This window comes from Pseudomonas sp. FYR_7 (assembly GCF_043106155.1).
In the GTDB taxonomy this organism is placed as follows: domain Bacteria; phylum Pseudomonadota; class Gammaproteobacteria; order Pseudomonadales; family Pseudomonadaceae; genus Aquipseudomonas; species Aquipseudomonas parafulva_B.
Map to the genome: position 1 here is coordinate 1 of NZ_JBICMI010000072.1, position 112,707 is coordinate 112,707.

At 62.3% G+C, this 112,707-nt stretch carries 100 protein-coding genes, 1 tRNA gene and 3 pseudogenes (1 of these 104 only partly in view); 51 read left to right on the forward strand and 53 right to left on the reverse strand.

Translation table 11 applies throughout. The features are described 5' to 3' along the window. From ACF8R3_RS17430 to pdxB, 3 genes are all read left to right on the forward strand, one after another. Positions 1–288 (forward strand): hypothetical protein (locus ACF8R3_RS17430; protein WP_392515945.1); only part of this gene is annotated, 288 nt, incomplete at its 5' end. 79 nt (positions 289–367) lie between these two features. Further along, positions 368–610 (forward strand): sulfurtransferase TusA, encoded by a 243-nt coding sequence (tusA, locus tag ACF8R3_RS17435; protein WP_058605718.1) that lies wholly within the window; start codon positions 368–370, stop codon positions 608–610. A 60-nt stretch (positions 611–670) separates the two neighbouring features. Next, positions 671–1,813: a 4-phosphoerythronate dehydrogenase PdxB gene (gene pdxB, locus ACF8R3_RS17440; protein WP_196141568.1), complete on the forward strand. Its 1,143-nt coding sequence runs from the start codon at positions 671–673 to the stop codon at positions 1,811–1,813. Between the two features lie 74 nt (positions 1,814–1,887). On the opposite strand, the gene ACF8R3_RS17445 is transcribed toward pdxB, so the two are convergent. Beyond that, on the reverse strand, positions 1,888–2,061 hold the full coding sequence (locus ACF8R3_RS17445; protein WP_165919263.1) for a PA1571 family protein: 174 nt from the start codon (positions 2,059–2,061) through the stop codon (positions 1,888–1,890). A 214-nt stretch (positions 2,062–2,275) separates the two neighbouring features. Between ACF8R3_RS17445 and ACF8R3_RS17450 the strand changes: the two genes are divergently transcribed. Beyond that, positions 2,276–4,036, forward strand: a complete 1,761-nt coding sequence (locus ACF8R3_RS17450) for an ABC transporter transmembrane domain-containing protein (RefSeq protein WP_392515946.1) — start codon at positions 2,276–2,278, stop codon at positions 4,034–4,036. Between the two features lie 87 nt (positions 4,037–4,123). Here the strand turns inward: ACF8R3_RS17450 and ACF8R3_RS17455 are convergent. Continuing rightward, a tRNA-Pro gene (locus tag ACF8R3_RS17455) sits at positions 4,124–4,200 on the reverse strand. 81 nt (positions 4,201–4,281) lie between these two features. Continuing rightward, positions 4,282–4,503 carry a YgdI/YgdR family lipoprotein gene (locus ACF8R3_RS17460; protein WP_058639670.1) on the reverse strand — a complete coding sequence of 74 codons (222 nt, stop codon included), beginning with the start codon at positions 4,501–4,503 and terminating at the stop codon, positions 4,282–4,284. A 183-nt stretch (positions 4,504–4,686) separates the two neighbouring features. Between ACF8R3_RS17460 and moaB the strand changes: the two genes are divergently transcribed. The 3 genes from moaB (at position 4,687) to yegS (ending at position 7,448) form a co-directional block, all read left to right on the forward strand. Next, complete coding sequence (gene moaB / locus ACF8R3_RS17465) at positions 4,687–5,226, forward strand: molybdenum cofactor biosynthesis protein B (protein ID WP_058639669.1); 540 nt, start codon at positions 4,687–4,689, stop codon at positions 5,224–5,226. Further along, entirely contained in the window at positions 5,210–6,436 is a 1,227-nt protein-coding gene (glp, locus tag ACF8R3_RS17470) for a gephyrin-like molybdotransferase Glp (protein ID WP_058639668.1), read from the forward strand. Before moaB ends, glp begins: the two co-directional genes overlap by 17 nt. Before the next feature lie 124 nt (positions 6,437–6,560). Continuing rightward, positions 6,561–7,448: a lipid kinase YegS gene (yegS, locus tag ACF8R3_RS17475; RefSeq protein ID WP_058606173.1), complete on the forward strand. Its 888-nt coding sequence runs from the start codon at positions 6,561–6,563 to the stop codon at positions 7,446–7,448. Here the strand turns inward: yegS and ACF8R3_RS17480 are convergent. The 3 genes and pseudogenes from ACF8R3_RS17480 to ACF8R3_RS17490 form a co-directional block, all read right to left on the reverse strand. Next, positions 7,432–8,091, reverse strand: coding sequence for a response regulator transcription factor (locus ACF8R3_RS17480; protein ID WP_058639667.1), 660 nt, complete (start codon positions 8,089–8,091; stop codon positions 7,432–7,434). The two genes, yegS and ACF8R3_RS17480, sit on opposite strands and share 17 nt — an antisense overlap. Further along, a complete protein-coding gene (locus tag ACF8R3_RS17485) occupies positions 8,081–8,977 on the reverse strand; it encodes a sensor histidine kinase (protein WP_392515947.1) in 897 nt (298 codons plus the stop codon). The genes ACF8R3_RS17480 and ACF8R3_RS17485 overlap by 11 nt, the downstream gene beginning before the upstream one ends. A 404-nt stretch (positions 8,978–9,381) precedes the next feature. Further along, a pseudogene (locus ACF8R3_RS17490) lies at positions 9,382–9,789 on the reverse strand (histidine kinase); the annotation flags it as partial. A gap of 345 nt (positions 9,790–10,134) precedes the next feature. Between ACF8R3_RS17490 and ACF8R3_RS17495 the strand changes: the two are divergent. Both ACF8R3_RS17495 and ACF8R3_RS17500 read left to right on the forward strand, forming a co-directional pair. Continuing rightward, entirely contained in the window at positions 10,135–11,070 is a 936-nt protein-coding gene (locus tag ACF8R3_RS17495) for a chemotaxis protein CheV (RefSeq protein ID WP_058639664.1), read from the forward strand. A gap of 55 nt (positions 11,071–11,125) precedes the next feature. After that, positions 11,126–11,923: an MOSC domain-containing protein gene (locus ACF8R3_RS17500; protein WP_392515948.1), complete on the forward strand. Its 798-nt coding sequence runs from the start codon at positions 11,126–11,128 to the stop codon at positions 11,921–11,923. A gap of 62 nt (positions 11,924–11,985) precedes the next feature. On the opposite strand, the gene ACF8R3_RS17505 is transcribed toward ACF8R3_RS17500, so the two are convergent. Continuing rightward, positions 11,986–13,911, reverse strand: coding sequence for a transglycosylase SLT domain-containing protein (locus ACF8R3_RS17505; RefSeq protein ID WP_058639662.1), 1,926 nt, complete (start codon positions 13,909–13,911; stop codon positions 11,986–11,988). Positions 13,912–14,134: 223 nt separating this feature from the next. Between ACF8R3_RS17505 and ACF8R3_RS17510 the strand changes: the two genes are divergently transcribed. Beyond that, positions 14,135–16,060 (forward strand): ATP-binding cassette domain-containing protein, encoded by a 1,926-nt coding sequence (locus ACF8R3_RS17510; RefSeq protein WP_196185729.1) that lies wholly within the window; start codon positions 14,135–14,137, stop codon positions 16,058–16,060. Positions 16,061–16,176: 116 nt separating this feature from the next. Here the strand turns inward: ACF8R3_RS17510 and ACF8R3_RS17515 are convergent, their stop codons facing one another. After that, positions 16,177–16,617: a universal stress protein gene (locus ACF8R3_RS17515; protein ID WP_058606178.1), complete on the reverse strand. Its 441-nt coding sequence runs from the start codon at positions 16,615–16,617 to the stop codon at positions 16,177–16,179. A gap of 110 nt (positions 16,618–16,727) precedes the next feature. Here ACF8R3_RS17515 and ACF8R3_RS17520 point away from each other — a divergent pair, with 110 nt between their 5' ends. From ACF8R3_RS17520 to ACF8R3_RS17550, 7 genes are all read left to right on the forward strand, one after another. Further along, positions 16,728–17,165 carry a hypothetical protein gene (locus tag ACF8R3_RS17520; protein ID WP_058639660.1) on the forward strand — a complete coding sequence of 146 codons (438 nt, stop codon included), beginning with the start codon at positions 16,728–16,730 and terminating at the stop codon, positions 17,163–17,165. 524 nt (positions 17,166–17,689) lie between these two features. Then, a complete protein-coding gene (fadB, locus tag ACF8R3_RS17525) occupies positions 17,690–19,837 on the forward strand; it encodes a fatty acid oxidation complex subunit alpha FadB (RefSeq protein ID WP_392515949.1) in 2,148 nt (715 codons plus the stop codon). 31 nt (positions 19,838–19,868) lie between these two features. Continuing rightward, complete coding sequence (fadA, locus tag ACF8R3_RS17530) at positions 19,869–21,044, forward strand: acetyl-CoA C-acyltransferase FadA (RefSeq protein WP_058639658.1); 1,176 nt, start codon at positions 19,869–19,871, stop codon at positions 21,042–21,044. An 81-nt stretch (positions 21,045–21,125) separates the two neighbouring features. Further along, positions 21,126–21,377, forward strand: coding sequence for a DUF1653 domain-containing protein (locus tag ACF8R3_RS17535; protein ID WP_058606157.1), 252 nt, complete (start codon positions 21,126–21,128; stop codon positions 21,375–21,377). Between the two features lie 100 nt (positions 21,378–21,477). After that, positions 21,478–24,087: a type I DNA topoisomerase gene (topA, locus tag ACF8R3_RS17540; protein WP_058606158.1), complete on the forward strand. Its 2,610-nt coding sequence runs from the start codon at positions 21,478–21,480 to the stop codon at positions 24,085–24,087. Positions 24,088–24,213: 126 nt separating this feature from the next. After that, on the forward strand, positions 24,214–24,729 hold the full coding sequence (locus ACF8R3_RS17545; RefSeq protein ID WP_392515950.1) for a DUF6586 family protein: 516 nt from the start codon (positions 24,214–24,216) through the stop codon (positions 24,727–24,729). Between the two features lie 50 nt (positions 24,730–24,779). Further along, complete coding sequence (locus tag ACF8R3_RS17550) at positions 24,780–25,013, forward strand: hypothetical protein (protein ID WP_023534164.1); 234 nt, start codon at positions 24,780–24,782, stop codon at positions 25,011–25,013. 170 nt (positions 25,014–25,183) lie between these two features. On the opposite strand, the gene sulA is transcribed toward ACF8R3_RS17550, so the two are convergent. Together sulA and lexA are read right to left on the reverse strand one after the other, a co-directional pair. Beyond that, complete coding sequence (gene sulA, locus ACF8R3_RS17555) at positions 25,184–25,660, reverse strand: SOS-induced cell division inhibitor SulA (RefSeq protein WP_058639656.1); 477 nt, start codon at positions 25,658–25,660, stop codon at positions 25,184–25,186. Positions 25,661–25,673: 13 nt separating this feature from the next. Further along, complete coding sequence (gene lexA, locus ACF8R3_RS17560) at positions 25,674–26,282, reverse strand: transcriptional repressor LexA (protein WP_023534260.1); 609 nt, start codon at positions 26,280–26,282, stop codon at positions 25,674–25,676. Between the two features lie 229 nt (positions 26,283–26,511). Here lexA and ACF8R3_RS17565 point away from each other — a divergent pair, with 229 nt between their 5' ends. Both ACF8R3_RS17565 and nagZ read left to right on the forward strand, forming a co-directional pair. Continuing rightward, complete coding sequence (locus tag ACF8R3_RS17565) at positions 26,512–27,225, forward strand: TetR/AcrR family transcriptional regulator (protein WP_058639655.1); 714 nt, start codon at positions 26,512–26,514, stop codon at positions 27,223–27,225. A gap of 69 nt (positions 27,226–27,294) precedes the next feature. Next, complete coding sequence (gene nagZ, locus ACF8R3_RS17570) at positions 27,295–28,293, forward strand: beta-N-acetylhexosaminidase (RefSeq protein ID WP_392515977.1); 999 nt, start codon at positions 27,295–27,297, stop codon at positions 28,291–28,293. A 62-nt stretch (positions 28,294–28,355) separates the two neighbouring features. Here nagZ and ACF8R3_RS17575 read toward each other — a convergent pair whose 3' ends face one another. From ACF8R3_RS17575 to mfd, 3 genes are read right to left on the reverse strand one after another with little or no spacing between them, the layout of a single operon-like run. Continuing rightward, positions 28,356–31,682 carry an SNF2-related protein gene (locus ACF8R3_RS17575; RefSeq protein ID WP_392515951.1) on the reverse strand — a complete coding sequence of 1,109 codons (3,327 nt, stop codon included), beginning with the start codon at positions 31,680–31,682 and terminating at the stop codon, positions 28,356–28,358. A gap of 3 nt (positions 31,683–31,685) precedes the next feature. Further along, positions 31,686–32,252, reverse strand: a complete 567-nt coding sequence (locus tag ACF8R3_RS17580) for a peptidoglycan binding protein CsiV (RefSeq protein ID WP_392475346.1) — start codon at positions 32,250–32,252, stop codon at positions 31,686–31,688. Between the two features lie 9 nt (positions 32,253–32,261). After that, on the reverse strand, positions 32,262–35,711 hold the full coding sequence (gene mfd, locus ACF8R3_RS17585; protein WP_392515978.1) for a transcription-repair coupling factor: 3,450 nt from the start codon (positions 35,709–35,711) through the stop codon (positions 32,262–32,264). Positions 35,712–35,879: 168 nt separating this feature from the next. On the opposite strand from mfd, the gene ACF8R3_RS17590 reads away from it, so the two are divergent. Next, the gene (locus ACF8R3_RS17590) at positions 35,880–37,343 is read left to right on the forward strand and encodes a glyceraldehyde-3-phosphate dehydrogenase (protein WP_027915082.1); all 1,464 of its coding nucleotides are present in this window, start codon (positions 35,880–35,882) and stop codon (positions 37,341–37,343) included. 397 nt (positions 37,344–37,740) lie between these two features. Then, positions 37,741–39,135, forward strand: a complete 1,395-nt coding sequence (gene sthA, locus ACF8R3_RS17595; RefSeq protein WP_023534167.1) for a Si-specific NAD(P)(+) transhydrogenase — start codon at positions 37,741–37,743, stop codon at positions 39,133–39,135. Positions 39,136–39,177: 42 nt separating this feature from the next. Here sthA and ACF8R3_RS17600 read toward each other — a convergent pair whose 3' ends face one another. Both ACF8R3_RS17600 and ACF8R3_RS17605 read right to left on the reverse strand, forming a co-directional pair. Continuing rightward, positions 39,178–39,900, reverse strand: a complete 723-nt coding sequence (locus ACF8R3_RS17600; RefSeq protein ID WP_392515952.1) for a glycerophosphodiester phosphodiesterase — start codon at positions 39,898–39,900, stop codon at positions 39,178–39,180. Positions 39,901–39,926: 26 nt separating this feature from the next. Beyond that, positions 39,927–40,511: a PilZ domain-containing protein gene (locus tag ACF8R3_RS17605; protein WP_058605715.1), complete on the reverse strand. Its 585-nt coding sequence runs from the start codon at positions 40,509–40,511 to the stop codon at positions 39,927–39,929. Positions 40,512–40,604: 93 nt separating this feature from the next. Here ACF8R3_RS17605 and ACF8R3_RS17610 point away from each other — a divergent pair, with 93 nt between their 5' ends. The 3 genes from ACF8R3_RS17610 to ACF8R3_RS17620 are packed head-to-tail and all read left to right on the forward strand — an operon-like array spanning position 40,605 to position 43,847. Beyond that, positions 40,605–41,855, forward strand: a complete 1,251-nt coding sequence (locus tag ACF8R3_RS17610; protein WP_058605705.1) for a lipoprotein-releasing ABC transporter permease subunit — start codon at positions 40,605–40,607, stop codon at positions 41,853–41,855. 7 nt (positions 41,856–41,862) lie between these two features. Continuing rightward, positions 41,863–42,546, forward strand: a complete 684-nt coding sequence (gene lolD, locus ACF8R3_RS17615; protein ID WP_174435400.1) for a lipoprotein-releasing ABC transporter ATP-binding protein LolD — start codon at positions 41,863–41,865, stop codon at positions 42,544–42,546. Between the two features lie 59 nt (positions 42,547–42,605). Next, on the forward strand, positions 42,606–43,847 hold the full coding sequence (locus ACF8R3_RS17620; RefSeq protein ID WP_058639650.1) for a lipoprotein-releasing ABC transporter permease subunit: 1,242 nt from the start codon (positions 42,606–42,608) through the stop codon (positions 43,845–43,847). 8 nt (positions 43,848–43,855) lie between these two features. Here ACF8R3_RS17620 and ACF8R3_RS17625 read toward each other — a convergent pair whose 3' ends face one another. Then, positions 43,856–45,205: a heavy metal sensor histidine kinase gene (locus ACF8R3_RS17625; protein ID WP_392515953.1), complete on the reverse strand. Its 1,350-nt coding sequence runs from the start codon at positions 45,203–45,205 to the stop codon at positions 43,856–43,858. Then, positions 45,202–45,882, reverse strand: a complete 681-nt coding sequence (locus tag ACF8R3_RS17630) for a heavy metal response regulator transcription factor (protein WP_058639676.1) — start codon at positions 45,880–45,882, stop codon at positions 45,202–45,204. The genes ACF8R3_RS17625 and ACF8R3_RS17630 overlap by 4 nt, the downstream gene beginning before the upstream one ends. Before the next feature lie 183 nt (positions 45,883–46,065). Between ACF8R3_RS17630 and ACF8R3_RS17635 the strand changes: the two genes are divergently transcribed. Further along, the gene (locus tag ACF8R3_RS17635; protein WP_392515954.1) at positions 46,066–46,581 is read left to right on the forward strand and encodes a plastocyanin/azurin family copper-binding protein; all 516 of its coding nucleotides are present in this window, start codon (positions 46,066–46,068) and stop codon (positions 46,579–46,581) included. A gap of 137 nt (positions 46,582–46,718) precedes the next feature. Continuing rightward, positions 46,719–47,549, forward strand: coding sequence for an NADPH-dependent 7-cyano-7-deazaguanine reductase QueF (gene queF, locus ACF8R3_RS17640; protein WP_392515955.1), 831 nt, complete (start codon positions 46,719–46,721; stop codon positions 47,547–47,549). Positions 47,550–47,685: 136 nt separating this feature from the next. Here queF and ACF8R3_RS17645 read toward each other — a convergent pair whose 3' ends face one another. After that, entirely contained in the window at positions 47,686–47,949 is a 264-nt protein-coding gene (locus tag ACF8R3_RS17645) for a DUF4404 family protein (RefSeq protein ID WP_023534264.1), read from the reverse strand. Between the two features lie 356 nt (positions 47,950–48,305). Here ACF8R3_RS17645 and ACF8R3_RS17650 point away from each other — a divergent pair, with 356 nt between their 5' ends. Then, positions 48,306–49,013 carry a VacJ family lipoprotein gene (locus ACF8R3_RS17650; protein ID WP_058605700.1) on the forward strand — a complete coding sequence of 236 codons (708 nt, stop codon included), beginning with the start codon at positions 48,306–48,308 and terminating at the stop codon, positions 49,011–49,013. Positions 49,014–49,015: 2 nt separating this feature from the next. Here the strand turns inward: ACF8R3_RS17650 and ACF8R3_RS17655 are convergent, their stop codons facing one another. Next, entirely contained in the window at positions 49,016–49,315 is a 300-nt protein-coding gene (locus ACF8R3_RS17655) for a PilZ domain-containing protein (protein ID WP_078478271.1), read from the reverse strand. A 270-nt stretch (positions 49,316–49,585) separates the two neighbouring features. Here ACF8R3_RS17655 and rssB point away from each other — a divergent pair, with 270 nt between their 5' ends. Beyond that, entirely contained in the window at positions 49,586–50,770 is a 1,185-nt protein-coding gene (gene rssB, locus ACF8R3_RS17660; protein ID WP_144967467.1) for a two-component system response regulator RssB, read from the forward strand. Further along, a complete protein-coding gene (rssC, locus tag ACF8R3_RS17665; RefSeq protein ID WP_058639645.1) occupies positions 50,767–51,249 on the forward strand; it encodes an anti-sigma factor antagonist RssC in 483 nt (160 codons plus the stop codon). Before rssB ends, rssC begins: the two co-directional genes overlap by 4 nt. A 227-nt stretch (positions 51,250–51,476) precedes the next feature. On the opposite strand, the gene ACF8R3_RS17670 is transcribed toward rssC, so the two are convergent. Then, positions 51,477–53,060, reverse strand: coding sequence for a rhodanese-related sulfurtransferase (locus ACF8R3_RS17670; RefSeq protein WP_392515956.1), 1,584 nt, complete (start codon positions 53,058–53,060; stop codon positions 51,477–51,479). Then, a complete protein-coding gene (locus ACF8R3_RS17675; protein ID WP_392515957.1) occupies positions 53,057–53,665 on the reverse strand; it encodes a cysteine dioxygenase in 609 nt (202 codons plus the stop codon). Before ACF8R3_RS17675 ends, ACF8R3_RS17670 begins: the two co-directional genes overlap by 4 nt. Positions 53,666–53,962: 297 nt before the next feature. Here ACF8R3_RS17675 and ACF8R3_RS17680 point away from each other — a divergent pair, with 297 nt between their 5' ends. Further along, positions 53,963–54,919: an ABC transporter substrate-binding protein gene (locus tag ACF8R3_RS17680; RefSeq protein WP_197844232.1), complete on the forward strand. Its 957-nt coding sequence runs from the start codon at positions 53,963–53,965 to the stop codon at positions 54,917–54,919. A gap of 9 nt (positions 54,920–54,928) precedes the next feature. Then, positions 54,929–56,248: an LLM class flavin-dependent oxidoreductase gene (locus ACF8R3_RS17685; RefSeq protein ID WP_078478273.1), complete on the forward strand. Its 1,320-nt coding sequence runs from the start codon at positions 54,929–54,931 to the stop codon at positions 56,246–56,248. Between the two features lie 82 nt (positions 56,249–56,330). Here ACF8R3_RS17685 and ACF8R3_RS17690 read toward each other — a convergent pair whose 3' ends face one another. From ACF8R3_RS17690 to ACF8R3_RS17730, 9 genes are all read right to left on the reverse strand, one after another. Continuing rightward, the gene (locus tag ACF8R3_RS17690; RefSeq protein WP_058605692.1) at positions 56,331–57,431 is read right to left on the reverse strand and encodes an LLM class flavin-dependent oxidoreductase; all 1,101 of its coding nucleotides are present in this window, start codon (positions 57,429–57,431) and stop codon (positions 56,331–56,333) included. Between the two features lie 91 nt (positions 57,432–57,522). After that, on the reverse strand, positions 57,523–59,142 hold the full coding sequence (locus ACF8R3_RS17695) for a dipeptide ABC transporter ATP-binding protein (protein ID WP_392515958.1): 1,620 nt from the start codon (positions 59,140–59,142) through the stop codon (positions 57,523–57,525). Continuing rightward, entirely contained in the window at positions 59,139–60,053 is a 915-nt protein-coding gene (locus ACF8R3_RS17700; RefSeq protein ID WP_058639639.1) for an ABC transporter permease, read from the reverse strand. The genes ACF8R3_RS17695 and ACF8R3_RS17700 overlap by 4 nt, the downstream gene beginning before the upstream one ends. A 1-nt stretch (position 60,054) precedes the next feature. Further along, positions 60,055–61,005 carry an ABC transporter permease gene (locus ACF8R3_RS17705; RefSeq protein WP_078478275.1) on the reverse strand — a complete coding sequence of 317 codons (951 nt, stop codon included), beginning with the start codon at positions 61,003–61,005 and terminating at the stop codon, positions 60,055–60,057. Continuing rightward, positions 61,002–62,621 carry an ABC transporter substrate-binding protein gene (locus ACF8R3_RS17710; protein ID WP_196126725.1) on the reverse strand — a complete coding sequence of 540 codons (1,620 nt, stop codon included), beginning with the start codon at positions 62,619–62,621 and terminating at the stop codon, positions 61,002–61,004. The genes ACF8R3_RS17705 and ACF8R3_RS17710 overlap by 4 nt, the downstream gene beginning before the upstream one ends. A 149-nt stretch (positions 62,622–62,770) precedes the next feature. Continuing rightward, positions 62,771–63,565 carry a class II aldolase/adducin family protein gene (locus ACF8R3_RS17715; RefSeq protein ID WP_058605687.1) on the reverse strand — a complete coding sequence of 265 codons (795 nt, stop codon included), beginning with the start codon at positions 63,563–63,565 and terminating at the stop codon, positions 62,771–62,773. A gap of 18 nt (positions 63,566–63,583) precedes the next feature. Continuing rightward, complete coding sequence (locus ACF8R3_RS17720; protein ID WP_392515959.1) at positions 63,584–64,528, reverse strand: D-isomer specific 2-hydroxyacid dehydrogenase family protein; 945 nt, start codon at positions 64,526–64,528, stop codon at positions 63,584–63,586. Further along, on the reverse strand, positions 64,525–65,658 hold the full coding sequence (locus tag ACF8R3_RS17725; protein ID WP_392515960.1) for an acyl-CoA dehydrogenase family protein: 1,134 nt from the start codon (positions 65,656–65,658) through the stop codon (positions 64,525–64,527). The genes ACF8R3_RS17720 and ACF8R3_RS17725 overlap by 4 nt, the downstream gene beginning before the upstream one ends. A 177-nt stretch (positions 65,659–65,835) precedes the next feature. After that, a complete protein-coding gene (locus ACF8R3_RS17730) occupies positions 65,836–66,741 on the reverse strand; it encodes a LysR family transcriptional regulator (RefSeq protein ID WP_196127851.1) in 906 nt (301 codons plus the stop codon). A gap of 198 nt (positions 66,742–66,939) precedes the next feature. On the opposite strand from ACF8R3_RS17730, the gene ACF8R3_RS17735 reads away from it, so the two are divergent. Continuing rightward, a complete protein-coding gene (locus ACF8R3_RS17735; protein ID WP_392515961.1) occupies positions 66,940–67,905 on the forward strand; it encodes an ABC transporter substrate-binding protein in 966 nt (321 codons plus the stop codon). Positions 67,906–67,920: 15 nt separating this feature from the next. Further along, entirely contained in the window at positions 67,921–68,877 is a 957-nt protein-coding gene (locus ACF8R3_RS17740) for an aliphatic sulfonate ABC transporter substrate-binding protein (protein WP_058639633.1), read from the forward strand. 301 nt (positions 68,878–69,178) lie between these two features. On the opposite strand, the gene tal is transcribed toward ACF8R3_RS17740, so the two are convergent. Then, complete coding sequence (gene tal / locus ACF8R3_RS17745) at positions 69,179–70,105, reverse strand: transaldolase (RefSeq protein WP_058639632.1); 927 nt, start codon at positions 70,103–70,105, stop codon at positions 69,179–69,181. 177 nt (positions 70,106–70,282) lie between these two features. Then, on the reverse strand, positions 70,283–71,293 hold the full coding sequence (gene dusA / locus ACF8R3_RS17750) for a tRNA dihydrouridine(20/20a) synthase DusA (protein WP_392515962.1): 1,011 nt from the start codon (positions 71,291–71,293) through the stop codon (positions 70,283–70,285). A 300-nt stretch (positions 71,294–71,593) separates the two neighbouring features. Here dusA and ACF8R3_RS17755 point away from each other — a divergent pair, with 300 nt between their 5' ends. After that, a complete protein-coding gene (locus ACF8R3_RS17755; protein ID WP_392515963.1) occupies positions 71,594–72,472 on the forward strand; it encodes an EthD domain-containing protein in 879 nt (292 codons plus the stop codon). A 134-nt stretch (positions 72,473–72,606) separates the two neighbouring features. Here ACF8R3_RS17755 and ACF8R3_RS17760 read toward each other — a convergent pair whose 3' ends face one another. The 6 genes from ACF8R3_RS17760 to ACF8R3_RS17785 form a co-directional block, all read right to left on the reverse strand. Next, positions 72,607–73,377 (reverse strand): amino acid ABC transporter ATP-binding protein, encoded by a 771-nt coding sequence (locus ACF8R3_RS17760; protein WP_058639629.1) that lies wholly within the window; start codon positions 73,375–73,377, stop codon positions 72,607–72,609. Positions 73,378–73,466: 89 nt separating this feature from the next. After that, positions 73,467–74,207, reverse strand: a complete 741-nt coding sequence (locus ACF8R3_RS17765) for an amino acid ABC transporter ATP-binding protein (protein ID WP_392515964.1) — start codon at positions 74,205–74,207, stop codon at positions 73,467–73,469. Further along, positions 74,204–75,706 (reverse strand): argininosuccinate lyase, encoded by a 1,503-nt coding sequence (gene argH / locus ACF8R3_RS17770; protein ID WP_392515965.1) that lies wholly within the window; start codon positions 75,704–75,706, stop codon positions 74,204–74,206. The genes ACF8R3_RS17765 and argH overlap by 4 nt, the downstream gene beginning before the upstream one ends. Further along, entirely contained in the window at positions 75,676–76,395 is a 720-nt protein-coding gene (locus ACF8R3_RS17775; RefSeq protein WP_392515966.1) for an amino acid ABC transporter permease, read from the reverse strand. Before ACF8R3_RS17775 ends, argH begins: the two co-directional genes overlap by 31 nt. 7 nt (positions 76,396–76,402) lie before the next feature. Next, on the reverse strand, positions 76,403–77,065 hold the full coding sequence (locus tag ACF8R3_RS17780) for an amino acid ABC transporter permease (protein ID WP_023534227.1): 663 nt from the start codon (positions 77,063–77,065) through the stop codon (positions 76,403–76,405). 12 nt (positions 77,066–77,077) lie between these two features. Then, positions 77,078–77,923 (reverse strand): transporter substrate-binding domain-containing protein, encoded by an 846-nt coding sequence (locus tag ACF8R3_RS17785; RefSeq protein WP_392475333.1) that lies wholly within the window; start codon positions 77,921–77,923, stop codon positions 77,078–77,080. A 227-nt stretch (positions 77,924–78,150) separates the two neighbouring features. Here ACF8R3_RS17785 and ACF8R3_RS17790 point away from each other — a divergent pair, with 227 nt between their 5' ends. Then, positions 78,151–79,071, forward strand: coding sequence for a LysR substrate-binding domain-containing protein (locus ACF8R3_RS17790; protein WP_230376709.1), 921 nt, complete (start codon positions 78,151–78,153; stop codon positions 79,069–79,071). Between the two features lie 15 nt (positions 79,072–79,086). On the opposite strand, the gene ACF8R3_RS17795 is transcribed toward ACF8R3_RS17790, so the two are convergent. From ACF8R3_RS17795 to ACF8R3_RS17825, 7 genes are read right to left on the reverse strand one after another with little or no spacing between them, the layout of a single operon-like run. Next, positions 79,087–80,451, reverse strand: coding sequence for an ATP-binding protein (locus ACF8R3_RS17795; RefSeq protein WP_392515967.1), 1,365 nt, complete (start codon positions 80,449–80,451; stop codon positions 79,087–79,089). Then, positions 80,448–81,110, reverse strand: a complete 663-nt coding sequence (locus tag ACF8R3_RS17800) for a response regulator (protein WP_058639377.1) — start codon at positions 81,108–81,110, stop codon at positions 80,448–80,450. Before ACF8R3_RS17800 ends, ACF8R3_RS17795 begins: the two co-directional genes overlap by 4 nt. 2 nt (positions 81,111–81,112) lie before the next feature. Then, on the reverse strand, positions 81,113–81,754 hold the full coding sequence (locus tag ACF8R3_RS17805; protein ID WP_058639378.1) for a hypothetical protein: 642 nt from the start codon (positions 81,752–81,754) through the stop codon (positions 81,113–81,115). Beyond that, positions 81,751–82,557 (reverse strand): SDR family oxidoreductase, encoded by an 807-nt coding sequence (locus ACF8R3_RS17810; RefSeq protein WP_145257476.1) that lies wholly within the window; start codon positions 82,555–82,557, stop codon positions 81,751–81,753. The genes ACF8R3_RS17805 and ACF8R3_RS17810 overlap by 4 nt, the downstream gene beginning before the upstream one ends. After that, the gene (locus tag ACF8R3_RS17815; RefSeq protein WP_058639380.1) at positions 82,544–83,224 is read right to left on the reverse strand and encodes a TenA family transcriptional regulator; all 681 of its coding nucleotides are present in this window, start codon (positions 83,222–83,224) and stop codon (positions 82,544–82,546) included. Before ACF8R3_RS17815 ends, ACF8R3_RS17810 begins: the two co-directional genes overlap by 14 nt. A 7-nt stretch (positions 83,225–83,231) precedes the next feature. Then, positions 83,232–84,701 (reverse strand): AMP-binding protein, encoded by a 1,470-nt coding sequence (locus ACF8R3_RS17820; protein WP_078478287.1) that lies wholly within the window; start codon positions 84,699–84,701, stop codon positions 83,232–83,234. Then, on the reverse strand, positions 84,691–85,368 hold the full coding sequence (locus ACF8R3_RS17825; RefSeq protein WP_058639382.1) for a thermostable hemolysin: 678 nt from the start codon (positions 85,366–85,368) through the stop codon (positions 84,691–84,693). The genes ACF8R3_RS17820 and ACF8R3_RS17825 overlap by 11 nt, the downstream gene beginning before the upstream one ends. Positions 85,369–86,043: 675 nt before the next feature. Between ACF8R3_RS17825 and ACF8R3_RS17830 the strand changes: the two are divergent. The 3 genes and pseudogenes from ACF8R3_RS17830 to ACF8R3_RS17840 form a co-directional block, all read left to right on the forward strand. Further along, positions 86,044–86,646: pseudogene (locus ACF8R3_RS17830) on the forward strand (PAS domain-containing protein); the annotation flags it as partial. Positions 86,647–86,775: 129 nt separating this feature from the next. Then, positions 86,776–86,964: pseudogene (locus tag ACF8R3_RS17835) on the forward strand (methyl-accepting chemotaxis protein); the annotation flags it as partial. A 63-nt stretch (positions 86,965–87,027) separates the two neighbouring features. Then, positions 87,028–88,668, forward strand: coding sequence for a methyl-accepting chemotaxis protein (locus ACF8R3_RS17840; protein ID WP_058639384.1), 1,641 nt, complete (start codon positions 87,028–87,030; stop codon positions 88,666–88,668). Between the two features lie 82 nt (positions 88,669–88,750). Here the strand turns inward: ACF8R3_RS17840 and ACF8R3_RS17845 are convergent, their stop codons facing one another. Next, positions 88,751–89,080, reverse strand: coding sequence for a hypothetical protein (locus ACF8R3_RS17845; RefSeq protein WP_058605671.1), 330 nt, complete (start codon positions 89,078–89,080; stop codon positions 88,751–88,753). Next, positions 89,073–89,498 carry a GFA family protein gene (locus tag ACF8R3_RS17850; RefSeq protein ID WP_197844273.1) on the reverse strand — a complete coding sequence of 142 codons (426 nt, stop codon included), beginning with the start codon at positions 89,496–89,498 and terminating at the stop codon, positions 89,073–89,075. Before ACF8R3_RS17850 ends, ACF8R3_RS17845 begins: the two co-directional genes overlap by 8 nt. A gap of 403 nt (positions 89,499–89,901) precedes the next feature. Here ACF8R3_RS17850 and ACF8R3_RS17855 point away from each other — a divergent pair, with 403 nt between their 5' ends. Genes ACF8R3_RS17855 through ACF8R3_RS17870 form a run of 4 tightly spaced genes read left to right on the forward strand, consistent with a single transcriptional unit; the run spans position 89,902 to position 95,004 of the window. Next, entirely contained in the window at positions 89,902–90,384 is a 483-nt protein-coding gene (locus tag ACF8R3_RS17855; RefSeq protein WP_058639385.1) for a formate dehydrogenase subunit gamma, read from the forward strand. After that, positions 90,378–91,937 (forward strand): formate dehydrogenase beta subunit, encoded by a 1,560-nt coding sequence (locus ACF8R3_RS17860; protein WP_392515968.1) that lies wholly within the window; start codon positions 90,378–90,380, stop codon positions 91,935–91,937. The genes ACF8R3_RS17855 and ACF8R3_RS17860 overlap by 7 nt, the downstream gene beginning before the upstream one ends. Beyond that, on the forward strand, positions 91,934–94,804 hold the full coding sequence (gene fdhF / locus ACF8R3_RS17865) for a formate dehydrogenase subunit alpha (RefSeq protein WP_197844274.1): 2,871 nt from the start codon (positions 91,934–91,936) through the stop codon (positions 94,802–94,804). Before ACF8R3_RS17860 ends, fdhF begins: the two co-directional genes overlap by 4 nt. Next, positions 94,801–95,004, forward strand: coding sequence for a formate dehydrogenase subunit delta (locus tag ACF8R3_RS17870; protein WP_058639388.1), 204 nt, complete (start codon positions 94,801–94,803; stop codon positions 95,002–95,004). The genes fdhF and ACF8R3_RS17870 overlap by 4 nt, the downstream gene beginning before the upstream one ends. A 188-nt stretch (positions 95,005–95,192) precedes the next feature. On the opposite strand, the gene ACF8R3_RS17875 is transcribed toward ACF8R3_RS17870, so the two are convergent. Beyond that, entirely contained in the window at positions 95,193–96,053 is an 861-nt protein-coding gene (locus ACF8R3_RS17875) for a universal stress protein (RefSeq protein WP_392515969.1), read from the reverse strand. Positions 96,054–96,209: 156 nt separating this feature from the next. Between ACF8R3_RS17875 and ACF8R3_RS17880 the strand changes: the two genes are divergently transcribed. Then, positions 96,210–96,827 carry a tRNA-(ms[2]io[6]A)-hydroxylase gene (locus ACF8R3_RS17880; protein WP_058639390.1) on the forward strand — a complete coding sequence of 206 codons (618 nt, stop codon included), beginning with the start codon at positions 96,210–96,212 and terminating at the stop codon, positions 96,825–96,827. A 24-nt stretch (positions 96,828–96,851) separates the two neighbouring features. Here the strand turns inward: ACF8R3_RS17880 and ACF8R3_RS17885 are convergent, their stop codons facing one another. Beyond that, positions 96,852–97,172: a YqjD family protein gene (locus tag ACF8R3_RS17885; protein WP_027914998.1), complete on the reverse strand. Its 321-nt coding sequence runs from the start codon at positions 97,170–97,172 to the stop codon at positions 96,852–96,854. Positions 97,173–97,294: 122 nt separating this feature from the next. Here ACF8R3_RS17885 and ACF8R3_RS17890 point away from each other — a divergent pair, with 122 nt between their 5' ends. Then, the gene (locus tag ACF8R3_RS17890) at positions 97,295–97,558 is read left to right on the forward strand and encodes a hypothetical protein (protein ID WP_058605664.1); all 264 of its coding nucleotides are present in this window, start codon (positions 97,295–97,297) and stop codon (positions 97,556–97,558) included. A gap of 18 nt (positions 97,559–97,576) precedes the next feature. Here ACF8R3_RS17890 and ACF8R3_RS17895 read toward each other — a convergent pair whose 3' ends face one another. Next, on the reverse strand, positions 97,577–98,059 hold the full coding sequence (locus ACF8R3_RS17895; RefSeq protein ID WP_392515970.1) for an LEA type 2 family protein: 483 nt from the start codon (positions 98,057–98,059) through the stop codon (positions 97,577–97,579). A 132-nt stretch (positions 98,060–98,191) separates the two neighbouring features. Between ACF8R3_RS17895 and ACF8R3_RS17900 the strand changes: the two genes are divergently transcribed. From ACF8R3_RS17900 to zapE, 5 genes are all read left to right on the forward strand, one after another. Continuing rightward, the gene (locus ACF8R3_RS17900) at positions 98,192–99,316 is read left to right on the forward strand and encodes a sigma-70 family RNA polymerase sigma factor (protein WP_058639393.1); all 1,125 of its coding nucleotides are present in this window, start codon (positions 98,192–98,194) and stop codon (positions 99,314–99,316) included. Positions 99,317–99,457: 141 nt separating this feature from the next. After that, a complete protein-coding gene (locus ACF8R3_RS17905; RefSeq protein WP_392515971.1) occupies positions 99,458–101,884 on the forward strand; it encodes a TonB-dependent receptor in 2,427 nt (808 codons plus the stop codon). 161 nt (positions 101,885–102,045) lie between these two features. Then, positions 102,046–102,363 carry a hypothetical protein gene (locus ACF8R3_RS17910; protein WP_196136473.1) on the forward strand — a complete coding sequence of 106 codons (318 nt, stop codon included), beginning with the start codon at positions 102,046–102,048 and terminating at the stop codon, positions 102,361–102,363. Positions 102,364–102,397: 34 nt separating this feature from the next. Then, the gene (locus ACF8R3_RS17915) at positions 102,398–103,549 is read left to right on the forward strand and encodes a PQQ-dependent sugar dehydrogenase (RefSeq protein ID WP_196141527.1); all 1,152 of its coding nucleotides are present in this window, start codon (positions 102,398–102,400) and stop codon (positions 103,547–103,549) included. 43 nt (positions 103,550–103,592) lie between these two features. Continuing rightward, positions 103,593–104,696, forward strand: a complete 1,104-nt coding sequence (zapE, locus tag ACF8R3_RS17920; RefSeq protein WP_392515972.1) for a cell division protein ZapE — start codon at positions 103,593–103,595, stop codon at positions 104,694–104,696. 15 nt (positions 104,697–104,711) lie between these two features. On the opposite strand, the gene ACF8R3_RS17925 is transcribed toward zapE, so the two are convergent. From ACF8R3_RS17925 to yegQ, 3 genes are all read right to left on the reverse strand, one after another. After that, positions 104,712–105,710: an alpha/beta fold hydrolase gene (locus tag ACF8R3_RS17925; protein ID WP_196141525.1), complete on the reverse strand. Its 999-nt coding sequence runs from the start codon at positions 105,708–105,710 to the stop codon at positions 104,712–104,714. A gap of 100 nt (positions 105,711–105,810) precedes the next feature. Next, positions 105,811–106,239 carry a DUF411 domain-containing protein gene (locus tag ACF8R3_RS17930; protein WP_058639398.1) on the reverse strand — a complete coding sequence of 143 codons (429 nt, stop codon included), beginning with the start codon at positions 106,237–106,239 and terminating at the stop codon, positions 105,811–105,813. 123 nt (positions 106,240–106,362) lie between these two features. Continuing rightward, positions 106,363–107,697: a tRNA 5-hydroxyuridine modification protein YegQ gene (gene yegQ / locus ACF8R3_RS17935; RefSeq protein ID WP_392475323.1), complete on the reverse strand. Its 1,335-nt coding sequence runs from the start codon at positions 107,695–107,697 to the stop codon at positions 106,363–106,365. A gap of 132 nt (positions 107,698–107,829) precedes the next feature. On the opposite strand from yegQ, the gene ACF8R3_RS17940 reads away from it, so the two are divergent. Continuing rightward, on the forward strand, positions 107,830–108,894 hold the full coding sequence (locus ACF8R3_RS17940) for an AI-2E family transporter (protein WP_058639400.1): 1,065 nt from the start codon (positions 107,830–107,832) through the stop codon (positions 108,892–108,894). A gap of 167 nt (positions 108,895–109,061) precedes the next feature. Continuing rightward, positions 109,062–112,707, forward strand: partial view of an NEL-type E3 ubiquitin ligase domain-containing protein gene (locus ACF8R3_RS17945; protein ID WP_392515973.1) — the 5' portion only. 827 nt of this gene lie beyond the right edge of the window; the window shows 3,646 of its 4,473 coding nt (coding positions 1–3,646); it begins with the start codon at positions 109,062–109,064; its stop codon lies off the right edge, out of view.

Below are 112,707 nucleotides of genomic sequence, written 5' to 3' on the forward strand. Positions count from 1 at the left end.
TCAAGATCAACAGCAACAGCAACAGCAACAGCAACAGCAACAGCAACAGCAATAGCAATAGCAACAGTAATAGGCATCGAGCATCTTATCCTGGCCGATACCACGAGCTGGAATGTCATGGTTATGTATTATAAAAAGAAAGGATGGTATGAACTAGCAATGCCACACAACTTGCATCTTATGGAGATTGGCAACCTGTCTCATTTGTATGCGGAAATTTGCCTTGCACCGCACTCAAAAGCCAACGGATTCCGGGTAGAGACGGTCTTGCCGGTACGGCGCCCCTGAACCAGCGGGCCCCACAACAGCCCCACTTGGCCCGCATCCCTCGAATGCGCCACAATACCCATCATTTGCGGAGCCCTTCATGACCGACCTCACCCCTGATGCCACCCTCGACGCCACCGGCCTCAATTGCCCAGAGCCGGTGATGATGCTGCACCAACACGTGCGCGCCCTCGCCGCCGGCGGCCTGCTGAAAGTCATCGCCACCGACCCCTCGACCCAACGCGACATCCCCAAGTTCTGTACCTTCCTGGGCCACCAACTGCTGGAACAACAGGAAGCCGCCGGCACCTTCCTCTACTGGATCCGCAAGAAAGCCGACTGAGCCGCTCTGGAACACGCTCCGCGTTGAGCCTACACTGCGTTCCCCAGACAGGAGAGCGCCATGCTGATAGTTGCCGACGAAAACATCCCTTTGCTCGATGCCTTCTTCCAAGGGTTTGGCGAGATTCGTCGCTATCCTGGGCGTAGCCTCGACGCCGCCAGCGTCCGGGAGGCCGACATCCTGCTGGTCCGCTCCGTGACCAAGGTCGATCGGCAACTGCTAGAAGGCAGTCGCGTGCGGTTCGTGGGTACCTGCACCATCGGCACCGATCACCTCGATCTCGACTACTTCGAACAAGCGGGTATCCGCTGGAGCAGTGCACCCGGTTGCAACGCCCGGGGTGTGGTCGACTATGTGCTGGGCAGCCTGCTGACCCTCGCTGACCTTGAGGGTGCATCACTGCCCGAGCGCGTCTACGGCGTGGTGGGTGCAGGCGAAGTAGGTGGGCGGCTGGTGGGCGTGCTACGCGCCCTGGGGTGGAAGGTCATGGTCTGCGATCCATTGCGCCAGGCCGCCGAAGGCGGTGACTACGTCGAGCTCGATACCCTGCTGCAAGCCTGCGATGTCATCAGCCTGCACACACCCCTCGAACGCGGTGGCCAGTACCCGACCTGGCACCTGCTAGGCCCTACAGAACTGGCGAAACTGCGCCCCGGCGCCTGGCTGATCAACGCCAGTCGAGGGGCAGTGGTGGATAATGGCGCATTACGCACGCTCCTGCAGCAGCGCGATGACCTGCACGCGGTGCTGGACGTGTGGGAAGGCGAGCCCCAGGTCGATCTGCGGTTGGCCGACCTGTGTACCGTCGCCACCCCCCACATCGCCGGCTATAGCCTTGATGGCCGTCAGCGTGGCACCGCCCAGATCTATCGCGCCTTGTGTCGACACCTGGGCGTGGAGGAGCGCATTCAACTGGCCGACCTGTTGCCGCGCCCGCCAGTCGCGCAGATTGAGTTGGACGCTGAGGCCGATCTGCAATGGGCACTGGCCATGCTATGCCGCGCTGTCTACGATCCGCGCCGCGATGATGCCGATTTGCGCCGCAGCCTGAGCGAAGACGCGCAGCAGCAACGTGCGGCTTTCGACCTATTGCGCAAACACTATCCGCCACGCCGTGAAATCGAAGGGCTATCCGTGCGCATCCGTGGTAACTCGCCCCAGCTTGCGCAGCTGATTGACGCCATCGGAGCAAAAAGGGCCTGACGCTCGGGGTTGCCCCAGGGCAAAGCAGCGCGCACAAAAAACCCGGCGCTTGCGCCGGGTCAGGAATAAGGTGATCAGTTTTTCTGCGAGCGCTCGACCCGGCTTTCTTCCAAGGCCTTGCAGGCCTGCTGGATCATCTGCTCGGTGATCGGTACCTCCCGCCCTTGGGCGTCGATCAGCGCGCCGCTTGCCTGGGGGGACGGTGCGTGACGGGGCGTGTGGTGTTCGCGGTCATGGTGCAAGCTCATGCAGGGTCTCCTCTTCAGATGACGTCTGGTATCAACCTTGCGCCTGGCAGATCGTCGACGCGGGTGCGGCGCAACCTGAGGCTGGGCCATAGTCCACCAGAGATGGCGAACAAGTGCCAGAGCGCGGTTAGAACAATAGGCTATAGCCGCGCCAGACAGTTCCGTGCTGCGGCATGAATGGTAGGCTGCATGTTCCGCCTTCGAGAGCAGATCCATGGCCTCTACAACTCCGCGCCCCAGCCGCGCTTTGCGCCTCGGTTGGCATTTTCTTCGCCCATATCGGCGGCGCCTGGTGCTGGCCTTGCTGGCACTGGTGGTGACTGCCGGCATCACCCTGTCCATGGGACAAGGCATCCGCCTGCTGGTGGATCAGGGGTTCATGACCGGTTCCGTCCATCAGCTCAACCAGACCCTTGGCCTCTTCCTGCTGCTGGTGCTGGCCCTGGCGGTAGGGACCTTCAGCCGGTTCTACCTCGTCTCCTGGATAGGTGAGCGGTGCGTGGCGGACATTCGTCGCGCCGTTTTTGACCATCTGCTCGAGCTTCATCCGGGTTTTTTCGAAGACAACCGCAGCTCGGAAATACAGTCTCGGTTGACGGCCGACACTACGTTGCTGCAATCGGTGATTGGCTCGTCCCTGTCCATGTGCCTGCGTAATGCGCTGATGGTGGTGGGGGGTGTGGTCTTGCTGTTCATCACCAACCCGAAGCTGACCAGCATCGTGGTCGTGGCATTGCCGGTGGTGCTGGCCCCGATCCTGCTGTTCGGTCGTCGTGTGCGCAGCCTCTCCCGCCAGAGCCAGGACCGGTTGGCAGATGTGGGTAGCTATGTGGCCGAAACCCTGGGCCAGATCAAGACCGTGCAGGCCTACACTCATCAAGCCCATGACCGGGCACTGTTCGCCGATACGGTGGAGTCGGCATTTGCAGTGGCCCGCCAGCGCATTGCGCAGCGGGCCTGGCTGATTACCGTGGTGATCGTGTTGGTGCTGGGCGCTATCGGCGCAATGCTGTGGGTCGGCGGCTTGGACGTTATCGCCGGGCGTATGTCGGGGGGTGAGTTGGCGGCGTTCGTGTTCTACAGCCTGGTAGTGGGCAGTGCGTTCGGCACACTCAGCGAGGTGATTAGCGAGCTCCAGCGTGCTGCTGGAGCAGCAGAGCGCATAGCCGAATTACTGGCTGCGCAAAGCCAGATTCTGGCGCCGTCCAGTGCGCGGCTGCTGACGGGAGGTCGTGCACGGGGCTGCCTGACGTTGCAGCGCGTGGTGTTTGCCTATCCCTCGCGACCCGAGCACAAGGCTATCGATGACCTGAGCCTGGCCATCCAGGCAGGCCAGACGCTTGCATTGGTCGGTCCCTCCGGTGCGGGTAAATCCACCTTGTTCGACCTGCTTCTGCGCTTCAATGATCCTCAGCACGGGCAGATTCTGCTCGATGACCACCCCATCGACCAACTCGACCCCAACCACCTTCGCCAGCAGTTTGCATGGGTAGCACAGCAACCGGCACTATTCCGAGGTACGGTGGCGGACAACATTGCCTATGGACGCCCTGGTGCTTGCCTGGCCGACATCGAAGCAGCCGCGCGCGCAGCCCATGCCGACGGGTTCATACGCCAGTTGCCGCAGGGCTACCAGACTCGCCTGGGGGAGGGCGGGGTGGGTTTATCCGGTGGGCAGCGCCAACGGTTGGCGATTGCCCGTGCGTTGCTGGTGGATGCCCCAATCCTGCTGCTTGACGAGGCGACCAGCGCGCTAGACGCTCACAGTGAGCACCTGATCCAGCAAGCTTTGCCGCGCCTGATGGCGGGGCGGACAACGGTGGTGATCGCGCACCGTTTGGCCACGGTACAACACGCCGACCGCATTGCCGTGGTCGACCAAGGCAAAGTGGTCGCCACTGGGACCCACAGTGAGCTGATTGAAGCCAGCCCGTTGTATGCACGGCTGGCAGCGCTGCAATTTACGTCCGCTTGAAAGGCTGGCCCGCTGGTGCGCGATGCAGGTATGAGCCTGAGTCGTGAACAACAAAAAACCCGCACAAGGCGGGTTTTTTGAAGGACTTGGTCGGAGAGACAGGATTCGAACCTGCGGCCTTCTCGTCCCGAACGAGACGCGCTACCTGGCTGCGCTACACTCCGATGAACAAAATCCTACTGCATCCGAAATTTGCCCGCAAGTCCTTGTAAAAGAACGAAGCTTTGGCCAACTCGGATGGGCTATCAGAGTTCTTTGACGGTGCGAATCTGGTCTTTATTCAGACGCATGCGCTTGCCATCGAGCTGCTCGAACTCGTAGAAGCCGGAATCTTCATCATAGGACGGCTTGTCCACCGCCTGGATTTCGCGACCGTCGTTCAAGGTGATGACGGTTGGGGTCGAGCAACCGGCCAGGGTAGCCAGGCCCAGGGCGAGCATAAAGGCGGGAAGGGTCCGTTTGATCATCGTGTTTCTCCAGTGCGATGGTGCAAGATGACTGTTAAGACGCGGGACGTTAGTGCAAGTTCCTTGCGTGTGCAGCATAACGGCATTCGCTCGGCGCGATCCAGTGAAGACAGCGCTCCTCACGCCGGCGGGGGTGCCCTGTGATATAACTGCCGTCATTGCCATTACCAGTGACCGATACCTATGAAAGCCTCGGCAGACACCCCGTTCGTTCCTCTCAATATCGCCGTGCTCACGGTCAGCGACACCCGCACGTTCGACAACGATACATCGGGCCAGGTCTTCGTAGACCGGCTGACAGCGGCGGGCCACCGGCTCGCCCAACGCGTACTGCTCAAGGATGATCTCTACAAGATCCGCGCCCAGGTCGCGACCTGGATCGCCGATGACACCGTGCAGGTGGTGCTCATTACTGGCGGTACCGGTTTTACCGGACGTGACAGTACGCCTGAGGCGGTTACTTGCCTGCTCGACAAGCAGGTCGACGGCTTTGGCGAGCTGTTCAGGCAGATCTCCGTGGCGGATATCGGTACCTCGACCGTGCAATCGCGGGCACTGGCAGGGTTGGCCAACGGTACCCTGGTGTGTTGCCTGCCCGGCTCGACCAATGCGGTGCGCACCGGTTGGGACGGTATCCTGGCCGAACAGCTCGATGCACGGCACCGTCCCTGCAATTTCGTCGCCCATCTGAAGCAGGCGGCGGCCTGTGAAAGCCGTGGCTGAGGCCGTGCAGCCCAGGCCACTGATGCCGGTGGAACAGGCCCTCGAGCAATTGCTGGCCTTGGCAGATGCTGCGCCGATTCGCGACATCGAGCGCGTGGCGTTGGCCGAGGCACAAGGCCGAGTGCTGGCCACTGCCCTGGTGGCTTCGCTCGATCTGCCGCCTTGGCCCAACAGCGCAATGGACGGCTATGCCCTGCGCCGGGCCGACTGGCAGGGGGCGCCGCTGCCGGTCAGCCAGAGAATCTTTGCCGGCCACGCACCTGGCCCACTGCAGCCTGGCACCTGTGCGCGGATCTTCACGGGTGCACCGGTTCCCGAAGGCGCCGACTGCGTGGAGATGCAGGAAAACACCCAGGTTCAGGCCAATGGCCATGTGCAGTTTCTGCACCCCCTCAAGGCGCTGCAGAACATTCGCCCGCAAGGACAGGAAACCCGCAAGGGTGAGCAGGTGCTCGACGCCGGCACGCGTCTTGGGCCAATCGAGTTGGGCTTGGCCGCCACCCTGGGTCATGGTCAGCTCGATGTGGTACGCAGGGTGCGGGTGGCAGTGCTGTCGACTGGGGATGAACTGGTCGAGCCAGGGCTGCCGCTGGGGCCTGGGCAAATCTACAACAGCAATCGTCGCTTGCTGGTGAGTTGGTTGCAGCGCCTGGGATGCGACGTCACCGACGCCGGTATCCTGCCTGATGACTTGGCCCGTACCCGCGCGAGCCTGGCTCAGTTGCAAGGGGTGGACCTGATCCTCTCGACAGGTGGCGTCTCGGTGGGCGAGGCCGATTATCTGGGCGCGGCCCTGCGCGAGGCCGGTGAGCTGGCCTTGTGGAAACTGGCGATCAAACCCGGCAAACCGTTGACCTTCGGCCACTTCCAGGGCGTGCCAGTGATCGGCCTGCCCGGTAACCCGGCCTCTACCCTGGTGACCTTCGGCCTGCTGGCGCGCCCCTACTTGTTGCGTCGTCAGGGTGTGATCGATGTCGCCCCGCTGCGTGTGTGCCTGCCCGCCGGTTTCGATTGGCCCAAAGCTGGGTCACGGCGTGAGTATCTGCGTGCGCGCATCGAGCAGGGCAAGGTATGCCTTTACCCTAACCAGAGCTCTGGCGTGTTGCGCAGCGCAGTGTGGGCCGATGGGCTGGTCGAGGTGCAGGAGGGCACTACGCCTGGTCAAGGTGACCTCGTACCCTTCATTCCCTTCAGTGACCTACTCGGTTGACGCACGCCAGCGGCGCAGGCTCGCTCCAGTGCGCGAGCCCTGCGCCGCAATATTTGAACGACCGTGCAACAATTGGTAACGGCTAAGAGTCAAGATGCAGGTGGTCAATTATGGAGGCACCTACATGCAAGCGCGCAAGGCAATGCTGATTCTGCACGGCAAGCAAGCCATGAACGAAGACGTACGCACCGCCGTGCATGATCTGCGCGACACTGGCTGGGCATTGGACGTGCGCGTAACCTGGGAGGGCGGTGATGCCCAGCGCCTGGTCAAGGAGGCACTTGCCGCCGGTTACAGTCACATTGTCGCCGGCGGTGGTGACGGCACCTTGCGGGATGTGGCCGAAGCCATGGGCCTGGCGGGCACCGAAGCCAGCCTGGTGTTGCTGCCGCTTGGAACCGCCAACGACTTTGCCAAGGCGGCCGGTATTGCGCTGGAGCCTGCCCAGGCACTGGCGCTGCTCAATGAACCGGCGCAGGCAGTTGATCTTGGGCAAGTGGGCGAGCAACTGTTCCTTAACATGGCGACCGGCGGCTTTGGCAGCCAGGTCACAGCCAGTACGTCCGAAGACCTGAAGAAGTTGATGGGGGCCGCCGCCTACGTATTCACCGGCTTGTCACGCTTCAGTGAACTGGAGGCAGCCTCGGTCGAGTTGAAAGGCCCGGATTTCCATTGGCAGGGTGAGTTGCTGGCGCTAGGGATCGGCAACGGTCGCCAAGCCGGGGGAGGGCAGGAGTTGTGTCCGGATGCGGTGGTAGATGACGGGTTGCTGGATGTTGCGATCCTGCCCAAGCCGCAGGAAGTGGTCGGCGCATTACGCGATTTGCTGGCAGGCGATGGGCTGTTCATTCGCACACGGTTGCCGTGGGTAGAGATCAACAGTCAACAGGGCCTTGATATCAACCTCGATGGCGAACCGCTCAAGGCGGACAGCTTGCGTTTCGAAGCGCGGCCCCAGGCGTTGCGCCTGCACCTGCCGCAAGGCTGTCCATTGCTCAGTCATCGAGGCTGATGATCTTTTCGCGCACCGCGAACAGCACCAGCCCGGCGACGTCGTGAATTTGCAGACGTTTCATCACTTGCGAGCGATGGGTTTCGACTGTCTTGATCGACAGCCCCAGACCGTTGGCGATTTCGCGGGTGGACTTGCCGCGCACGATCAGGCGCAGAATTTCCAGCTGCCTGGCAGTCAGGTTGTGTCGCTCGCACGCCGGACGTCTGGCGGGTCTAGTATGACGCAAGGCCTGATTGATGACGGTGTGGGCAATGGCCGGGCTTAGGTAGCGCTCCCCGTTGCGCACCGCGCTAAGCGCCTGCTCAAGTTCAGAGGCGCTGGTGTCCTTGAGCAGATACCCATGGGCACCGCCCTCAAGGGCGCGCATGATCAACTCCGGGTCCGTGTGCATGGAGAGGATCAGCACCTTGCAGGCGCTGCCGCTGGCATTGAGCTGGGTCAAGGCGTCCAGCCCGCTGGTTGATCGCATGGAGAGGTCCAGCAGGATGATATCGGGCATCAACGTCCGCGCCTGATCCAGCAACTGCCCGCCATCGTCGGCCTCGCCGACTACCTCGTACCCGGGTATGTCACTGACCAGGGCGCGGACCCCCGCCCTGATCAACGAATGGTCATCCACCAGCAACAATCTACAGGTCATGGGTATCCACTCGGTCAGCGCGTTGCCGGCTACGGGGCGGCCAGGGGAACACGGCATCGATGCGGGTGCCCTGGCCAACATCGCTGGTAATCTTCAAGCTGCCGTCAAGGGCAGTGACCCGCTCGAGCATGCCAGCCAGCCCACGCTGACTGGCAAGGTGCGGTTCTCGGGCAGGCTTGAAGCCGCAGCCATCGTCCTCGATCGACAATGCCAGGCCCAGCTCCGTACGCCGTAGGTGGATGACGAGATTGCGCGCCCCAGCGTGGCGCAACATGTTGGTCACCGCCTCCTGGGTGATGCGAAACACTGCCATTGCGACATTTTCGGCAATGCCCCCAAGGCGTTGCTTGCAAGACAGGCTCCATTGCACGCCGCTACCGTCCAAGGTGCGCAGCAAGTGCGCGCGCAGGCTGGCCTCAAGACCAAGGCTGGCCAGCTGACGGGGGTTGAGCAGGGCAGAAACGTCGCGCACAGCGCTCAACGTATCGTCCAGCGTGGCATGCAAGGCATCGCAATGCCCCTGCACATCCCCGGACGTTCGTCGCTGCAGCCATTGCAGCTGCAATTTCGCAGCGGTCAGCAGCTGGCCGATGTCGTCATGAAGCTCTCGGCTCAGGTGCTGGCGTTCATCTTCTTGCACTTTTAGCAAGCGCTCGGCAAGTTCCGCAGGGCGCAAGCTGATCGAGCGCGCTCCCATACGCAGTTGCACAGCAGCGACCAGTACACCGGTCAGCTGCAGGAACACCAGGCTGATGGGGACGGGGCGCTCAGCCAGGTGCAATACCAGGCAGGCGATGCAGGAAACCACACTGATGCCTGCCGTGGCCCAGCACAGCCTGGTGTACGGGGGGCTACAACGAAAAGAGGTCATCAAGCGTGGGAACATAGGTAGGGGAGCCGCTGAAGTATTGCTGATGGGGGCCTTGCACATTACTGCTCAGAAGCTTTTGCGCCGTACTTTCGATGTTTTTTCGACCACGTTTCATTCAACCTTGTGTCAAGTTGAAGCGTTTCGGTGGGGCATACTACCACCTCGAATACCCGAGGTCGCCGCCGAAGACGACTTCACCTAGATAATTCTTATTGTTGTGAATTGCCCCATAGCGGCGCCTGACTTGCTTGTCTGAGGCTATTTCCTACAACTTTGTAAATTAAAGCTACAACTTTCCAGTTTCGCCAAAGTTGTACTTCTGGCATGCAACTGCAGGGTGGCAAATTGCCCTACGGTTTGTCGCCAAGGTCGGGCTCTTGGCGGTCATGCGCTCCACCGTCACCTGTTAACCAGGCTTATGCCAGAGAAGATCGAACCGCCCTGGCCAGTTCGCCCAGCAACACAAATTGTTCTCCAGCGTCCAGGTCCAGCCGCCCCGTGTGTGCGTCCAGTAGCTCGAGCTGCCAGGCCAGCAGCCTCAGGCATGCGGCAGTAGTACGCAGCGTGTCAAGATGCAGGCATGCGCCTTGGCAGCAGGGTGCCAGTATCTGCTGAAGGGAAGTAGTGAAGTGGGCCACTTCAAGCAGCCCCAAACGCTGTGCGTCATGTGCCAAGTCGCTTAACGCAGCGTCCAGACACCTGCAGGCATCAGGGTCATTTTCGATGAGCTCAAGATGCTGCAAGCAGTCCTCTGCTCTGTGGAGGCGCTTCTGAGCCTTCTCGCGAAAACCTTCAAGCGCCTCCGAGAAGGGTAAGGCACTGTCCATCATGGCGCCTCCATGGGCAGGACAGGCGATAGAGACGGGCACGCCGTTACGATAGCTAGCAAAGCCTGACTCCATTCATGCAGTGAGAATGGCGTCACATTAATGGCTAAAAGATAGAGCGAACATCAGGTTGTACCTGAGTGCCGCTAGGGGTTTCCCTGATAGGCAAGAAAAAAACGGAACTTTTCAGCCCGTGGGAGTGGTATTAGGAAACCCGTTAAGCATGCTGTTAAAGTGACATCAAATAAGGGGGGGTGTAGCGTTTACTAGGGGTCAAGATGCTACGCCAACTGCCGATACACACACAATCGCGCATATTTTCGACATGAGCCTGGGGGCTTACCAATGGCTGGCATTCTCGACACGGTAGACCAACGCACACAACTGGTAGGTGAGAACCGGCTGGAAATCCTGATGTTCCGGCTGGCTGGGCGTCAGCTTTTCGCAATCAACGTCTTCAAGGTGCAGGAGGTGTTACAGCTGCCCAAGCTGACCCTGATGCCGCAGCGCCACGCGTTCGTCTGCGGTGTGGTCAACCTGCGAGGCCAGACCCTCCCGGTCATCGACCTGTCCCAGGCAATCGGCATGCGCCCCATTCAGCCAGGCCCTGACAGCACCATCATCGTCACTGAATACAACCGCTCGGTGCAGGCGTTTCTGGTGGGCGGGGTCGACCGCATCGTCAACCTCAACTGGGAGTCCATCATGCCGCCACCGACCAGTGCCGGCCGTCAGCATTACCTGACCGCCATCACCAAGGTGGACGACAAGCTGGTAGAGGTGATCGATGTGGAAAAGGTGCTCGCCGAAATCGTGCCTTACAACGCTCGCGTTTCGGGCGAGAAGTTGGCCGATCCGGTTCTGGCAAGGGCACGTGGTCGCGAGGTGCTGCTGGTGGACGATTCCAGCGTGGCCCTGGCCCAGTTGCGCGACACGCTCTCGCAGTTGGGGATGAAACTGCACGTTGCCAGTGATGGCCTCAAGGCGTTGCGCATGCTCAAGGCTTGGGCCGATGCCGGGGAGGACATGTGCGAAAAGCTATTGATGATCTTTACCGATGCTGAAATGCCGGAAATGGACGGTTATCGCCTGACCACCGAGATCCGCGAGGATGCGCGCCTGCGTAAGCTGTACGTCGTACTGCACACGTCGTTGTCGGGCAGCTTCAACGAATCCATGGTCAAGAAGGTGGGTTGCGACAATTTTCTGTCCAAGTTTCAGCCTGATCGCCTGGTCGATGTGGTCAAGCAGCGCCTGTTGCTGGACAACACCAACGCGTGATCGCGCGCCCTGCCGGGTATAAGCTGACGTTTTTGTGAATTATGAGGCGGCAGGGATGTTTCTCAGCAAGCTCTATCGGTATCCAGTCAAGTCAGGGCGGGCACAATGCCTGCAAGCCTCTCCCGTGGGTCTGCTTGGACTGGAAGGAGACCGTCGCTGGATGCTGGTGGAGGAAGAAAACGGGCGCTTCCTGACCCAGCGTGCCTGGCCGCAGCTCGGGCAGCTCGAAGCAGTGGAGTCACGCGGGGCACTGTTGCTGCGGGCGCCTGGGCAAGTGCCGCTGAATGTGGTGGCCCCAGCCGAGGATGCCCCGCTGCGAGGGGTGACCTTGTGGCGCGACACCTTGCGCGTGCCGGATGCCGGCGATGAGGTCGCCGCCTGGCTCAGTGGCTGGCTAGGCAAACCGGTGAGGTTGGTCTACTGCCCGCAGCAGCGGGCCAGGTACCTGCCCAATGGCTATGGCACCGACCGTGACCGTGCCGCCTTTCCCGACGGTTTCCCGTTGTTGCTCATTGGCCAGGGGTCGCTCGATGAGCTCGATCGCCGTATCGGCCGGCCCATGGACATGCTGCGGTTCAGGCCCAACCTGGTGGTTCAAGGGGCCGAGGCTTCTGCAGAGGATGGCTGGAAACGCATTCGCATCGGCACGGTGGAGTTCCGTGTTCTAAAGCCAAGCGTGCGCTGTATTTTCACCACCATCGACCCTGCTACAGGGGAGCGCAGCCCTGACCGTGAGCCCATGACCACGCTTCGCACGTTCCGGGAAAAGGAAGGGGACATACTGTTTGGGCAAAACCTGGCCGCCGATGGCAGCGGGCACCTGGAAGTTGGCATGAAGGTGCAGGTGCTCTGAGTCGCCGGGCAGCTGGACGCCGGTGTGGCCGGCGCCCAGGCTTGATCAGCCGGCAGTGGCCCTTACATGTCGTCGAAGTAGCGCTCGTGCCAGTCCACCAGAGGTTGTGGCATGTTGAGCTTCTGCCCGTAGATCACCGAGTAGGACAGCACGTTCTGTACGTACTGACGGGTTTCATCGAACGGAATGGACTCGACCCACACGTCGAAGCTCAGGTGCTTGGCACCTTTGAGCCATTGCCGCACGCGGCCTGGGCCTGCGTTGTAAGCCGCTGACGCCAGTACTCGGTTGCCGTTGAACTGGCTGTGCACTTGGCTGAGGTAGGCGGCCCCCAGCTGGATGTTCTTGTCCGGGTTCAGGACCTGTGCGGGCGATGCCAGTGGGATGCTGAACTTGCGCGCCGTTTCTTTGGCTGTAGCAGGCATCAACTGCATGAGCCCGCTGGCGCCCACGGGGGAGCGAGCATCTTCCATGAAGGCGCTTTCCTGACGGGTGATTGCGAACACCCAGCTTGAATGCAGGCCGCGCACCTTGGCTTCGCGTACCAGGGTGTCGCGGTGCGCCATGGGGAAGCGCACATCCAGGTCATCCCAGTACTTGGCCTGGCTGATGGTGCGAATGGCCGGGAAATACCAGCGCAACTCGTAACCCAGGCGCGCCTGGGCAACCATTTCGTCGCGGTTGAAGTGACGGCTAACGTGATACCACTCGCGGCGACCTTCGACGATCTGACCGCGAGCATGGAATTCAAGGGCGCGTTGGATGCCAGGGGTGTTGCGCACTTTCTTGACCAGCTGTGGGCTGAGCACCAGGGGCTTGTTGTTCAGCTGGTAAGGGGCTTGCGCACGGTCCGCAGCCAGGAAGCCATAGAAATCACGCTCGCGGGCAACGGCCTTGTACAGCTGCGGGACTTGCGGATTCTTCGGCTGTGCCAGCTCCAGGCTGCGCGCCTGCCAGTACTTCCAGCGACTGCTCTGGGCCAGGTCGCCGCTCAGGCGCTTGGTGAGCGCGTAGGCGTCTTCCCAGCGGCCCAGGCGCAGCAACAGGCGCAAGCGCCATTCACTGACGGTGTCGTCCCGCAGCTCCGGGTCGTAGCGGGTCATCAGGTCAAGCGCGCGCGGGTCATAGCGCCGGGCCAGGGTCAGGCCGATCTCGCGGGCAATGGCCACTTTTTCATCGCGGGAAAAGTGCATGCGCTGGGCGTAGTCGTCAAGCAGCCCCATGGCGCGCTCCGGGTCCTGCCGTGCAAGGCGGCGCAGGCCGAGGCTGACGACGTCCGAGGTGGCCTCGTCGGCCTGGGTGAAGCGTGATGGCTGGTTGAGCAGTTCGGGTTTCTGCGCCACATCGATCAGCAGGCGGCCTTGTGGCGCCAGCGTGGTCAGGGTCTTGACCAAGTTCTCGGCCAGGCCGTAGTTGCGCGCCTGGGCAGCAAGCTTGGCCCGTTCCCAGCGTTTGCCCTCCGTGAGTTGCCCCTCTGCGGCCCACATGGCGAACAACGGGTCGCAGGCAGCAGGCTGGGACTTGCCCACCGACCACAGCTTGTCTGCCGTGGCAAAGCCTTCGGTGCGCATCCCGTGGCTAAGCTGGTACTGGCCGTTCAGGCAATCGAGCTCGGTGAAGTTGAGCTTGGGATCGTAGTAGTTGGCGAAGGTCTGCCACTCGCCGCGTTCGGCCAGCCAGCGCAACCAGCGCAGTTTCATCCAGTTGGCTTGCGGCAGATCGCCATGCTTGGCCAGGAAACCCTCGATCTCCTCGTTGCTGGCAGATTTCAGGCGCGCGGTCAGTTCGTCATAGGCCAGGTAAGGTGTCAGCGGATAGTCGCTCAACGCCTGGGCATAGCGCAGGTACGGGCCCTTGTCGCCCTTGGCCAGCGCACGCTTGGCTTCATCGTAGTATTGACGTTGCACGGTGATGTCGGTGGCCTGGGCCGCGCCGGTGGCAGCGGTGAGCAACAGGCATGAAGCAATTTGTAACAGGCGGCTGCGCATGATACGTCCGGGCAGTTGAACCATGGGAAAGTGGCGGCTGGGCCAGCACTGTTGGGAACGATGGCCCTAGCTTAGCCGTTTGCGGATGGCAGGTGAAAGCACTGTGCTTGTATCGGGATATTAAGTTCGACCGGATGTCGCCGTGGGTGGCAGGCGCTGGCCTTGCGGATGTCGGCGCAGGGCCAACTCAGGTAGAATGCGCGCCCGATTTATGGAGACGAACATGACCCTGCTCAAATTCAGCGATGTGTCCCTCGCATTCGGCGCCATGCCGCTGCTGGACAAGGTGTCCTGGCAGATCGCTCGTGGCGAGCGGGTGTGCATCATCGGCCGCAACGGCACCGGCAAGTCGAGCATGCTGCGCCTGGTCAAGGGCGAGCAGAAAGGCGATGACGGCGACATCTGGCGCGCCCCTGGGCTGAAGATCGGCGAGTTGCCCCAGGAACTGCCATTGGCCGACGAGCGCACGGTGTTCGACGTGGTGGCGGCAGGCCTGGATGGCGTTGGCGAGCTGTTGGCACAGTTTCATCACCTGAGTCAGAACATCCAGGGCGATGAAGACCTGGAAAAGCTGATGCACGTGCAGCACGAGCTGGAGGCCCGCGATGGCTGGCGCCTGCAGCAGGTGGTTGAAAGCACCCTGAGCCGCCTGCAGTTGCCGGCGGACAAGACCTTGGCGGAGTTGTCCGGCGGCTGGCGCCGTCGTGTATTGCTGGCCCAGGCACTGGTGTCCGAGCCCGACCTGTTGCTGCTCGACGAACCGACCAACCACCTGGACATCGGTGCCATCGCCTGGCTTGAGGAAGCACTGCGCGGGTTCAACGGCGCTGTGTTGTTCATCACCCACGACCGATCCTTCCTGCAGAACCTGGCCACCCGCATCCTCGAGCTCGACCGAGGCGGCCTGATCGACTGGAACGGCGACTACGCCAGTTTCCTGGTGCACAAGGAGGCCGCGCTGGCCGCCGAGGAAACCGCCAACGCCCTGTTCGACAAACGCCTGGCCCAGGAAGAGGTGTGGATCCGCCAAGGCATCAAGGCCCGTCGCACCCGTAACGAGGGCCGCGTGCGGGCACTCAAGGCGCTGCGCGTTGAGCGCGGCGAGCGCCGGGAGCGGCAGGGCAAGGCCAACATCCAGATCGAGGCGGCCGACAAGTCGGGCAAACAGGTCATGGTGCTCGAGCACGTCAGCTTCTCGCACCCGGACGGGCCGATGCTGGTCAAGGATTTTTCCATGGTGCTGCAGCGCCAGGACCGTATCGGTCTGCTGGGGGCCAACGGCACCGGCAAGACCACCTTGCTCAAGCTGATGCTGGGTGATCTGGAGCCCACGTCGGGCAAGATCGAACGCGGCACCAAGCTTGAAGTCGCCTATTTCGACCAGATGCGCCATCAGCTGGACCTGGAAAAGACCGTCATCGACAACCTCGCCGAAGGCCGTGACTTCATCGAGATCGAGGGGCAGAGCCGGCATGTGCTGAGCTACCTGGGTGACTTCCTGTTCAGCCCGCAGCGGGCCCGCACCCCGGTCAAGGCATTGTCCGGCGGCGAGCGTGCGCGTCTGCTGCTGGCCAAGCTGTTCAGTAAGCCGGCCAACCTCTTGGTGCTCGACGAACCCACCAACGACCTGGACGTGGAAACCCTCGAGTTGCTCGAAGAGGTGCTCTCCAACTACAAGGGTACCGTGCTGATGGTCAGCCACGACCGAGCGTTTCTCGACAACGTCGTGACCAGCACCCTGGTGTTCGAAGGCGATGGCCTGGTCCGCGAGTACGTGGGCGGTTACGAAGACTGGATTCGTCAGGGCGGTTCGCCAAAGCTGCTTGGGGTCACCGAGAGCAAGGGCGGCAAGTCGGCGCTCAACAGTGCGGTGGTGGAGAAGGTCGAGGCCAAGCCGCAAGCCGTCGCTGCGCCAGTGGTCGAGGAGTCGAAGAAAAAGCTCAGCTACAAGCTGCAGCGTGAGCTGGAGATGCTGCCAGGTCAGATCGACGCGCTGGAACAGCGCATGGCCCAGGCTCAGGAGGAGGTGAGCGCGGCCGGTTTCTATCAACGTCCGATCGCGGAGACGTCAGCGGTGCTGGCGAACATCGAGAAGCTGCAAGGTGAGCTCGATGCCCTGGTGGAACGCTGGGCCGAGTTGGAAGGCTAAGCAGACAGTGCGCTTAGGGCCTGCGCGTGGCGGGCGAGCCCGCTACCAGGTGCCGGAGGGAGGAGACAAACCCGAGGCACCTGGCGTTGCGGCTTGACGTGCCGCGATGGACAGGTTCAGTCCTTTTTCTGCAGTCGCACTGCCAGCACATCGCAGGGTGCGCCATGCAAAACGTCATTGGCCGTGGAGCCCAGTAGCAGCGCCAGGCCGTGGCGACCGTGGCTGCCCACGACGATCAGGTCGCATTTCTGGTCTTTGGCCAATTGATGAATTTCCTGACGGGGCTGTCCGTAAGTCAAGTGCGAGTCGCCGCGCTGAATGTCCGGATATTTGTTGAACAGGCGATCCATGCGTTCCTTGGCCTGGTCGAACTGCTGCTGTTGCAATTGCGACAGATCCATCGGCACGTCCCCGCCAAACGCCATGGCCATGGGTTCGACGATGTGCACCAGTGAGACCTTGGCGTTGGTTGGCTGGGCCAGCGCCATGGCGCGCTTGATCACAGGGTCGCATTCTTCCGTCAGGTCGACGGCGACCAGCAGATGTTGGTAGGTCATGAGCTCTACTCCAGGCAATCGCTATAGAAGAAGTATGGTCGCTTTCGGGCGGGTCATGCGTGAAAAATGGCTAACCAGCTCATTTGCAACGGTTTATGGGAACTACTGATATGACGGTATTGCTGGTGGTGTCAATCCTTGCGCTGATTCTCAGCCCGCTCTCCTGGCTGCGCAACTCGCGCAATCAGAGCGAGCAGATGCGCTTGCGCCTGGAGGCGCGGCGCATGGGTCTGGCCATGCAGCTGGCGCCTCAGCAGTGGCCGTACTGGTTGGAAAAGCAGCCGCCGAGCCCATGCCCGCAATATCATCGGGCCCGCAAGCGGGGGCATGTCGACAGCTTCAGCTTCTGGCAGATCAGCCCTGGCGTATGGTGCAACCAGTGGCGAGAACCTTGCGAAGACCCACGCTTCATGCAAGCGCTGGCCCGTCTGCCGGCAAGCGCCTACAAGGTCGAGGCCGATGCGCGGATGATAGCGCTCTACTGGACGGAGCGCGGAGATACGGCTGTATTGCAGGACGTTGCCTATGTGCTGGAGACACTGGCCTGACCCCAAAGGCACTCGGCGGGCTGTCCAAGACACCCTGAGATGCGGTGCAACGACACAGCGGCGATTCGGCGGTCCCTGACAGGGGCCTGCTCAATCGCCGCTTTGTCATTCTGCCTCAAGCGAAGGCGGGGCAGGCCAGTGAATTCATCGCGTCATGTGGGGGCTGGCGCTTGTGCCCGGATCAGCCAGACTGCAGAGCACGCCAAGGCTGACAAGGTTTGAAAATTGCCAGCATGAATGGGCAGCGATCAGCCCCATGATCGGTCGTGCCCGGCCTGTGGAAAGTGACCGCAAAGTCGGCTTTTCTGCCGTGGGTGCAGCATTTGACAATGCAGATCTTTTCGGAGAATGTGTGCACACCCAAATCAAACGGGCGTATGAATTGAGCGTTTGCATTGCACGTCACTCATTCATGTGCTCGACTCGCGCGCTGACGGGTGTGCCTGGGGCAGGTGGCCATGATGGCTGCGATGCCGCAGCGATCGGCGTGTACAGTTCAGCTTCCATATCTTGGAGATCAGTTGATGATTTACGAAGGTAAAGCCATCACGGTTAAGGCTCTTGAAAGTGGCATCGTCGAGCTCAAGTTCGACCTCAAGGGTGAGTCCGTCAATAAGTTCAACCGCCTGACCCTGAGCGAGCTGCGCCAGGCTGTGGACGCCATCCAGGCCGATGCGTCGGTCAAGGGTGTCATCGTCAGCAGCGGCAAGGACGTGTTCATCGTTGGTGCCGACATCACCGAGTTCGTCGACAACTTCAAGTTGCCCGAGGCCGAATTGGTCGCCGGCAGCCTGGAAGCCAACCGTATCTTCAACGCATTCGAAGACCTTCAAATGCCCACGGTTGCGGCCATCAACGGTATCGCCCTGGGCGGTGGCCTGGAGATGTGTCTGGCAGCCGACTACCGCATCATGGCCACCACCGCGCGCATCGGCCTGCCCGAAGTGAAACTGGGCATCTACCCAGGCTTTGGTGGCACCGTGCGCCTGCCGCGCCTGATCGGCTCGGACAATGCCGTCGAGTGGATCGCCGCGGGCAAGGAAAACAGTGCCGAAGACGCCCTGAAAGTGGGTGCCGTCGATGCTGTGGTCGCGCCTGAGTTGCTCATGGCCGGCGCTCTGGACCTGATCAAACGCGCCATCAGCGGCGAGCTGGACTACAAGGCCAAGCGCCAACCCAAGCTTGAAAAACTCAAGCTCAATGCCATCGAACAGATGATGGCCTTCGAAACCGCCAAAGGCTTCGTCGCTGGGCAGGCAGGCCCGAATTACCCAGCGCCTGTGGAGGCGATCAAGTCCATTCAGAAAGCGGCTAACTTCGGTCGTGACAAGGCACTGGAAATCGAAGCGGCGGGCTTTGCCAAGCTGGCCAAGACATCGGTCGCACAGAGCTTGATCGGCTTGTTCCTGAACGATCAGGAACTCAAGCGCAAGGCCAAGGCCCATGACGAGATTGCCCGTGACGTCAAGCAGGCGGCCGTGCTGGGCGCCGGTATCATGGGCGGTGGCATCGCCTATCAGTCGGCGGTCAAGGGCACCCCGATCCTGATGAAGGATATCCGCGAAGAGGCCATCGAGCTTGGGTTGAACGAAGCGTCCAAACTGCTGGGCAATCGGGTCGAGAAAGGTCGGCTGACACCGGCCAAGATGGCCGAGGCGCTCAATGCGATTCGCCCGACGCTGTCCTACGGTGATTTCGCCCACGTAGACATCGTGGTCGAGGCAGTGGTCGAAAACCCGAAGGTCAAGCAGGCCGTGCTTGCCGAGGTGGAAGGGCAGGTGAGGGAGGATGCGATCCTGGCATCCAATACCTCGACCATTTCCATCAATCTGCTGGCAAAAGCGTTGAAGCGCCCGGAAAACTTCGTGGGCATGCACTTCTTCAACCCGGTGCACATGATGCCGCTGGTGGAAGTGATTCGTGGCGAAAAATCCAGTGAAGCGGCAGTCGCCACCACCGTCGCCTACGCCAAGAAAATGGGCAAGAACCCGATCGTGGTCAACGACTGTCCGGGGTTTTTGGTCAACCGCGTCCTGTTCCCGTACTTCGGCGGCTTCGCCAGGCTGGTCAGCGCGGGGGTGGACTTCGTGCGCATCGACAAGGTCATGGAAAAATTCGGCTGGCCCATGGGCCCAGCGTACCTGATGGACGTGGTGGGCATCGACACCGGGCATCATGGCCGTGACGTCATGGCCGAGGGGTTCCCCGATCGTATGAAGGATGAGCGCCGCTCTGCCATCGACGCCTTGTACGATGCCAACCGCCTGGGCCAGAAAAACGGCAAGGGCTTCTACGCCTATGAAACCGATAAGCGCGGCAAGCCGAAAAAGGTCGCCGATGCCAGCGTGCTCGAGGTGCTCAAGCCCATCGTGTACGAGCAGCGTGAAGTCAGTGACGAGGACATCGTCAACTGGATGATGATCCCGCTGTGCCTGGAAACCGTGCGCTGCCTTGAAGATGGCATCGTCGAGACCGCCGCCGAGGCGGACATGGGCCTGGTCTACGGCATTGGCTTCCCACCCTTCCGCGGCGGTGCGCTGCGCTACATCGATACCCTGGGTGTAGCCGAATTCGTCGCCCTGGCCGATCGCTATGCCGACCTGGGGCCGCTGTACCACCCGACCGCCAAGCTGCGTGAGATGGCCAAGACGGGCCAGCGCTTCTTCAACTGAGCGGTCAACGAGCTAGAGCGAGAGATTTGATATGAGCCTTAATCCAAGAGACGTGGTGATCGTCGACTTCGGTCGCACGCCAATGGGCCGCTCCAAGGGTGGCATGCACCGTAATACCCGCGCCGAAGACATGTCGGCGCACCTGATCAGCAAGTTGCTTGAGCGCAACGACAAGGTCGATCCCAAGGAAGTCGAGGACGTGATCTGGGGCTGTGTGAACCAGACCCTGGAGCAGGGCTGGAACATCGCCCGCATGGCATCGCTGATGACCCAGATTCCGCACACGTCCGCGGCACAGACCGTCAGCCGGTTGTGCGGCTCGTCGATGAGCGCGCTGCACACCGCCGCCCAAGCGATCATGACCGGCAACGGCGACGTGTTCGTGGTAGGCGGCGTCGAGCACATGGGGCACGTGAGCATGATGCATGGCGTAGACCCCAACCCGCATCTGGCGCTGCATGCGGCCAAGGCTTCGGGCATGATGGGCCTGACGGCCGAGATGCTAGGCAAGATGCACGGTATTACGCGTGAGCAGCAGGACCAGTTCGGCCTGCGCTCGCACCAGCTGGCGCACAAGGCCACCGTGGAGGGCAAGTTCAAGGATGAGATCATCCCTATGCAGGGGTATGACGAGAACGGTTTCCTGAAAGTGTTCGACTTCGACGAAACCATTCGTCCGGAAACCACCCTCGAGGGCCTGGCGTCGCTCAAGCCGGCCTTCAACCCCAAAGGCGGAACCGTGACCGCAGGCACTTCTTCCCAGATCACCGACGGCGCGTCGTGCATGATCGTGATGTCGGGGCAGCGTGCAATGGACCTGGGTATCGAGCCTCTGGCGGTCATTCGTGCCATGGCTGTGGCTGGCGTCGACCCCGCGATCATGGGCTATGGCCCAGTGCCGGCCACCCAGAAAGCCCTCAAGCGCGCGGGCTTGAGCATGGCCGACATTGACTTCATCGAACTCAACGAGGCGTTCGCCGCACAAGCACTGCCTGTGTTGAAAGACTTGAAAGTGCTCGACAAGATGAATGAGAAGGTTAACCTGCACGGCGGTGCGATCGCCTTGGGCCACCCGTTTGGTTGCTCCGGGGCGCGTATTTCCGGCACCCTGCTCAACGTCATGAAGCAAAATGGCGGCACGCTGGGGATTGCGACCATGTGTGTCGGCCTTGGCCAAGGTATTACCACTGTATTCGAACGCGTCTAAGGCGCAGTAGAAGGACAGCGACCGGGGCCTTGTGCCCCGGTTTTGTTTTTTCGGTTTCAATCGAACCAGGAGGTAGTCCACATGCAGATCCAGCCAGGTGTGTACCGGCATTACAAGGGCCCGGAGTACCGTGTTTTCAGTGTTGCGCGGCACTCTGAGAGCGAGGAGTGGATGGTGTTCTACCAATGCCTGTATGGTGATTACAGCTTCTGGGTGCGCCCGCTGTCGATGTTCCGCGAGTCGGTGGAAGTCGACGGCGAACAGGTGCCACGCTTTGCGTTGATCAAGGCCGAAGAGGGGTTGTGCGGGACGTCGGCCAAGTCGCAGGCGTGATGTTCTGAACTTGACCTCGCAGTTTCGCCACTATATATAGCGGTGCCGCGTCTGGTACCTGACGTGTTTTCAATCTTCAGATTCAGGAATACTCCGATCCATGGGCAAATCGCTGGTCATTGTGGAATCCCCGGCCAAGGCCAAGACCATCAACAAGTACCTGGGCAACCAGTACGTGGTGAAGTCGAGTATCGGCCATATCCGAGACCTTCCCACCAGCGGTTCGGCGAGCGCGAGCAAAGAGCCGGCCGCCAAGCGTGGCAAGGCGGCAGGTGAGGCACCGGCCCTTTCGCCCAAAGAGAAGGCGCGCCGCCAATTGGTTGCACGCATGGGCGTCGACCCGGACCAGGGCTGGAAAGCCAAGTACGAGATCCTTCCTGGCAAGGAAAAGGTGATCGACGAGCTGCGCCGCTTGGCCAAGGATGCCGACACCATCTACCTCGCGACCGACTTGGACCGCGAAGGGGAGGCAATCGCCTGGCACCTGCGTGAGGCCATCGGTGGCGACGATACCCGCTACAAGCGCGTGGTGTTCAACGAAATCACCAAGAAGGCCATTCAGGAAGCGTTTTCGCAGCCTGGTGAGCTCGACATTGATCGGGTCAACGCGCAGCAGGCGCGTCGTTTTCTCGACCGTGTGGTGGGCTACATGGTGTCCCCGCTGCTGTGGTCCAAGATTGCCCGCGGCCTGTCGGCCGGGCGGGTGCAGTCGGTAGCCGTCAAGCTGGTGGTCGAGCGTGAACGCGAGATTCGCGCCTTCATTCCTCAGGAATACTGGGAAATTCATGCCGATCTCGGCACCGCCAAGAACGCCAAGGTTCGCTTCGAAGTCGCCCGTGAAAATGGCGAGGCCTTCAAGCCGCTGAACGAAACCCAGGCCATGGCCGCGCTGGAGAAGCTCAAGGCATCGAGCTACAGCGTCGTCAAGCGTGAAGACCGACCGACTAGCAGCAAGCCATCGGCGCCCTTCATCACCTCGACCCTGCAACAGGCAGCGAGCAATCGTCTGGGGTTCGGCGTGAAGAAAACCATGATGATGGCCCAGCGTCTGTATGAAGCGGGTTACATCACCTACATGCGTACCGATTCGACCAACTTGTCGAGCGATGCGCTGGAAATGGCGCGCAGCTACATCGAGCGCGAATTCGGCAAGCAGTACCTGCCCGAAACGCCGCAGGTGTACGGCAGCAAGGAAGGGGCTCAGGAGGCGCACGAAGCCATCCGGCCGTCGGACGTGAGCACCCACCCGACCAAGCTCAGCGGTATGGAGCGCGATGCCGAGCGGTTGTACGAGCTAATCTGGCGTCAGTTCCTGGCCTGCCAGATGCCGCCGGCCCAGTACCTGTCCACCAGCGTGACCGTGGCCGCGGGCAGCTTCGAACTGCGTGCCAAGGGCCGCATCCTGAAGTTTGACGGTTACACCCGCGTGTTGCCGCAGCAGAGCAAGCCTGGCGAAGACGACGTGCTGCCTGAGATGGTGCAGGGTGAAGCGCTCAAGCTGATGCAGCTTGACCCTAGCCAGCACTTCACCAAGCCGCCTGCCCGGTTCACCGAGGCCAGCCTGGTCAAGGAAATGGAAAAACGCGGCATTGGCCGACCATCGACCTATGCGGCGATCATCTCGACCATTCAGGACCGTGGCTATGTGACGTTGCACAACCGTCGCTTCTATTCGGAAAAGATGGGCGACATCGTGACCGAGCGGCTCTCCGAGAGTTTCTCCAATTTGATGGACTACGGTTTCACCGCCGGCATGGAGGAAAACCTCGACGACGTCGCCCATGGCGAGCGCGACTGGAAGAACGTGCTGGACGAGTTTTACGGCGACTTCAGCAAGAAATTGCAGACGGCCGAATCCAGCGAACACGGCATGCGTGCCAATCAGCCGACGATGACCAACATTCCTTGCAAGGAGTGCGGTCGCCCGATGATGATTCGTACAGCGTCCACGGGCGTGTTCCTGGGCTGCTCCGGTTACAGCCTCCCACCTAAGGAGCGCTGCAAGTCCACGGTCAACCTCGTGCCTGGTGACGAGATCGCTGCTGACGATGAGGGCGAATCGGAGTCGCGCGTGCTGCTTGGCAAGCACCGCTGCCCAGTTTGCGCAACGGCGATGGACGCTTACCTGCTCGATGAAAAGCACAAGCTGCACATTTGCGGGAACAACCCTGATTGCCCGGGTTACGAGATCGAAGAGGGCAGCTATCGCATCAAGGGCTACGAAGGCCCAAGCCTTGAGTGCGACAAGTGCGGCAGCGAAATGCAGCTCAAGACCGGACGCTTCGGCAAGTTCTTCGGGTGCACCAACCCTGCGTGCAAGAACACCCGCAAGCTGCTCAAAAGCGGTGAAGCGGCGCCGCCGAAGATGGACAAAGTCGACATGCCCGAGCTTAAGTGCGAGAAGGTGGACGACACCTATGTGCTGCGCGATGGTGCTTCGGGGCTGTTCCTGGCTGCCAGCCAGTTCCCGAAGAACCGCGAAACACGTGCGCCCCTGGTGTGCGAGATTGTCCCGCACAAACATGAAATCGATCCGAAGTACCATTTCTTGTGCGAAGCGCCGCAGAAAGATCCCGAGGGTCGACCAACCGTAATTCGCTACAGCCGCAAGACCAAGGAGCAGTACGTCCAGTCGGAAGTGGACGGCAAGCCCACGGGTTGGAAAGCGTTTTACGATGGCAAGGCCTGGAAAGTCGAAGACAAGCGCTGAGTTCCAGCGTCCAGGGATGGGGCCGTGCTGCGGTCTTTCGTGAGCTGATATCACGAAAGGCCGCAGCACGGCCCCTTTCATTTATGATGCAGCAATCCGCTAAGCCACTTGATGGGAGGGCAGTACATGGCCCAGGAGCTCTATACCCGCACTAATCAAAAACTGTACTTTGCCGGGCTGGCACTGGAATCGATGGCCAGGGCTGAACAGAGCCAGGCCATGAACGCCCAGGGGCTGGTGCAGGCTGAGCGGGAGTCGGCCTTGTTTCATCTGCATGGTGCCTTGCTTGGCCTGTGTCACGAAATCAGTGGTTACTACCGCCTCCCTGCGCTGGCAAGCGTTGAGCAGGCTCTGGCGCAGGACGCCTTCAATGGCATCGCCATACCAGAAGTTGCCGAGCTCCTGGAGCTTGCCCGGCAACGGGAAACCTGGCTGGCGCAGATGCTGGCTGCCTATGCTGACTTGTTCCGAGCGCATGTGATGCGCAAACCACCCAAGACTGACGTCACCCAGCCGTTGATCCAGGCGGTCAGCCTCGATGAGCAGGTGCCTGCGTCGCTGTCCCGTGCCGAGCTTGAGGCGTGGCGCAGCGATCTCAAGGCACTCGTCAGGCGTTTTCGCGATGCGTTGAGTGAGTGCTGACAGCGTCGAGCGCTGGTACAATGCTCGCCTTTCGTGGAGAACCGCCCTTTATGTCTACGTCTTTTCTGGAAATTGTCGAGTTGCCTGATGGCCGCATCGAACTGCGTCGCGCCGAGGATGAAGGCTCACTGGTAACCCTGGATTTCTCAGAGGATGCCAAAGTATTCCTGCAGGGTCAGCACGTCGAGGTGGCCAAAGCCATGCTCAGCGTGGGTGTGCAGATGGCTGGACGGCTTGTGGATGGCGAGCTCGAACGTGACGAAGGGCCGCGCGTTCTGCACTGAAACGCGCAGTCGTGAGATGGCTGCCACCGGCCTGGCCGGTGTCGGCGGCAAACGTATCGAACAAATGAGTGTGGGAGTGTCGGAAAAGCGTTGCGCTTTTTGGGCGTTCTTTACTCGTCATGGCGAGCATGGCCTGGAGCGGTCAGGCCGGTAGTACGAATGCCGCAGTGTCAGCCGAAACGAATGTTCAGGCTTTGCGCGTTACCTACGCTTGCCGCACGCAACAGCAGCTGACGTGCGTTGGCATTGATGCTCCCCAACCAGCTGACCACGGTATGGCTACGGCCCAGGCGCAAGGCTTCGCACGCCAACTGCAAGGGAAGCTGGTTGCCCCGCGGATGAAGCAGCAGAATGCGTTCGCGGTTGAGCCCAGCCCTGCGCAGCCAGGCCTGTGTCAGGCTCGACGGTGGTGCAATGAGGGTCAACCAGCGAGTTTCGTCTTCTTCGCTGAGTTCGCGTAGCACAGGTGCCAGCAAGGTGTGACAGTGACTAGGGGCGCCGTGCAGTGACAATTCGCTGAACAGGTCGGGCATGTCGCTCTTGCGCGCCAGTTCGCTGGCCTTGAGGCCAGGCAGGACAGGCTGGGCGAGGAATGCTTCGAACAGCGGCAACTGGACTTGCTCGGTTGTATGGGTGAATGGCTGCATGACGCCTCCTGATTCAGCGGCGAATGACGCCGACGCTCAAGCCCTCGATCACCAGTTCCTGATCTTTCAGGTTGACTTCGATAGGGGCAAATTCCGGGTTTTCGGCCAGCAGCCAAACCTTGTTGCCTTCGCGCTTGAAGCGCTTGACGGTGACTTCGTCGCCGATGCGCGCCACGACGATCTGGCCGTTGCGGGCTTCGCGGCAGGTATGCACCGCCAATAGGTCGCCATCGAGGATGCCGACGTTCTTCATGCTCATGCCGTGCACACGCAATAGATAGTCGGCCTGGGGGTGGAAGAAGGCTGGGTTGATGTTGCAGGATTGCTCGATATGTTGCTCGGCAAGGATCGGGGCGCCGGCAGCAACGCGGCCGATGATCGGGAGCCCGGCTTCTTCGGCCTTGGCTTCGAGGCCGGGAATGCGAATGCCTCGGGAGGCGCCTGGCGTCATCTCGATAGCGCCTTTACGGGCCAGCGCCTTGAGATGCTCTTCGGCGGCATTGGGTGACTTGAAGCCCAGCTCCTGGGCAATCTCGGCACGAGTCGGCGGAAAGCCGTTATCCTCGAGGCTGCGCTTGATGAAGGCGAGGATTTCGGCTTGGCGTGGCGTCAGTTTCAACATGATCAGCGCTCTGTCTTTTTGTACAGTGACTGGGATTATATACAGTATTCGGCGCGCCGCAAGCTCTCCCACCGCCCAGGCCAGCTGATGGCCACGGATTACACCGGGTTCGCCGCCAAACGCCCTCGCAACGATATGGTTGACCGGCCGGTCACGAACGCTTGACAGAAGGGGGGTTGAAACGTATGTTTCAAACACCTGTTTGTATGGCGGAGTGCTTGGAGTAGTCATGGCCCAATCGGAAACCGTTGAACGCATCCTCGATGCTGCCGAGCAGCTGTTCGCCGAGCGCGGGTTCGCCGAAACCTCGTTGCGGCTGATCACCAGTAAGGCCGGCGTTAACCTGGCGGCGGTGAATTACCACTTCGGTTCCAAGAAAGCGCTGATCCAAGCGGTCTTCTCTCGTTTCCTGGGGCCATTCTGCGCCAGCCTTGAGCGCGAGCTGGAGCGGCGCCAGGCCCGCCCCGAGCACAAGCCTACCCTCGAAGAGTTACTGGAGATGCTGGTCGAGCAAGCCCTTGCCGTGCAGCCGCGCAGCAACAACGACCTGTCGATCTTCATGCGGCTGCTGGGCCTGGCGTTCAGCCAGAGCCAAGGCCATTTGCGCCGTTACCTCGAAGACATGTATGGCAAGGTGTTCCGCCGCTACATGTTGCTGGTCAACGAAGCCGCGCCACGCATTCCTCCGCTCGAATTGTTCTGGCGTGTGCATTTCATGCTCGGGGCTGCTGCGTTCAGCATGTCGGGCATCAAGGCGCTGCGAGCCATCGCCGAGACTGACTTTGGCATCAACACCTCCATCGAGCAGGTGATGCGCTTGATGGTGCCGTTCCTGGCTGCCGGCATGCGTGCCGATACCGGCGTCACCGATGCGGCCATGGCCAGCGCCCAGTTGCGCCCGCGCAGCAAGACTGTCAGCGGTGCAGCCCCCGCCAAGGCATGAACTCGCCAGTCGCCAGCCCTAAGCGGGCTTTCCCCTGTCTCTATTGAAGGATTTCTCATGACCGCCAGCCTGCAAGGCTCCTTGATGGTGGATATCGCCGGTACTTGGCTGACCGCCGAAGACCGGCAGCTGTTGCGCCAGCCCGAAGTGGGGGGGGTGATCATCTTCGCCCGCAACATCGACAGCCCGCGCCAGGTGCGTGCGTTGTGCGCGTCCATTCGTGCGCTGCGCCCGGACCTGATCCTGGCCGTCGACCAGGAGGGCGGTCGGGTACAGCGTCTGCGCCAGGGGTTCGTGCGCCTGCCGGCGATGCGTGCCCTGGCCGACACTGCCAATGCCGAGTACCTAGCCGAGCAATGTGGCTGGTTGATGGCGACCGAAGTCCTTGCCGTTGGCCTGGACCTGAGCTTCGCTCCGGTGCTGGACTTGGATCACCAGCGCAGCGCGGTGGTGGGCAGCCGCGCCTTCGAAGGTGATCCGCTGCGGGCTACGCAATTGGCCGGCGCGTTCATCCGCGGCATGAACGCGGCAGGCATGGCTGCCTGTGGCAAACATTTCCCAGGCCATGGTTGGGCAGAAGCCGATTCCCACGTGGCGATACCCACTGACGAGCGTAGCCTGGAGCAACTGCGTGGGGCAGACCTGGTGCCGTTCAGCCGCCTGAGTGGTCAATTGGCAGCAGTGATGCCTGCCCATGTGATCTACCCGCAGGTCGACAACCGTCCGGCAGGCTTTTCCCGCCGGTGGCTGCAAGATATTTTGCGCGGCGAGCTAGGTTTCGACGGGGTCATCTTCAGTGACGACCTGTCCATGGCCGGTGCTCATGTGGTCGGTGATGCGGCCAGCCGCATCGAGGCCGCGTTCAGTGCCGGGTGCGACATGGGGCTGGTTTGCAACGACCGTGCTGCGGCCGAACTGGCGCTTGGTGCTGCTCAGCGTATGCAGGTCACGCCGTCACCTCGGATCGCCAGCATGCGCGGCCAAGGCACCGCCTGCACCGATTATCGCCAGCATCCGCTTTGGCTGCAGGCGCTGTGTGCGCTCAAGGACGCGCAGTTGATCGACTAGCCGCTCATCGTCCAGCAGCTGTCGGAACGCGTATACCCAGCGGGTACGCGTTCCGACAGCTGCTACCGACCGCGCTTGCCCGGCAACGGGGCAAACAGCGCCTCTATTTCCTCGTCCCCCAGTCGCCATTGCCCGGCCTTGCCACCGTCTAGCAGGCTGGCAGCCAGCGCTGCTTTTTCCTGCTGTAACAGCTGAATCTTTTCCTCCACCGTGCCGCGGGTGATCAGCTTGAACACGAACACAGGCTTGTCCTGGCCAATGCGGTAGGCCCGGTCGGTCGCCTGGTTTTCGCTGGCTGGGTTCCACCACGGGTCGTAATGGATGACGGTGTCGGCTGCCGTCAGGTTCAAGCCCACCCCGCCTGCCTTGAGGCTGATCAGAAAGACCTGGCTGTCCCCCTCCTGGAACTGCTGGACAGGGGTGCGGCGGTCGCGAGTGTCGCCAGTCAACAGGCTGTAACGGATGCTGCGCTTTTTCAGTTCCTGCTCGATCAACGACAGCATCGAGGTGAACTGGGAGAACAGCAGCACGCGGCGGCCTTCGCCCATCAGCTCTTCGAGCATCTCCAGCAGCGCGCCCAGCTTGCCCTTGTCGCTCTGGTTGCCCTTGATGTCCACGCCCTTGACCAGGCGCAAGTCGCAACACACCTGTCGCAGCTTGAGCAGTGCATCGAGGATGACGATCTGGCTGCGTGCGGCACCGTTGCGGGCTACCTCGTCGCGAACCTTCTTGTCCATCGCCACCCGCACGGCCTCGTAGGTGTCACGCTGTGCGTCACTCAGTTCGACCCAGTGCACCAGCTCTGTCTTGGCTGGCAGCTCGGTGGCGACCTGCTCTTTCGTGCGGCGCAGCAGGAAGGGGCGAATGCGCGTGATCAGGTGGGTCAGGCGCTCGGTATTGCCCTGGCGCTCGATAGGCGTGCGGTAGTCCTGATTGAAGCGCTTGAGGTCACCCAGCCAGCCGGGCATCAGGAAGTGGAAGATCGACCACAGCTCGCCGAGATTGTTTTCCATCGGTGTACCGGTCAGGCACAGGCGCTGGGTAGCCTGCAGTTGGCACACGGCCATGGCTGCCTTGCTGGTGCTGCTCTTGATGTTCTGCGCCTCGTCGAGCAACAGCAGGTGCCATGGCTGTGCACGCAAATGCGCAAGATCGCGGGGTACCAGTGCATAGGTGGTCAGGATGAGGTCGTAATCGTGCAGGCGGGCGAAATGCTTGCTGCGGGCTGGCCCGTGCAGGGCCAGCACCCGAAGGCCGGGTGCGAAGCGCTGCGCCTCGTCCAGCCAGTTGGGTATCAGGCTGGTCGGCATGACAGCCAGTGCTGGCGCGCCTAAACGGCCCGCTTCTTTTTCCAGCAGCACATGGGCCAGGGCCTGCAAGGTCTTGCCCAGGCCCATGTCATCCCCAAGGATGCCACCGGTGCCCATTTCCCGCAGTGCTTGCAGCCAGTTGAGCCCTTGCTGCTGGTAGCCGCGCAGGTTGGCTTGCAAGCCGGCAGGGGGAGCGACCTGCAGATCCCTGGCATCGCGCAGGCGGCGACCCAGGTCGCGCACATGCTCACCGCCTTCCCAATGCAGGGGCAGCGCTTCGATCCCGTTCAGGCGCGCAGCGTCTGCTCGGCTCATGCGCAGTGCCGTTCCGGCCTCAGGTTCGCTCAGGTACAGCTCGCCCAAGGTCGCCATCACGGCCTTGACCCGGCCATAAGGCAGAGCCACGCGCAGGGCAGGGGCATCGATCCGGCCGCGGTTGAGATCGATCAGCAGGTGCTCCTCGTCGTTGCGCTTGGCCAGTTCGCTCGGGCGTAGCAGCTCAGGGCTGTTGCGCAACAGTTGCAGGACGATGGGCAGCAGGCTGTGCCGCTGCCCTTCGACGACGATACCCAACTCAAGGTCGAACCATTCACGGCCTGGCGTTTCATCGACCGTGGCGTACCAGTCTTCTACCTCCTGCAAGTCGAACGCGAAGTCGCGGTTGACGTCCACCTGCCAACCCGCTTCACGCAGCTGGGGCAGGTTGGTGCGCACGAATTGCAGCCAGGCCTCGTCGTCGGGAAGCAGGAACATTTCGCCGGCGCTGTCGGGCAGTGCCTTGCTCTGCCGGGTCGCGACCTTGAACCCCATGTCACGCAGGACATTGCGCAGGGCTTGCTCAGCCTTGGGCTGGCGGCTGATGCGCTGGCTCACGCTGCCCACCAGACGCGTCAGCGGCTTGTCGGTATTGCCGCTGGCCGACAGGCCGTCGTAGTCGAACGACAACGCGGCGCGGTGCTGCATCTGGCGCTGCATGCGACCGGTCTTGGGCATGTAGGCGGTGAACTCCAGGCTCCCAAGTACCAGGTGCGCGGTGGGCTGAATGTCATCGACGTGTTGCTCCTGGACCTCGGTCGGTGTCGGCACGGCATGGCTCAAGGCGTTGAGCTTGTGGCTGAGCGGCACGACCAGGTGCTCCGGCACCTCGGGCGCGAGGGTCAGTTGCATCGCAACGTGGGGGTTTAGCTCATGCTCCAGGACGCCGATCTCATGGGTGACCATGTCCAGGTAGTACAGCGGAAGCAATGGGATGACGCAGTTGGATTTATCCTCGCCAGTGAACCACAAGCCACGGTACGCACCATTGTCCAGGCGCACCCAGCGAAACTCGCCCTGGCGCACCGGCCCGGGCTGCAGTGGTGGTTGAGTGTCGAACAGGTACAGCCGGCCCGTGTCGATAATGCGCTGAAGCAACTCACCGCCTTCGCCCCCGGTCAGCCTGTAGCCCCGCTCCTGGCCGCCCCCCTGGTTGAGCGAGGAGAGTAGACGCAGGATGCGTGCGTCTTCTTCGGTCACGAATTTTGGCCGGTCGTACAGGAAGTCGTAGACCGATTGCACCCGGCTGAAGCGAATGCCGTCTTCGGTTTCGGTGCCTTTGCGCACGACCACCGAGCAACTGGCATCGTCCTGAAGGTGCAGGTTGTAGCAGACCGAGCGCCCGCGCTTGTCCTTGCCGGGTTTGACCGGTGCGGGCGCTTGCTCGAGATTGCTGAGCCAATACTGAAGCTCGGCTGACATCTGTGCAGAGGTGGGCTTGGCTATCAGTGGCTTGTCGAAGGGGTCGCTGATCAGCAGCAGCGCGGCTGCGCAATGCTTGCAGTTGTACCCCACAGGGCAACTGCAGTCGCCCTCGACGATGCAGCGCCCGGCATGCACGCTCACTTCGATGGTCTGCCTGTAGGTTTGTCCCGCACTGCCTTCGCACAGCGCAGAAAACCTTTGCCCGTCCAGGTACGCAAGCTCAGCCTTGCCCTCGCTCGCATAGACCTCGCCTCGCTTGAGAGCACCTGCATCGAAACATTCGATCCAGTTGGGGTACTCGTTCAGCAGCTCGAAGGCATCAGGTCCTTTACGTCTCATGGGTCACTGCTCCAGCATGTCCTGCGACGGCATCTTGGGTGTGCCGGGTGGGGTGATCTTCAACAGCATGGCCAGATGACCGCCGTCCAGGTAGGTCAGTTGTCCGCCTTTCACATTGCTGTTGGCCTGCCGAAATTGCTCGCTCTGCAGCACGCTGCCGTTGCCGTCGAGCTGGTTGACCCATAGGTTGGCTTCGACCTGGATGAAGCGACCCTGGGTGATGCTCAGGTTGCCCTCGATCGGGAAATGGCCGAACTGCTCGGTACCTTCACCGAATGCGATGCGACTGGGCCCATCGCCTACCTGCTGTTGCCAGGCCCGGTGCATGAGTACCGTGTAGTCGGCCGTGGCGCTCAAGCGTGTGGCCTCGTCTTCGAGCACCGGGCGCTGCTCTGCGCCTTTGTCCAGCCGTGGCGCGCCAGCGCTCCAGTCTTCAGGCGCGAACGGGCTGGTGAACGCGGGTACGTTGTTCTGCCTTACCAGGATCATTTCGACCTGATACGGGCCCTGGGCGAATGCCGCTGGGGCAAACGCCACCAGCAGCAGGGTCAGACAGCGAATGGCGCGCATGGATCTTCCTTAGGCAGGCTTTGGTGTCAGGCGCTCGAACAGCGCCTCAAGGGTGTTGAAACGCTCATCAGGCCGCTCCATCGGGACCATGAAGCGGAACTGGGTGGCGCCTTCGAACTTGTAGCGCTTGGGCTGGCTCTGGATCAGCTTGATCAGGGTCAGAGGATCGACCGGCGTTTCGGCCTCGAACTCGAGCTTGCCGCCATTGGGGCCAGCGTCGACTTTCTTGATGCCCAGTTTCTCCGCCTGCAACTTGAGCAGCGTCAGGCGCATGAGGTTCTTGGTGGGCTCTGGCAGAAGGCCGAAGCGGTCGATCATCTCGACCTGCAGGTCCTTGAGCCCTTCCTCATCGGCCGCCGAGGCGATGCGCTTGTACAGGATCAGCCGCGCATGCACGTCCGGCAGGTAGTCCTCGGGGATCAGGGCTGGCAGGCGCAGGTTAATTTCCGGGCCGCCGCCCAGCGGTTGTTCCAGGTTGGGCTGGGTGCCCTTGCGGATCGCCTTGACGGCGCGCTCGAGCATTTCCATGTACAGGGTAAAGCCCACCGCCTGGATCTGACCGCTCTGGCCGTCCCCGAGCAACTCGCCAGCCCCGCGGATTTCCAGGTCGTTGGTCGCGAGCACGAACCCGGCACCCAGGTCCTGGGTGTTGGCGATGGCTTCGAGGCGTTTTTCGGCGTCGCCGCTGACCTTCTGGCGCGTTGGCGTCAGCAGGTAGGCATAGGCCTGGTGGTGGCTGCGACCGACCCGGCCACGCAATTGGTGCAACTGGGCCAGACCGAACTTGTCGGCACGCTCGATGACGATGGTGTTGGCGCTGGGTACGTCGATGCCGGTTTCGATGATGGTCGAGGCCACCAGCACGTTGAAGCGCTTGTGATAGAAGTCGCTCATCACCTGCTCCAGCTCGCGCTCGCGCATCTGGCCGTGACCAATGCCGATACGCGCTTCTGGGACCAGTTCGGCCAGGTCGGCAGCGCATTTCTCGATGGTTTTCACATCGTTGTGCAGGTAGTACACCTGGCCACCGCGCAGCAGTTCGCGCAGCAGCGCTTCCTTGACGGTGCTGTTGTTCTGTTCCATGACGAAGGTGCGTACCGACAGGCGCCGGGCCGGCGGCGTGGCGATGATCGACAGATCGCGCATGCCCGCAACGGCCATGTTCAAGGTGCGCGGGATGGGCGTGGCGGTCAGGGTCAGGATGTCCACTTCGCTGCGCAGCGCCTTGAGCTGCTCTTTCTGACGCACCCCGAAACGATGCTCTTCGTCGATGATGGCCAGGCCCAGGTCCTTGAAGCGCACGTCGTCCTGGAGCAGCTTGTGGGTGCCGATCAGGATGTCGATCTTGCCCTCGGCCAGCTCGGCCGCGGCGTTGGCCACTTCCTTGGCCGACTTGAAGCGGCTCATCACCTCGACGGTGACCGGCCAGTCCGCAAAACGGTCGCGGAAACTGTTGTAATGCTGCTGGGCCAGCAGGGTGGTGGGCACCAGCACAGCCACCTGGCGACCGCTGTGCACGGCGATGAACGCTGCACGCATGGCCACCTCGGTCTTGCCGAAGCCTACGTCGCCGCACACCAGGCGATCCATGGGCTTGGGCGCCAGCATATCGGCGCGTACCGCTTCGATGGCCGCTTGCTGGTCGGGGGTTTCTTCGAACGGGAAGCCTGCGCTGAACGTGGCGTAGTCGGCGGCCGGGTCGGCGAACGCGTAACCCTTGCGCGCTGCACGGCGGGCATAGATGTCGAGCAGCTCGGCGGCGACGTCGCGTACCTGTTCGGCGGCCTTGCGCTTGGCTTTCTGCCAGGTTTCCGAGCCCAGGCGGTGCAGGGGCGCCAGCGCGTCATCGCTGCCGGTGTAGCGGGCGATCAGGTGCAGGTTGGCAACCGGTACGTAGAGCTTGGCGCCCTCGGCGTATTGGAGGGTCAGGAACTCGGCGGCCTGGCCGTCGATTTCCAGCGTCGCCAGGCCCAGGTAGCGGCCCACGCCATGATCGATATGCACCACCGGCGCGCCTTCACGCAGCTCGGTCAGGTTCTTGATGACGGCATCGTTGGCGGTTTCACCGCGCTTGTCGCGGCGGCGGCGCTGCATCACCCGCTGACCGAACAGCGGGCTTTCGGCGATCAGGGCCATGGCCGGGTCGTCGAGCAGCAGGCCTTCGTCGAGCGGTGCGATGGTGATGTTCAGGCGTTCGCTACCGGTGACGAAGTCGGTCCAGCCTTCGACCGTGTTCGGGCGCAGCTTGAGCCGTTCGAGCAGCTCCAGCAGCACTTCGCGGCGTCCGGCCGATTCTGCGGTGAACAACACGCGCCCATCGAACTGGTCGAGAAACCCTGCCAATGCCGCCAGCGGCTGGTTGGCCTTGGCTTCGATGGCAAGGTCAGGCAGGGGGCGGGCGGCGAAGCGCTGGCGCCCGGCGCCTGGGTCCAGGTCATCGCGGCTGACCACCACCCGTGGCCACTGCTTGAGGCGCGCGAAACAGTCTTCAACCGGCATGAACAGCTCGGCCGGCGGCAGCAAGGGCCGGCTCAGGTCGCCCCGGCGGTCCTCGTAGCGCCCGCGTACGTCGTTCCAGAAGTGTTCGGCCGCCTGCTCAACGCCCGGCAGCGAAAACACCTGGGTATCGGCCGGCAGGTAGTCGAACAGGGTCGAGGTTTCTTCGAAGAACAGCGGTAGGTAGTACTCGATACCGGACGGGATGATGCCGCTGGCCAGGTCCTGGAAGATCGCGCTGCGGCGAAAATCCACGTCGAAACGCTCGCGAAAGCGTGCCTTGAATCGGGTAACTTCCTCTTTTTGCATCGGAAATTCGCGTGCCGGCAGCAGGCGAATGGAGTCGACCTTGTCGATCGAGCGCTGGGTCTCGGGGTCGAACGTGCGCAGCGTTTCGATTTCGTCGTCGAACAGGTCGATGCGGTAGGGCAGCTTGCTGCCCATCGGGAACAGGTCGATCAAGGCCCCACGCACGGCGAACTCGCCATGCTCATAGACGGTGTCCACGCAGCGGTAACCATTGGCTTCCAGGCGGCTGCGCATCTGCTCCACATCGATGGTCTGGCCCACGTCCAGCACCAGGCTGCTGCCCAGCAGGAAGCGGGTAGGGGCCAGGCGATGCAAGGCCGTGGTGATGGGCACTACCAGGATGCCGTGGCTCAGCTCCGGCAGCCGGTACAGGCTGGCGATGCGCTGGGAGATGATGTCCTGGTGGGGCGAGAACAGGTCGTAGGGCAGGGTCTCCCAGTCGGGAAACGGCAGCACCGGCAACTCGGGCGCGAAGAACTTCAGTTCCTGCTCCAGGCGGTCGGCGGCCTGGCTGTCTGCCGTCAGCAGCAGGGTGAAGCGGCCAGCGCTGCTGGCGGCCTCGGCGATGGCAAGGCTGAGGGCGGCACCGGGCAGGTTGCCCCAGGTTTGTTTGCCGGCGGTAGCCGACAGTTGCGGTAGGCGCAGAACTGACACGGGAGATTGCACTCCAAGCGTTTCGGCAAAGAGACCGATTGTACCGGTGACGCTGGCGGCTGTCAGGCTCCAATGGGGCAGGATGATCGATGTGCGTGACCACGACAGGCGCTCATTGCCGGTTACGCATCGGGGCGTCATAATGTAGCCCCTTTTTTCTGTCCCTACATGTGGAAGGTTCCCGTGACTCAGAAGCCCGACCAGTGTCTTGGTGAGTGGATCGATCGTGAAGCCCTGGCTGAAGCGATGATCCCGCTTATCGGTCAGCTCTACCGCAACAACAATGTGGTGAGCTCGATCTATGGCCGCAGCCTGATCAACCGTTCGGTTATCTCGATCCTCAAGGCACACCGCTTTGCGCGTCATCGCCAGACCGACGAAACCGAACTGTCCGTTCACGAGACATTCCCCCTGCTCAAGGCCATGAGCGAGCTGAAACTGGGCGCCGCCTCGGTCGACCTGGGCAAGCTGGCCAACAAGTTCAAGCTCGAAGGCAACGGCCGCAGCGCCGAGCAGTTCGTGCGTGAAGAACTGGCTGACGTGGTGGGCCAGCAGAACGCCGCCGCGCGCAAAGGCACCGACGTCGTGCTGTATGGTTTCGGCCGTATCGGTCGCCTGCTGGCGCGTATCCTGATCGAGAAGACCGGTGGTGGCGACGGCCTGCGCCTGCGTGCCATCGTCGTGCGCAAAGGCGCCGAGAACGATCTGGTCAAGCGTGCCAGCCTGCTGCGTCGTGATTCGGTGCATGGGCCGTTCGATGGCACCATCACCATCGACGAAGCCAACAACACCTTGACGGCCAACGGCAACCTGATCCAGATCATCTACGCCAAGAACCCGAGCGAAGTCGACTACACCCAGTACGGCATCGACAACGCGCTGATCGTGGACAACACCGGCGTATGGCGTGATGCCGACGGCCTGGGCCAGCACCTGGCCTGCCCGGGTGCCAGCCGCGTGATCCTCACCGCACCTGGCAAGGGTGCCCTGAAGAACATCGTGCATGGCATCAACCACGGCGAGATCACGGCCGATGACAAGATCATCTCCGCCGCCTCCTGCACCACCAACGCCATCGTGCCGGTGCTCAAGGCCGTCAACGACCAGTACGGCATCGTCAACGGCCACGTCGAAACCGTTCACTCGTTCACCAACGACCAGAACCTGATCGACAACTTCCACAAGGGCAGCCGCCGTGGCCGCGCCGCGCCGCTGAACATGGTCATCACCGAAACCGGTGCTGCCACCGCCGCCGCCAAGGCCCTGCCTGTGCTCAAGGGCAAGTTGACCGGCAACGCCATTCGCGTGCCGACGCCGAACGTGTCGATGGCAATCCTCAACCTGAACCTGGAAAAGGCCACCAGCCGCGAGGAAATCAACGAGTACCTGCGCCAGACGGCCATGCACTCGGACCTGCACAAGCAGATCGACTATGTGAGCTCCCAGGAAGTGGTCTCCACCGACTTCGTGGGTTCGCGCCACGCCGGTGTGGTAGACGCCGAAGCCACCATCTGCAACGACAATCGCGTCGTGCTGTACGTGTGGTATGACAACGAGTTCGGCTACAGCTGCCAGGTCGTGCGCGTGATGGAAGACATGGCCGGGGTCAACCCACCTGCCTTTCCACGCTGATCGGCCAGTCAGACGCTGAACACACGGGAACCTTCGGGTTCCCGTTTTCGTTTGCGCTGCCGGGCAAGGGCGCTTGTCCTAGCAGGGCGCAGGGGGTCATCGAGTGACTCAGCGCAACATTTCAGGGACAATAACCGCCGTTTCGCAGGTGCCTGGGCGGTTTTTCCGTCTGAGCAGGCAGTGCAAGGTGGTCGAAAGCGTGGACAAGGATGATTGCCGCCAGGGAGACGGTGCTTTATGTAGTGCGGGCGAAATTGGCCTACGACGCGACCAAGGGTTAATGTGCGCGCCGTTCACGCTTGATTAGACTGCACCCGATTTTTCTCATGGCGCCGAGGCGGCATGATCGTGCGCCGCAAGCGACCGTGGCTTGCGGGCCAGTTCTGAAGGAGTACGCATGGCTGTCTACAACTACGACGTAGTGGTGCTGGGTTCCGGCCCGGCCGGGGAAGGTGCGGCAATGAACGCCGCCAAAGCAGGGCGCAAGGTGGCAATGGTCGACACCCGTCGCCAGGTCGGGGGTAACTGCACCCACCTGGGCACCATCCCGTCCAAGGCACTGCGTCACTCGGTGCGGCAGATCATGCAGTTCAACACCAACACCATGTTCCGCGCCATCGGCGAGCCGCGTTGGTTCTCTTTCCCGGACGTGCTCAAGAGCGCCGAAAAGGTCATCGCCAAGCAGGTGGCCTCGCGCACGGGCTACTACGCCCGCAACCGCGTCGACCTGTTCTTCGGCACCGGCAGCTTCGCTGACGAGCAGACCGTCGAAGTGGTCTGCCCCAATGGCGTGGTGGAAAAGCTCAACGCCAAGCACATCATCATCGCCACCGGTTCGCGCCCCTACCGACCAGCAGACATCGACTTCAACCACCCGCGTGTGTACGACAGCGACACCATCCTCAGCCTCAGCCACACCCCGCGCAAGCTGATTGTGTATGGCGCCGGCGTGATCGGGTGCGAGTACGCCTCGATCTTCAGCGGCCTGGGTGTGCTGGTCGAGCTGGTGGACAACCGAGGGCAACTGCTCAGTTTCCTGGATTCGGAAATCTCCCAGGCCCTGAGCTACCACTTCAGCAACAACAACATCACCGTGCGCCACAACGAAGATTATGAGCGGGTCGAGGGCCTGGACAACGGCGTCATCCTGCACCTGAAGTCGGGCAAGAAGATCAAGGCCGATGCCTTGCTCTGGTGCAACGGGCGGACCGGCAATACCGACAAGCTGGGGCTGGAGAACATCGGCATCAAGGTCAACAGCCGCGGTCAGATCGAAGTGGACGAGGCCTACCGCACCAGCGTGCCGAATATCTACGGCGCAGGCGACGTGATCGGCTGGCCGAGCCTGGCCAGTGCCGCGCACGACCAGGGCCGCTCGGCCGCAGGCAGCATCGTCGACAACGGCAGCTGGCGTTTCGTCAACGATGTGCCGACGGGCATCTATACCATTCCGGAGATCAGCTCGATCGGCAAGAACGAGCAGGAACTGACCCAGGCCAAGGTGCCCTATGAAGTGGGCAAGGCCTTCTTCAAGAGCATGGCCCGGGCGCAGATCGCCGGTGAGCCCCAGGGCATGCTGAAAATCCTGTTCCACCGCGAGACCCTGCAGGTGCTGGGTGTGCACTGCTTCGGCTACCAGGCATCCGAGATCGTGCATATCGGCCAGGCAGTGATGAACCAGCCAGGCGAGCTGAACAACCTCAAGTACTTTGTGAACACCACGTTCAACTACCCGACCATGGCAGAGGCCTATCGGGTAGCGGCCTATGACGGTCTGAACCGGCTTTTTTGAGCGGCTCCGACCGGTGGCCTGAGCCGGTCGGAGAGACCGAATTCAACCCTGCCCGAGGGTGGTCCTGGCCAAACCGGGAAAGTCTGTAATCAGGCTGTCCACGCCAAAATCAGCGAGCCTGCGCATCAGCGCCGGCTCGTTGACCGTCCATACCGATACGTGCAAACCCTGCTTCTGCGCCTTTTGCAGGCGTTCCGGGGTGCACAACGTCCAATTCAGTGCCAGCATCTGGCAACCATAATTCTGTGCAACCTTCAGCGGGTCGAGCCAGGCGTATTCGGCCACCAGGCCGCGTTGCACGTCCGGCACCAATTCTTGAGCGGCGCCCAGCACTTCGCGTGAACTTGAGGTGATCGTCACCTTGTCCAGCAAGCCGAACTGCTGGACCAGCTCGCGTATGGCCAGCACCGTAGTGGCTGCGCGGGTGCGCGAGGCGCTCTTGACTTCCAGCTGCCAGTGCTCGAACGGGCACTTCACGAACAGCTCTTCCAGGCGTGGGATGGGGCAGGGCTGGACCCAGCCCGGGCCACCCTGACGTGCGTCGAGCTTGACCAGGTCTTCGGCCGGGTGCTCGACCACCTTGCCGCGCTTGCCGGTGGTGCGCTTGAGGGTAGGGTCATGGATCACCATCAGCTGGTTGTCGGCCGATAGGTGCAGATCCAGCTCGCAGCGCATGATGCCGTGGGACAGGCACTGGCGGAAGCTGTTCAGGGTGTTCTCGGGTGCTTCGCCCTTGGCGCCGCGATGGCCGTAGATCAGGGTCACGTTCGTTCCTTCAGTGAGAAAATGAGTCAGGGTGATGGGGCGTTCTGTTCCAGTTGCTGGCGTCTTTGCTGTTGCTGGCGTTGCAGAATGTAGCGGGCAAGCAGTTGGCGCTGGGCATCGACCATGTCGATGAATTCGATGCCGACCTCGAAGCCGCCCTGGGGCCTGGCGTCGCAATGGGTGATCTTGCCGCGCAACAGCAGGCCGTGGGCGCGCGGCATCAGCACCATTTGTACCTTCACCTGGGTACCCTGTGCAAAGGGCTCTGGCTGGATGCACTCCAGGCCACCTTCGGACACCACGACTGCCTGCGGCTGGCCTACCTCGCCCAGCAGGGTATGGGCGACCACGGCGCTGAGCACGTCCAGGCGCTTGTTTTGTACCCGCAGAAACGCTGCAAGGGTGCGGTCCTTGTCGCTGAGCTGGCGCAGCAGGTGCTGGGCCTCGAAGTCGGCCAGGTGCAGCTCGCTGAGCAGATTGAACAGCGGGGAATCATCCTGCAACACATCTGGATCCAGGGCTTCGGCCGCGCTCAATGGGCTGATTTGAAGTGCGATCCGATCGGCGATGCGGTAGTATTCGCGGCGATCTTCTTCGTCTAATGTCGTCATGGCGAACCCATGGTAGCGGCGGTGGTCCGAGTGTAAAGCCGCCATAGGCGCCTCGCCACAAGGACGTTCCCTTCCATCCGAACAAGCCCCGACATGTTCAGACCTCTTTTCGCATTCATCGGCACGCGTTATACCCGTGCCAAACGTCGCAATCACTTCGTCTCGTTCATTTCCCTGACCTCGATGATCGGCCTCGCCCTGGGCGTGGTAGTCATGATCGTGGTGCTGTCGGTGATGAACGGGTTCGACCACGAGATGCGCACCCGCGTGTTGGGCATGATCCCTCACGCCACGCTCGAGAGCGGCCAGCCCATCGCCGACTGGCCTGCCCTTGCCGAACAAGTAAAGCAGAATCGGCAGGTGGTGGCGGTCGCGCCCTTCACCCAGATGCAGGGTCTGCTCACCCATGACGGCAAGGTGCAGAAGGTGCTGCTCAACGGCATCGATCCGGCCCGGGAACGGGAGGTGTCGATCATCGACAACTTCGTCCAGCAGGGCCGGCTGGACCAGTTGGCGCCCGGCGAGTGGGGCATCATGATCGGTGACAAGGCCGCGGCCAAGTTGGGTGTGGCCGTAGGCGACAAACTCACCTTCGTGGCCCCGGAGGTCAGCGTCACGCCGGCCGGCATGTTCCCGCGCATGAAGCGCTTCACCGTGGTGGGCACCTTCCATGTGGGGGCCGGCGAGATCGACGGTTACCTGGGGCTGACCAACATCGCCGACCTGTCGCGCCTGCACCGCTGGAAGCCCGACCAGGTGCAGGGCCTGCGCTTGAAGTTCGATGACCTGTTCCAGGCCCCGCGCGTGGCCTACGACATCGCCCAACAACTGGGTGACCAGGATTTCTATAGCCGCGACTGGACCCGTACCCATGGCAATCTCTACCAGGCCATTCGCATGGAAAAAGCCATGATCGGCCTGCTGTTGCTGCTGATCGTCGCGGTTGCCGCGTTCAACATCATTTCCACACTGGTGATGGTGGTCAACGACAAGCGGGGGGACATCGCCATCCTGCGCACGTTGGGCGCCACCCCTGGGCAAATCATGCTCATCTTCATGGTGCAGGGCACTGTGATCGGTGTGGTGGGCACGTTGATCGGGGCCGTGGTGGGCATCATTGCGGCGCTCAACGTCAGCACGGTCATCGCCGGTATCGAGCACCTGATCGGCCACAAATTCCTCAACGCCGACGTGTATTTCATCGATTACCTGCCCTCGCAGATCCAGGCCCAGGATGTGTACATGGTCTGTGGTGCGGCATTGGTCCTGAGTTTCTTCGCCACCCTGTACCCTGCCTGGCGTGCGGCACGCACCCAGCCGGCAGAGGCGTTACGTTATGAGTGAGTCGCGCATGAGTGATAAAGCCGTTCTGAGTTGCCGCAACCTGGGCAAGTCCTACGATGAGGGCCCCGAGTCGGTGCAGGTCTTGTCTGGCCTGAACCTTGAACTGCACGCCGGCGAGCGTATCGCCATTGTCGGCAGTTCGGGGTCGGGCAAAAGCACCTTGCTCAACCTGCTGGGGGGCCTGGATCGCCCCACCCAGGGCAGTGTCTGGCTGGCCGGCGAAGAGCTGTCGGCATTGGGCGAGCGCGCCCGGGGCCTGCTGCGCAACCGCGAGTTGGGCTTCGTGTACCAGTTTCATCACCTGCTGCCCGAATTCACGGCCCTCGAGAACGTGTGCATGCCACTGCTGATCGGCCGTACGGCTATTCCAGAGGCGCGTGAACGTGCCGAGGCGCTGCTCAAACGCGTTGGGCTGGGGCATCGCCTCAATCACAAGCCGGCCGAGCTGTCTGGCGGCGAGCGTCAGCGAGTGGCCATCGCACGTGCGCTGGTCAACCGCCCAGGCCTGGTGATGCTGGACGAACCCACCGGGAACCTCGATCACCATACTGCACAGGGCATCCAGGAGTTGATGCAGGAACTGTCCAGCGCTTCGCGCACGGCGTTCCTGGTGGTGACCCACGACCTGAGCCTTGCGCGTCAGATGGACCGTGTACTGAAACTCGACAATGGCCACCTGGTGGCGATCTGACCGACCGAGCGGGGTGACCCTTTCATCCCGCGACCTGTTTTGATTGGGTGTATCCGCACATGTTCAGACCCCTGCCCATCTTCATCGGCGCGCGCTATACCCGGGCCAAGCGTCGCAACCATTTCATCTCGTTCATCTCCATGACCTCGATGATCGGCCTGTCCCTGGGCGTGCTGGCCATGATCGTGGTGCTGTCGGTGATGAACGGCTTCCAGCGCGAAATGAGCTCGCGCATCCTGGGCCTGGTACCCCACGCGGCCATCCTGGGCCAGCAGCCGCTGGACAACTGGCAGCAGGTGGCCGATGCGGCCATGAAAAACCCTGCCGTGGTTGCCGCGGCCCCGATCACCGAAATGGAAGGCATGCTGTCCTACAAGGGCGCCATGCAGCCGATTCAGGTTGGCGGTATCGACCCGGCCGAGGAAAACAAGGTGTCGATCGTAGGGCGGCACATCGTTCAGGGCCGCCTGCAGGACTTGCAGCCGGGCGAGTTCGGCGTGGTGATCGGCGAGCTGACGGCCCGCCGCTTTCGGCTGAATACCGGGGACAAACTGACCTTGATCGTGCCGGAGATCAGCAGCGAGCCTGGCGGGATCACCCCACGCATGCAGCGCTTGACCGTGGTGGGCATCTTCAAGGTGGGCGCCGAACTCGATGGTTCCCAGGCCTACATTCACATGGCCGATGCCGCGAGCATGCAGCGTTGGGCGCCCGGCCAGGTGCAGGGTGTGCGGCTGAAACTGCATGACCTGTACGCCGCCCCGCAGGTGTCCAAGGCCATCGCAGCGCAGCTGGGTGAGGGCTATCGGGCAGATGACTGGTCCCATACCCAAGGTAGCCTGTTCAGCGCCATGAAGATGGAAAAGACCATGATCGGCCTGTTGCTGCTGATGATCATTGCCGTGGCCGCGTTCAACATCATCGCCACCTTGGTCATGGTGGTAAACGACAAAGGGCCGGATATCGCCATCCTGCGTACCCTCGGGGCAACGCCTGCGCAGATCATGGGTACGTTCATGGTCCAGGGCAGCTTGATTGGCGTGGTCGGCACGCTGATCGGCGGCGTGCTGGGGGTGATCGCCGCGCTCAACGTGAGCCAGATCGTGGGCTGGCTGGAGCGGATCAGCGGTCAGCATATCTTCACCTCCGACGTGTACTTCATCAGCAGCCTGCCATCGGAGCTGCAAAGCGGGGACGTGGTGATGATCTGCGCGGCGGGGCTGGTGATGAGCTTCTTGGCTACCCTCTACCCAGCCTACCGGGCTTCCCAGGTACAACCGGCCATTGGCTTGGCGGTTTGACGGAGCCTTTACCGGCCTGTGAAGTCCAGCGTGAAGCGGGTCCAGCCAGCCTCGCACGCCACCTGAATCCGCCCGCCATGGGCCTGCACGATCGACCGCGTGATCGCCAGGCCCAGGCCGGCATGTTCGCCGCCGCCGTCATGCCTGGAAGGGTCCACCCGGTAGAAACGATCGAACAGCCGTGGCAGTGCCGTCGCCTCGATGGCGCTGCCGGTGTTGGCCACGGTAATGCTCGGCCCTGCCGCCAGTGTGATCCGCACCTGTCCGCCCGCAGGCGTGAAGCGCAAGGCGTTGTCGAGCAAGTTGCAGAGCGCCCGGCGCAGCATGGTCCGGTCGCCGGGCAGCCACGCCTGCCCCTGGCGTGTCAGCTGCACGGCCGCTTCTTCAGCAGCCAGGGCGTAATACTCCAACAGCGAATCCACTTCATCATGCAGCGCCAGTGGAGTGTCACCGGGTGCCAATAGCCCCTGGTCGGCCTTGGCCAGAAAGAGCATGTCATTGATCATCTGCGCCATCGCTTGCAGCTCTTCGAGGTTGTCGTGCAATGCCTCCCGGTAGGCGTCGAGGCTGCGTGGGCGAGTCAGGGTGACCTGGGTGTGGGTCAGCAGATTGGACAGCGGCGTACGCAGTTCATGGGCGATATCGGCCGAAAACGCCGACAGGCGCTGAAACGCATCGTCCAGGCGCTGCAGCATGGCATTGAGGCTGTCAGCCAATTGGGCCAGTTCGGCAGGCATCTGCTCCACAGGTAGGCGAGTGGTGAGCGAGCGGGCAGAGACGCGTGCGGTGATGCGCCCCATCTGCCTCAAGGGGCGCAGGCCACTACGTGCTGCCCAGCCGCCCAGCAGGGCGGTGACCAGCGCCGACAGCCCGACTGTCAGCCAGACCAGACGCTGCATGCCTTGCAGAAAATGCTGGTGATGGGTGATGTCAAGGTACAGCACAAGGTGCGGTGAGGCCGCGCTGCCGGGCATCAGCGCCACAGCAAGGCTACGGTAGTCAGTGCCCTGCGCGTGCAGCGTGTTCAAACCCGTGGAGGAGGGCGCAGGGGGGAGGCCGGCGCGGCTCTCGAACCAAGTGGCGCCACTGCCTGAGGTGACCCGCACGGACAGGTCGGCCTGATGACTCAGCTCCTCGTGTAGGGCAGGCAGGCGGGTTTGCAGATCGGCTTGTGTGCCGACGTCAGTGAGGTGACGGCGCAACAATGACAGGCGCGACGCCAGCAACTGCTGGTCGAGTTCGATGAAATGCTGCTCGCTGGCCTGATTGAACACAAGGCCCGCCCCTAGCGAAACCGCAGCTGTGCAGGCGGCGAACAGCAGCGCCAGGCGGCTGGTCAGCGAAATGCGGCGCCTCACGATGAACGCACTTCCAGCACATAACCCATGCCGCGCACCGTGTGGATCAGCTTGTCGTCGTAGGCATCGTCCACCTTGGCCCGCAGTCGCCGAATGGCCACTTCGATCACGTTGGTGTCGCTGGCAAAGTTCATGTCCCATACCTGGGACGCGATAAGCGCCTTGGACAGCACTTCACCCTGACGGCGCAACAGCAGCTCGAGCAAACCGAATTCTTTCGCGGTCAGGTCGATGCGCTGGCCGCCGCGCTCGACACGCCGGCGAATCAGGTCAAGGCGCAGGTCCGCCACCGCCAGCGAGGTATCGGCACTGGGCGTGGCCCCGCGCCTGAGCAGGCTGCGCACACGCGCCAGCAGCTCCGAAAAGGCGAATGGCTTGATCAGGTAATCATCGGCGCCCAGTTCCAAGCCATGTACCCGGTCCTCGATGGCATCGCGGGCGGTCAGAAACAGCACAGGCGTATCGATACCGGCTTGTCGCACGGCCTTGAGGATCTGCCAGCCGTCGCGCCCTGGCAGCATCACATCCAGGATCAGCAGATCGTGATCGCCCGTCAGGGCCAGGAACTGGCCTGTCTCGCCATCGGTGGCCAGCTCTACCGTGAAGCCGGCCTCGCTCAGGCCCTGATGCAGGTACTGGCCAGTACGCACTTGGTCTTCGACGATCAACAGTTTCATTGAGGCAAGCTCCGGCTGGCGATGCGGCGCCGCGGTGGAGTCCAGCCGGCGCACAGGTGCCAGGATCATACGTGACCTGCGCGGCGTTCGGCCAAACTGACAGGCTTGTAATGCAGCGGTCAGGTTCATGGCAGTCGCATGGGCTTAACATCGCGCTGTTCAATCCAACGAATGGAAACCCCGATGTCTCGCTTTATCTTTGCCTGCGCACTGACGCTGGCCAGTAGTCTTGCTCAGGCAGGCACCGCCCATACACTGGCTTTCGGTGAGCCTGCGCCAGCCGAAAAAGCCACCCGCACGGTCGAGGTGAGGCTCAAGGACATCGCCTTCGAGCCCGCCAGCCTCACTGTCAAGGCGGGTGAGACGGTGCGCTTCGTGTTGATCAACGAAGGGCAATTGCCCCACGAGTTCAACCTGGGTGACAAGGCCATGCATGCCGAACACCAGAAGCAGATGATTGCCATGCAAGGCGAGCTGTCCACTGCGGCCGTAGGCGAACAGGGCATGGGGCATGGCGCCATGAGCGGACATGATCATGGCGCAGGCCATGGGCATGGCGGCGGTAACACGGTGCTGGTGATGCCTGGCCAGCGCGCCGAGTTGACCTGGACCTTCAAGGCCTCTGCACCCATCGAATTCGCCTGTAATGTGCCAGGCCATTACCAAGCGGGCATGGTGGGGCCGCTGATCATCGAATGAGTGGCGCTGCAAGGCGGCAAGCAAAAGGGTAGACTGGGCGCCCTACGCGTCATCCTGTACACGACACGATTGCCCCAGAATGGGGGCGCGCACCGTACGAACGCTAGCGTCCACTCCACACTTTCAGGTCAGTTCCAATGCACCCTGCCGCCGAACACTCCCCGCTGGGCAAGTCCAGTGAATACGTCGCCACCTATTCCCCGGAGCTGTTGTTCCCGATCCCACGCACCGCCAAGTGGGCGGAGCTGGGTGTCACCGCGCAGACGCTACCGTGGCAAGGTGTGGATTACTGGAATTGCTTCGAGCTGTCCTGGCTGCTGCCCTCGGGCAAGCCCGTGGTAGCCATAGGCGAGTTCGCCATCCCGGCTGATTCGCCCAACATCATCGAATCGAAGTCATTCAAGCTTTACCTGAACTCGTTGAACCAGACCGTTTTTGCGGGCATTGAGCCGTTGCAGGCGTGCCTTGAGAGGGAGCTCTCGGCGGCCGCCGGCAAGGCGGTAGGGGTCAAGGTCAAAACGCTGGAAGAGGTTGAGGCCCAAGGCGTGGTCGCTTTGCCAGGCACCTGCATCGATGGGCTGGACGTGGCTATTTCCAACTATGCGCAGCCGCAACCGGAGCTGTTGCAATGCGATGCCCATCAGGTGGTCGAAGAGACGCTGCACAGCCATTTGCTCAAGTCCAACTGCCCGGTCACCGGACAGCCTGACTGGGGGAGTGTGGTAGTGGCCTACAAAGGCAGCGCGCTTGATCATGCCAGCCTGCTGACCTACCTCATCAGCTTCCGCCAGCATGCGGACTTCCATGAGCAATGCGTGGAGCGCATCTATCTGGACCTGAAAAATCTGTTGCAGCCTGAGCACTTGACCGTTTATGCCCGGTATGTGCGCCGAGGTGGGCTGGACATCAACCCCTACCGCAGCATGGGGGAAATCGTCGTGAACAATGGGCGGCTGGCCAGGCAGTGACCGCCGCAGAGGTGCGCCTGCGTTGAACTGCAGCCGATCCTGACAGCAGGCCATGTGCTGTTCGCCTCTGGCCTGAGTGCGGGTCAAGACAGGCCACTGCGCTGCGCTGGGCGCGCAGCAGCCCGAGCGGTATGTTTCAGATACCCATGCTGTGCAGCGAGTTGGCAATGCTGCGCAGGGTGGCCGTCAGGTCAGGGTGGTCGGCTTCAAATCGCTCCACGGCGAGGTTCACACCGTCGGCCAGGTTGTTGTCAGGCGTGGCGTTTTCCAGCTTCAGTTGCGCTTCGATCTGGCGCGCTTCTTCGTGGAGCGCAGCCAGCTCTTCGTCCGAAAGTGGCACGTTGCGATCCAGTTGCTCGCGCAGGCTGTTGAGGCGCTCTTGCAATTCGCGGGCAGGCATTGGCAATTCTCCATCATGGGTTTGGCAAGCCATGGACCTCAGCGAGGCGGCAAAGGTTCTGGCCTGTATTGAGCGTAAACCCTTCGCCTTGGATTTGCATGACTGGCAGCCGCTGGGCTGTGTCTGTATTTCTCGCGTATCAACTGCCAAGCGATGATTTTCATCCACAAGGCAGGCGACCAATGGCTTTTCCGCTGAATCTTGCAGCCATCGCGTAGCACGACTGACGCAACACTTGGTCACATTAAACTTCATGGCTGCCGAAAGCTGTCTATCGGCCTGCAAAACTCTATACTGCCGCACTACAGCAGCGCGCCCGTTGCGCTTGCGGCCGATAATCCTGATGGAGAAACACTATGCGTAGGATCGGTGCCAGTGTGATCGAACGAGTCACCCAGGCCTGTGTATGCGCCAGCATGCTGCTGGCGCCGGTGGCGGCTACCCAGGCCGCGACCGAAGAAGACCCCTGGGAAGCGGTTAACCGCCCGATCTTCCGCTTCAACGATACCCTCGATACCTACGCGCTCAAGCCGCTCGCCAAGGGCTATGACACCGTCACGCCGCAGTTTCTCGAAGACGGCATTCACAATATGTTCCGCAACCTGGGCGATGTGACCAATCTGGCCAACAACGTCCTGCAGCTCAAGCCCCATGCGGCAGGGGTGGACACGGCGCGCCTGATCGTCAACACCACCTTCGGCCTGGCGGGGTTCTTCGATGTCGGCACCAAGATGGGCCTGCAACGCAGCGATGAAGACTTCGGTCAGACCCTGGGCTACTGGGGTGTACCCAGCGGCCCGTACGTGGTCATTCCGTTGCTCGGCCCCAGCACCGTGCGCGATGGTGTAGCCAAGTACCCGGACACCTTCACCCGGCCTTATCGCTACGTGGACCATGTCCCTACCCGCAACTCGGCCTTCGCCCTGGACGTGGTGGATACCCGTGCGAGCCTGCTGCCGGCCGAGAAGCTGATTCAGGGGGACAAATACATCTTCATTCGCAACGCCTACCTGCAGAACCGTGAGTTCAAGGTGCGCGACGGCGAAGTCGAGGACGATTTCTAACCCTACCGCATGGCCAGGATGCGCAGCCCGAACGTATGCTGCCCATCCGCCTGGGCCGCGATCCACACCACTTCCGCCGTGGCGTGCAAGCCTTCGAGCGACGGGTGATCAGACTCCAGGCGCACCTCCAGCCGATCCCCGACCTGGAACGGCTGAGGGGCTTTTACTTGCATCCCGCTACTGGACAGGTCGAGACACACGGCGGCGATGACGTTACCCTCGTGCACCAGGGTGACCGGCGTGTCGATGCGCATGCGGATGAAATCGCGTTTCTCGCTGTGGCTGGTGGCGGTATCGAGCATGCTGCATCCTTCCTGTGAGGTTACATCGTGAAGGTTTCTTATAAGTCTCGGTGATTTGCCCTGTAAAGCCGCTCAAGCGTACCGTTCGATGCTTGAAACCCCTGGCGGATGGGAGTACCGTCTGCGCCTTACACCGCATATCTCTCAGTTGCCGGGTAGGCTTTCTTGCCCTACAACTGCAAAGAGCCTGCGACCTGTTAAGAATTCCCGCAGCTGTTGGTCTGCCTTACCGGCTCGCTGCACAAACCCCAATCGGCGCCGTTCGCCCACATGCAGAAAACCAGTGCAACGCTGCTGATCATCGATGACGACGACGTGGTCCGTGCAAGCCTCGCCGCGTATCTTGAAGACAGTGGCTTCAGCGTTCTCCAGGCTGGCAATGGCCAGCAGGGGCTTCAGGTCTTCGAAGAACACCAGCCTGATCTTGTGATCTGCGATTTGCGCATGCCGCAAATGGGCGGGCTCGAACTAATTCGTCAGATCAGCGCGCGTGCACCGCAGTTACCCGTGATCGTGGTGTCGGGTGCCGGTGTCATGGCCGATGCGGTGGATGCATTGCGCCTGGGCGCTGCGGACTACCTGATCAAGCCACTCGAAGACCTGGCGGTGCTGGAGCACTCGGTGCGCCGTGCGCTGGATCGCGCCCACCTTGTGCTGGAAAACCAGCGCTACCGCGAGAAGCTCGAGGCTGCCAACCGCGAACTGGAGGCCAGTCTGCACCTGTTGCAGGAAGACCAGACCGCCGGTCGGCAAGTGCAGATGAACATGTTGCCCCAGAGCCCTTGGCATGCGGGTGATTTTGCCTTCGAGCACCAGATCATCCCGTCGCTGTATCTGTCAGGTGACTTCGCCGACTACTTCCGTGTGGATGAGCGGCGCATTGTTTTTTACTTGGCCGACGTGTCCGGGCACGGCGCTTCTTCGGCCTTTGTCACCGTGCTGCTGAAGTTCATGACCACCCGCCTTCTGTTCGAATTCAAGCGTGGCAAAAACATGCGCGAGTTCCAGCCTTCTGAAGTACTCAGCCACATCAACCGTGGGTTGATCAACTGCAAGCTGGGCAAGCACGTGACCATGGTGGGCGGGGTGATCGATGAGGACACCGGGTTGCTGACCTATGCCGTAGGCGGGCACTTGCCGCTGCCGGTGCTGCACACGCCCGAGCACACCCGCTACCTTGAAGGCCGCGGCTTGCCGGTGGGGCTGTTCGAGGAGGCCCGCTATCAGGACCTGGTGATCGAACTGCCACCGCGTTTTAGCCTGAGCCTGATGTCCGATGGCATCCTGGACCTTTTGCCAGGTGATACGCTCAAAGATAAAGAAGCCGCGTTGCCTGAAATCGTCAGGGCGGCAGAGGGTAGCCTGGATGGGCTGCGTCAACGTTTTGGATTGGCTACGCTAGGGGAGATGCCGGATGATATCGCCCTATTGGTGTTGAGCAGGAACCTTCAATGAGTACCGGTAGAATCCAGTTCGCCGAGCAGGACGGTACCTTCGTACTGAAGTTCGTCGGTGAAGTGCGCCTGACCTTGTGTTCGGCGCTCGATGCAACGATCGAGCGAATATTCACCGCGCTGAATTTCTCGACCATCGTGATCGACCTGACCGAAACCGAAAGCATCGACAGCACCACCCTTGGCTTGCTCGCCAAGTTGTCGATCCTGTCGCGACAGAAAGTGGGTCTGCTGCCGACCGTCGTGACTACCAACCCGGATATTTCCCGTCTGTTGCAATCGATGGGGTTCGATCAGGTGTTCAACATTGTCGACCGCCCCATCCCATGCCCCGAATGCCTGTCCGACCTGCCATCCCAGGATCAGAACGAGGAGGTGGTGCGCGCCAAGGTGTTGGAAGCGCACCGTATTCTGATGGGCTTGAATGAGTCCAATCGCGAAGCCTTTCATGACCTGGTGAGTGCGCTGGAGCGCAGTTGACCCTGTTCGCTGCATTGTGACGGGCCAATGGCCGCTTCACCAGAAGTGGCCAACTACGCGGTAGCTGTAAGCGTGCGCTGATGGCAGGGCCATCAGGCAACATTGAGCAGGTGGCGCCTCTTTTTGACTAACAGCAGCCGGTGAACACGTGTCGTTTAGCTGCTGCGCTACCTGTACCCGGTGCAAGCCTACGAGGGCACAGGCTGCAGGCCAATGCCTGCGGCAAATCAAACCACCCTGAAACGGTGGGTGCCATCGCGGCCGAGCTGATCGACCAAGCCAAATTCCCAATCCAGATATCCCTGCATGGCCTCCCGGGGATTGTCCGTGCCTTCGTAAGGTCGTCGGTAGCGATCGCTACGCGGCACGGCAAGCCGTGACTCACCGCTCTCCAGCGGATTCCCGGCAGCGATCCACTGTGCAGTGCCGCCTTCAAGCAGGTAGACGGGCGTGCGCGTGAGGGCTTCGAGGTCACGGGCAGCGAAGCGTGCCAGCAGGCCGCTGCCGCAGGTCAGCACAAACCGGCTTGCCTGTGGCACGTTTTCCAAGACTTTCGGCAGTTGGGCACGGATGGCCCAATAGGCACCTGGGATGTGGCGATTAACGTAGTTGGCGCTGGTGGTGAAATCGAGCAATACGGTATCGCCTTCTTCCAACCAGGCTGCCAGTTGCTCCACCTCAACCGTGCTGACCGGTGGTAACGCTGGCAACGGTGGCTGCCACTGGCCGGTGGCGGTGAAGTCAGCAGCGTGCAAACCGTCGAGTACTGCCACCTGCCAGCCCATCTGCGCCAGCCACGAGGCCGTCATGTTCGCGCGCACGCCGTCGTCATCGACCAGCACGACTCTCGCGCCACGTACACTGGCGACGTGGTCGGTTTCCTGTACCAGCTGGCCACCTGGCACCGAGCGGCTACCTGGCAGGTGGCCTGCGCCATATTCCTCGGGCGTGCGCACATCGAACAGGTAAATGGTGCGGCTGGTATCAGCCTGCCATTGGGCAAGCCCGGCGCGGTCGATCCTCAGGACACCGGCACGGTCGGCCACTGCGCGAGCCTTGACTCCAGCCTGGGCCTGGGTGCCTGCCTCGACTTCGCTGAAGCGTCGCTGCTGGCCGTGGGCCAACTGCTGGCCCGCCAGCGTCCAGCCGATGGTACCGTTGCGCAGCGCTGCCACGGGGTTGGGGATGCCCGCATTGACCAATGATTGAGTGCCGATGATGCTGCGAGTACGGCCAGCACAATTGACGATCACCTGGGTGCTCGGGTCCGGTGCCAGCTCAGCCACCCGCAGCACCAGCTCGGCGCCAGGTACGCTGACACTGCCCGGGATGCTCATGGTCTGGTATTCATCGAAGCGGCGCGCGTCCAGCACCACCACGTTGGCTTCTTGCTCCAGCAACGCCTGTACCTGCTCGGCGCTCAGCGATGGCGTGTGCCGCACACTTTCCACCAGTTCACCAAAGGCCTTGCTTGGTACATTCACGTCGCGGAACAGCTCCCCACCTGCAGCCTCCCAGCCGGCCAGTCCCCCTTCAAGAAGCGCCACGTCGCTGTAGCCCAGTGACCGTAGCCGCTGCAAGGCTTCTGCTGCCAGGCCCTCGCCGTTGTCGTATACGGTGATGGCGGTGTCTGCCCGCGGCACTCTGGCCAGCACTTCCAACCCCAGTTTTGACAGGGGAATGTTGGCCGCAAACAGGGGGTGGGCTTGGGCAAAGGGGGCTTCTTCGCGCACGTCGATCAGGGCTAGCTCTTCTTGCGCCAGGAGGGCACGGCGGATGTCTTGGTAGTGGCGTGTGCTGACGGTGCTCATCGGGCAGGGTTCTCTTTGGACAGGTCCCAGATATTGGGCAGGTGGGCATTGGAGTAGCCGGAGATGAAGGGTTTTTCGCTTCCGTCCACGGTGTACACGGCGCGCGTGACGGCCCCGATGTTGGCGCCGTAGACGTGAATGCTGATCGACACCTGGTCGGCGAAGGCATTGCTGACTTGATGGATGTCCCCAAGGGCCGGCGATACCGCTTCGACCTGGCCAGGCTCTAGGCGTACCGGCGCGCCCTCGGTCTGCAACGCACCGTTTGCACCGCGCGCGAAACCTTGAGCGAGCTCAGCGCCACGCAGCATGCCGATCAGGCCCCAGACGCGATGGTCATGGATGGGGGTGCGCTGCCCGGGGCCCCAGACGAAGCTGACCACCGAGAAGCGTTGGCGTGAGTCACAGTGCAGCAGGTATTGCTGATAACGCTCTGGATCGGGTTGGGCAAGATCGACTGGCAGCCAGTCGTCATGGACTACCAATTCAGCCAGCAGATGCTTGCCCCGATCAAGCAGGGTTATCTCGTCAGGCTGTTGGTCGAGCAATGTGGCGAATTGGTCGATAAAGCGGCGCAGGCGCTCCGGGCGAAGGGGGTGGGGCATGGGTCAGGCTCGGTGGTCCAGGATTTGAAAGACCCTAACAAATCGGTAATATATTCGAAAAATGCAAAATAGTAATAACCTAATATGTAAATTGAGAATATAAAGATTAGGGGGTTCGCGCTTGCGCAAAAGATGAATCTTGCATGAGGTTATGCCTAAAGCGCATTTCACAAGCTGATATTTGCGCATTAGATTATAAAAAACTGAATGTTAATGCTTTGAAGCTATAACCTGACCACCGGCCAGACCGCACGCGCGGATCGCCTCACATCCCCTAATGGGTCTACGGAGACGAACGTGCGCTATCTCAAACACCTGACAGCCACCGTGCTGGCCACAACCTTCAGCCTCGCCGCCGCTGCCCAGGCGCTGGTCGTGGGCGATCAGAGCTACAATGCCCGCGCCGTCATGGAAGCCGCCGGCGTGCTGGACAATCTGCCCTATTCACTGGAGTGGAAGCAGTTCACCGCAGGCTCGCCGGTGGCCGAGGCGCTCAATGTTGGCAGTCTGGACATCGGCTTGCTCGGCGATGCGCCGCCGCTGTTTCTGGGCGCCCTGGGGGCGCCGATCAAGGTGATCGCCGTCAGTCGGCAGAACCTTGCGGGGGTGGCCATCCTGGTGCGCAAGGACTCGCCGATACGTAGCCTCCAGGATCTACGCGGCAAACGCGCCGCAATCTGGAAAGGTTCGTGGAGCCAGCAACTGCTGTTCAGTGCCTTGGACAAGGCCGGCGTGCCCCGCGATACCCTCCAGCTGCGCTACCTCAGTGCACTGGACGCCTCCCATGCGTTGGATGGCGCAGCTGTGGATGTGATCGCTACCTGGGAGCCCTATGTCACCCAGCAGGAGCGCCAAGGTGCTCGGGTACTGGCTACCGCCGAGGGTGTGATACCGGCGCAAAGTTTCGTGGTCGCCAACAGCCAGGCCGTGGAGCACAAGCGTGCGCAGATAGCCGACTTCCTCGAGCGCCTGAAAAAAGCCCGGGAGTGGGCTCTGAGCGACCCTGCCCATACCGGAGCCTATGCCGACGCCTGGGCTCAGCGCACCCGCGCCGATCGAGACATCGCCCGCGCATGGTTCGCCCGCGCGCGCACTGACCTTGCGCCACTGGACCAGCAGGTGATCGCCGACGCGCAGAAGACCGTGGAGTTCTTCGCAGGATTGGGCCTGATCAAGGCCTATCCGGCGGCAGACCTGTTCGACACCTCGTTTGGTGCGGCCTTGGCGGGCCACGCTTCGACCGCAATTGACTGAAGGTTCCCCATGAGCAAACGACAGATCAAACTCGGCGCGCTGACCATGGGATGCGGTGGTCCGGGGCGGCATAACCTGTGGCTTGACCCCGAGCTGCCCGCAGACGCCAGCGTCAATATTGATTGGTACATCGACATCGCTCGTCAGGCAGAGGCCGCGCTGTTCGACCTGATGTTCATTGTCGACAGCCAGTTCATCACCGAAGGTTCACCCTCGCACTACCTCAATCGCCTGGAGCCGCTGACGCTTCTGTCCGCGCTGGCGGTCAGCACTCGCCACATCGGCCTGGTCGGCACGCTTACCACGTCCTACAACGCGCCATTCAACGTCGCCCGCCGGCTCGCCTCCCTGGATCTGATCAGCAAAGGCCGAGCCGGCTGGAACGTGGTCACCAGCGGCGATGCCGGCACGGCAGGCAACTACGGCCTGGATGAGCACTATGACTACGACACCCGCTACGCCCGCGCCCAGGAGCATGTAGAGGTGGTGCAAGGCCTGTGGCATTCCTATGAGGAGGATGCCTTCCCACGCGAGCGGGCCAGTGGCCGTTTTCTGGACCCCTCGAAGCTGCATCGTCTGGATCACAAAGGGGAACACTTCTCGGTCGAGGGCCCTTTGAACATTCAGCGCTCGCCCCAGGGGCAGCCGGTGATATTCCAGGCGGGCGATTCCGAGCAGGGCCGCGACCTGGGCGCCGCCACTGCCGATGTGGTGTTCACCCACGCCGCCAGCATCGAGCAGGGGCAGGCGTTCTACCGGGACATCAAGGGCCGTGCCCAGCGCTTGGGGCGGGACCCGGAGCAATTGCTGGTGCTGCCGGGGGCGGAGATCTACGTAGGCGATACCGACGAAGCTGCCCGAGAGATCGAACGTCACTACCATCAGGTCGACCACAGCTTCGAACTGGCCCTCAAAGAGTTCGGGCGCAATTTTGGGTGGCATGATTTCAGTCAGTACGACCTGGACGCACCCTTCCCGCAGCAGAGTCTGGACTACGCGCGCAGCAGTTTTTACACCAACGCCAAGCGCATTGCCGACCAAGCCCGTGAGAAAGGCTTCAGCTTGCGCCAGGCGGTGGAATTCGGGCGTCAGCTGCGCCCGGGCGCGTTCGTGGGGTCGCCCTCGACCGTAGCGGCCAAGATGGCCGAGTGGTTCGAAGCCAGGGCCCTGGACGGTTTCAACATCTACATTGGGCACCCTGGGCAATTTCGCCGCTTTACCCAGCAGGTAGTACCGTTGCTGCAAGAGCGCGGGATCTATCGCACGGCTTATGAAGGCAGCACGTTGCGCGAGAGCCTTGGGCTGACCATCCCGCGTTTCAACCGGTAGACCCCAGACACCCACACGCGGGTATGGGATGACGCCCAGGCGGGTCGGGCACTGTTTGACAGCGCTCGAACCCGCGTACACCCTAGCCCAAGCGTGCCTGGCGCTGCGCCTCGAATCGCTCCACCTGCTGACGAATGCGCGGAATCAGGTCCTGGCCGTATTCCACTGCATCGCGCAGCTGCTCGAACCCCCGAAACAGGAACGTGCTCACGCCCAATTCGTAGTAGGCCAGCGCTGCCTCGGCCACTTGCTCGGCGGTGCCCACCAATGACGTGGAATTGCCGGCCCCGCCGCCCAGGGCTGCGATCTCGGTCCACAGCCGGGTGTCATGCACTTTGCGTTCCTTGGCGAGCTGAACCAGGCGCTCGGACCCTGCATTGCTCTTGCCGAAGTTCTTTTCGCGGCGGTTGCCTTGACGGATGCCGATAGTGTTCTGGGCGTCGGCCAGAATGCGCTCGGCACGCGCCCAGGCTTCTGCTTCTGTGGCGCCGAGGATCGGGCGCAGCGACAGGCTGAAACGAATGTGATGTTCTCGCCCGTAGCGGGCTGCAGCCTTGCGCACCTGTCTAATGCGCTCGCGCACTTGCGCCAGTGGCTCGCCCCACATCATGTACACATCGGCGTGCTTGGCCGCGACCTCCACTGCTGCCTCCGAGGCGCCCGAGAAGTAGACGGGTAATTTGCCGACGGGCTTGACCAGTGTGAGGTTGTCTTCAACTTGGTAATGGGTGCCGTGATGATCGAAGGCAGTGCGCTGCGTCCAGGTGTTGTGCATCACCTCCAGGTACTCGTCGGTGCGGGCGTAGCGGGCATCCTTGTCCAGATAGTCGCCGTCGCGCTGCAGGTCACCGCTGTCGCCGCCCGTGATCACGTTGATCGCGGCGCGGCCACCGCTCAATTGGTCGAGGGTGGCGAACTGCCGGGCGGCGAAGGTGGGCGCCTGAAAACCGGGCCTATGCGCCACCAGAAGGCCAATGCGGTCGGTCAGCGCAGCGACGTAGCTGGCCAGGATCATCGAGTCCGGCGCACTGGTGCTGACCGCCAGCAGCGCTTTGTCGAAACCGGCGTATTCCTGCGCCTGGGCGAATGCCTTGATAAACGCCAGATCGACAAGCGGGCCACGGGGCGCTTGCGATTCACTGCTTTCCTGAGGGCCGATCAGGCCGATGAATTCGAGGGTCATTGGGGTGATACTCCTGCTCCGGTGGGGAAGACGCCAAGCCATGTGGCTTGACAGGCGTTAGGTAGTGCAGTGGACGGGCGCGGCGCAGTGGTCAGATCGCTACCGGCAGCACGTTGCGCGAGTGCCCTGGTATGGCCTGGATCAGTGCCCGCGTGTAGGCGCTGGCGGGTCGGCCGAACACCTCTGCGGCCGGGCCCTGTTCGACGACCTGCCCGTGTTGCAGCACCAGCACGTGGTCGGCCATGCTTGCCACCACTGCCAGGTCGTGAGAGACCAGCACGTAGGCCATGCCCAGGTCGCGCTGTAGTTCTGAGAGCAGGGCAAGAATCTGTGCCTGCACCGACACATCCAAGGCACTGACCGGTTCGTCCAGCAGCAGTAGATCCGGCTCCAGTGCCAGGGCTCGGGCAATGGCCACGCGCTGGCGCTGGCCACCTGACAGCTCATGCGGCAGGCGATCCAGGAAATGCACAGGCAGGTGCACCTTGGCGATCAATTCCCGCGCCCTGCGCTCCAGTACCTCACCTTTGCCCAGGCCGAACGACACCAGCGGCTCGACGATGCTGTCGTACACGGTGAAGCGTGGATCCAGCGCGGCAAACGGGTTCTGTTGCACCAGCTGGATGCGCCTGCGTAAGGGACGCAGCTGCTGCCAACTCCATGCGCTGACAGGTTGCCCTGCCAATTCCACATGGCCTTGGCTCGGCGTTTCCAGCCCCAAAGCAATACGCAGCGCTGTGCTTTTACCCGAGCCAGACTCGCCTACGATGGCCAAGGTCTGGCCCGCGTGCACGGTAAGGTTCAGGTCATGCAGGGCGGTGAACGGGCTGGGCTGCCCAGGCAAGACAAAGCGTTTGCAGATGTTGTGCAGCCGAAGCAGGGGAGGCTTATCGGTTGGCAAGACGGCGCTGCGTCGCGACACGAAGGCGGGCGCTGCCGCCAGCAGTTCACGGGTGTAGGGCTGCTGCGCACCCCAGAGAATCTGCCTGGGCGAGGCGTGCTCGATGAGCTTGCCGTGCTTCATTACCAGCAGGCGGTCAGCACGGTCGCACGCCATGCCCAGGTCATGGGTGATGATCAGCAGCGAGATGCCGCGCTCGGCCGTCAGGTGTTGCAGGTGGTCGAGGATCCGCCGCTGCACCGTGACATCCAGGGCGCTGGTGGGTTCGTCAGCCACGATCAACTTGGGCTCGCCGGCCAGCGCGATGGCAATCAGTACCCGCTGGCGCATGCCACCGGACAACTCGTGGGGGTACTGGCGAGCGCGCAGCGCGGGCTGGTCCAGACCTACCTGGGCCAGCAGAGCCTGAATGTCTGTGGCCAGGCCGGGATAACGACGGCCTCGGGCCAACACCAGTGCTTCACCGATCTGCTGGCCGATGCGCAGGGTAGGGTTGAGGCTGACCATTGGATCCTGCGGCACCAAGGCAATGGTGCGCCCACGCAAGCGGCGCCTGGTGCGCTCGTCAGCCTGGGCCACATCGACCCCGTCCACCCACAACTGACCTTGATCGATCTGGGCGCTGATCGGCAGTAGGCCGAGCAGGGCGTTGGCGAGGGTCGACTTGCCGGAGCCAGACTCCCCGACAATAGCCAGTGTTTCGCCTTTGGCCAGGCTGAACGAAAGCTGGCTCACGGCCTGGGTGCGCTGCCCTGCAACGGCGTAGCTGATGGTCAGGTTGCGCACCTTGACCAAGGGTTGCTGGCTCATCGGGCATGCTCCTCGGCGCTACGCGCCAGGTGATTGAGGCTGAACACCACGGCCACCACGAACAGCCCCGGCAGCAGGGATACCCACGGCGCTGTAACGAGAAAATGGCGCCCGTTGGCGATCAGCGTGCCCCACTCAGCAGCGGGCGGCGCTGCGCCGAAGCCCAGAAAGCTGAGCCCAGCGGTGGCCAGGATCGCGGCGCCAAAGTCCAGGGTGGCCAGTACCGCCACCGGGCCCCACGCATTGGGCAGTACGTGGCGCATCAGGGTGCGCGTCCAACTGGCGCCGGCTAGGCGCGCCGCTTCGACGTACGCCAGCGATTTGATGCGCAGCACCTCGGCGCGGGTCGTGCGGGCGAAGCCTGGAATGATCCCGACACCCACCGCAACGGCCACGGGCACCGTGCCAAAGCCGATGGCCGTGACGATCGCCAGCGCCAACAGCAAGCCGGGTAGGGCAAGCAAGACGTCGATCAGGCGCATCAGGGCTGCATCCAGGTGCCCTCCGGCAAATCCCGCCAGTACGCCAAGGCCAAGGCCGCCCACCAGGGCGATGGCCACTGCCAGCAATGCCGCCATCACCGACAGGCGCGCGCCATACACCACCCGCGTGTACAGGTCGCGGCCCAACTCGTCGGTACCGAACCAATGCACCAGGTTTGGAGGCGTGAGCTTGTCGGCGGGTGCCGTGGCGTAGGGGTCGAAACTGGTGAGCAGCTGAGGTGCCAGTGCGGCAAATAAAGCGAACAAGACGATCAGCAGCGCCAGGCTGAAGCCAGGGCGGCGCAACAGCGGCGTCAAGGCGCGATGGACGCGCTGATACCGCGTGCGTCGTTCCCAGATGCGGCGTGTGCACGGCTCATCGCTGGTTGAGGCGGCGTCGGGTGCGATCAGGGGAATATCCATGGTCATCTCAGTTCACCTTGGCCGTAGGGGTGATGCGAGGGTCGAGGTAGGGGTAGAGCAGATCGACGATCAGGTTGACGAGCACGAAAGCGGCCGCCGATACCGCGACAATCGCCAGCACTACCGGTATGTCCTGACGCAGCACGGCTTCCTGGGCCAACCGGCCTACGCCATTGCGCGAGAAGATGGTCTCGACCAGCACGGCACCGGACACCGTGTTGCCGACCTGCAGGCCGATCAGGGTCAGCAGCGGCAGCGTGGCGTTGCGCAGGCCGTGGCGGGCCTGGACCTGGGCGCGGCTGAGCCCTTTGGCGAAGGCGGTGGTGATGTAGGGTTCCTGCCACACCCCTTGAAAGCCCCGCTGCAACACTTGGGCATACACAGCGGCGCTGGGTATCGCCAGGGTGATTGCCGGCAGCACCAGGCTGGCAAAACCTTGGCTGCCAGTGGCCGGGAACCAGCCCAGCGCGAAGGCGAAGACCTGGATCAGCAACAGGCCCATCCAGAACACGGGGATGGAAAAGCCCAGCGAAGGCACCCGGGCGAGTGCCGTCTTGAGCGGTCGCCATTGCAGGTAGGCGGTCAGGTAGGCAAGGCCGACCCCACCCACCACCGACAGCACGATGGCAGAGCCCGCCAGCGCCAAGGTTTGCGGCAAGCGTTCGGCCAGCAGCGCGGTAACAGGTCGCCCCAGCGACAGCGACTGCCCCAGATCACCGTGCAGGGCACGCCACAGCAGGTCGATGTATTGCTCGAACAGGCCTTTGTCTAGCCCATAGAAAGCACGGGCCTTGGCCAATGCTTCGGGTGACAGGCCATCGGCCTCCATGCCGGAGGCACTGAGCATGATCGTCAGGGTGTCGCCAGGCAAAAGGTAGAGGATGAAATACGTGATGGTGTACGCGCCCCACAGTACCAGCAGCGCCTGACCCAAGCGGGTGATCAGATAGCGCTTCATGGCTGGCTGACCTCGATGTCGCTGAACAGCGCAAAGCCCTCGGCGGTCCAGCGGAAATCCTTGACCCGAGGTGCGGTGGCGGCTTGCCAGACGCGCTCGTACAGCGGGAAGGCGGAGGCTTCGTCGATCAGCAGGTCTTGCAGCTGCCCGTAGGCTTGGGCCCGTTGCGCATCGTCAGTCGCGGTGATGCCACTGTCGAACAGCGCCTGTGCCCGGGTCAGGGTCTGCGGCTCGTAGGTATTGGTGGCCAGCGTGGCGCTGTTGGCCGAACGTGGGTCAAGAATCGTCTGCAAAATGATCGGGTCGGCACGGGTCATGTAGGTGGAAGTCAGGTCATAGCTGCCTGCTGCGTTACCCGCGACCCATTCGGCGCGGGTCAGTACATTGAGTTTCAGGTCAATGCCGACCTTGCGCAGTTGGTCCTGCACCAACACGTCACCGGCGCTTTCGGCCGGGGTGAGGTTGTAGCGCAATGTCAGGCGCTTGCCGTTCTTGTACCGGTAACCGTCTTTGCCCTTGGGCCAACCGGCAGCTTCGAGCAACTGTTCGGCGCCAGCCGGATCATAGACGAGCTTGTTGGCCTGGGGCTTGAAGTACGGCGTGGTGACGTCGTACACGCCGCTCACGACGGGGAACTGCGCGTTGTACACGGTATGCGCATAGCTGGTGCGATCGATGGCTTTTTGCAGCGCAAGGCGAACCTGTCGGTCAGCCAGCAAGCGGTTGTCACGGGTGTTGGGGTAGAGGTTCAACGCGGGGCCTGGCAAGGACCGGCTCTGGATGGTGGCGCCCTTGGCCTGGAACAGTTTGAGATCGACCTCCGAGAAGGGGTTGCGCGGCCACAGGATATCGGCCTTGCCCTGAAGGAACAGGCCATTTCGCACACTTTCTTCAGGGATGTAGCTGATGTTGATGGCGTCCACATGCGCAGCGCCCCGGTTATGTACGTTGGCCGAGGGCCATGCGTAGTCGCTGCGCTTGACCAGGCGGGCGCCCACTTCGGGTGTGTAGTGGTCGAGGGTGAACGGTCCCGTCCCGATGATGTTGCCCAATGAGCGCGCTTTGGCGGTCAGCTGGTACGAAGCTGGGGCGAGGATAGCCAGGTTGGTGGTGGACGTGGCCTGCAGAAAGCCTGCATTGGGTCGCGATAGCACCAGGCGCACGGTGAAGTCATCGACCACCTCGGCATGGTCGTAGCCTGCCAGGTAGGTAGCGCCGAAGGTGGCGGGCAACTGAGCCGCGAATGCCTTGTTGCTGTCGAAGGCTGCTTTGACGGCGTGCGCGTCAAAGCGCTCGCCATTGCTGAACGTGACGTCCTGACGCAGGTGGAAGGTGTAGCTCAGGGCGTCGGCACTGACTTCCCAGCTTTTGGCCAGCCAAGGGATGATCTGCCCGCTGTCGGGGTCTTGATCCGTGAGCGACTCAGCCACGTTGCGCAGCAGCACACGGTGCTCCAACCAGTAGACCTGGAAGGGATCGAGGCTGACCAGGGTGGTGTTGTCGCCCCAGAAGGCGATGTTGAGTGTTTTGCCAGCACTGGCTTCATTGCCAGGGGAGCAGGCAGTGAGGGCCAGGGTCAGGGCGCCGAAGGCAAACAGGTGGTGCAGTGGGGGCATTGCGTGGTCCTTCAAGGAGATGAGTGCGTCGGTGTCCGGCCACGCGCAAGGCGAGCCGGTCGCCACTGACAACGTGTCGATCGTCGGAACATGGAGGCGCCTGAGCGGGCGAGCTTGCCCCTAGCGCAGGCACATCCAGCCTGGAGCGATCAGTTCTGGTAGTCGCGGCTCTCGCGATCCAGTTGCCGGATCAACGCGTCCCAATGCCGCTGGATGCCTTCCCCCTTGCCATCGGAAAAGCGCTTGGATTGCTCATGCACCTTGGCAATGGCCGCCTGCGATGCATGCAGCAATTGATCGTTGCCCCCGGCCTGGGCGGCCACCTGAATATTGCAGGCACGCTCTAGCCCATGCAGTTCGCGAAATGCATGTTCCACGCTGATGCCCCCGGTCAGCAGCCCGTGGTTGCGCAGGATGAGGATGTTGCTGTCACCAAGGTTGGCCACCAGTCGCTGCTGCTCGTCCAGGTCCAGGGCCACGCCCTCGTAATCGTGGTAAACCACCCGGCTGTAGTACGCCAGGGCATGCTGGGAAATGGGCAGCAGGCCGGCGCGCTGGGCTGACACCGCTGCGCCGTCACGGGTGTGGGTGTGCAGCACAGCCTTGAGGTCGGGCCGAGCGCGGTGAATGGCGCTGTGAATTACATAGCCGGCTTGGTTAATGCCCAGGCCCAGCGGGTCGTCGATGATGGTGCCGTCGACGTCCACCTTGACCAGGTTCGAGGCGCTGATTTCGTCGAACAGCAAGCCAAAGGCATTGATCAGGAAATGTTCCTCCGGCCCCGGTACACGGGCGGAAAAGTGCGTGTAGATATGGTCAGTCCAGCGGAACAGGGCCGCCAGGCGGTAGGCGGCGGCCAGCTTGACACGCACCTCCCATTCTTCGGTGCTGACCCGGTCGCGCACGTTGTTGGCGGTGGGCTTGACGGCAGACAGTGAACTCATTGAGGTGTTCTCCGGTGATCAGTAACCACGGGCGGTGTCGACCAGATTGGTCAGGGGTGCTCGCTCGCGGTAGCGGTGGAAATTGGCGATGAAGGCTTCGAGAAACGCCGGGTAACCTTCATCGGAAATGGCCGAGGTGTGGGGCGACAGGAACACGCGTGGGTGGTGATAAAGCGGGTGGTCAGCGGGCAGCGGCTCGGGATCGGTCACATCCAGGCTGGCGCGGGCGATTACACCGCTGTCCAGCGCCTCCAGCAGCGCCTGCTGATCGATCAGCCCGCCACGGGCGACATTGATCAGGTGCAAGCCTGGGCGGGCCTCGTTCAGTACGTGCCGATCGATCAGCCCACGGGTGTCACGGGTGAGTGGGGCGGCCAGCACGAGGTGGTCGCTCTGTGCGAACAACTGTCGTAGATCGTTGGCGCGCTCCACGCCGCGCACCTGGGCAATGGGCTGTCCTGGGCGGCTCAGGGCCGTTACCCGCATGCCGAGCGCCACGGCCTTGTGAGCAAGGCTCTGGCCAATACTGCCGAAGCCCAGAATGCCTAAAGTGCGCCCGCGCAAAGGCGCCAGTGCAGTGAGGCGCCAGTCGGCGTCCTTGATCCAAAGGCTTGGCAATTGCTTTGCCGCGGCGAACATCAGTGCCAACGCGAACTCGGCCACTTGCTCGGCATTGGCGCCCTTGCCGCTGGTGACAGGGGGCCCGCCAAAGATCCATTCGGGGTAAAGATCGATGCCCGAAGACACCAGTTGCACCCACTTCAACCCCCAGGGCCACTGTACCGGCGGGCTGTCGATGCGCTGACCGCGCACATTGATCGGGCGCAGGATGAACACGTCGGCGGCCACTTCAAGGCTCAGCTGACCGGGAGGAACATCGATGACTCGATGACCCGGTAATTGCTTGCGCAGGTAGTGATTGGCCTGGGCGTCGAGGTGGCTGGCAATCGTTGAATGGCTCATGCCTGCACCTGCGCCAGTGCGGCTCGGCCGGCCTGACTGAACACGACGTCGTCCTGAGGAGTGTGGATGCGGCTGCAGAGCACGTCGCGGTAGTGCCGTTCCAAGGCATTGTGCCGCGAAAGCCCAGGGTTGCCCGCCGCTTCGACCGCCAGCGTCACGGCCTCGATGGCATTGGCGCCGACCAGCTGCTTCAGTTGCCCGGCATGGTGGGCTGCGGTGTGCCCGGCGACAGCGCCATCGAGCAGGCTCTGGTTGGCAAAGAGCAGGGTATTGATGCGCCCGATCGTCTGCTGAAAACGCGGCAGACTCGCCAGAGGTGCACCCAGGTTCGACGGTGTGCGCTGCGTGAGAAATGCCACCAACCAATCGCGCGCCGCCTGTGCCACCGCGTCGTAGACCGCTGGCAGCAGTACGCTCATCCACAGCAGGCTGTCTTCATCGAGTTCGGCTTTCGGGGCGTTGGTCGGGCTGACGCTGACGGCATGATCAAGCGGGATCAGCACGTCCTCGAAATGCACCTGATGGCTGCAGGTGGCACGCATGCCCAAGTGGTCCCAGTCCTCGACGATGCTGATGCCGGGTGTGTCGCGGTGTACCAGAAAGCCGCCTACCAAAGGGACAGCGTCGTCGCTGCGGCCCCAGACCAGGAACCAGGTCAGACCATGGCTGCCCGTGGAGTAGATCTTGCGCCCGCTCAGGCGCCAGCCCTGCGCCGTGCGGCGCGCCACGGTGGCGGGCAAGCCGCCGCGGGTCGGGGTGCCAAGTTCGGGCTCGACGCGCAGCGCATTGATCAGTGCACCGTGTTCCACGGCGTCGCGGGCGATGCGGTGACGCAGGCGTTCCGGCCAGTCTGCTGCCCGATGCGCACGGACATGCTGCAAGTACTGCATCACCAGGATAAGCCCGGTGGCCGGGTCGCCCTTGGAAACTGCGCTGATCACGCGGCGCGCGCTCGCCAGGTCCGCACCGCCACCGCCAAGGTGGCGCGGCACTGTGTAGGCGAGCAGCCCGTGGCGGTGCAGCAGGTCGAAATTGTCCTGAGGGAACCGAGCGCTGCGGTCATAGCGCTCAGCATTGGCCGCAAGGGCCTGCGTCAGCTCGGCGAGCGCGCTGCCTGAGGGGTGACTCATGGGTTTCATCCCTGAATGACGGTGTGTTCCTTAAGACCGTATTCGTATGGATGAACGCTGTAAAAGTCTTTTTGGTTCTATGCTAATTATCAGCCAATCGAATTTAATCCAAATTCAGTTATGCGATTTACGTATATCGTGAGCTGAGTTTCATCACCCTGATGATTCAGGTTTAGATCAACCAGGGTGATAGCAGCCCTGCAAACGTTGCCCGGCCACGTTGCCGAACAACTCTACCGGCTCCTGAAGATTACCCAGGTAGCGAGGATGAAAAAGCCACAGGTCTACCTGTGGCTTGAAATCACTGACGGTGAGTACATCGAGCGAATCGCGGTGCCGGCTGGCTTGCAGCAAGGGCTCCGGAACCAGCCCCAGCCCCTGACCATTTGCGACCAACCCCAGCTGTAACTCAGTGCCGAATGTCTCCAGGTTGATCGAAAGGCTCAGCCCTTGCTCGCTCAGGGCGCGTTGCAGCCCCGCGCGAAAGCCGCAGCCATCGGGGTTCAGTACCCAGCCGCGGGTGTAACAATCCTTGAGTTTGTAACTGCGTTTGCCCGCGCTACCCTTGGCCGCCACCACCTTCAGCGGCATACGTGCGATGGATTGGCTGGCGATCCCGTCAGGAAAGATCTTGCCAGGGGGAAACAACGCGGCGGCAGCGTCCAGTTCACCGTTGTCCATACGCCCGATCAGGCTGCTACCCCAGCCGCTGGTGACCTGGGTGCGCAGTTGTGGGTAGGCCTGGCGGATCTGCGCCAAGGCGTCGAGCAGCACCACGTCCCCCAGGGTCTGCGGAACGCCCAGGCGCAACGTCCCGGACGGGGCGCCGTCGTTGGCCACCAGTTCGCGCAACGAGTCGATCTCGCGCAGGATCGCTTTGCATTGTTCATAGACCCGCAGCCCCATGGGGGTAGGTTTGAGGGGCTTGGTGTTGCGGTCGAGCAGGGTCGCGCCAAGGTCTTGTTCGAAGTTCTGCACACGCCGGGTGATGGCCGGTTGGGTGACTTGCAGCGCCTCGGCAGCCAGGTTGGTCGACTGGCAACGCATGACGGCGACGAACGCGTCCATGTCATCGATTTTCATGATTCGGCTCTTGCCTGAACGGTAAAAAAATAAGGCATTAGCATAATCCCGATCAGCAGAAATGCCATGACCGATACTCAATAATTCAAAAATGCATATTAGGTTATTCCTAAAATCAATTTAAGTTATTAAAAAATAGTCGCTAGAGTCGTCCGCTCGGGCTGCACGACGCCGCCCCACAGGACGAAGAGGCGTTCCATGTCCATTCGAATGAAAGTATTGACCCTGGCGGCAGCCATCCTGTTGATGGGCCAGGCCAGCGCCTCGGAGCGCCTGACCCTGCGCATCGGTGATCAAAAGGGCAACATGCGGGCCCAGCTGGAGGCGGCTGACGCGCTGCGCGATCTCCCCTACGACATCCAGTGGGCGGAATTTCCCGCAGCTGCGCCCCTCGCCGAAGCGCTCAATGCCGGTGCGATCGATGCCGGCATCATTGGTGATGCGCCGCTGTTGTTCGTGCTCGCCTCAGGGGCGCCGGTCAAGGCGGTGGCGGTTGACAAGTCTGACCCCTACGGCACCGCGTTGCTGGTCAGGCCCGATTCGCCGGTGCGCACCGCGGCTGAACTCAAGGGCAAGCGCATTGCAACCGGGCGGGGTTCCATCGGGCATCATCTGGCACTCAAGGCCTTGGCCCAGGTTGGGCTGAGCGAAAAGGATGTGCAGTTGCGGTTTCTCGGGCCGGTGGATGCCAAGATCGCTCTGGCCAATGGGTCGGTAGACGCCTGGGCTACCTGGGAGCCTTACACCGCGCTGGCTGAACTCAGTGGGCAGGGAAGGGTGCTGGTCAATGGGCGGGGTCTTTCCAGTGGGAACAGCTTCCTCGCCGCTACCGACAAGGCGTTGAGCGAACCTGCACGGCAGGCTGCATTGCAGGACTACCTCAACCGCCTGGCCCAGGCGCAGGTCTGGGCCAACCAGCACCTGGACAGTTACTCGAAAACCCTTGCCGCTATCATCGGCTTCCCCCAGGACGCGGCCCGTCTGCAATTTGAGCGTCGCCACTTGCGCTGGCAGGTGATCGACCCCCAAACCATCGCCACTCAGCAGGAGACGGCCGATTTCTACCATGCCCACGGGCTGATGACTGAACGCCTTGAAGTGGCACCCACTTTCGCCAGCGGCTTTACCGTTCCCGAAAGCACCAAGCTGGCTGCGCAACCTTGACCCGGAGATATCCTGATGAGCGTAAACACTCTGCGCAGACTTTGCCTGGCGCTATTGGCCAGCACGGTGCTGCCAAGCCTGGCTAACGCCGACCAAACGTTGCGCATCGGTTATCAGAAATCCTCGACCCTGCTGACGCTGCTCAAGGCTCGTGGCAGCCTGGAGCAGCGCCTGCGGGCCGAGGGCATTCGCGTCACGTGGCATGAATTTCCAAGCGGATTGCCGCTTTTGGAAGCGCTGAACCTGGGCAATGTCGATATTTCGGCGGATGTTGCCGACACTGTGCCTGTGTTCACCCAGGCAGCAGGTGCAAAGCTTACGTACTTCGCCCGCGAGACACCGTCGCCGACCGCTCAGGCTATCTTGGTACCTGCGGATTCGACCCTCAAGACCTTGGCCGACCTCAAGGGCAAGCGCGTGGCCGTGACCAAGGCAGCAGGCAGCCATTACCTGCTGATCCAGGCGCTGGCCCAGGCGGGGCTCACGTTCAAGGACATCAGCCCCGCCTACCTGATACCGGCCGATGGCCGCGCCGCGTTCGAGAACCGCAAGGTCGATGCCTGGGTGACGTGGGACCCTTATGTGGCCAGCGCCCAACGTCAGCAGAATGCACGCATACTTGCCGATGGGAGCGAGTTGGCCAGCTATCAGCGCTACTACCTGGCGGGCAGCGACTATGCCAAGGCTCATCCTGAGGTGTTGCAGCAGGTCTACCTCGCCTTGCGTGAGGCCGGCACCTGGACCAAAGCCCACCCGGCCCAGGCCGCGCGCATTCTCGGTCCACTGTGGGGCAACCTGGACAGTGCCACGGTGCAACAGGCCAACGCCCGGCGCAGTTACGACGTACAGCCGGTCAGGCCAGAAAACCTGGGCGAGCAGCAGCGCATCGCCAATGCCTTCTATCGTGAAGGGCTGTTGCCGAAAAAGGTGGATGCGAGTGCCGTGAGCCTTTATGAGCCGGTTCAGAAGTAGTGCAAACAGGGCGGTAGCCCGATGGTAGGACCGCGACGTTGAAGTCCTGGGCCTGCTGCGCCGCCCAGCACGGCCGGGAATGCTCCCAGGCAAAACTCAAGCATCCAGATGCAGTGCAAGTGCTCCGAACGGCCAAAGCTGTCCTGAGCATTACGCGTTACCTGTAGGAGCGGTCTCGTGCCGCGATGGCCCGCGCAGCGGGCCCGGCGATATGAGCTCAAAGGTATAAATTTCGGGCTACCCCGCCGCATCGCGGCCCAGAGAGGCACCGGCAAAGCTGTCTCGCCCCAACATGGCTGGATCAGCCTTTTTCAGCCATGACCTTCTCAAGCTTCTCCTGATCGCGCGCAAACTGGCGGATGCCCTCGGCCAGCTTCTCGGTAGCCATGGCGTCTTCGTTCATGTCCCAGCGGAACTCGCTCTCACTCAGTTGACGCTTGGGCTCCCCGGCATTGCCTGGCTTCAGTACCTGCTGCAGGTCGCCTTGATCCTCGCTCAACTGCTGCAGCAGCTCTGGGCTGATGGTCAGGCGATCGCAACCGGCGAGCTGTTCGATCTGGTTGGTGTTGCGGAAGCTGGCGCCCATGACCACGGTGTCGTAGCCGTTGGCCTTGTAGTAGTTGTAGATCCGCGTGACGGACTGTACGCCTGGATCATCGGCACCGGTGTATTCATTGCCCGTGCTTTTCTTGTACCAATCGTAGATCCGGCCCACGAACGGCGAAATCAGGAACACACCGGCGTCGGCGCAGGCCTGGGCCTGGGCGAAGGAGAACAGTAAGGTCAGGTTGGTCTGGATGCCTTCCTTCTCCAGCTTTTCGGCGGCGCGTATGCCTTCCCAGGTAGACGCCAGCTTGATCAGCACACGGTCACGGCCAACACCGGCCTTGTCGTACAGCTCGATCAGCGAGCGCGCCTTGGCCAGCAGGGCAGGCTCGTCGAACGACAGCCGCGCATCCACTTCGGTCGAGATACGCCCGGGGATGGCTTTCAAAATGCCCGAACCCACCGCCACCGCGAACATGTCGCAGGCCTGGTCCACATCACCGTTGGCCTCGCCCTTTACGCGCTTGAGCAACTCGGCATAGGCCGGGATGGCAGCAGCCTTGAGCAGCAGCGACGGGTTGGTGGTGGCATCTACCGGCTTCAGGCGCGTGATGGCGTCCAGGTCACCGGTGTCGGCGACCACGGTAGTGAACTGCTTGAGTTGTTCCAGCTTGGAAGTCATGGGCGTGCTCTGTCCTGTGCAATGGGCTCGACATTACCCCAGCCCCCACGGTCGCTCAAGGGCCCGGCTGTACGAGAGGTGAATGTTCGAGTACCCACTGTCTCCCAGGTTCCCTTCAGGCCGGGCCTTGCATCGTGTCGCGCGACTAGCAGGCACTTGCGTGACACGCCAGCGCCCTCAACGCCCCTGCAGCAACTCGACGGCCTGGTCGAACACGGCCAGCGGCTCGGCCGCCTTGTGGATGTCTGCCGAAAGCAGTTGGCGGAACCTACGAGCGCCCTTGAAGCCCTGGGCCAGGCCGAGAATATGCCGGGTCACGTGATGCATCGCACCCCCTGCCTGCATATGCGCCACGATGTAAGGTCGTAACTGCGCCAGCACTTCGGTGCGGGTGACCACCGGTGCAACGCTGCCGAACAGCTGTTGATCCACCTCGGCCAGCAGGTACGGATTGTGATAGGCCTCGCGGCCCAGCATCACGCCATCGAAGGTCTGAAGGTGGGAATGGCAGTCGGCCAAGGTCTTGATACCGCCGTTGAGCACGATCTCAAGGTCCGGGAAATCAGCTTTCAGTTGCGCGGCGACGTCATAGCGCAGCGGCGGCACTTCGCGGTTTTCCTTGGGCGACAACCCTTCGAGTATGGCGATGCGTGCGTGCACGGTGAAACTGCGGCAACCCGCCTCGCGCACCTGCCCGACGAAGTCGCACAACTGTGCATAGCTGTCGCGGCCATTGATGCCGATGCGGTGCTTGACCGTCACCGGTGTCGAGACGGCGTCGCGCATGGCCTTCACGCAATCGGCCACCAGCGCCGGGTGCGCCATCAGGCAAGCACCGATCATATTGTTCTGCACCCGGTCGCTGGGGCAGCCGACATTGAGGTTGACCTCATCATAGCCATCTGCCTCAGCCAGGCGCGCACACGCCGCCAGGTCCACTGGCACACTGCCGCCCAGCTGCAGGGCCAGCGGGTGCTCGGAGGCATCGTGGCGCAGGAAACGCTGGGCGTCGTTGTGCAGCAGGGCACCGGTGGTGACCATTTCGGTGTAGAGCAGGGTGTGCTTGGAGAGCAGGCGCAGGAAGAACCGGCAGTGGCGGTCGGTCCAGTCCATCATGGGGGCAACAGAAAACCGCCTCACTACCGTATCCATTGGGCGGGCCGCGTTTTCTGGCGTTTCGGGGGGCATTCGAAAATCTCTCGGTTACGGATGTTTAGCGCTTTCTGCTGACAGGTCACTGCCGTTACCGCCTCAGAGAGGAGGCCTAGTTAGCCAGGTCTAGTGCTCAGACCACGATCAAGCGCAAAAACGTGAATTCTATCAGGTCTGCTACTCCGTAAGTCCCTGTTGACTGCACCTCTCGGCCGGGAAACCTCTCGATCTGTTAAGCCAAATTACCTCTTGCCAAGTCACGACGAGCTTGACTGAACGCCATCCCCACAGGCAGCTCTGACTCTAAACACACCTCAAGCTCAACAAGGTCAAGCCATGACGATCACTCTCAACAGCTACACCACCGTCAAAAGACGCGAACGTGTCCCTCACGCGATCTTCGCCCACTACTGGCGCGACGTGCACGGCCCGTTGTGCTCACGGCTGCCAGGGCTGGGCTTGTACATCCAGCACCACTTCTCGCGCACCCAGGACGCACACCTCTGGCCATTGGCCGAGGGCGTGGGAGAGATCGCAGACTACGAACTCGATGGCGGTGTAGAGATCGGCTTCAAGTCCGCCGACCAGCAGGCGCGCTTCAAGCAAGCCAGCCCTATCCTGTTTTCTGACGAACAGAACATGTTCGACGAAACGCTGGCGTACGATCTCCCGCAAGGGTCAACGATGGTGGTCAATCGGCTGGCGGACGAGCGCCTCAATGGGCTCGATCATGCCGACCGGATTCATGTGCACATGAGCCCGCGACAAAGCCTTGAAGATCTGCAAGCGTATGTGCGCGACAAACTCGCGCCGACCCTGGCGCAGGATGCCTCGGTATTGAAAGTGCAAGTGCACCTGTGTGCCCCCTTCCAGAACGATGGGAATCATCCGCCGGCACCAGACGTTGCGCACACGGCCACGCCGGCGCGTGCCGAACTGGTAATCATGGAAGTCGCCTTCGGAAACCCTGTGGCCCGGCGCCGTTTTTTCGAGGGGCAGGTGTTCAGGGGGACGCTGGCGGATCAGGCCCGGCACATTGGAAGTTTGAAGGCGTTCGCGGTCAGTGGCGTGTACAGCTACGTGGTCGATGGGGAAATGACCACGGCCGGGCTGCGCGGCAGCCGGGCGGCGGAATTGATCGAGTACCTCGGCGCGATCAATCAACTGGAAAGTGAAGTAGAGGCAGTATTCAAAAACGTTGAAGCAGCAGGTTAAGCTGCTCCAACATCCAATACGTGCGGAGCATGCCTGCGGGAAAAGCGCGGCTCGGTCCAATCGCTGAGAACGAAAGCAGGTCGTCGCTGTAATTCTCGAATGCAGCACGGTTGGCGCCCAAGAGGCGCCCCTGTTCAATGCAGCACCTGACTCAAGAACAACCGCCCTCGCTCACTCTGAGGCCGTTCGAAAAACACCGCCGGCGCGGCCTGCTCGACCACCTCGCCCTGGTCCATGAACACCACCCGGTGCGCCACGGTCCTGGCGAAGCCCATTTCATGGGTCACGCACACCATGGTCATGCCGTCCTCGGCCAGGCTGACCATGGTGTCGAGCACCTCCTTGACCATTTCCGGGTCCAGTGCCGAGGTGGGTTCGTCAAACAGCATGATCTTGGGTTTCATGCACAGCGCCCGGGCAATCGCCACGCGCTGCTGCTGGCCGCCGGACAATTGGCCGGGGTACTTGTGCGCCTGTTCGGGAATACGCACCCGCTCCAGGTAATGCATCGCCAAGGCTTGCGCTTCGTGGCGCGGCATCTTGCGCGCCCACATGGGCGCCAGGGTGCAGTTCTGCAGGATGGTCAGGTGGGGAAACAGGTTGAAGTGCTGGAACACCATGCCGATTTCGCGGCGGATGGTCTCGACTTGCCTCGCGTCGTGGGTCAGCTCGACGCCCTCGACCACGATGCGGCCCTGCTGGTGTTCTTCGAGGCGGTTCAGGCAGCGAATGGTGGTCGACTTGCCTGAGCCGGACGGGCCGCACAGCACGATGCGCTCACCTGGCTGCACGCTGAGGTTGATGTTCTTGAGCACCTGAAAGTCGCCGTACCACTTGTTGACGTTCTCCATCTGGATCATGGGTTGGATGGCCGGTGTATCCAGGGATGGGGTCGCTTCGTTCATCTGAAATACTCCTGGCTGGCGCGCAGACACGCTTGGCCGGTGCAAGCGGGCGCTGGCTGCGGGAAGATAGGGTTGAACACGCTGTTCGTTCAGTGCAGAACGCTATGCAGAAACTGCCGGGTGCGAGCCTCTTTCGGCGCGCTGAAGAGCTGAGATGGCGGCCCGGTCTCGATGACCTTGCCGGCGTCGAAGAACACCACGCGGTCGGCCACTTCGCGGGCGAAGCCCATTTCGTGGGTGACGACGATCATGGTCATGCCCTCGGCCGCCAGGCCCTTCATGACATTGAGCACGTCGCCGACGGTTTCCGGGTCCAGCGCAGAGGTGGGCTCGTCGAACAGCATCAGCTTGGGTTTCATCGCCAAGGCGCGAACGATCGCCACCCGCTGCTGCTGGCCGCCGGACAGCTCGGCCGGGTAATGCCCGGCCTTGTGCCGCAGGCCGACGCGCTCGAGCAAGGCCAGGGCGTGGGCCTGGGCTTGCGCCTTGGTTGCGCGCCTGAGCTTGACCGGGGCGAGCATCATGTTGGCCAGCACCGTCATGTGCGGGAACAGCGTGTAGTCCTGGAACACCATGCCCACGTCCTCGCGTAGCCGGGCCAAGGCCTTGCGGTCTGCCGCACGCGTCTGATCGCCATCGCCAACCACCACGGTACCCTTGGAGGGCGGTTCCAGGCTGTTCAGGCAGCGGATGAAGGTGGACTTGCCCGAGCCGCTGGGGCCGATGATGACCACCACCTCGCCTTGGCGCACGTCCATGTCGACGCCCTTGACCACTTCATGGGGGCCGAAACTTTTATGCAGGTCGCGAACCGTCAGGATTGTGCTCATAGGCCCGCCTGTGCCCGGGTCAGGGCTTGCAGGTTGAGGTCGGCGGCGCTCATGCGCTCGCGGCGCTGCTGGTTGGCCGCACGCTCTGCGTCCAGGCGCTTGCTGGCGCGCGCCAGGCTGGGCATCAAGGACCCAAGCGACGGGCCGCCGGCAGAGCTGCGGCCCTGCACGTTGCTGGCCGGGTCCAGGCAATCACGCACCTTCTGCTCGGGTAGGTGCAGGGCATGGCCCAACTGCTCCAGGGCGCAGGTGTCGATCATCCGGGTGGTGATCTGATTGGCCGGCAGGCCCTGGTCCATGGCCATGCGCACCACGCCCCCGACCACATGGTGGGCTTCGCGGAACGACAGGTCGACCTCGCGCACCATCAGGTCGGCCAAGCCGGTGGCGGTGGAAAAATCCTCACCGGCGCGGCGTGCCGCCAGGTCACTGTTGGGGGTGGCGGTGCGCAGCACCAGGTCCAGCAGTTTCAGGCAGCGCAGGCTTTCTTCGGCAGCTTCCCAGAAGCCCCGTGTCCCTTCGCGATTGCCGTCGCCGGTATGGGAAAAATTGGTGCCCTTGATGGTCACGCTCGCACCCATCAGCAGGCCGACGATATGGCCACTGCGGCCCTTGAGGTACTCCAGCACGGTGGGGTTCTTCTTTTGCGGCATGATGCTGGAAGTGGCAGCGACGCTGTCGGGGAAGTCGATGAGGTTGAACTCATGGGTACTCCACACGAAGTAGTCCTGCGCCACGCGGCTCCAGAACACCGCCAGGTTGCTCAGGTGCGACAGGCTTTCGAGCAGAAAATCCCGCGAGCCTATGGCATCCAGGGCATTGTCCAGGTAGCCGTCGAAGCCCAGCAGCTCGGCGGTGCGGGCGCGGTCGATGTCGAACGGCGTGCCGGCGAAGGCGGCTGCTCCAAGCGGGCACTGGTTCATCGATTCCAGGGTCTGGGTCAGGCGTTTGCTGTCGCGCTCCAGGGCCTGTTCCACCGCACTCAGGTAATAGCCGTAGGTGATCGGCTGCGCCGGCTGAAGGTGCGTGTAGCCAGGCATCACCACTTCGGCGTACCGCTCGGCGCAGTCAAGGGCCGTGGCGCGTACCGTTGCCAACTCGTCGATCAGGTCCATCAGCAGGTCGCGGCAGCGCAGGCGGTCGAGGGTGGCCAGGATGTCGTTGCGGCTGCGACCGGTGTGCAGGCGCCCGCCAATGTCAGCGCCAATCTGCTCGATCAGGTGCGCCTCGTAGTTGAAGTAGGCGTCCTCACGCGAAGGGTCCAGCTCGACCGCATCCGCGCCTGCCTGCTCCATGTCCAGCACACCCTTGGCCAGCACGCTGGCATGGTCGCCGCGGATCAGGCCTTGTTCGGCCAGCATCAGAATGTGCGCCTTGTTGACGTTACCCAGGTTCGCGAAGCCGCTGGCAAAGCCTTCCAGGCGCGGGCGGTAGATGTACTCGTTCACTTGCGGCGCGGTGCTTTCCTTCAGGCGCCGACTGACTTTGGATGCTTGCATGCTGGAACCTCTTCAGTGGAAGTACGTGCCGCCGGACGACCCAGACGACGTTCGAGATAACGGCTGAGCCAGGTCAGCGCCGAACAGATGACGAAGTACACCAACAGCACCACGCCGTAGACTGCGAAGGCGGGGCTCACGCCGGTCATGACGGTTTCCCGCTCGATGATGATCTGACCGACCTTGAGAAACTCCCCCACACCCACAAGGGCGCCCAGGGACGTGGCTTGCACCAGGATCGTCAGCAACCCGGTGTAGGCCGGCAGGATGGCTTTCATCGACTGCGGCACAACCACATACAGGTAGATCTGCCAGGGGCGCAGGCCCAGGGCCCAGGCACTTTTCCACTGATGCCTGGACACCGACTCCAGCCCGCCACGCACGATCTCGATGCCGTTGGCGCTTCCCCACAAGGTCAGGCCCACGGTAACGGCGGCGAAAGGGCTCAGGTCCACACCGAACATCGGCGCACCGAAGAAGATGAAGAACACGTTGACGATCAGCGGAATGGAGCGAAACAGCTCCACGTAGCCATGGATCGTCCACCCCAACAGGCGGTTCTTGACCGTGGCCAGCACGCCGAGCACGGCCGAGATCAGCGTGGTGAACAGCAACACCACCAATGCTAGGTACAGGGTCATCAACAACCCTTTGCACACGAAGCTCCAGTTTTCGAGTAGGAAATTCATGGTCGCCTCACTGCCGGAAAGGGCGTTGCAGGTGGGCGGACAGCCGCGCAGTCATCAACGCGAGTACCCCCACCAGCACCAGGTACATGACGCAGATGGCCGTGAACATCTCGATGGCGCGAAAGTCCGTGGCGATGCGGTCCACTGCGACGAAGGTCAATTCCGCAAGGCCGATGGCCTGTAGGTAGGAAGAGTTCTTCAGCAGTGAGATCGCGGTGTTGAGCATCGCCGGCAGGCTGGTGCGAAAGGCGATGGGCATGGCGATCAGGGCAAAGTACTGCACGGGCTTGAGGCTCAGTGCCAGGCTCGCCTCGCGCATGCCACGCTCCACCGTGGCTAGCCCGCCGCGGATGTTCTCGATCTGGTACGCACCGGCCCACAGCGACAGGCACACCACACCCGACCAGAACAGCGATAACCCAAGCCCAATGGCCGGCAGGCCGTAGAAGATGAAGAACAACTGCACCAGGATCGGCGTATTGCGGATCAGCTCCACGTACAGCGCCACTGCCTGGGACAGCACCGGGATCTTCATGACGCGCACCGCCCCGCCCAGCACCCCGATCAACAGCGAGCAGAGGATGGCCAGGGCTGTGATGCGCAGTGTCATCAGCACACCGTCGAGCAGGGCAGGCCATTGCTCGACCAGATAATGGACGTCGAACTCCATGATGGCGGCCGATCAAAGCGCTTCGGCAGGCTTGGCCTGCTCGAAGACGCTGATGTAGTAGCTTTGGATGTTTTCGGGTACGAACTGCTGCACCCAGCCTCGGAACAGGTGTTCCTCGCGCATGCGCAATACCGCCGCGCTCAGGAAGTCGCGCCACTGCGCTTCGTTCTTGCGCACGCCGATGGCCGCGTCAGAGATCTGGAACGGTTGACCTATCAGGCGGGCATCCTGGTCGTTGTCGGCGACCACCACGAGGGTGGCGGCATCGTGGGTGTAGGCGTCGGCGCGGCCCTGGCGAAAGGCTTGCAAGGCATCGGCGGCGCTGTTCATGCGCAGGGTCTTGACGTCGGGCATGTGGTCTTCGAACCATTTGGCCTGCACCGACCCTTTGAGCGTGGCGAGAGTCTTGCCCTTGAGGTCGGCGATCGCGCGGGCCGGGCTGTCCTTCTTCACCACCACGTCACTGGCGCCCCACCGGTAGGGCGTAGTGAAGTCGATCACCCGTTGGCGTTCCGGGGTGACGCCCAGGGTGGCGATCAGCAAGTCCACCTTGCGCCCCAGCAGCTGCGGCACACGGTTTTCGGCGGTCACGCAGGTGAAGCTGACCTTGTCCTTCGAGCCCAGGGCCCATAGCGAAATCTGCTTGGCCATCTCGACCTCGACGCCGGCGAATTCACCCTTGTTGTCCTGGTAGCCATACGGTGGCTGGTCGCAGCGCACGCCAGCGCGCAGGTGGTCCGCCTCCCTGATGGCTGCGGGGACGGCGGGCAGGTCGGCGGCCTGAACGGTGGGTACCGCCGCCAACGACACGCACGTCAGGGCCAGTGCAGCGCTTAGTTTCTTATACGAGAACGACATGATGCCTCCTGATTACCGGGCTGCACCGCGCCACTGTGCGGGGGCGATGCGTGAGTACAAGGGCAGAGCTGAAGTGACGCTGGAGCACCGGTGTTATGTGTGTTGTTGCCGGTATGCGCTCGGGGGTATCGCGCTGCATCGGAGCAGACGTCGATGTGGTTGTAGTTATAAAATCTGCGCGTCATGCAATCAAATGACAATACATCAACCCGTCATGCAGAAATGATATGGCCATCAATTTCAAGCAGATCGAAACCTTCCGCGCGGTCATGCTCAGCGGCTCCATGACAGCAGCGGCGCAGGCGCTGCATACCTCCCAGCCCAATGTCAGCCGGCTGATTGCGCAACTGGAACGGGCCAATGGGTTCAAGTTGTTCGAACGGGTAGGGGGGCGTTTGCTGCCAACCGATGAGGGCGCGCAGTTTTTCGCCGACGTAGAGCGCGCCTTCATCGGGCTGCACAGCCTGGAAACGTCCGCAGAGCACCTCAAGCGCGGCGGTACCGGGCAGTTGCGGATCGGTGCGGTGCCGTCCCTGACCCATGGTCTGCTGCCCAAGATCATCCAGCGCTTTCGACAGCAGAACCCGCACGTTCATATTTCCATCCACACCAACGACTCGCCGAACGTGGCGCACTGGGCCGCGACCCGGTTCTGCGATGTGTGCCTGGTGTCCTATGTGGCCGAGGACATGGCGGGCGTGCAGTCCCAGATCATCTGCGATGTCCCTGGCGTGTGCATCTTCCCCAAGGGCCACCGGCTCGGTGCCTTGCAAGCCGTGACGCCTGCTGACCTCAAGGGCGAAGAATTCATTTCGCTTTCGCATACCGACGGCTCCCGCACGCGGCTCGACCGGCTGTTCGCCGAGGATGACCCGCGGGTGCTCAACCTGGACGCCACCCATGCCGCCACCGTGTGCTCACTGGTCGGGCTAGGGCTGGGGGTGAGCGTGGTCAGTCCGCTAGTGGCGGCAGAATACTTGCACACCGGCATCGACATACGGCCGTTTACGCCGCAGTTGCGGTTCTACACCTATCTGCTCCTCTCATCCGACCGGCCTGAGAACGTGCTGACTCGACGGTTTCGGGTGTTGGCGGGGGAGATGTTGGGGGAGGCGGCGCAGGCATGTACCGTCGGCCTTGGGACGTAGGCTCGGTACCGCGGCTTATTTCCTCGGTAGGAGCAGCGCAGCCTCAAGCCCACCTGCCGCCCGGTTTTTCAGGACCACCCGGCCACCCAGGTGCCCCATGATGGCTGCCACGATCGACAGCCCAAGGCCAGCGCCGTTGGGGCTGTTGCGGCTGTAGAAACGTTCGAACACCCGCGAGAGGCTCGCCTCGTCGATACCTGGCCCTTCGTCCTGCACCACCAATTCGACACGCTCATCGTTGCCCCGCAGCGAGACGGTGATGCGCCCCCCAAGGGGCGAGTGCTCGACTGCATTGGACATCAGGTTCTGCAGCGCAATGCCCAACGCGCTGGCATCGACGGCTACACGGTGCTCGCCGCCCTCTATTTCCAGGGAGGGTTCCAGGCCTTTGTCCAGTATCCAGGGGGTAAGCTCGGCCAGGATGTCAGTGACCACCTCGGCAAGGTCGACGTGCTCATGGGGGCGCTGGCCGATTCGAGGCTCCACCCGGGCCAGTGTCAGCAGTTGGTTGACCACCCGCGTCAATCGATCAACGCCGCCCATCAGGAACGTCAAGGCCTTGGTGCGTTCGGCTTCGTTGCTGGCAGCCAGTGCGTTCTGCGCATGCAGGCGCAGCACCGCCAAGGGTGTTCGCATTTCGTGAGCAGCGTCGGCAATGAAGCGATGTTCACGGCGCAGCAGGTCCTTGATCTGGGCCAGCAAGCGATTGAGGGCAGCCTGCATGGGTTCGAGCTCCGAGGGCAGCGGCACCAGTTGCAGCGGTTCGAGTGATTCGGCATGCCGCGCGCGAATGACGTCGGCCATGTTCTTCAACGGCTTGAGCCCCCAGCCGATGGCGGCCCATACCAGCACGGCAAGCGCCAGGCCGCCCACCAGAAATGGCATCAGGGTGTGACGAACGATTCGGTCGATCAAGTCATAGCGCACGTCATCGCGCTCACCCACCCAGATTACCCAGCCTTTGTCGGGCACCGGTAGCACGAAACCGCGCCATTGCTCGTCGTTGCTGGTGAAATCGTAAAACCCAGGCCGCCTGGGCCGCGGATCCAGACGAGGTGCGCTGGGCGTTTGCACCATCAGTGCGGCGTTTTCGTCCCAGACCTGGAAGGCCAGCTTGCTCTCGTAAGGATGCCCCACCCGGTGGCGGCCCGCCTGGGCCAGCGCGGTGTTGAAGGCACGGTACAGCTCGTCACGCGCGCCGCCTTGAACCGGCATGCTCATTACTCCCTGCAGCAGGCGTGCATTCTGGGCAAGGTGCGCGTCGTACACTTCGTTAATTTCATGGCGGCTGTCATGGTAGTTGTACAACGCCAGCAAGCCGGTGCCGATCAGCAGCAAGAGCATGACGCGCCACAGCGTGCGCTGGCGTAGCGACCTCATACCTTGGCCTCGACCAGGTAGCCGATGCCGCGCACAGTGCGTATCAGGCCATTGAACAGTTTCTTGCGCAGTTGGTAGATGTTCACTTCCAGGGTGTTGCTTTCCGGCTCCTCGTCCCAGCCATAGAGCAACTGCGTCAGGCGTTCGCGGGTGAAGACCTTGCCGGGCTGGGCGAGTAGCTCATGCAGCAGTCGGTACTCCTTGGGCGTCAGCACCACTTCGGCACCCTTGAAATGCACCTGCTGGGTTGCCGGGTCCAAGCTGACACCACCGTGCTCGATCAGCACCGTGGCCCGGCCAGCGCTGCGGCGCAGCAGGGCACGCAGGCGTGCCTTGAGTTCGTTGAGGTCGAAGGGTTTGACCAGATAGTCATCCGCCCCGGCATCAAGCCCCGCGATGCGGTCCTCCAGGGCATCGCGTGCGGTGAGAATCAGCACCGGCAGGCTGTTGCCTCCTGCTCGAAGCCGGCGCAGCAATTCGATACCGTCCAGGCGTGGGAGGCCCAGGTCCAGTATCAGCACGTCGAATGCTTCATGCTGCAGGGCGTGCAAGCCACTGACGCCGTCCTGCAACCAGTCAAGGGTGTAGCCCTCCTGGCGCAAACCATCGCAGATGCCTTCACCCAACGCGCTATCGTCCTCAACCAGCAGCAGGCGCATGTCTAGTCCTGTTTGTCCTTGATGGTGTCGAGTAAAGCATTGATATCGGCACGTCGGCCCTCATCGGCCAATTCTCGGCCGGGTCTGGGCGGCGCCTGCAAGGCCTTGCGCAGCGCAACTCTGGCCTCACTGTAGCGTTTCTGACGCACCAGATGATCGCCCCAGAAGTAGTTGCTGTCGATGCCTGCGGGATTGATTTTCAAGGCCTGCCTGAGCAGCGTGTCGGCTTTGTCGTCATCCCCGAAGCCAACGGGCCAGCCTGGAACCTGGTCATACAAAGTGCCCAGGCTGGTGTAGGCCGAGCCTTGCAGGGCTTGAGGGTCGAGGGTGATGGCCTTTTCCAGGCTGGCCTTGGCGGCCTTGACCTTGCCAAGCGCACTCAGCCCACCGGTCGCGCCAGCCCAACTGCTATTGATGATGCCGTCCCAGATCAGAGGCTCCGGGGCATTGGGGTTCTGGCGGACGAAAACGGCCGCCTCGTTCGCCAGCTTCTCGAACGCGCCTGCGCGTTGATCCTTGGGCAATTGATATTGGATATGCGCCCATTGCTGCTGCAAGTCGTGCAGGTGTTGGGCCCCTGTCTGATCAAGCGCCCAGCCAAGCGGGGTAAATGCCAGCAAGCTGGCCAATACGATAGGCTTCATTTGCTCGGTTCCTTCATGGGGCTGCCGATATGGCGCCGAATCAATGGCAGTTGTTTACGCAAGGCTCGATCCACCAGCCCTGGCAGGATGCCGTTCAGGCGCACGAACATTTTCTCCGGCCAGCCCAGGTAGAGCTCGCTGCGCTCGGACTGGACCGCCTGGAGTACAGCCCGTGCAACGTAGACCGGGTCGTCCATGCCTACTTTCAGCGCCTGGTTGAGGGCGGTAGCGGCGCTGCTGTTCATGCTGGTGCGGGTTGCGCGCGGCGCGACGTACAGCACGTTGACCGGGGTGTCGGCCAATTCACGGCGCAGTGCTTCACAGAACCCGCGCAGCGCGAACTTGCTGGCACAGTAGCTGGCATAGCCGGGGTAGCCGATCGAGCCATACGTCGAGCCGACGTTGACGATTAGCGCCTTGGACTGCTCGCGCAGAAGTGGCAAGCAAGCCCGGGTCAGTTGCAAAGGTGCCTTCAGGTTGATGTCCAGCAGCTCATCGAGGGCCTGTTCGTCTAGCTGTTCGAGCAAGGCGAAGCGATTGACCCCGGCAGCGTTGATCAGCACATTGAAGCCGCCCAGTTCGCGCGCGCGCGACACGACCTGTGCTCGGCCTTCCTGTGTACGCAAGTCCGCCGATTGCCAGCGCAGGCTGCCTGGGTAGCGGTTCATCAGGCTTGCCAGTTTGCCCATGTGCCGACTGACCGCCAGGACCTGCGCGCCGGCATGGCACAGCTGCTCGGCCAGCTCAAGGCCAATCCCGCCGCTGGCGCCGGTGAGCACCACGACCGACTCATGCAACCGCATGGCGCACCTCTGGCTGGTCCGCGCGGGGCAGCCCCTGGAACATCTCGGTGTACAGGCGGTAGACCATCTTGGCTGCCTGGATGACCGCCTGCTGGTCTTCGGCGTTGTCCAGGCGGTCCATCAACTGCCTGTAGGTCACCATATGGTCCTGGTCGAGCGCGCCGTGGGACTTGAGGTAGCTCATGGCCCGGTCTGGCAGTGACAGGCTCTGTGCTATGGCGCCGGCGGCCTGTGTGGCCAAGGCAATGCTGGTGCCTTCCAGGACGTTGACCATACCGAATAGCCCTACCGGATTGCCCCGTGCGATCAAGTCGTAAAGATAGGCGACCATGAGCTCGATCGACGGTGCGGGTCGGCCGTCGCGTACCGCTTCCCAGTCGCCCCCACAGGCCTCGATGTCGTTGAGGATCCACTGCTCATGGCCGTACTCTTCCTCGATGTACTCGCACACTGCACCGCGCAGCCATTCGAGCCGGGCAGGCAGGCGCGCCCCGCATGCCATCATCAGCGGGACAGTGTGGCGCACGTGGTAATAGGCCTGGGTGAGAAATGCGATGTAGCTATCGAGACTGACCTGTCCAGCCATGGCCTCGCGGATCACCGGCACGCCGAACAACGCCTGGCGCTCGTGGGTGGTTTGCAGTTGCAACGTTTCAAAGAAGGACATGGTCAGCTCACTCCTGGGGTATGCAGATCAGGGATTGATAGCGTTCAAGAATTGCCTCGCGCCGAGGGCGGCCGTTGGCTGTCAGGGTTTGATCGGTGAGGCTCAGCGGCGCCGTCAGGCGTCGCCAGTGGTGGGCACGTGCGTAGTCGGGCAGCCGTGCATTGCACTGGCTCACCACTTGATCGATCTGGTCGTCGCTCAGGCTTGGGTCCATCGGCCAGATCAACGCCACATTGCTGGGCAGGCTCTCGCCATGTACGAATGCCTGGGCGATGATGCCGCTCTGGGTAAGTTCGGCCTCTACCCACTCAGGGCTGACGTTTCGACCGAAACTGGTGATGAATTGGTGCTTCTTGCGCCCATCGAGGTACAGGAAACCATCGTCATCCAAATGGCCCAGGTCCCCGGTTGCCCACCATGGACCGTGGAAAAGCGCGGTATCGAGGTAGCCCAGCAGCGTGCAACCGGCCACCAGCACCTCGCCATCTTCCGCGATGCGCACCTGCACATGGGGTAGCGGCTTGCCCACACTGCCCCGGCGTACGCTGCCCGGACGGTTGAGGGCGACCACCGAGGCGCATTCAGACAGCCCATAGCCCTCGTACACCGCAAGCCCGACAGCCTCGGCGCGAGCCAGCAAGCTGGGCGACACCCGAGCGCCGCCTACGGCGACGAACCTCAACTGCTCAGCTGACATCGCCCCTTGTTCAACAGCAGTGACCAGCCCTAGCAGCAACTGCGGCACAAGGATCAGGCTCTGGGCCTGACTCTGGACGATTGCACCCACCAGTCGCTTGAAGTCCACCTGGGTGGCGCCACTGATCCCCAGTTGCTGTTGACTGAGCAGGTGCACGCAGGCTCCGGCGATCAGCGCGGCATACACGCCCAGGTTTTCCAGCAGAACGCCCAGTGGCAGCACCGCCAGGTGATGCTCGGGTGCGCTGGCTCGGCTAGCTGCCTCAAGCTCACGGGCCACGCCAAGCAATGCCTCGGCACTCAGGCAGACACCTTTCGGGGATCCCGTACTGCCGGAGGTGTAGGTGATTTTTGCCGTTTCCGGCGCAATGGCCACCCCTGCGAGCGACTTGCATAGCCAGAACCCCGGCCGAGCCTGTGGCACGTAGCCCAGCTCGACAAGACGTGAGTCCCACCCGGTTTCGCTCAGCACCAGGGTGACGCCGCTTTGGCTGAGGCAGTGGGACATTTGAGCGCAGGTGAAAAACGGGGGAATGATCACGCATGGGCGTTCGGCGAACAGCGCTGCAAGGTCCCACAGCAACAGTTGCGGGCCATTGTCCAAGGCCAGTGCGAATGCACCCTGAGGTTGGCTCCCAAGCCAGGCGGCACGTACCTCGACCGCCTCGAACAAGGCGCGATAGGTCAGGTGCTGGTCGGCACCTTGCACGGCGATGGCGTCAGGCTGACGTAGGGCGTGTTCCTTCAGCAAGGCCTTGAAGCGGTTCAGTTCATGCCGCATGACCGGATTCCTCTCTCAGGACCGGCAAGCCAAGGCGCTGAAAGACGCCTGTGCGCGTCAAGGCATCGAAGCCGTAACGGATATTTCCGGCAAACACCTGAGGGCAATGGCTGTAGTAGGTGCCCCATTTTTCAGCCTGGTCCTCAAGGCGAGCAGGATCGGCTGGCGCCAGGACGACGGGCATCAGCCCCAGTCGCTGGAAGCTGTTGATCAGCGTCGCCGCGCCGGTGAACGCGACCCAGTGCAGGCCGCGTGAGGCCAGCAGCCACGTGACCGCAGCGATCATCAGGCGCGCGCTGCCGGCGCTGAGCGAGGCCAGGTTGCCCACCTCGACCATGCAACTGCGCGGCAGGGTTGTCCCGACCACACGGGACACGGCGTCTTCCAGAGGCATGTCGAGGTAGCGCTCCAGAAACAGGGACCCGTCATCGGCTGGGCGAATGCCCGCGGCGGCTGTCAACCGGCCTTGGCTGTCGTGAAACGCCAGTAACTGCGGCAGGAAATGCTGAATATCGGCCTGATGGCTCAACGCAAAGCACTGATGGATGAACCGCTCGAGTGGCATTCGTCCCGGGTCGTCTTGCAGGTGTAGCGACAATGTTGCCTGACGATCGGCCTGGTTACCGATGGCCAATGGAAGCAGATGGCTCCAGTCACGGTGGGTCATGAAACGTCTCCCAACAGGTTCGATGGGGGACAGTGTCGGGGGCTTATCTGAAGGGAATCTGAAGTCAGGAGTTACAGTTTCATTTCAAGGAGTGCAAGTAGGATCTTCTTTCGTGCTGTTGGGCGAGGGACGTGCCCGTACCCTTCCATAACTGATATCGTAATGATGTCATTGTCGCGCAACCTTTGTCGTTGTGCCGCTGTCGTAGTTCGCACTACCGGTCAGGCAGCAGGGGTCGCATCCTGCGATGGCCATGCGTGAGCCGGTAACGAAGCCAGGGATTGGTCTTTTTTGTCTTCCTCCGAGTACCGACCCATGCTTCATCTTTTTCGTAACCGCGGCGAGCGCCAGGCGCTCACGCAGCTGGCTGCCTCCCTCCCGCAAACACACACCGACGGTGGCCGCACTGCCGCCAGTTGGATAAACGTGCAACGTGAATGGACCTCGCGTGAGTTGCATGCCACTGAGCGTGAAAGCCGTATAGCCGAGCTTGAGCGCGAGCTGGAAAACGCCCGGTTGATGCTGGCCGAGGCCGACGCCAATGCGCGGGCCTCGGAAACCCGCTTTGACCTGGTCAATCGTGCGTCCAGTGAAGGCCTGTGGGACATGGAAGTGGTGGCAGGTGACCCGGTCAACCCGCGCAACCGCTTCTGGTGGTCGCAGCAATTTCGCGAAATGCTGGGGTTTCGCGACGAGCGCGATTTTCCCAATGTCCTGGCCAGCTGGGCTGACCGCCTGCACCCGGAAGACAAGGCCGCTACGCTGGAGGCCTTCGCTCGCCACCTGAACGACAAATCAGGCATGACCCCTTACCGGGTGCGCAACCGTCTGGCCATGAAGGACGGCAGCTACCGCTGGTTCTTCGCCCAGGGTGAAACCCTGCGCGATGCACGGGGCGTGCCTTTGCGCGTTGCCGGCGCCTTGCGCGACATCCACGACGAGTTGCAGCGCGAACATGAGCACGACGTGATCATCACCCGTTTCGAACTGGCGCGGGAAATGCTCTCGGACGGGCTGTGGGACATGGAAGTGATCGCCGGTGACCCGGTCAATCCCAAGAATCCCTTCTGGTGGTCGCCGCAGTTCCGCCGTTTGCTGGGCTTCGAAACCGTCGAAGAATTCCCGGACGTGTTGGACAGCTGGGCCTCACGCCTGCACCCGGAGGACAAGGCCTACAGCCTGGAAGCCTTCCAGGCGCACCTGAACGACCGTACGGGCAAGACGCCGTTCGACATCGAGTACCGATTGAAAATGAAAAGCGGGGAGTACCGCTGGTTCCGCGCCCGTGGCCAGACCAAACGCGATTCCTACGGCGCGCCGTTACGTGTGGTCGGGGCATTGGTGGACGTTGATCTGGAGCACCAGCAGTCTGCCATGCGTGAGACCGAAGCAGCCCACCAGCGCACCCTGGAATCCAACATCACCAAGCTTACCCAGATCGTCGGCACCATTCAGAGCATTGCCAGCCAGACCAACCTGCTGGCGCTCAATGCCGCTATCGAGGCAGCACGTGCCGGGGAGGCGGGCAGGGGGTTTGCGGTGGTGGCCGATGAAGTACGCAAGTTGGCCACGCGCACGACGGAGGCTACCGAGCAGGCGGCCGACATGATGCGCGGCTGACAGCTCGTTTTTCTCTCACTTCGTTCCAGGGTTTAACTCATGAATTGGTTCTACGATGCCAGGTTGTCGGTCAAGCTGTACCTCGCTTTCGCGCTGTGCGCGCTGATCACCTTGAGTGTAGGAGTTGTCGGTAGCCAAGGAATCGGCTCGCTTTCGTCTAGTTTGCAAAGTGTATTTGCCAACAATCTCGTGTCGGTGGCCCAGGTTGCAGAGGCGCGTTCCAGTGCCATTGCCCAGAGCCAGGACCTTTACCGGCTTGTAGCGGCTACCGCAATCAATGCGCCCGAAGCTGAACGCGCTGCCATTCTTGCGTCCATGAAAGAAAACCGGCAGAGCAGCGAGCAGGCATTCGCGATCTATCGAGCAACGCCGTTGTCCGACGATGAACGCCTTGCCGGCGATCGCATGGAAAAAGACTGGCCAGCCTACCAGGCCATCATGGATCGGACGGTAGCCACCATCGCACGAGGTGACTTGGCCGAAGCCAGGCAATTGATGGCCGGCGAATTGCACCAGGCATTTCGTACCGTGCTCGACGACTTGACCACCATGGTCGAGTCCAATAACCGGCAGATCGATGAAGGTGCGCGAGCTGCAAAACACAACGAGGCGGCGGCCAAGTTCAACCTGTACTTGGGTATCGGTGCGGCGTTCGTAGCCGCCATTTTGCTGGGTATGTTCATCAGCCGGGTCATCAGCAAACCGATCGCGCTGGCGGTGAATACGGCCGAGCGCATCGCAGGCGGCGACCTGAGCAAACCCGTGGCGACAGGTCACGCCGACGAGACGGGCCAACTGCTAAACGCCCTGGGGGTCATGCAGCAAGGCCTCAAGCGCACCCTGGAGCAAATCGCCAACGCAGCGGATCAGCTCGCCTCCGCGGCCGAAGAGCTCAACGCCGTCACCGATGAGAGCACCCGCGGGCTCACGCGCCAGAATGATGAAATCCAGCTCGCCGCCACGGCCGTCACGCAAATGAGTGCGGCGGTCGAGGAGGTGGCACGCAACGCCACTTCCACCTCCGAAGCCTCCCGGCAGACGTCCGAGGAAGCGGCCAGTGGCCGTGACCAGGCGCGCGAAGCCGTGCAGGCCATAACCAGCGTGAACAGCGAAATCGGACAGTCCACGGTCATCGTTGGGGAGTTGGCCGGTAGCGTGCGCGACATCGCCAAGGTGGTCGATGTGATCCGCGGCATTGCCGAACAGACCAATCTGCTGGCGCTCAACGCGGCCATCGAGGCGGCGCGGGCTGGCGAGCAGGGTCGAGGTTTTGCGGTGGTGGCAGACGAAGTGCGGGCATTGGCGGCGCGTACCCAGGCCTCAACGGGCGAGATCGAAGCCATGATCACAGGCGTTCAGGCCCGTGCCGACGATGCAGTCAAGGCCATGGGCAACAGCCGAAACCTGGCCGACAGCACCCAGGCCTTGGCCCAGGCGACCGGGGAATCGCTGGAGCGGATCGCCCGGAACATCGCCCAGATCAACGACCGCAACCTGCTGATCGCCACGGCGTCCGAAGAGCAGGCCAATGTGGCCCGCGAGGTGGACCGCAACCTGATCAACATCCAGGACCTGTCGACCCAGACCTCGGCCGGTGCGCATCAAACCAGCGCATCCAGCCAGGAGCTGTCCCGCCTAGCCATCTCGTTCAACGACATGGTCAGCACCTTCAAGCTCTGAACAGGGCGTAGACGATCTGTAGCGTGTCATGCCCCGCCCACTGCAGTGGTGCACTTACCTGCGGAGGGCGGCGCGAGGGCTTTCAGTCGACGCGCACGAAGACGTTCTTGGCCATGTCGCTACCGCCGACGGCCTCCAGGCGCTTGCCGCCGTCGAGCACGCGTACGTTGATCAGCGCCATGCCATCTTTGTTGCGCGCGGTGACCACGTCATCCTTGCGCTCCCATTCATCCACCTTCAGCTTGTTGCCGTTGGTGATGATGTAGTCCTTGGAAAACTCCCAGGTCTGTTTCGGGCTCTGGATACCCATCACGGTTGTGGTTTGCTCGTAGGTGCCTTCCAGGGCGTCGTTGCCACAACCGGCGATGACGAAAAACGGCAGGGCGGCGAGGGCGAGTTTGAGTTTACGCATTGAGCTTCCTTTTCAGTGAGTCAATCTCGTTCGACAGGGTTGATGGCAGGTGCCAGGGCGCCGCGGCGTCGAGATGCAGGTGGGTATCACGTGTGGGTACGAAGGGGGTATCGAGCGTGCCAAGGGCGATTGAGATCCAATCGGCGTATTGGCCTGCATTGCGTGACCAGAACAGGCTCGAGCCGCAGGCTACACAGAATTGCCGTAGGACCGTGGGGGACGAGGCATAGGCCGCAAGCTGGTCAGCGCCGCGCAGCATGCGCAGCGCCTCACGCGGCACACTGCCGTATGAGGCATAGGCAGCGCCGTGGCCTTTACGGCACTGGCTGCAATGACAGTGGCTCACGGCCTTGGGCGGGCCGAGCAGTTCATAACCGATTGCCGCGCAAAGGCAGCTTCCCTGGTATGTGCTAGACAAACGCGATTCCATGCGTAGGAAAAGGCGCCAGCTTAAACGTAGCGCCAAGGGGAGTCGAGCCGGTTCTGGCCACACGTGTCGGTGGCAGATGCCTGGGAAGCGGTTTTCGCAAGTCCTTGACCGTCAGGGGGCACAAGCGCGTGCTGGCGAGCCCGAAGCTCGATCAGCCCGTAAAGCCGTGGGACGTCGGTTTCAGGATGCGCTTGGTCGTTCGCGCGCAACCTTCCGGTGCAGCAAGTGCCATGCTTGCAGGATGCCATTGGACCCGCGCGCAGACGCATGGACGATGGCAAGGAGGCCGCCTGCTCCACGCAACCGTGACGTGGCTGGCGCGCCGCAGCAGAACACGCCGGAACCCGCCAATACAACAACAGGGGCGGGCCGTGATGCCGAGGTCCGCTGTATGCCTGATCAAATGCTCCACCTGCCCGCTGTCCAACGTATCGTGGCCGATCACCAAGAAACCCCTGGTGCGCTGCTACCGATACTGCACGCCATCCAGCATGCTGTCGGGTACATTCCCGATGCCGCCGTCGGCGAGGTCGCCCACGCACTCAACCTGAGCCGGGCCGAGGTCCAGGGCGTCATCAGCTTCTATCATGATTTCCGCACTGCCGCGCCAGCCCGGCACACCCTGCGCCTGTGCCGGGCCGAGTCGTGCCAGAGCCGTGGCGCCGAGGCCCTGGCCGCGCAGCTGCGCGAGCAATTGGCGCTCGATGACCATGGCACCAGCGCCGACGGTGCCATCAGCCTGCGCCCGGTCTATTGCCTGGGCGCCTGTGCCTGTTCGCCAGCCCTTGAACTGGACGGTCAGGTGCACGCCCGGCTCACGCCCGAGCGGCTACGCGAGTTGGTCAAAGGTTGCCAGGAGGGCGCCGCATGCTGAAGGTCCATGTACCCCGTGATTCGGTGGCCCGTGCCGTCGGCGCAGACCAGGTGGTCGAGGCGTTGCAGCGCGAGGCCGAGCGGCGCAATGTGCAGCTGGACATTCGGCGTACCAGTTCCCGTGGCCTCTATTGGCTCGAGCCGCTGCTCGAGTGCGACAGCGAGCAGGGCCGGCAGGGTTTCGGACCGGTAACGCCGCAGGATGTACCCGGCCTGCTGGACGCCATGATCGGTTCGCAGGCAAACCATCCGCTGGCGTTGGGGCCTGTGGAAGACATGCCTTACCTCAAGACCCAGCAGCGCCTGCTGTTCGCGCGTGCTGGCATTACCCGCCCCTTGTCCTTGGATGATTACCGCGCCCATGGCGGCTTTGCCGGCTTGGAAGCGGCCGTTGCCATGGACGGCGCCGAGGTGGTGGCTGCCGTGCTCGATTCCGGCCTGCGTGGTCGTGGCGGGGCTGCGTTTCCTGCCGGCATCAAGTGGCGCACCGTGCGCGACGCCAAGCCTGCCCAGAAGTACGTGGTGTGCAACGCCGACGAAGGCGACTCCGGCACCTTCGCCGACCGCATGTTGATGGAAGGCGACCCGTACCTGTTGATCGAGGGCATGATCATCGCTGGCCTGGCGGTGGGTGCCGACAAGGGCTACATCTATGTGCGCTCGGAGTACCCGGACGCCATCGCCACACTCGACCAGGCATTCGTCATCGCACGCCAGGCAGGCTACCTGGGTACCAATGTGGCCGGTAGCGGCAAGGCGTTCGACCTCGAAGTGCGCGTGGGCGCAGGCGCCTACATTTGCGGTGAAGAAACCGCGCTGCTCGAATCCATCGAAGGCAAGCGCGGCATCGTTCGCGCCAAGCCGCCGCTCCCGGCGCTGGAAGGCCTGTTCGGCCTGCCGACCTTGGTGCACAACGTGCTGACCCTGGCTTCGGTGCCTGTCATCCTGGCCAAGGGAGCACTGTTCTACCGCGATTTCGGCATGGGCCGCTCGCTGGGCACCATGCCGTTCCAGCTGGCCGGCAATGTTCGCCACGGCGGCCTGGTGGAGCGCGCCTTCGGCTTGACGCTGCGTGAACTGGTGGAGGGCTACGGCGGCGGCACGGCCAGTGGCCGGCCGCTGAAGGCCGCCCAGGTGGGTGGGCCGTTGGGCGCCTGGGTACCCCCCAGCCATTTCGACACGCCGCTGGACTACGAGGCCTTCGCGGCCGTGGGCGCCATGCTCGGCCACGGCGGTGTGGTGGTGGCCGACGACACCTTGAACATGGCCAGCATGGCCCGCTTCGCCTTGCAGTTCTGTGCCGAGGAGTCCTGCGGCAAGTGCACCCCGTGCCGTATCGGCTCGACCCGTGGCATGGAAGTGGTGGACCGGCTGATTGCCAGCGATGACATCACCGAGCGCCATGACCAGGCACTGCTGCTTCGCGATTTGTGCGACACCATGCAGTACGGCTCGCTGTGCGCCATGGGCGGCATGACCGCTTACCCGGTCGCCAGCGCCCTCAAGTATTTCCCTGCCGATTTCGGGCTGACCCAAGCGGAGGCCGCGCAATGATCCATATCTTCGATCCGCAAACCGACCTGGGCACGCCAGCCCGTGACAGCGAAGTGCAGGTCAGCCTGAACATCGACGGCCGCGCGATCAGCGTTCCTGCTGGCACGTCGGTGATGCGTGCAGCCGCCATGCTTGGCACGACCATTCCAAAGCTGTGCGCCACCGATAGCCTCGAAGCCTTCGGCTCCTGCCGCATGTGCATGGTGGAAATCGAGGGCATGCGCGGTTACCCGGCCTCCTGCACCACGCCGGTCACCGAAGGCATGGTCGTGCGCACCGAAACGCCGCGCCTGGCGGGCTTGCGCCGTAACGTGATGGAACTGTACATCTCCGATCACCCCCTCGATTGCCTGACCTGTTCGGCCAACGGCAACTGTGAACTGCAGACCGTGGCCGGGCAGGTGGGGCTGCGCGAGGTGCGCTACGGCTATGACGGTGCCAACCATCTGGCCGAAAAGAAGGACAGTTCCAACCCGTACTTCGACTACGAGCCCAGCAAGTGCATCGTCTGCAGCCGATGCGTGCGTGCCTGCGAAGACATCCAGGGCACCTTTGCCCTGACCATCACCGGACGTGGCTTCGAATCCCGGGTGGCGGCGGCAGGCGGCGATAATTTCCTGACGTCCGAGTGCGTGTCGTGCGGCGCCTGCGTGCAGGCCTGTCCGACCGCGACGCTGACCGAGAAAAGCCTGGTGCAACTGGGCCAGCCGGAACGTGCGGTGATCACCACTTGCGCCTATTGCGGGGTTGGCTGCTCGTTCCGTGCCGAAATGAAGGGCGACCAACTGGTGCGCATGGTCCCGGACAAGAACGGCGGGGCCAACCACGGCCATGCCTGTGTCAAGGGCCGTTTCGCCTGGGGCTACGCCACGCACCCGGACCGCATCACCAAACCCATGATTCGCAAGCGCCTGGAAGATCCGTGGCAGGAAGTGAGCTGGGACGAGGCGGTGGCCTACGCCGCCAGCGAGTTGCGCCGCATCCAGCTCAAGTATGGTCGGGAATCCATTGGCGGTATCACCTCCAGCCGCTGCACCAACGAGGAGGCCTACCTGGTTCAGAAGTTGGTGCGCACGGCCTTCGGCAACAACAACGTCGACACCTGCGCGCGTGTCTGCCATTCCCCCACCGGCTATGGCTTGAAACAGACGCTGGGCGAGTCGGCCGGTACGCAGAGCTTCGATTCGGTGATGAAGGCCGATGTGGTGCTGGTTATCGGCGCCAACCCGACCGATGCGCACCCGGTGTTCGGTTCACAGCTCAAGCGCCGTCTGCGCGAAGGCGCTCGCCTGATCGTGATCGACCCTCGCCGCATCGACCTGGTGGATTCGCCCCATGCCCGGGCCGAGTTGCACCTGCAACTTCGTCCCGGCACCAACGTGGCCATGCTCAACGCCCTGGCCCATGTGATCGTGACCGAGGGGCTACTGGCCCAGGACTTCATCGACGAGCGCTGCGAAACCACAGAATTCGCCCGCTGGCGCGACTTCGTCAGCCTGCCGGAAAATGCCCCCGAAGTGCTGGGCCAGGTGTGTGGCGTTGCAGCGCAGCAGATTCGCGCCGCGGCCCGGTTGTATGCCACCGGCGGCAACGCGGCCATCTACTATGGCCTGGGCGTGACCGAGCACAGCCAGGGCAGCACCGCGGTGATGGGCATTGCCAACCTGGCCATGGCCACTGGCAACATCGGTCGTGAAGGGGTAGGCGTCAACCCGCTGCGTGGGCAGAACAACGTCCAGGGTTCCTGTGACATGGGCTCGTTCCCTCACGAGCTGCCGGGTTACCGGCACATTTCCAACGAAGGTGTACGGGCCGAGTTCGAGCAGGCCTGGGGTGTGACGCTGCACCCTGATCCGGGCCTGCGCATCCCCAACATGTTCGAAGCGGCCCTTGATGGCAGCTTCAAGGCGTTGTACTGCCAGGGCGAGGATATCGCCCAGAGCGATCCGAACACCCAGCACGTTACCGCCGCCCTGCTGGCCATGGAGTGCGTGGTGGTGCAGGACATTTTCCTCAACGAAACCGCCAAGTTCGCCCATGTGTTCCTGCCGGGTAGCTCGTTCCTGGAAAAGGACGGCACGTTCACCAACGCCGAGCGCCGTATCTCGCGGGTTCGCAAGGTCATGGAGCCACTGGCGGGCAAGGCCGACTGGGAAGCGACCGTGGCATTGGCCAATGCGCTGGGCTACCCGATGAATTACCGTCACCCCTCCGAGATCATGGATGAGATCGCCCGCTTGACGCCGACCTTCCGCCGGGTGAGCTACGCCGAAATCGAGCGTCACGGCAGCCTGCAGTGGCCGTGCAACGATGCAGCGCCCGATGGCACGCCCACCATGCACATCGATCAGTTCGTCAGGGGCAAGGGGCGGTTCATGCTGACCGGGTACGTACCGACCGACGAGAAGGTCAACAGCCGCTATCCGCTGCTGCTGACCACCGGGCGCATTCTCAGCCAGTACAACGTCGGTGCCCAGACCCGGCGCACGGGCAACGTCGCCTGGCACGATGCCGATCGCCTCGAGATCCATCCGACCGATGCCGAAAGCCGTGGCATCCAGGACGGTGACTGGGTCGGTATCGGCAGCCGTGCCGGGCAGACCGTGCTGCGCGCCAAAGTCAGCAGCCGCGTGGCGCCAGGCGTCGTTTACACCACCTTCCACTTCCCGGAGTCGGGCGCGAACGTGATCACCACCGACAATTCCGACTGGGCGACCAACTGCCCCGAATACAAGGTAACGGCAGTGGAGGTGGTCAAAGTGTTCCAGCCGTCTGAGTGGCAAAAGCGTTACCAGGATTTCAGTGACGAACAGCGTCGGCTGTTGCAGGAGCGCCGATCCGCCGAGAAAGCCGAGGTGCGCCAATGAGCCAGGACAGCTTGGTGAAAATGGCCAACCAGATTGCCCATTACTTCGACAGCGAGCCGAATCGGGACCTGGCTGTGCAGGGCGTTCGCCAGCATCTACACAACTTCTGGACGCCGGCCATGCGCCGGCAGCTGGGAGAATGGATCGAGGCCAATGCGGGGGAGGGGTTGGATCCTAAGGTTAAGGAGGCGTTGGGTTAGAAGGTGTTAGCTGTCATCTAGTACACGGCTGGCGAGGTGCCGTCTGGCGGCCTTGCTGGGGCACCGGACCGGCCGCGATAGGCTGCGCAGCAGCCCCAGAATTTCAGCTTCGCAGCGCATATTGCCGGGGCCGCGCTGCGGCCCATCGCGGCACTAGGCCGCTCCTACAGGGGGCTGCATGCGGCTCACTATCGTGCTGCATCCGCCAGATGCGCCATCGCCTCCTCGCTCTTCAACACCAGTACATCCCCCTCCAGTGCATCGAGTACCACCTCGCAGGTGTTGCCAATCAACGCGCCGGTAAGCCCTGTGCGGCACACGGTACCGATCACCGTCACCACCGCATCCATCTGTTTTTCCGTATGGGGAATGAGCACATCGGCCGGGCCTTCAGCCACGTGCAGGCAATCGTCGGCGATACCGTACTGTGCCTGGAAAGCCGCGCACGCCTGGCGATAACGCTGTTCGATGGTGTCGCTCAGTTGATAGACAGGGTCGGCCGCCGACAGCATCGGCGATGGGTGGGCGCTGATCACATGCAGCGCCCCCTTGGCCAGCCTGGCAATCTCGTAGCCGTGGTCGACGATACTGGCATGCAGGCGCTGGTGGTCTTCGTCCTGGTTGCCCACATCCACCGCCGCCAGTACGTTGCCGCCGGTCCATGGGCGCTCGCTCTTGACCATCAGCACCGCGCACGGACAGGCGCGCAGCAGCTTCCAGTCGGCAGGGGTGAGCAGGGCCCTTTTGAGCGGATTGTCGGGGCGATGCTCCTTGATCACCAACTCGCAGCCTTCGCGCTGCTGCACGTGGATGATGGTGTCATGCAGGTTGTCTCGCCACGCCGCTTCATGGGTGACGTGGTCAAAGCCGTCTTCCTGCAACTGCTTGCCCAGCAGGCTCAACAGCGTACTGTGGTCGCGGCGCTTGTCACACATCAACAAGTGCAGGCGCGCGTCAGTGACGCTGGCGATCAGCTTGGCGCGCGTCAGCGCCCGGCTGTGGGCGTGCTCAGGGTCAAGGACGACGAGAATGCTGCGGACGGCTTGCATGGGCGTGTACTCCCTGGAACGTGGGCAGGCGGTGCCAGACTATAGGCCGCGCGCGTGGCGCTGACACTTGATGCACATCAAGCATAGCCACTGACGCCGTTGCCTGCCGCCGCTATAATCGCCGCCCCTGTCTGTCTCTGTATGGTCGTATCGTTTATGTCCCTGATCCCTGAAATCGACGCCTTCCTGGGCTGCCCTACACCCGATGCCTGGATCGAGGCGGCGCTGGCCGATCAGGAAACACTGCTGATCGACCATAAGAATTGCGAGTTCAAGGCGGCCAGCACGGCATTGAGCCTGATCGCCAAGTACAACACCCATGTTGACCTGATCAACATGATGTCGCGCCTGGCGCGCGAGGAGCTGGTTCATCACGAGCAGGTCTTGCGGCTGATGAAGCGCCGAGGCATACCCCTGCGCCCTGTGTCGGCGGGTCGCTACGCCTCGGGCCTGCGTCGTCTGGTGCGTGCCCACGAGCCGGTCAAGCTGGTAGATACGCTGGTGGTCGGGGCATTTATCGAGGCACGCAGCTGCGAACGCTTCGCGGCCCTGGCGCCGCACCTGGATGAAGAACTGGGCCGTTTCTATCACGGCCTGCTCAAGAGTGAAGCGCGCCACTATCAGGGCTACCTGAAGTTGGCGCACCACTATGGCGATGAGGCGGACATTGCGCGCCGGGTTGAACTGGTACGCGCCGCTGAAGCGGAACTCATCGCCTCACCGGATCAAGAGCTGCGTTTTCACAGCGGTATACCGCTGGCATTGGCCGCCTGAGCACAGCAGGCGGCAGGATAGGTGTCAGTCGCGCCGGCCCAGCAGCAGGCCCACCACCAGGCCAACGCCCGCTGAAAGTGCCACGGTCTGCCACGGGTGGCCGCCAATGTAGTCCTGGGTGGCCGCGACCATGGGCTTTGCCTTGTCACGCAGGTTGCCGGCCGCTTCCCGGGCCTGACGCAGCTTGAGGCTGATCTGGGTGCGCAGGGTTTCGGCCTCTTCGCCAACCAGCGCAGCGCTGTCGTTGAGCAACCGCTCGGATTCCTCGATCAGCGCCTGCAGCTCGCTGAATACCTGGTCCTTGATCTGGTCGCTGTCGGGTACTGCGGCATTTTTACGGGCCATGCCATGCTCCTCCTGGACGGGTCGTTAGAACAATGGATACTCGTGCGCCAGAAAAGTTGCCTCGCAGTGGGCGCTGGCGCCTTGGTGTAAGATACCGGTCATTTCCATCAGGCAGGTGATTCATGAGTTTCAATCTGGCCAACATGAGCTACGAGGAACGGGCACAGATCGAGGCCGAGAAAGCCCGGCTGTTCGAGATGTGGCAGGCTAACCTGGGTAAGGCCAAGGGCGAGGCGGCCCGGCTTATCGCCGAAAAACCTCGGCGCAAGGGCAAGTGGGCCGAATGGGTGCGCAATGAGCTGGACAACATGACCCCGCCCGAATACGCCAGCATGGTGCGCAGCGAAGTCAACAAGCTCATGGCCGCTGCCAGCGCCGCTCGCTGAGCGGGTGCATGTGCCGTCTTACCACTCGTCGCCCTTGGGCAGGTCCAGCGTGCCTTTGTCACTGAACCGCACCGTGCCGAAAGGGCCGCTGGCCAGTTTGCCGCGCAGCGTGTAGGGCAGGCCTTGCAGCGCGTTCAGCTTGCCTAGCCCATAGGCCTGGCGCAGAAACGCAAATGCGGTGATGCTCACCGGCACTTGGACCACCGCCTCGCCATACCGGCCAATCTGTCCGGCCTGGTCGCTGACGCCCGCTGCCAATGGCTGGCCGTTGACCTCCAGGTTCACTGCAATACCGTTGTACTCGATCGGCGTCTCATTGGGGTTCTGCACCCGTAGCTTTACCGCCATGCGCAACTCCAGGTCCTGTCCAGGCAAGGGCTCCAAGCCGATCACGCTGATCGAAACCGGATCCCAGGGTTGCAACAGCGCGCACGCGCCCAAGGTCGCTGACATCAGTAGGACAGTAAGCAGACGGGTGATGAACAAAGGGCGAAGAGTCATGGGGCAAGGCCTTGGAAAGAATCGTCCGGCAGTGTGGCAAATGCTCGGCAGCGTTGAAAGTGTCGGTAGAGATGAAAGATACTGTTTCTCATTAACGCCCGATAATTTCTCTTACTGTGTAGTTGCCTAACCATGCTGACGTCTCACGTGCCGGGCCTGCTGGCAAGTTTCCAGGAACACTATGACGACTTGTTGCAGTTTCTGACCCGGCGCATGCGTGATCGCCAGCGCGCTGCGGACGTTGCCCACGAAACCTACTTGAGGCTTGCGCAGATCGATGCGCACGCTGTGCCGGTGCTGCACCCGCGTAGCTTCATCTTTCGCGTGGCGGGAAACATTGCGATCGATGCCCTGCGTCGTGACCAGCGCCTTGCCGCCTGCCACGACGACAGTGAGGGCATGGTACACGTGGCCTGTGGCGCGCCGGCACCGGAGGCGGCGTTACTGGCCAGCGAGCGCCTGCAGATTCTCGATCAGGCTCTGCTGCAACTGCCCCCCAAAGCGCGCCAGGCGCTGTTGCTCAATCGCGTGGAAGGGTTGACGCAAAGGCAGGTGGCGCAAAGGCTCGGCGTGTCCGAAAGCATGGTGGCCAAGTACATCGGACAGGCGCTGCGGCATTGCCGGGGATGGCTGCAGAAGGCCGGTGTCGCGGCGTGCATGGCGTTGATGCTGGGCAGTTGGTTGGCGTGGCAGCAGGCACCTGTATGGTTGTCCGACTATCACACCGGTACCGGCGAGCGGCGCATGCTCACCTTGCCCGATGGCACCCGCGTCACCCTCAACAGCGCCAGTGCCATAAAGGTGGAATTTGACGCGCACGCACGTCGGGTGGTGATAGTGGCTGGCGAGGCGCTGTTCGAGACGTCCGCCGAGGCCCGTCCTTTCGTGGTCGAAACGGCAGGGCTGCCGGTAAACGGCACCGGGGCGAGGTTCAGCGTGCGGCGCGACGGGCATGTGGTCCTTGGCCAGGGTGCTGCGCGGCAGGGCGCTCAAGCCTTGAGCGTAGCGGCCGATGCCGATGCGCAACTGGCCTGGCAACGGGGCAAGTTGATCTTCAATGGCAAGCCTCTAGGCCAAGTGCTGGCTGAGCTTGAGCGCTATCGCCTTGGGCGTATCGTGTTGTCGGATCAACAGCTAGCGGGCCTTGAGGTCAGTGGCGTGTTCGACCTGGATGATCCGCATGCCATGCTGCGCACCCTGGAGCAGCGGTATGGCCTGAAAGTCACCTACCTGCCGTGGCTCGCCGTGGTGTATTGATCTTCAAAGCGGCCCTGTCGAAACCTACCGAAAAAACTTTTCATCGGCACTGCAAGTTCTCGTGGGCTGGATCGTCGTAGTGGGGCTAAGCCGCAAACCATTCCCATTCACGACTCGCCTGGAAGCTTTCTTGTGCCTCTCATGCCCACGCTCTCGAATAGCCGCTGCCGTTTTCTGCCACCTGTGTTGATGTCGTGCGGCGCGTTGGCCGTATTGGCCGGCGCGCTGCCCGCTCACGTCGCTGCTGCAACACAGCAGGGATATGTGCAGACCGCGCAGGTACAGCTGGATGTCCCGGTGCAGCCGCTGGACCAGGCGTTGACGCGCTTTGCCGATCAGGCCGGCCTGCATTTGCTGTACACCACCGCTGACGTGGCTGGCCTGCAGAGCCCGAACCTGCAGGGCGCCTACAGTGTCGAGCAAGCCTTGCAGCGGTTGCTCGAAGGCACCGGCTTGAGCTGGCAGTTCACCGATGCGCGGACGGTGACGCTGCGCAAGCACGATACCTCCCTGCAGGCCATCAACCTCAAGCCGATTGAAGTAAGCGTGGCCTCGCGCACCAGTACTGCCATCAGCGAGATCCCAGGCACCGTGTGGGTGGTCGATCAGCAGCAACTGCGCGAGCAGATCGACAGTGGCGTAAGCCTCAAGGAAGCCATCGGCAAACTGGTGCCTGGCCTTGACCTGGCGCCGGAGGGGCGCACCAACTACGGGCAGAACATGCGTGGGCGCAGCGTGCTGGTGATGATCGATGGCGTCAGCCAGAACAGCTCGCGAGGCCTGTCGCGCCAGTTCGACAGTATCTCGCCTTTCAACGTGCAGCGCGTCGAAGTGCTGTCCGGCGCCAGCGCCATCTACGGGGGCGGTGCGACCGGGGGCATCATCAACATCGTGACAAAAAAGGGCGAGGCAGGCCCTGCGCGTTTCGAAACCCAGCTCGGCGCCAGCAGCGGTTTCAACAACAGCGATGATCTGGCGACCCGCTTCGCCCAGTCGATCAGCGGTGGCAACGAGCGGTTCAATGCGCGTCTTGGTGTGTCCGGCGAGCAGAACGAGGCGTTCTACGATGGAGCAGGCGATCAGATCTTCATCGACAATACCCAGACCGACCTGCAATACAACCGCACCCTGGACCTGCTTGGCAGCCTGGGCATGCAGTTCGATGATCAACAGAGCCTTGACCTGCTGGCCCAGTACTACGATTCCGGCAACCATGGCAGCACCGGCATCTGGTTTCCCAACCTCAATTACAATGGCCCCTCCGACCTCGAAGAGGCCCAGTTGCGCAGCGGGTACTCGTCCGACCTGAACCCGCGCACCCGGCGCGTGCTGCTCAATGCCAATTACCACCACAATGATGTGCTGGGCCAGGATTTCTACCTGCAGGCTTCCTACCGCAAGGAAAACAACAACTTCTACCCGTTCCCGTACTACAACCGTGGTACACCGACCGGCTCGCGCGGTGTGTATTTTGCAGCCTCGCAGCAGAACTTCGAGGTCACCAGCCTCAAGGGGCTGTTCGCCAAGCAGTGGGACACGCTGAAATTCACCTATGGCGTGGACATTGACCGCGAACGTTTCAACGCTGACCAGACCGTGTTCGATGCGCGGGTGTCCTCTGAAAGCGGCGGGCTGGACCTGGACAAGGCCAGCAAGGCTGCGCGCTACCCCAGCTATGTGGTCGATGGGGTCTCGCTGTATGGCCAGCTTGAATGGCGCGCCACAGACAACCTGACGTTCTCCGGCGGCGCCCGGCGCCAGCAGATGGATGTGGAGGTGGGTGACTACAAGGGCGTTCCAGGTGGGAGTAACGACTATCAGGTCAATCTCTACAACCTGGGGGCGATCTACGACTTCAAGAACGGCCACCAGCTGTGGGCCAATTACGGCGAAGGCTTTGACCTGCCCGATCCGGCCAAGTACTACGGCAAGCCCGGCCTTAGTGTCGGGGACAACCCGCTGGCCGGGATCAAGAGCCGCCAGGTGGAGTTGGGCTGGCGCTACGCCGACGTGCAGTGGGACGCTCAAGCCGCGCTGTACTACATCTGGTCGGACAAGATCATCAATGTGGATTCGCAAACCCTCACCATTGACGTCGAGGACCAGAAGAGTCGCGACTTTGGCTTCGAAGGGGCACTCACCCGCCACTTCGACCGAGGTTGGGAAGCCGGCGGCACGCTGCACCTAACCCGTTCCGAGGAAGAGGCAGACGGCGGCGGGTGGCGCAAGCGCGATGCGCGTTATGCCTCCTTGTCCAAAGCCACCACGTTCGTTGGCTGGAAGGATGACGGGCGCAGTGCGCGTTTGCAGGCTAATCGGGCCTTCACCTTGAAGGACGATGCCCAACACAAGATCGATGGCTATACCACGCTCGATCTACTGGGCAGCCAGGACACCGACTACGGCACCTTCAGCGCAGGTATCCAGAACTTGCTGGACAAGCAGTACAGCACTGTGTGGGGCCAGCGGGCGACGCTGTTCTACTCGCCCACCTACGGGCCTGCCTACCTCTACGATTACCAAGGGCGAGGCAGGACCTACACGCTGACCTGGAGCCTTGCGTACTAAGGCTTTTGCGCTCGGCCCAGGCAACACCGGCGCCCCGATCCAGGGGCGCTGGTTGAAACATCGTGAATCACCTGCAACGTCGCCAAGCCTTTTGACCCGAACCCTTTGGGCCGTAGGCTATCAAAGCCACCAGGCCAGGCGTTTTCGTACGGAGGTGAAGCATGAAACTGACACTACCGTTGTTGGTAATAGGTATGGCGGTTTGGTTACCTACCCATGCGACCGCGCAGCCGTGGCTGCACGTTGCCGCCAATGGCAACAACCCCTACAACAGCCCCGTGCAACGCGCCAACCCCAACAGCCGTCAGGGCAGCGTCCCGGCGACGCCGCCTGTGCGCGGCCCGTCTACCCAGCCCGTGCCGCGCACCCCGACGGTAGAGAACCGCGGCATCGGTAATGGTGAGAACCTGCGCCGTCAGCAGCAAACGCCCAATCTGGAACCTACGCGGCCGCCGCGGGACAACCCGCGCGTGCCCTGACTCCAGCCCCCCGAATCTGTCAAAGGAACTTCGCATGTCCCGAGCAACCTGGCTGGTTACCCTGGCCGCTGCCGCATTAGCGCCGCTGTTGGCCCATGCCGCTGCCCAGCAGACGTTCAAAAGTGAAGAGGGCACCCTTACCGTCGATACCGTTGCCAACGGTCTGCGTACGCCGTGGGCGCTGGCGTTCCTGCCTGGCGGCCAGGACATGCTGGTCACCGAACGCATCGGCAACCTGCGCGTGATCAATGCCGAGGGCAAGGTCGGCCCGCCCATCAATGGCGTGCCCAAAGTCTGGGCCGAGGGCCAGGGCGGCCTGCTGGATGTGGCCCTGTCGCCCGAGTTCGACAAGGACCGTACGGTGTACCTGTCCTATGCCGAGGAGGGCAGCGACGGCAAGGCCGGGACCGCTGTGGGCCGTGGCCAGCTGTCGACCGATCGCGCCCGCCTGGAAAACTTCACCGTTATCTTCCGCCAGCAACCCAAGCTGTCGGAGGGCAACCATTTTGGGTCGCGCCTGGTGTTCGACCGCAACGGGTATCTGTTCATCGCCCTGGGTGAGAACAATCAGCGCTCGACGGCTCAGGACCTGGATAAGCTGCAGGGCAAGGTCGTGCGCATCCTGCCAGATGGCGAGGTTCCCAAGGACAACCCGTTCTATGGCCAGAAGAACGTGCGCCCCGAAATCTGGTCGTTTGGCCACCGTAACCAGCAGGGCGCTGCGTTGAATCCTTGGACGGGCGCGTTGTGGACCAACGAACACGGCCCCCGTGGCGGTGACGAAATCAACATCCCGAAGCCGGGCAAGAACTACGGTTGGCCCATCGCAACCCACGGCATCAACTATTCGATGCTGCCCATACCAGAGGCCAAGGGTAAACATGTAGATGGCATGGTCGATCCGCACCACGTGTGGGAGAAGTCCCCCGGTGTCAGCGGCATGGCGTTCTATGACAGCCCCGTGTTCACCGCATGGGATCACAACGTGTTCATTGGCGCGTTGGCCACGCAGGAGCTGATCCGCTTGCAGCTCAAGGGCGACAAGGTGGTGCACGAGGAGCGCCTGCTGGGCGACTTGAAGGCGCGCATTCGTGATGTTCGGGTAGGGCCGGACGGTTACCTGTACGTGTTGACCGATGCCAAGGATGGCGAGCTGCTGAAGGTGGGCCTGGCGCGGCCCGACTGAAGCCGCGCTGTCGTCGGCAAGGAGGCGACAGGTACAATGCGCCATGACCATCGAACCCTTGCAACGCTACCAGCAAGCCCTGGAAACCCAGGGCTTTGTCGTTGACCCCGCACAGCGCCTCGCCATCGAGGCGCTGCAGGCCTGCTTCGAGACTGTCGAACGTGGACGATCCAGCCAGGGCCTCTACCTGTGGGGGCCAGTGGGGCGGGGCAAGACCTGGTTGATGGATCAGTTTCACCGTTGCCTGACCGTGCCGAGTCGCCGCCAGCATTTTCACCACTTCATGGCTTGGGTGCACCGTCGGTTGTTTCAGCTCAATGGCACGGCGGATCCCCTTATGGCGCTGGCGCAGGAGCTAGGAAGCGAAATCCGCGTGCTGTGCTTCGATGAGTTGTTCGTCAGTGACATTGCCGACGCAATCATCCTCGGCCGTTTGTTCCAGGTACTGTTCGACCTGGGCGTGGTGGTGGTTGCCACGTCCAATCAGCCGCCAGGGCAACTGTACCGCGATGGCTTCAACCGCGAACGTTTCCTGCCCGCCATCGCTGCCATCGAGCGGCACATGCGTGTGCTGCCGGTAGCGGGCGAGCAAGACCACCGGCAACACCCGGGCCTGCCGTGCCAGCGCTACTGGGTCACCGACGACCGGGGCAGTCACCTTGCCGCGGTCTTCGAGCGACTGAGCCCGGACGACCCAGGCACCGACCAGCCCCTCATGCTGGGCAGTCGGCAGGTGCAGGTGGTGCGCCGAAGTGCGAAGGCCATCTGGTGCCGTTTCGACGCGTTGTGTGAACAACCGATGGCTACCCAGGAATTCATGGCGCTGTGCGACCGTTTCGCGGCGATCCTAGTCGCGGACATACCGGCGCTGAGTGGTCAGCAACAGGCCGGGCGTATCGCCCGCGGCACTGAGGACGGCGCCTCCCGTGTGCTAGCGGGCGACCGCGACTTGCCGGCACTCTCGCCCAAGGACGATGCCGTGCGCCGCTTCATCGCCTTGGTCGATGAATGCTACGACCGCCGTGTGGCGCTGTACCTGGAGGCGCAGGTGCCGCTCGAGGCGCTGTACACGCAGGGGTATCTCGCCTTCCCTTACCAGCGCACCCTCAGCCGGCTGCGTGAAATGCAGCTGCAGCGCTTCGCCTGATGCAGCCACGCACGATTAGCGATCCAGCCACTGGATCAGTGTGCGATTGAAACGCTTGGGTTCTTCGATCTGCGGCGCGTGGCCCATGCCTTCGAAAGTGATCAGTTCGCCTTTGGGAATGAGCTTGGCCACCTGCGGGCCGAGCAAGGCGTAGTTGCCCAGCCTGGCCTTGACTTGCGGTGGTGCGATGTCACTGCCGATTGCCGTGGTGTCCTTGTCACCGATCAACAAAAGGGTTGGCATCTGCAGGTCCTTGAACTCGTGATAAACCGGTTGAGTGAAGATCATGTCGTAGATCAAGGCCGAGTTCCACGCCACCCGCTCGTGCCCTGGACCCTGATTCAGGCCCACCAGCATCTGCACCCAGCGCTCATATTCAGGTTTCCAGCGGCCGGCATAGTAGGTTTTGCGCTCATAGTCACGCACCCCGGCCGCATCGAGCTTGAGTTCGCGGGCATACCACTGGTCAACGGTGCGGTAGGGCACCCCCAGAGCCTTCCAGTCCTCCAGGCCGATGGGGTTGACCATGGCCAGGCGCGTGACCTGCTGCGGATACATCAAGGCGTAGCGGGTGGCTAGCATCCCCCCGGTCGAATGCCCCAGCACGATGCTTTGCTTCACCCCCAGGTGCTCGAGCAGTGCACGGGTGTTGCTGGCCAGTTGCTGGAAGCTGTACTGGTAGTGCGCAGGTTTGCTGGATGTGCAGAAACCGATCTGGTCTGGGGCGATAACGCGGTAGCCTGCCTTGCTCAAGGCATCGATGCTGGTTTCCCAGGTGGCTGCGCAAAAATTCTTGCCGTGCATGAGCACGACCGTGCGGCCGTTGGCATTGCCCGACGCCGGGACGTCCATGTAACCCATTTGCAGCGATTGGCGCTGTGATTCGAAGTCGAAGTGCTTGAGCGTATGCGGGTAGTCAAACCCTTCGAGCTGTGCGCCGTAGGTAGGCGATTGGCCGGCAATGGCCGGGCCGCTGGCCAGGCACACCATGGCCAGGGCGGATGCACGCAGCATGAGGCACTCCATGTCAGATCAAGTAGGAAGACTCGACTGTAGCAGCAGGACAGTGCCCTTAGAGGCCCAAGGTGTTACCAACCGTGAAACCGGCGCCACGTCAGTAATCGGCGACTACTGTATCTTTCCCCTCCGAGTCGATACCGATCACCCGATAGGCATCCCTGCGCTCACCCATTTCCATGCCCGGCGAACCGGCTGGCATGCCTGGAACGGCCATGCCCTTGAGGTCACTGCGGCTAACCAGTTCACGCACGTGGGTAGCGGGGACATGGCCTTCGACGAACTTGCCAGCGATGACCCCGGTATGACACGACGCATGGCGCGGCGGGACTTGCAGGCGTTGCTTGACGGCGCTCATGTCTGGTTCGACATGGTCGTTCACGGTAAAGCCGTTCTCTTGGAGGTGACTGATCCAGGCTTTGCAACAACCACAGTGGGGGTCGCGGTAGACGTCGATGGTGTCGGTGGCCTGTGCAAGGGCGGTGAAGGTCAACAGGCCAAGGGCCAGGCAATTTGAACGCAGCATGGACAAGTTCCTTATAAACGTGTGACCTGCGGCCAGCATAGCGCACGGCCTGGTCCAAACGTGCAAGGCGGCAGGGTCGCCCCCTCTGGCTTTCAACCTGCTGACCGGCGCATTACAGTTTCGTCAGCCAGTGGCTTGGTCATTGCGCAGGTCGCGCATCAGTAGCCCGAACGCCAACGACACCTGTTCAGGGACTGGCAGATACACCACATGGCCATCCCCGGGTGCGACTTCGATGGGCTGCTGTTGCCGGTTGTGCAGCTGATTCAGGTCGAAGTGGTAGTTGCCGCGAGGTGTCATCAGCTCCAGATGGTCGCCCAGGGCGAAGCGGTTCTTGACCTTGACCTCGGCCCAACCATTTACCCGCAGCCCAGTCAGTTCACCCACGAACTGCTGGCGCTCGGACACCGAGCTGCCGCGCTGGTAATTCTGGTACTCATCGTGCACATGACGGCGCAAAAAACCTTCGGTGTAGCCCCGTTGCGCCAGGGACTCGAGGTTGTCCATCAAGGTGCGGTCGAAAGGCTGCCCATTGGCCGCATCGTCGATGGCCTTGCGGTAGGACTGCACGGCCCGTGCGCAGTAGAAATGCGATTTGGTGCGGCCCTCGATCTTGAGCGAGTGCACGCCCATGCGCGCCAGTCGCTCGACGTGCTGGATGGCCCGCAGGTCCTTGGCGTTCATGATGTAGGTGCCGTGCTCGTCTTCGAACGCGGGCATTTCGGTACCGGGACGCTCGCTTTCCTGCAACAGGAACACCTGGTCGGTGGGCGCACCCTGGCCCAGCGTCGGCTGCACGTGGTGCACGATATCGCCGGTGACGCTCTCGGTCGCCGGCGTGACGTCATACTTCCAGCGGCAGGCGTTGGTACAGGTGCCCTGATTGGCATCACGCTTGTTCAGGTAGCCCGACAGTAGGCAGCGGCCTGAATAGGCCATGCACAGCGCCCCATGCACGAAGACTTCCAGCTCCATGCCAGGTACTTGCTGACCAATTTCCTCGATCTCTTCAAGTGACAGCTCCCGCGACAGGATCACGCGGCTGATGCCTTGCTGCTGCCAGAACTGCACGCTGGCCCAGTTCACCGTGTTGGCCTGCACCGAGAGGTGCACCGGCATCTGCGGGTAGTGCTGGCGTACCAGCATGATCAGGCCCGGGTCGGACATGATCAACGCGTCCGGTGCCATGGCGATCACAGGCGCCAGGTCCTTGAGGAAGGTCTTGAGCTTGGCATTGTGAGGCGCGATGTTGACCACCACATAGAAGCGCTTGCCCAGCGCATGAGCCTCCTGGATGCCCAACGCCAGATTGGCATGGTCGAAGGCATTGTTGCGCACCCGCAGGCTGTAGCGGGGCTGACCGGCATAGACCGCGTCAGCACCGTAGGCGAAGGCATAGCGCATGGTGTGGAGCGTGCCGGCAGGCGCCAGCAATTCGGGCTTGGCAACAGAATTCATGAATACACCGGGTAAAGGGCGCGGATGCTAAGCCGCTTGCGGTTCGGCCTTATTGATCTGAATCAAGGGGCAGGTGGCACTTTTACCCCAGCGCCACGCACTAATACCCCAGAACCCATCCGAGGACCGGAAATGAACGAAACTGCTTTGCAGAACAAGGCGCTGGCGGTGCTCCTGGCACTGGTGACCGTTGCCTTCGTCTGGATCTTGCTGCCTTACTACGGCGCCATCTTCTGGGCGGTAATCCTGGGCATCCTGTTCGCGCCGTTGCAACGCAACCTGCTCATGCGCTTCGGGCGCCGCCGCAACGTGGCCGCTGCCGTGACCACGCTGATCTGCTTACTGGTGGCGGTATTGCCGGTGATCATCATCAGCGGCCTGCTGGTGCAGGAGGGGGCAACGCTGTATCAACGCATCCAGAGCGGCCAGCTGGACATCGCAGGGTATGTTGAGCGGGGCAAGGACATGCTGCCAACGTTTGCCCAGAACGCGCTGGACAACCTGGGCATGGGCAACCTGGAAGCCCTGCGTGACAAGATCACCACCTGGGCCTCCCAAGGTAGCCAGGTCCTGGCTACCCAGGCCTTCAGCTTTGGCCAGGGCACATTCGATTTCGTGGTGGGCTTCGGCATCATGATGTACCTGCTGTTCTTCTTCCTGCGCGAAGGTGCCGAGGTGGTGCGCAAGGTGCGCATGGCCGTGCCGCTGCCCGAACACCAGAAGCGCCGCCTGCAGTTGAAGTTCAAGCGTGTAGTGCGCGCCACGGTCAAGGGCAACGTGCTAGTGGCCATCACTCAAGGAGCGCTGGGCGGCTTGATTTTCTGGATCCTGGGGATCCCCAGCGCGCTGGTCTGGGCGGTGATGATGGCGTTCCTTTCGCTGCTGCCCGCCGTTGGTGCAGGCATCGTCTGGGGGCCGGTGGCGATCTACTTCCTGATGACCGGGGCGATCTTGCAAGGTGTGATCCTGACCGCATTTGGCGTGCTGGTGATCGGCCTTGTCGACAACGTGCTTAGGCCTATTCTGGTCGGCAAGGATACCCGTATGCCAGATTACCTGATCCTGGTCTCCACCTTGGGCGGCCTGTCGGTATTCGGTCTTAACGGTTTCGTTATTGGCCCGCTGATCGCAGCACTGTTCATTTCCAGTTGGGCGATTTTTGCCTCGAGCAAGCCTCGGGTTCAACTTCCGCAATGACTCGCCAGGGGCTCGGCCGTCGCAAAGAAGGGATTGGCCCTGGCGGTCACCCCTGAAAAGCTGGGTCAAGGCGGGCGCAAGGCAGGATTCCCACTGGCTGACTTCCAACTGCTTTAATCTCGAAAACTCGGCAAAGGTGCGGTGTAGTCACCTACCTGGAGCCGATGATGGTCAGCCTCGTTACGCCCTCAAACCATACCGATAGTTTCATTGACAAACAGCTTCCTTCCTGGCTGCACGCAGCCTCTTTAGAGCAGATACAGAGTCTACGCAAGCGCGTAGAGGAAAATCGCTGGGTCGAGCAGCGGCTGGAAGCCATGTTCAAGCGCCTGCTTTCCCCAGATTCGTTCGCGCGCCAGACGCTGACCACAGCGATAAAGCAGAAGCTCGGAGTATCTGTCGAGCTAGCCCATACCCTCTGGCGTGAGCGCCTCGACTACTACAGCATGCTTGGTGGTGAAGGGCTTCGTGACCATTACACGTTTCATCCGGCCATCACCCATCTGATGCAGAATTTTCCGGCCGGATCGAGCTTCGATGCGCGCAGCGGCATCATCTCGGGGGCACATGGGATGTCACCCAATGCGCCGCTCCTGGTAGACAGCGCGAAATTGGCGGGGGTTTGCCGTTCGGTGGATACAGGCAAGCGCTACCAAGCCTACCTGCAGACCTTCTTCGACGATGCCGCCGTAACGCTCCTTGCTCAGAGTGTGCGCAAAAGGGTTGCGCTTGCTATGGAGCTTGCAGGGATACGGGGGGAGGTCCCTGAGTCGGATGTCACCAGCTTCGAATACACCCTGGGAGAGGTGCCAGTACCCGATCCGCGGCATCCCACGGTCGTACCCAAGCATCTTCATGTGCTTGGGCACGCCATGGTCGGAGGGCTGATCTTCGAGCGCTCGAATGACTCGTCGGGCGGCTCGGCGGATCCTGCTGGAGGGGTCTTGCTCTATCTCCCTCACCAACCTTTGCGACAGTTCGCGAACTTGACAAGTCTCAACGCCCACTTGGCGAGCTTGTTCAGGCAACCTGAGCACGCATCTTGCCTGCTGGGCCAGGTCGCGGCCGACGCTCGGATAGCGTTTCAGGCAGCACTGAAAAAACGTCTGAGCGACGCCGTGCCCGATCTTGAAGTGACAGGCAAGGTCGCCCGTGCCTTGCTTTTTCCGGAGATGGCCGAGTTGCAAGTGGCCCGTATCAAGGCAGACGCCCGTTTTCTTCTGGTGCCGGTTGCAGACGTGGATCGGCTGCAAAGGCTTGAGCGGCTGCGCACGCTCGAGCAAGTCGGGCTGAACCTGACTCAAATGGCAGCATTGTTCGTACCTCAATTGGGGGCGCTGATGCTGGCCGCTACGGTGACCGAGGTGCTGAGTGAAGTCATGGCCGCGGTACACGACTGGTCACGGGGCCATCAGCATGAAGCGCTGGAGCATGTGCTGGGCGTGGCTGAAACGGTAGCCGTCACTGCGCTGATGGCAACGGGTGGTGAGGCCGTGGCACGCGGCTTCAAGCGCAGTGCTTTTGTTGATGAGATGATGCCGGTCGAACAGGAGGATGGCGCTTCTCGATTATGGGCTGAAGACCTCAAGCCCTACCGGGCGGTAGGAGTGCCTCGCCAAGCCATGCGTGGTCGGGATGGGCTGTTTAGGCACGGCGACACTCACTGGTGGCTTCACGAGGGCAACTATTACGAAGTCAGCCGCAAAACCGAGTCCCACCCCTGGCGCTTGGTGCGCAACGACGGTAAGCCAGGGTTCGCGCCGGCGCTAAGCTGGAACGGCGAGCAGGGCTGGCGTCTGAAATGGCAGCGGCCGCAAATGTGGGAGGGCGAGCGAGCCTTGTTGGGGCATCTATGGCCCGTACCTGCCGAGCTGGACTCGGCACGCCTGACGCAGATACTCAACGTGGCTGATGTGGATCAGACCTCGTTACGTCGGCTGGTGGGTGAACAACGGGCGCTGCCTGTTAGCTTGCGCGACACGCTGGAGCGTTTCGAGGCCGACGCGCGAATCGACAGCTTCTTTGCCACATTCACGGACGATCACGGTAGCGGTGACCCACGTCTATTGCAGTGGTGCGTCGGTGCGTTGACCGAGCCTCAGCGTGAACCTTCGTCATTAACCGCATCGATGCTCGCGCATGCACCCACCCTGCGCCAGGGGTTGATGAGCCACCTGACGGACGAACTTGTCCTCTCTCCTGAAGCCGCGGCAATCAGACGTGTTTTTCCTGGCTTGCCTGCGCGCTATGCCGAAGATGTGATAGCCAATGCTTCTGCTGACCAGCGCCAACGACTACTCGAGCGCGGTCGTATTGATCTGGCACTTGCCGAAAAGGCACGCCTGGCATTGCAGGAGGCTCGCGCCTGTCGTGCATTGCAGAGCCTGTATCTAAACAATGCTTATCACCCTGATATGCCGTCGCTGGTCTTCGGGCTGCTGCGAACGGAGCCCGCATGGCCGTTGGCTTGCAATGTTCAGATTCGTGAGTCTTCCCCCACCGGGCGGGTGATGGCTGAGCTGTACCCGGTCAACGATTCTGCACAGGTGAAGATGCTAGTTTGGAAGCAAGGACAGGTGTCGCTCTACGAGCATGGCCAATTGTCTTCAGACAGCCTTTCAGGGCCTGGCGGGCTTTTGGAAAAGCTCTGGCAGCTTTTACCTGAAGCCGAGCTTGAGCGGTTTGGCTGGTCAGGGCCCAATGGCGTACAACAGATGCGGGCAAGCTTGCAGTCGAGACTACCGGCACGCAGGGAGGCTGTGCAGGAACTGATGGGCATGCAGGTGCACCAACCCACTTTCCGAGCTCCAGCGCGCCTGGCTGACCGGCGTTTCGGTTACCTGTTGAGTGGTCGCGCCAGCGCGAATCACTTGGCTGAACGCACGCTCCAGGACCGCGTCCGTAGCCTTTTTCCTGGGTTCAGCGCGCAGAATCTGGAGCGGTTCCTGCAAGTGCTCCAAGAGCAGCCTGGTTCGCCTTTCACGGTTCTGCTTGAGCTCGAGAACGATTATTCGCGCCTGGATCTGACGTTGGAGCAATGGACAGCACAACCTGCAGCTGCAGCAGATGTAGCGCTGCGGCGAACGGTCGCGGACGAGCTACGGCGCTGCTGGCGCTTTCAGGGGTACGCGGGCAGACGTCATGCCAATGGGGATCAAGGCATGGCGCTGTCGCTATCGGGGATCGGTGTTGGCGAGCTGCCCGACTTGAGCGCGGCGCAAGGTTTCAGCCACGTCAGCGAGCTCTCTCTGGTCAACATGCGCCTTACCGATCTTCCCGGAGAGTTTCTCGCACCGTTTCGAGGCATCTTGACCTTGAATCTGGACAACAACGCGCTGACTCAACTTCCTCAGGGGCTGTCTCAGTTGCGTGAGTTGACCGAACTGACCCTTTCACGAAACAGTTTGAGCATCGGCGATGCTGGTTTCCGGTTGCTGGCCGGCATCCCGAGGTTGAGCGTTCTTGACTTGAGCGATAACACCATCGGCGCCATCCCGATCGAGATGAACCGACTACCCCGGCTACGCCAACTTGGTCTGCGCAGAACAGGCTTGACCCAAGTTCCGACTCACCTCGATCAAGCGGTTTCGCTGGAGTATGTGGATCTGCGTGACAACCATATCGCTGAGTTGCCGCTGAGCTTGAGAGCCCAGCGCACTCGCTGGCGTAACCGATTGGCACTGGTCGGCAATCCGCTCCCTGCGCTCTACCGCGATCTGTGGATCGACGCCAGCCGCACTTCTGCAAGCGATAGCAGCCCAGACGGCGACGCCTACCACTTCAACCAGTGGCTCGAGCGTCTGGACCCGACGC

What these genes read in the sequence shown, in the direction of transcription:
- tusA (WP_058605718.1), top strand. Translation starts at nt 368, where the DNA reads ATGACCGACCTCACCCCTGATGCCACCCTCGACGCCACCGGCCTCAAT.
- pdxB (WP_196141568.1), top strand. Translation starts at nt 671, where the DNA reads ATGCTGATAGTTGCCGACGAAAACATCCCTTTGCTCGATGCCTTCTTC.
- ACF8R3_RS17445 (WP_165919263.1), bottom strand. Translation starts at nt 2,061, where the DNA reads ATGAGCTTGCACCATGACCGCGAACACCACACGCCCCGTCACGCACCG.
- ACF8R3_RS17450 (WP_392515946.1), top strand. Translation starts at nt 2,276, where the DNA reads ATGGCCTCTACAACTCCGCGCCCCAGCCGCGCTTTGCGCCTCGGTTGG.
- ACF8R3_RS17460 (WP_058639670.1), bottom strand. Translation starts at nt 4,503, where the DNA reads ATGATCAAACGGACCCTTCCCGCCTTTATGCTCGCCCTGGGCCTGGCT.
- moaB (WP_058639669.1), top strand. Translation starts at nt 4,687, where the DNA reads ATGAAAGCCTCGGCAGACACCCCGTTCGTTCCTCTCAATATCGCCGTG.
- yegS (WP_058606173.1), top strand. Translation starts at nt 6,561, where the DNA reads ATGCAAGCGCGCAAGGCAATGCTGATTCTGCACGGCAAGCAAGCCATG.
- ACF8R3_RS17480 (WP_058639667.1), bottom strand. Translation starts at nt 8,091, where the DNA reads ATGACCTGTAGATTGTTGCTGGTGGATGACCATTCGTTGATCAGGGCG.
- ACF8R3_RS17485 (WP_392515947.1), bottom strand. Translation starts at nt 8,977, where the DNA reads ATGTTCCCACGCTTGATGACCTCTTTTCGTTGTAGCCCCCCGTACACC.
- ACF8R3_RS17495 (WP_058639664.1), top strand. Translation starts at nt 10,135, where the DNA reads ATGGCTGGCATTCTCGACACGGTAGACCAACGCACACAACTGGTAGGT.
- ACF8R3_RS17500 (WP_392515948.1), top strand. Translation starts at nt 11,126, where the DNA reads ATGTTTCTCAGCAAGCTCTATCGGTATCCAGTCAAGTCAGGGCGGGCA.
- ACF8R3_RS17505 (WP_058639662.1), bottom strand. Translation starts at nt 13,911, where the DNA reads ATGCGCAGCCGCCTGTTACAAATTGCTTCATGCCTGTTGCTCACCGCT.
- ACF8R3_RS17510 (WP_196185729.1), top strand. Translation starts at nt 14,135, where the DNA reads ATGACCCTGCTCAAATTCAGCGATGTGTCCCTCGCATTCGGCGCCATG.
- ACF8R3_RS17515 (WP_058606178.1), bottom strand. Translation starts at nt 16,617, where the DNA reads ATGACCTACCAACATCTGCTGGTCGCCGTCGACCTGACGGAAGAATGC.
- ACF8R3_RS17520 (WP_058639660.1), top strand. Translation starts at nt 16,728, where the DNA reads ATGACGGTATTGCTGGTGGTGTCAATCCTTGCGCTGATTCTCAGCCCG.
- fadB (WP_392515949.1), top strand. Translation starts at nt 17,690, where the DNA reads ATGATTTACGAAGGTAAAGCCATCACGGTTAAGGCTCTTGAAAGTGGC.
- fadA (WP_058639658.1), top strand. Translation starts at nt 19,869, where the DNA reads ATGAGCCTTAATCCAAGAGACGTGGTGATCGTCGACTTCGGTCGCACG.
- ACF8R3_RS17535 (WP_058606157.1), top strand. Translation starts at nt 21,126, where the DNA reads ATGCAGATCCAGCCAGGTGTGTACCGGCATTACAAGGGCCCGGAGTAC.
- topA (WP_058606158.1), top strand. Translation starts at nt 21,478, where the DNA reads ATGGGCAAATCGCTGGTCATTGTGGAATCCCCGGCCAAGGCCAAGACC.
- ACF8R3_RS17545 (WP_392515950.1), top strand. Translation starts at nt 24,214, where the DNA reads ATGGCCCAGGAGCTCTATACCCGCACTAATCAAAAACTGTACTTTGCC.
- ACF8R3_RS17550 (WP_023534164.1), top strand. Translation starts at nt 24,780, where the DNA reads ATGTCTACGTCTTTTCTGGAAATTGTCGAGTTGCCTGATGGCCGCATC.
- sulA (WP_058639656.1), bottom strand. Translation starts at nt 25,660, where the DNA reads ATGCAGCCATTCACCCATACAACCGAGCAAGTCCAGTTGCCGCTGTTC.
- lexA (WP_023534260.1), bottom strand. Translation starts at nt 26,282, where the DNA reads ATGTTGAAACTGACGCCACGCCAAGCCGAAATCCTCGCCTTCATCAAG.
- ACF8R3_RS17565 (WP_058639655.1), top strand. Translation starts at nt 26,512, where the DNA reads ATGGCCCAATCGGAAACCGTTGAACGCATCCTCGATGCTGCCGAGCAG.
- ACF8R3_RS17575 (WP_392515951.1), bottom strand. Translation starts at nt 31,682, where the DNA reads ATGAGACGTAAAGGACCTGATGCCTTCGAGCTGCTGAACGAGTACCCC.
- ACF8R3_RS17580 (WP_392475346.1), bottom strand. Translation starts at nt 32,252, where the DNA reads ATGCGCGCCATTCGCTGTCTGACCCTGCTGCTGGTGGCGTTTGCCCCA.
- ACF8R3_RS17590 (WP_027915082.1), top strand. Translation starts at nt 35,880, where the DNA reads ATGTGGAAGGTTCCCGTGACTCAGAAGCCCGACCAGTGTCTTGGTGAG.
- sthA (WP_023534167.1), top strand. Translation starts at nt 37,741, where the DNA reads ATGGCTGTCTACAACTACGACGTAGTGGTGCTGGGTTCCGGCCCGGCC.
- ACF8R3_RS17605 (WP_058605715.1), bottom strand. Translation starts at nt 40,511, where the DNA reads ATGACGACATTAGACGAAGAAGATCGCCGCGAATACTACCGCATCGCC.
- ACF8R3_RS17610 (WP_058605705.1), top strand. Translation starts at nt 40,605, where the DNA reads ATGTTCAGACCTCTTTTCGCATTCATCGGCACGCGTTATACCCGTGCC.
- lolD (WP_174435400.1), top strand. Translation starts at nt 41,863, where the DNA reads ATGAGTGATAAAGCCGTTCTGAGTTGCCGCAACCTGGGCAAGTCCTAC.
- ACF8R3_RS17620 (WP_058639650.1), top strand. Translation starts at nt 42,606, where the DNA reads ATGTTCAGACCCCTGCCCATCTTCATCGGCGCGCGCTATACCCGGGCC.
- ACF8R3_RS17630 (WP_058639676.1), bottom strand. Translation starts at nt 45,882, where the DNA reads ATGAAACTGTTGATCGTCGAAGACCAAGTGCGTACTGGCCAGTACCTG.
- ACF8R3_RS17635 (WP_392515954.1), top strand. Translation starts at nt 46,066, where the DNA reads ATGTCTCGCTTTATCTTTGCCTGCGCACTGACGCTGGCCAGTAGTCTT.
- queF (WP_392515955.1), top strand. Translation starts at nt 46,719, where the DNA reads ATGCACCCTGCCGCCGAACACTCCCCGCTGGGCAAGTCCAGTGAATAC.
- ACF8R3_RS17645 (WP_023534264.1), bottom strand. Translation starts at nt 47,949, where the DNA reads ATGCCTGCCCGCGAATTGCAAGAGCGCCTCAACAGCCTGCGCGAGCAA.
- ACF8R3_RS17650 (WP_058605700.1), top strand. Translation starts at nt 48,306, where the DNA reads ATGCGTAGGATCGGTGCCAGTGTGATCGAACGAGTCACCCAGGCCTGT.
- ACF8R3_RS17655 (WP_078478271.1), bottom strand. Translation starts at nt 49,315, where the DNA reads ATGCTCGATACCGCCACCAGCCACAGCGAGAAACGCGATTTCATCCGC.
- rssB (WP_144967467.1), top strand. Translation starts at nt 49,586, where the DNA reads ATGCAGAAAACCAGTGCAACGCTGCTGATCATCGATGACGACGACGTG.
- rssC (WP_058639645.1), top strand. Translation starts at nt 50,767, where the DNA reads ATGAGTACCGGTAGAATCCAGTTCGCCGAGCAGGACGGTACCTTCGTA.
- ACF8R3_RS17670 (WP_392515956.1), bottom strand. Translation starts at nt 53,060, where the DNA reads ATGAGCACCGTCAGCACACGCCACTACCAAGACATCCGCCGTGCCCTC.
- ACF8R3_RS17675 (WP_392515957.1), bottom strand. Translation starts at nt 53,665, where the DNA reads ATGCCCCACCCCCTTCGCCCGGAGCGCCTGCGCCGCTTTATCGACCAA.
- ACF8R3_RS17685 (WP_078478273.1), top strand. Translation starts at nt 54,929, where the DNA reads ATGAGCAAACGACAGATCAAACTCGGCGCGCTGACCATGGGATGCGGT.
- ACF8R3_RS17690 (WP_058605692.1), bottom strand. Translation starts at nt 57,431, where the DNA reads ATGACCCTCGAATTCATCGGCCTGATCGGCCCTCAGGAAAGCAGTGAA.
- ACF8R3_RS17695 (WP_392515958.1), bottom strand. Translation starts at nt 59,142, where the DNA reads ATGAGCCAGCAACCCTTGGTCAAGGTGCGCAACCTGACCATCAGCTAC.
- ACF8R3_RS17700 (WP_058639639.1), bottom strand. Translation starts at nt 60,053, where the DNA reads ATGACCATGGATATTCCCCTGATCGCACCCGACGCCGCCTCAACCAGC.
- ACF8R3_RS17705 (WP_078478275.1), bottom strand. Translation starts at nt 61,005, where the DNA reads ATGAAGCGCTATCTGATCACCCGCTTGGGTCAGGCGCTGCTGGTACTG.
- ACF8R3_RS17710 (WP_196126725.1), bottom strand. Translation starts at nt 62,621, where the DNA reads ATGCCCCCACTGCACCACCTGTTTGCCTTCGGCGCCCTGACCCTGGCC.
- ACF8R3_RS17715 (WP_058605687.1), bottom strand. Translation starts at nt 63,565, where the DNA reads ATGAGTTCACTGTCTGCCGTCAAGCCCACCGCCAACAACGTGCGCGAC.
- ACF8R3_RS17720 (WP_392515959.1), bottom strand. Translation starts at nt 64,528, where the DNA reads ATGAGCCATTCAACGATTGCCAGCCACCTCGACGCCCAGGCCAATCAC.
- ACF8R3_RS17725 (WP_392515960.1), bottom strand. Translation starts at nt 65,658, where the DNA reads ATGAGTCACCCCTCAGGCAGCGCGCTCGCCGAGCTGACGCAGGCCCTT.
- ACF8R3_RS17730 (WP_196127851.1), bottom strand. Translation starts at nt 66,741, where the DNA reads ATGAAAATCGATGACATGGACGCGTTCGTCGCCGTCATGCGTTGCCAG.
- ACF8R3_RS17735 (WP_392515961.1), top strand. Translation starts at nt 66,940, where the DNA reads ATGTCCATTCGAATGAAAGTATTGACCCTGGCGGCAGCCATCCTGTTG.
- ACF8R3_RS17740 (WP_058639633.1), top strand. Translation starts at nt 67,921, where the DNA reads ATGAGCGTAAACACTCTGCGCAGACTTTGCCTGGCGCTATTGGCCAGC.
- tal (WP_058639632.1), bottom strand. Translation starts at nt 70,105, where the DNA reads ATGACTTCCAAGCTGGAACAACTCAAGCAGTTCACTACCGTGGTCGCC.
- dusA (WP_392515962.1), bottom strand. Translation starts at nt 71,293, where the DNA reads ATGCCCCCCGAAACGCCAGAAAACGCGGCCCGCCCAATGGATACGGTA.
- ACF8R3_RS17755 (WP_392515963.1), top strand. Translation starts at nt 71,594, where the DNA reads ATGACGATCACTCTCAACAGCTACACCACCGTCAAAAGACGCGAACGT.
- ACF8R3_RS17760 (WP_058639629.1), bottom strand. Translation starts at nt 73,377, where the DNA reads ATGAACGAAGCGACCCCATCCCTGGATACACCGGCCATCCAACCCATG.
- ACF8R3_RS17765 (WP_392515964.1), bottom strand. Translation starts at nt 74,207, where the DNA reads ATGAGCACAATCCTGACGGTTCGCGACCTGCATAAAAGTTTCGGCCCC.
- argH (WP_392515965.1), bottom strand. Translation starts at nt 75,706, where the DNA reads ATGCAAGCATCCAAAGTCAGTCGGCGCCTGAAGGAAAGCACCGCGCCG.
- ACF8R3_RS17775 (WP_392515966.1), bottom strand. Translation starts at nt 76,395, where the DNA reads ATGAATTTCCTACTCGAAAACTGGAGCTTCGTGTGCAAAGGGTTGTTG.
- ACF8R3_RS17780 (WP_023534227.1), bottom strand. Translation starts at nt 77,065, where the DNA reads ATGGAGTTCGACGTCCATTATCTGGTCGAGCAATGGCCTGCCCTGCTC.
- ACF8R3_RS17785 (WP_392475333.1), bottom strand. Translation starts at nt 77,923, where the DNA reads ATGTCGTTCTCGTATAAGAAACTAAGCGCTGCACTGGCCCTGACGTGC.
- ACF8R3_RS17790 (WP_230376709.1), top strand. Translation starts at nt 78,151, where the DNA reads ATGGCCATCAATTTCAAGCAGATCGAAACCTTCCGCGCGGTCATGCTC.
- ACF8R3_RS17795 (WP_392515967.1), bottom strand. Translation starts at nt 80,451, where the DNA reads ATGAGGTCGCTACGCCAGCGCACGCTGTGGCGCGTCATGCTCTTGCTG.
- ACF8R3_RS17800 (WP_058639377.1), bottom strand. Translation starts at nt 81,110, where the DNA reads ATGCGCCTGCTGCTGGTTGAGGACGATAGCGCGTTGGGTGAAGGCATC.
- ACF8R3_RS17805 (WP_058639378.1), bottom strand. Translation starts at nt 81,754, where the DNA reads ATGAAGCCTATCGTATTGGCCAGCTTGCTGGCATTTACCCCGCTTGGC.
- ACF8R3_RS17810 (WP_145257476.1), bottom strand. Translation starts at nt 82,557, where the DNA reads ATGCGGTTGCATGAGTCGGTCGTGGTGCTCACCGGCGCCAGCGGCGGG.
- ACF8R3_RS17815 (WP_058639380.1), bottom strand. Translation starts at nt 83,224, where the DNA reads ATGTCCTTCTTTGAAACGTTGCAACTGCAAACCACCCACGAGCGCCAG.
- ACF8R3_RS17820 (WP_078478287.1), bottom strand. Translation starts at nt 84,701, where the DNA reads ATGCGGCATGAACTGAACCGCTTCAAGGCCTTGCTGAAGGAACACGCC.
- ACF8R3_RS17825 (WP_058639382.1), bottom strand. Translation starts at nt 85,368, where the DNA reads ATGACCCACCGTGACTGGAGCCATCTGCTTCCATTGGCCATCGGTAAC.
- ACF8R3_RS17840 (WP_058639384.1), top strand. Translation starts at nt 87,028, where the DNA reads ATGAATTGGTTCTACGATGCCAGGTTGTCGGTCAAGCTGTACCTCGCT.
- ACF8R3_RS17845 (WP_058605671.1), bottom strand. Translation starts at nt 89,080, where the DNA reads ATGCGTAAACTCAAACTCGCCCTCGCCGCCCTGCCGTTTTTCGTCATC.
- ACF8R3_RS17855 (WP_058639385.1), top strand. Translation starts at nt 89,902, where the DNA reads ATGCCTGATCAAATGCTCCACCTGCCCGCTGTCCAACGTATCGTGGCC.
- ACF8R3_RS17860 (WP_392515968.1), top strand. Translation starts at nt 90,378, where the DNA reads ATGCTGAAGGTCCATGTACCCCGTGATTCGGTGGCCCGTGCCGTCGGC.
- fdhF (WP_197844274.1), top strand. Translation starts at nt 91,934, where the DNA reads ATGATCCATATCTTCGATCCGCAAACCGACCTGGGCACGCCAGCCCGT.
- ACF8R3_RS17870 (WP_058639388.1), top strand. Translation starts at nt 94,801, where the DNA reads ATGAGCCAGGACAGCTTGGTGAAAATGGCCAACCAGATTGCCCATTAC.
- ACF8R3_RS17875 (WP_392515969.1), bottom strand. Translation starts at nt 96,053, where the DNA reads ATGCAAGCCGTCCGCAGCATTCTCGTCGTCCTTGACCCTGAGCACGCC.
- ACF8R3_RS17880 (WP_058639390.1), top strand. Translation starts at nt 96,210, where the DNA reads ATGTCCCTGATCCCTGAAATCGACGCCTTCCTGGGCTGCCCTACACCC.
- ACF8R3_RS17885 (WP_027914998.1), bottom strand. Translation starts at nt 97,172, where the DNA reads ATGGCCCGTAAAAATGCCGCAGTACCCGACAGCGACCAGATCAAGGAC.
- ACF8R3_RS17890 (WP_058605664.1), top strand. Translation starts at nt 97,295, where the DNA reads ATGAGTTTCAATCTGGCCAACATGAGCTACGAGGAACGGGCACAGATC.
- ACF8R3_RS17895 (WP_392515970.1), bottom strand. Translation starts at nt 98,059, where the DNA reads ATGACTCTTCGCCCTTTGTTCATCACCCGTCTGCTTACTGTCCTACTG.
- ACF8R3_RS17900 (WP_058639393.1), top strand. Translation starts at nt 98,192, where the DNA reads ATGCTGACGTCTCACGTGCCGGGCCTGCTGGCAAGTTTCCAGGAACAC.
- ACF8R3_RS17905 (WP_392515971.1), top strand. Translation starts at nt 99,458, where the DNA reads ATGCCCACGCTCTCGAATAGCCGCTGCCGTTTTCTGCCACCTGTGTTG.
- ACF8R3_RS17910 (WP_196136473.1), top strand. Translation starts at nt 102,046, where the DNA reads ATGAAACTGACACTACCGTTGTTGGTAATAGGTATGGCGGTTTGGTTA.
- ACF8R3_RS17915 (WP_196141527.1), top strand. Translation starts at nt 102,398, where the DNA reads ATGTCCCGAGCAACCTGGCTGGTTACCCTGGCCGCTGCCGCATTAGCG.
- zapE (WP_392515972.1), top strand. Translation starts at nt 103,593, where the DNA reads ATGACCATCGAACCCTTGCAACGCTACCAGCAAGCCCTGGAAACCCAG.
- ACF8R3_RS17925 (WP_196141525.1), bottom strand. Translation starts at nt 105,710, where the DNA reads ATGCTGCGTGCATCCGCCCTGGCCATGGTGTGCCTGGCCAGCGGCCCG.
- ACF8R3_RS17930 (WP_058639398.1), bottom strand. Translation starts at nt 106,239, where the DNA reads ATGCTGCGTTCAAATTGCCTGGCCCTTGGCCTGTTGACCTTCACCGCC.
- yegQ (WP_392475323.1), bottom strand. Translation starts at nt 107,697, where the DNA reads ATGAATTCTGTTGCCAAGCCCGAATTGCTGGCGCCTGCCGGCACGCTC.
- ACF8R3_RS17940 (WP_058639400.1), top strand. Translation starts at nt 107,830, where the DNA reads ATGAACGAAACTGCTTTGCAGAACAAGGCGCTGGCGGTGCTCCTGGCA.